This window comes from Streptococcus halotolerans (genome assembly GCF_001598035.1).
Taxonomy (GTDB): domain Bacteria; phylum Bacillota; class Bacilli; order Lactobacillales; family Streptococcaceae; genus Streptococcus; species Streptococcus halotolerans.
Window position 1 is genome coordinate 1,272,501 of record NZ_CP014835.1, and the last position, 115,343, is coordinate 1,387,843.

Here is a 115,343-nt window from a genome sequence, read left to right on the forward strand (position 1 = left end):
AAGTTCGTTTGGAATTTCTCCGCTACCCACAAGTCATCCAAGCACTTTTCAACGTGCCCTGGTTCGGTCCTCCAGTGAGTTTTACCTCACCTTCAACCTGCTCATGGGTAGGTCACATGGTTTCGGGTCTACACCATGATACTATTGCGCCCTATTAAGACTCGGTTTCCCTACGGCTCCGTCTCTTCAACTTAACCTCGCATCATAGCGTAACTCGCCGGTTCATTCTACAAAAGGCACGCTCTCACCCATTAACGGGCTCGAACTTGTTGTAGGCACACGGTTTCAGGTTCTATTTCACTCCCCTCCCGGGGTGCTTTTCACCTTTCCCTCACGGTACTGGTTCACTATCGGTCACTAGAGAGTATTTAGGGTTGGGAGATGGTCCTCCCAGATTCCGACGAGATTTCGCGTGTCTCGCCGTACTCAGGATACTGCTAGGGCTGTGCGTCATTTCAAGTACGAGGCTTTTACTCTCTTTGGCTGACCTTCCCAGGTCATTCCTCTATGACTTACAGTCCCACGTTGCAGTCCTACAACCCCGATGAGTAAACTCATCGGTTTGCCCTTCTGCCGTTTCGCTCGCCGCTACTAAGGCAATCGCGTTTGCTTTCTCTTCCTGCAGCTACTTAGATGTTTCAGTTCACTGCGTCTTCCTTCTCATAACCTTAACAGTTATGGATACTAGCCATCAGCTAGTGGGTTCCCCCATTCGGACATCTCTGGATCAGCGCTTACTTACAGCTCCCCAAAGCATTTCGTCGTTAGTCACGTCCTTCTTCGGCTTCTAGTGCCAAGGCATCCACCGTGCGCCCTTATTAACTTAACCTTATTTTTTTGATCTTCTCGATCTAAACTCATTTAATAATGACAGCGTTTCGGTTTATTTTCTTGTTACTTCTTCTACAATCTTTTCTAAAATTGTGGAATTTGATATAGATATTCAATTGTCAATGGACTATCTTGAATCTTACGATTCAATGGAGCCTAGCGGGATCGAACCGCTGACCTCCTGCGTGCAAAGCAGGCGCTCTCCCAGCTGAGCTAAGGCCCCACAAAGACCTCTCAAAACTAAATAAAGATCCCAAACGTGCTTCCATTTCCTTAGAAAGGAGGTGATCCAGCCGCACCTTCCGATACGGCTACCTTGTTACGACTTCACCCCAATCATCCATCCCACCTTAGGCGGCTGGCTCCTAATAGGTTACCTCACCGACTTCGGGTGTTACAAACTCTCGTGGTGTGACGGGCGGTGTGTACAAGGCCCGGGAACGTATTCACCGCGGCGTGCTGATCCGCGATTACTAGCGATTCCGACTTCATGTAGGCGAGTTGCAGCCTACAATCCGAACTGAGATCGGCTTTAAGAGATTAGCTGACTGTCACCAGTTCGCAACTCGTTGTACCGACCATTGTAGCACGTGTGTAGCCCAGGTCATAAGGGGCATGATGATTTGACGTCATCCCCACCTTCCTCCGGTTTATTACCGGCAGTCTCGCTAGAGTGCCCAACTTAATGATGGCAACTAACAATAGGGGTTGCGCTCGTTGCGGGACTTAACCCAACATCTCACGACACGAGCTGACGACAACCATGCACCACCTGTCTCCAGTGTTCCGAAGAAAAATCCTATCTCTAGGACGGTCACCGGGATGTCAAGACCTGGTAAGGTTCTTCGCGTTGCTTCGAATTAAACCACATGCTCCACCGCTTGTGCGGGCCCCCGTCAATTCCTTTGAGTTTCAACCTTGCGGTCGTACTCCCCAGGCGGAGTGCTTAATGCGTTAGCTGCGGCACTGAGTCCCGGAAAGGACCCAACACCTAGCACTCATCGTTTACGGCGTGGACTACCAGGGTATCTAATCCTGTTCGCTACCCACGCTTTCGAGCCTCAGTGTCAGTTACAGACCAGAGAGCCGCTTTCGCCACCGGTGTTCCTCCATATATCTACGCATTTCACCGCTACACATGGAATTCCACTCTCCCCTTCTGCACTCAAGTTTAACAGTTTCCAAAGCGTACAATGGTTGAGCCACTGCCTTTAACTTCAGACTTATTAAACCACCTGCGCTCGCTTTACGCCCAATAAATCCGGACAACGCTCGGGACCTACGTATTACCGCGGCTGCTGGCACGTAGTTAGCCGTCCCTTTCTGATAAGCTACCGTCACAGAGTAAACTTTCCACTCTTACTCCCGTTCTTCGCTTATAACAGAGCTTTACGATCCGAAAACCTTCTTCACTCACGCGGCGTTGCTCGGTCAGGGTTCCCCCCATTGCCGAAGATTCCCTACTGCTGCCTCCCGTAGGAGTCTGGGCCGTGTCTCAGTCCCAGTGTGGCCGATCACCCTCTCAGGTCGGCTATGTATCGAAGCCTTGGTAAGCCGTTACCTTACCAACTAGCTAATACAACGCAGGTCCATCTTTAAGTGGTGCACTTGCACCTTTTAAGTAGCTGACATGTGTCCGCCACTATTATGCGGTATTAGCTATCGTTTCCAATAGTTATCCCCCGCTTAAAGGTAGGTTACCTACGCGTTACTCACCCGTTCGCGACTCATTGATATCAAGTGTAGCAAGCTACGGTAGTTATCAATGCGTTCCACTTGCATGTATTAGGCACGCCGCCAGCGTTCGTCCTGAGCCAGGATCAAACTCTCATTAACTTGTTCGTTTGAACTGTACTCAGTCAGTTAACTTCTGACTTGTTCGTTTTTTATTGACAGGTTACTTACTGTAACCCGCACGTTTGGTTTCTTTATCCAGTTTTCAAAGGTCTTATCGTCTCCTAAGAGACAACTTCTTTATTTTAACAAACTCCCTAAACTTTGTCAATAACTTTTTTCAACTTTTTTGCAAAAGCTTATGACGACTATGGGGCGATTGAGAACTTTTATATATTACTATATTTCAGCGAGGCTTGTCAATAGGTTTTTTCGTATTTTTTTAAAATCTCTATAATTCCCGCGTTGTAAACATACTAAGATTAGTAGTGAGGAAATCTCCGACGGGAGAGAGTACTCACTACTTTTTCGTTATGTTAAAGTATGAAAAGGCAACACTTTTCTGTACAATTTTTATAAAGTGTTTTTGTTAAGCGATCACTCGCCTAGCCATGGGGGTTTGATAGTTGAGACTACCGTGAATGCGATGATGATTCCACCAGTGGACGTAGTCCTTGGTTTTGAGAGTTAGTTCTTCAAGCGAATGAAAGATTTCTTGATTAATAAACTCAATTTTAAAGGAACGATAAGTACTTTCAGCCACGGCATTATCATAAGGACAGCCTGCTTGACTAAGTGAACGGGTAATTCCAAATGCTCCTAACACCTCATCAATCAGCTGATTATCAAACTCCTTACCACGATCAGAATGGAAAAGATTGACCTTGGTTAGGGCATAAGGGATACTCTGAATCGCTTGCTTTACGAGCTCTGCAGTCTTCTGCCAACCGACTGACAGACCAATGATTTCACGATTATAGAGGTCTATTATCAAGCAAACATAAGCCCAGCGCTTACCAACACGGACATAAGTCAAGTCTGTTACAATCGCTTCAAGTGGTCTTTCTTGATTGAATTGTCTGGCTAAGCGATTTGGAATGGGTGCTTCATTTTTCCCTTTAGAATGCGACTTGAAGGTAGTCTGCTGGTAAACAGATACGAGATTCCATCGCTTCATGATCCGACGAATGCGACGACGAGACAAGAGGATTCCTTCTGTTTCCAGACATTTCTTGATCTTTCGAGCACCATATCTAGATTTGCTCTCAAGGAAAATCTGCTTAACTTTTTCTTCAAGCTCAGTTTCCGATACTGGCTCTATGGCTTTGTAGTAATAGCTAGAACGAGGGAGGTTCAACCAACGACACATGGCTGAAATGCTGTATTTATCCTTGTTAGCAGTGATTATTTGCCTTTTTGTGCCATAATCACTGCCGCTTGCTTTAGGATGTCTAGCTGCATTTCGAGTTCTTTATTGCGTTTTCTAAGAGCTATGAGCTCCCGTTGGTCATTTGTTAGATTATCAACCGATTTGAAGGAACCAGTTGTTTTAGCTTGTCTCACCCATTTGTCAAAGGTTGAGGGGGTTAAATCATATTCTTTGATGATTTCGCTACGTTTCATACCTGCATTGTGAAGGTCAACGATTTGTTGTTTAAAGTCATCAGTGAATTGACGACGTACTCTTCTAGACATACATTTCTCCTGTTTTTGATTACTATTAGAACACTTTATAAATTCTGTCTAGTTTAGTGTAACCGATTCAGTAGAGGTGTCTTGTTAAGTCGCGGGGTGTTTTGACGCTAGACGTCGTAATAAAAACTGGCAAGATACCTGTTTTAGGGAGAATGTTATCAAAGTATGTGGGACGCTAGACGTCGAGTATTGAAAATGACATCACTAAAACAAGGAATCAAACAAGATAAAGAGGTAGTATCATGCGTACAGTATTTGGGATTGATGTGAGTAAAACAAGTTCAGAAGTGGCCATTCTAGTCAACGGTGAGAAGGTTCACGGTTACACCATGCCTAATGATTCTATCGGCTTTAATCAGCTTCTAGGAGACTTGAAAACTGTCCCTAATCCTGAGATTGTCTTTGAAGCGACAGGCGTCTATTCTCGTCGTCTTCAGGCTTTTCTTGAGGAAAATGGCTACGCCTATACTCGACTCAATCCGCTGGAAGCTAAGAAGCAACTGGATAGCCTACGTGTCCGTAAAACCGACAAAATGGACGCTGAAAAGTTAGCACAGTCTCAGTTTGTACTGAATCGTAAACCAACCTATGTCCAAAAGGAAATCTATCAACAGCTACGTGATTTAAGCCGCTTTTATCAGAATCTGACAGAAGATATTGTCCGTGCTAAGAATCGCCTACACAAAGTGCTGCAGGTCACTTTCCCTGAGTTAGAAAACCTCTTATCAACACCAACTGGTGAACAGTACTGGCATTTGGTCATGGCTTTTCCGTGCAAAGTGTTTGTATTGAGCTTAACTCAAAGTCAGTTAATCGATAGCATTCGTCAATCTACGACCAAACGCATTTCCGAAAAGCGTGTCGAGTATCTGACTAATAAACTGACAGAACTCGCTAAACAGTCCTACTGTGCTGTCAAGAAAACCTCTCCAATGCTTGAAGAGGTCCGTTACTATGCACAAGAACTGCTAAGATTGTCTGAACGCAGACAGGCTGTTCTGGACGAAATGGTAATTCTAGCCAAACCTTTGCCTGAATATGACATCTTACTATCTATTCCTGGTATCGCTGAAACCACAGCGACAAGCATTATAGGCGAACTCGGAGACATTCGCCGTTTTCAGTCTGCCAATCAAATCAACGCCTTTATTGGGATTGATCTGAGACACTATGAATCTGGGAACTTCTTAGCCAAAGAACATATCACCAAACGCGGGAACCCTTACGCAAGAAAGATTCTATTAAAGGGCATCCATAACATCGCTGCAGCTAGTCATACTAAGCCCTGCCATATCGCAGATTTCTATGAGAATCGAAAAAGACAATCGCAGATGACTTCAACTAAGCCACATACGATTGCCTCTATACATCGCCTCATCAGGACAATATATTATCTCAAAACGCATAACAAACGTTACGATTATATTTTAACCCAAAATCGGTAAAGTAGTCTATGCCCTAGTATTGTAACACCTTATCAAAAAATTGCCAACATAAGATGTTGTTTTGGCATGTTCTTTTTTAACTAAATGATTGACGGAGATGAGTCAGTAATCTCTATACAGTCACTGTATGATCATATTTTTAAGTTAAACCCTTGATAAACTTGACAAATGGTAGAAAGAGAGGACCAAGCTGATTCTCTCTCGGTGGTAGTTATAAGTCAACCCACTACAGTTGACAAAGAGCCCTAAAAAACACCTAAATCCACATAGACAGAATCTATGTCATTTAGACGTTTTTATATTATTTTTTAGATTGTTCTTTAAAGATCTTAGCTTCTTCTTCAGTAGCGAGGACGAAGTGACCTGGTGTGATTTCATGCATAGTGCGTTCTTGACCATCTAATTCTGCTTGCGGATCATATACTTGATGAACACGCATGCGTTCTTTTTCAGGATCTGGCTCTGGAATAGCTGATAGAAGACTCTTAGTATATGGATGAATCGGATTATTATAGACATCATCCGAAGTCCCAATTTCCAGCATTTTTCCCCAATGCATAACGCCGATACGATCTGAGATGTATTTCACCATTGATAAGTCATGGGCGATAAAGAGGTAGGTCAATCCTTTATCATGTTGTAATTTTTGCATCAAGTTAACAACTTGGGCTTGAATCGAAACATCCAAAGCAGATATAGGCTCGTCAGCGATGATAAACTTTGGCTCAACGGCAAGAGCACGAGCAATGCCAATACGTTGGCGCTGTCCACCCGAAAATTCATGTGGATAACGGGTTAAGTGATCTTTATTTAACCCAACTAAATCTAAGAGACGTTGAACCTTTTCATCACGTTCCGTTTTAGAGGAAACAAGCTTATGAATATCCAATCCTTCAGCAACAATATCTCTAATTTTCATCCGACCATTAAGACTTGCTTGTGGATCCTGGAAAATCATTTGAGCTTGTTTTCGGAAATTATGTTGTGCCTTTCCTTTAAGATGAGAGATTTTTTCACCATTAAAGATGATTTCCCCATCGTTAATATCATAAAGTTTTAAAATAGCACGACCGACTGTTGTTTTACCTGAACCAGATTCACCAACTAGCCCAAAGACCTCACCTTCATAGATATCAAAGCTAACATTGTTGATCGCTTTAACTTCATTGGATTTCCCTTTGTTAAATGTGAGGGAAACATTTTTTAATTCTACTAATTTTTTTCTGGTGTTTTCCATTAGTTAGCCCCTCCGTTTTTGTCTTGCCATTTAGCCCAACGTTTTAAAATTTGTGGTGGGGGTGTTATTTCAGGAGCTCTTTCGTCCAATAGCCATGTTGCTGCATAGTGTGTTTTTGATACCTTAAACATTGGTGGTTCTTCTTCGTGGTCGATGTCTAAGGCAAATTCATTACGTGCCGCAAAAGCATCCCCTTTTGGAGGATTCAGCAAATCTGGAGGCGTTCCCGGAATTGACTGAAGTGCTCCCGCAGCTGTATCGGTAGTAGGCATTGAATTCAACAGACCCCAAGTATAAGGATGCTGTGGGTTATAGAATACCTCATCAACCGTACCATACTCGACAATCTTACCTGCATACATAACAGCAACACGGTCAGCCATACCAGCAACAACACCTAAATCATGGGTGATGAAAATAATAGAACTTGACATTTTTTGCTGAATGTCTTTCATCAAATTCAAGATTTGCGCTTGGATGGTCACATCTAGTGCTGTTGTGGGCTCATCCGCAATCAGAATTTCAGGATTACCAGCTAGTGCAACAGCGATAACTGCACGCTGACGCATGCCTCCTGACCATTGATGTGGGTAATCATTAATATGTTCTTCGGCATTTGGAATACCGACACTTTTCATCAATTCAAGTGCACGATCCAAAGCTTCTTTTTTGGATACTTTCTCGTGCAGCATAATTGGCTCAGCAATTTGCATGCCAATTTTCATTGTAGGATCAAGACTTGTCATAGGATCTTGGAAAATCATAGCAATTTCATTGCCACGGATTTTAACCCAATCTTCTTCTTTCAAATCATTAAGATTACGATTTTTAAAAAGAATATCACCAGAAATTTCAGCATTTTTTGCCGATAATCCCATGAGAGTCTTCGTTGTTACAGATTTACCTGAGCCAGACTCACCTACAATGGCAAGTGTCTCACCCTTTTTAAGTTCAAAGTTAACTTCACGAATAGCTTTGACTTCACCGGCATAAGTGTGGAAATCAACATGAAGATGTTTAACTTCTAAAATATTTTCCTGCGTCATATTCATTTCCTCCTTTAGTCGTTACTTGATTTTGGATCGAATGCATCACGTAAACCATCACCAAGCAAGATAAATGCTAAGGAAATGATAACAAGAGCAAGCGCTGGAAGTAATACTTGGTATGGGTAATATTGCAAGTTTTCTTGAGCGTCTGAGATTAAAGATCCAAGGGAAGCTGTTGGTGGTTTCACACCGAGGTTAATTGCAGATAGAACTGCTTCGTACATGATCGCACTTGGAACGGTCATCATAATTTGAACAATGATAATCCCTGAAATATTAGGGAAAATATGCTTAAATGCGATTTTACCACCATTTTCACCAAGAGAACGAGCCGCAAGGACAAATTCGCGCTCACGATAAGACAGTGTTAAGTTACGTACCTGACGAGCCATTGATGTCCAACCAACAAGACCGATAGAGATAATAATCGAGAGGATCCCGTTCCCAAGCAAGAGTCCAAGCATCGTTACAATAACTAAGTTAGGAATTGATGATACCACCTCAATAATACGTTGCATCGTCGTATCAACTTTCCCACCAACGTAACCAGAAATCAGACCATAAGTCACTCCGATAATCAGGTCAATCGCGGTAGCGGCTAAGGCTACCAAAAGCGAGATACGAATCCCTACAATAATACGCTTACCCAGGCTACGACCAAGAGTATCTGTTCCTAAAGCAAATTTTTGATTCTCTGGAACACCCTGATCTGCATACGCATCGTTAGCTTCTGTATTGCCAGAGTAAACAATCTCACCATTCCAAAATGGTAAATTGTCACTGATCTTAGGTGGTAGATTTCGATAGGTAGTGACTTCCTTTGACTTAAAAGAGTTGGCATCTTTTTGCTTTACAAATAAAGTTGATGCTAAAGAAAATACCATCAAAAAGACAAGAAACCACATTGCTACAACGGCTAATTTATTTTTTTTAAGTCGACGCCAAGCATCCTGAAAGAAGGATAGTGCTGGCTTTTCAATTTTTTCTTGAGTGCTAGATGTTCCAGCACCAACAAGTTTAAACGTTTGATATTTGTCTGCCATGTTACTCTCCTTACTGCAAGCGAACGCGAGGGTCAACGATACTAATAATGATATCTGTCGCTAAAATAGCCACCATCAACATCACAGAGTAGACAATTGTTGTCCCCATAATAACTGGATAGTCTTTTGTCGGAATCGCTGTAACGAATAACTGACCAATACCCGGAATTGAAAAGATTCTTTCCATCAAGGCAGAACCAGTTAAAACACCTGCTGCCAGAGGACCAACCAAGGTCAACACTGGAATCATGGAATTACGATAAGCATGTTTGTTCGTTACTTGACGCACCGTCAACCCTTTAGCACGAGCTAACTGAATATAATCAGAATTCAAAGTCTCAATCATTTCACTACGGAAAAACCGCGTCACTTGAGCAAAAATAGGGATTGCAAGACCTAATGTTGGTAAAACCGATTGTGCAAATGTTCCCCAACCAGAAAGCGGCAGTAGTTGCCATTTAAAGCCTAGATAATCAAGAAGTAAAAGTCCAATAATGAAAGAAGGCACTGAAATTCCCATTGTTGACACAACACTAAGAAAACCATCAATCTTATTGTTCTTATTACGAGCAGAAATTGCGCCCACAACAAGTCCACTACCAATACCGATGATTAGAGCTTGCAGCCCAAGTTGAACAGATACACCAAGCCTTTGGCTAAGCATACGTGATACGGGTTGGTTGATGGATTGGTAACTTGTCCCAAAATCTCCTTGTAAAATATCAAAAAGATATTTTACATATTGTTGCCAAACGGGTTTGTCAAGACCATACTGCTTGTTCATTAAAGCAATCATTTCATCTGTCAAGCGAGGGTTGTTGTAGGGTGTTCCTGGCATTACCTGCATAAGGAAGAAAGAAAGTGTAATTACCACCCATAAAGTTACCAAAAGTATGGCTAGGCGTTTTAGAATGTATTTTATCATAATAGTTCCTTTTTTCTTTTGCTTTTATTGCAGGAAAAAGTTTTTCCTGCAATAAAAGCAAGAATTGGGCAACCCAATTCTTGCTGCTATTTAGTCATTCTAGCTAACTGAATTATTTTTTATAAGCGTGCGTGAAGTCTGTACTCAAACCAGTTGAATTACGGACGAGTCCCTTAATAGCTGGATTTTGCAATGATTCTGTACTACGGAAGTACAATGGGTTATAGAAAGCATGATCATAAAGAGCTTTCTCAGCAGCTTTATAATTATCAGCTGACGCTTTTTTATCTAAAGCATTTTTACCGATAGCTTCTTCGTATGCTTTATCATATTCTTCACTGGTGAACTTACCGTAATTGTATGAGGCATCAGATGTGAACATACCATAGAAAGTTGATCCTTCTGGATAGTCACCACCCCAAAGTGCTATTGCAACTTCAAAGTTTTGGTTCTTCGTATCTTCCAAACGTTGTTTAAATGGTACGAATTTCTCTTCGACAGTCAATCCTGGAAGAGCATCTTCCCAAGTTGATTTTAAATAATCTAGTGTATTTTTAGCAACTGGAGAATCAGCATCAGATGTAACCGTAATGGTGAGTTTGTCTTCTCCGATTTCTTTTAGGCCAGCTTCGAATAATTTTTTAGCTTCTTTAGCGTCGTATGAGTAGCCTGGAGCAACGTGTTTTGTTAAATCTGTACCATCTTCCAAAGCTGCTAGTCCAGTAGGTGCCAAGGCAGTAGCTGGTTTTGATCCAGTGTCAACGGCAGCTTTGACAACTCCCTCACGATCTGTCGCAAGGTTAAGGGCTTTACGAATATTTTCATTAGCTAAAGCTTTAACTTCACCTGTTTGGTTATAAACCATATAAGCTGAAGTAGCTTCTGGAACAGTTACAAGTTCTTTACTATTTTTGTTGGCATTATAAATAGCAGTTGTTCCTGAGATATTGGCTGCATCCAAGTCACCTTGTTTGTACATTTGGACCGCTGTATCTGGTTTTTTAACGACTTGGATATTTACCGTTTCTGTTTTGACATTTTTAGCATTCCAGTAGTTTTTATTTTTAACAAGCTTGAATTTATTGTTAGAACCGTTCCAGCCTTCGACTTTATAAGGACCTGAATAAAGTTGTGATTTAGAATTTGTTCCATAGTCTTTTCCAGTTTTTTCAACAAATTCTTTCTTCTGAGGCATGAAGTTTGTGAAAGCAAGATACTCCATGAACTGAGGTGTCGGACTTGTTAAAGTAAAGATGACTTTATTTCCATCAGCTTTAACACCAAGTTTGTTCAAATCTTTTTCGTCACCTGAATTGATTTTATCAGCGTTTTCAAGATGTGATTCTGTTGCAAGATAAGCATACTCAGAAGCTGTTTTAGGATCTACCATACGTTGCCATGAATAAACAAAATCTTCTGCCGTTAAATCACTGCCATCTGACCATTTTAAGCCATCACGAAGAGTTGCTGTATAGGTGAGACCATCCTCAGATACTTCAACTTTTTTAGCTAAATCCGGCTCTGTGCCACCTTTACCATCAAGGCGAAGTAGGTTACTTCCTGAGTTACCAATCGCCATGTTGGAATAGGTGTCTGTATTTTTAGATAAATCCAATGTATTGATTTCAGTTGGAATTGACCAATTGATAACACTCTTATCTGAAGCAGACGAAGATGATTTTCCACCGCCACAAGCAACTAATACAGCCGTTGATGTCAGAGCAACTGCTCCTAAACCAACACGCTTCCAATTTGTTTTTGAAAACATTGACATATGATGTCCTCCTATGATGAGCATTACTTTAATGAATTGAATTATACCATACCCCTACTCGAAAAAGGAAGAGTAAAATGAAAAATTTTCTGAATTCTCCGTATTTTAAATAAAACAAGGCATGGAATGGCGGTACTAGGTTTGGTCAAGAACTAGCCATTTCCGCCTATATCAAGGCATTTTCTCCCTATACTAAACCACTTCAACTCTGCTAAATATGTCGTTTTAGGATGATATTTTCTTTTTTTCTTACTATATATAGTTTTTGGCTATAACAAAAAAAGCGATGCCTCGCTTTTTTATTATTTGTATGGATTTTCTAACTTATATTTAGAAATTTCCGTCGGGCTTCCCCAAACGTAATGACCAGGCAACACCTCAACCATGCTTGGTTCCTCTGTATCATAATCATGTTGTTCTGGATCATAAACGACCAATTCTTTCTGGCGCTCCAGAATTGGATCTGGAATTGGCACAGCAGATAATAAGGATTTGGTATATGGATGAATTGGATTTCTGAACAATTCTTCAGTCTCAGCAACTTCGACAATAACACCCTTATAGATAACAGCTATTCGATCCGAGATAAATCTTACTACTGATAAATCGTGTGCAATGAAAAGGTAAGTTAGTCCTTTTTCTTCCTGCATCCGTTTTAAAAGATTGAGCACTTGAGCTCGAACGGAAACATCTAAAGCTGATATCGGTTCGTCTGCAATAATGAATTCTGGATCCATAACCAATGCACGAGCGATACCAATCCGCTGACGTTGTCCTCCTGAAAACTCATGAGGATAGCGTGTTAAATGTTCCGAAAGCAAACCAACTTCGGTCATCATTTTAGCGACTTTATCTTGACGGTCCTTATCATCTTTAAAAAGTCCAAAATTATATAATCCTTCAGAAATGATATAATCCACTGTCGCACGTTCATTCAAACTAGCTGCAGGATCCTGAAAAATCATTTGAATCTTTTGGAGCATTTCTCTCTCATCTGATTTAGACAGTTTCTTATTAATCACTTTTCCATCGTAGACAATCTCACCACTACTGGTATCATTTAGTCCAATGATTGCCCGACCAATCGTTGTTTTCCCAGAACCTGACTCTCCTACTAAAGAGAATGTTTCTCCTTTATTGATAAAGAAATTCGCATTCTTGACGGCAACAAATTTCTTTTTGCCTTCACCGAAAGAGATTTCCAAATCTTTAATGTCAACTAATTTCTCTGGCATTATTGTTCAACCCTTTCTTTTCCTAGTTTTTGTGAAATTTTCGAATGTAAATCTTGTATCATTTCTGGTTTATCAACGTCTGGTGCATCTGGGTGTAACAGCCAGGTCTTGGCCCAGTGGTTATCATTAACATAAAATTTTGGCGCTTCTTCTTCAAAGTCAATTTGCATGGCATAACGAGAACGTGGCGCAAAGGCATCTCCTACAATTGGCTTATACAACGATGGTGGAGCTCCTGGAATAGAGAATAAGACACCTGTTTCATCTGCTAGTTGCGGCAAACTAGACAATAAGCTCCAAGTATAAGGGTGGTGAGGATCATAGAAAATATCCTCAACTGTGCCGTATTCGACGATATCACCCGCATACATAACAGCCACTTTGTCCGCAATACTTGCTACTACCCCTAAGTCGTGTGTAATAAATATAGTTGTGAAACTATATTCAGCTTGCAAATCTTTAAGCAACTTAATGATTTGAGCTTGGATGGTAACATCCAAAGCTGTTGTAGGTTCATCACAAATAAGAATATCAGGGCGACAGGCCAAAGCAATCGCAATAACAATACGCTGACGCATTCCTCCTGAATACTGGAATGGATACTCTTTAAAACGTTTCGCCGCTTCTGGAATACCAACACTTTCCATGTAGTCAATCGCCATTTTTTTAGCTTCAGACTTAGACTTTCCTTGATGCTTAATAATGACTTCTGTAATTTGACTACCAATTGACTTAATCGGATCTAATGAAGTCATTGGATCTTGGAAAATAGTGGCAATTTTAGCACCACGAATCTCTTCCCAATCCTTATGACTCTTTAGACTTGATAACTCTTTTCCACGGTAATTAATCGATCCACTAGCAATACGGCCATTACTTTCTAGCATCCCAGTGAATGTTTTTGTTAATACTGATTTTCCGGAACCAGACTCACCGACAACTGCCAGGACTTCGCCTTCAATAAGGTCAATTGAGACACCTCTAATGGCAGTCAAAACACGATCACGCACATCAAATTCAACAACAACATCTTTAGCACTTAATATAACATTATCTGTTTTTTCCATGTTATCTCCTATCTATGTGAACGCGGATCACTAGCATCTGCAAGGTTTTGCCCCACGATATATAGCGGTAAAGACACTAAAATCAAAGTCGTTAGCGGAATCCAAAAAAGGTATGAGTTATCTGTTAAGTAGGTTGAATAATTAGCAATAAGACGTCCCAGACTTGGCTCGGAAATCGGTAATCCAAGACCAAAGAAAGATAAGAATGCCTCAAAAGAAATATACATAGGTAACATCTGACTTACCAAGGTCATGATGACTGATACCAATTGCGGCAAGAGGTTACGAACCACCATCTTAGTCATCGGGGTTCCCAAGGTACGACTGGCAAGGTTATACTCTAAATCGCGATAACGTAGCACTTGAACACGGATACTGTAAGCAATCCCTAACCATCCTGTAACACAAAAGGCAAAGATAAGGTTCCAAAAACCAGCACCAATTGAATAGGAAAGAACGATAACAATCAAGAGGAAGGGGATATTAGAAATAACATTGTAAACTTCTAGCATAATGCGATCAAAGCTTTTTGAAACGCCCCAAATACCACCTATAACCACACCGATAACTGTGTTAATCAAGGTCGCAATCACTGAAATCAAGATAGAATTTCTAGCACCATACCAAACACCATCAAATAATGATTGCCCATTCTTATCTGTACCAAACCAATACTCACTATTTGGCCAAATAAAACGTTTTGAAAAATCGTTGATATTGCTAACATCTTTAAAATCGTAATTGGCAAACATTGGGTAGATGAAACTCATCAAAATAATCGTGATCAGAATAACAAGCATAATAAGGGTCGACTTCTTAGCAAAAAACTGCCTGAAAACCGACTTCCAATAAGAATAAGCTGGTGAATCGATCACTTCTGCTGCTGAGGTATCTAATTCTACAAATGTAAATTTCGTTTTATCGATTTGAGCCATTATTTACCTCCTTTTGAAGTCAATCGAATACGTGGATCAAAGATGGTCATTAAAAGATCACCTAAGAGTAAAGCAAAAACAGATACAACTGTAAAGATAAAGACCAACCCAACAACCATTGAGTTATTAGCTGCACGTACAGAGTCAATCAACATTTTACCCATACCTGGGAAGGCAAAAATAGTCTCTGTTAAGGTTGCCCCAACGATTGTTAAAGCAATCGAACTTGGAATACCGTTCGAAATCGGCACCATAGCATTTTTAAACAAATGCTTTTGAGAAATTTCTGCCTCTGTGAGACCTTTAGAGCGAGCAAATCGCACATAATCACTAGCCTGTTGGTCTACCATATAGCGACGGAACCAAACCACAATCCCTGGAACGCTTAAAATTCCTAAAACAAGGGCTGGTAGCACATAAGATAATGGACTAGAAGCACCTAAATTTGGAAAACTATCCGGTAGACCTAAGTTTGACCCAACAAAACGGATGATATAAATCGTTGCGACACTCGGTAAGGCCAACATAAAGGTCATGAGACCTGTTGAGAAGCGATCAAATAGGCCATCTTTATAGCGAGACATCAGCATACCGATTGGTAGACCTACTGCATAGGCAATGATAACCCCTACAACACCAATGATAAAAGAGTTTTTGAGCATAGATGGTTCGCTATAATTATTCTGCGTCGCTGTGTAAGCATCGTTTTCACCGAAATTATGCTTCGCGCGCGAATCAGCTTTAGATGGTGACAAATAAGTTCTTGAATACATATTAATGGCCGACTGACGTGTATTGCCATTTGGAAATGTCACTTCACTTTGAAGTGTTCTTCCTTGTCCTTGCGTGATAATACGTGTGACTGGTTGGTTGGCATAGGTTGGATACGACAGTCCTAAGTTAAGTTTAAAAATATTTTGATGAATAAATGGAAAACTGCTGTTAAAATACATCAAATATTTGTGTTTTGTTCCCGAACCGACTAAAGCTGGTCCTACTGAAGGATCATTTTCAAATCGAACATAGCGTTCTAAATCAGGATTTGAAGCATCCTTTATTTTCCAAGGATGATCAACAACGATGAGGTTTGAATAGAAATTCCAAACACGTTCAATGATTGAAATGTCACGTGTCGCATAAAATTCTTTACTCTCTTTGAATTGATGCAATTGCCATTTGCCACCTGTTGATTTCAGATATTTTTGATAATAGTTTTTATTGGTAGCCGTTGGCTTTGTTGTGACCTGCTTATACTCTTTAGAAGCTTTTGTTTGAAGCTCTTTAGTGGTTAAATAGTCGATATACCCCATCCGTTCAAAAATGGTATTTTCATAATTGGCTTTTTTATCCGGGGTTGTAATCATTTTATTGTAGTTAGGATCATTTTTAAAAATTAAACTTTTTGGCACCATGGTATAGACAATTGTATAGACCAAGGTGGTTACCAAAAAAATAGATACTAATGATCGCAAAACACGCATTAAGATATATTTTTTCATTCTGTTCTCCAAAACTTGAAAGAACTTTCTCTTGCGTTGAGAGAAAGCTCTTTTCTTGTTTACTAAGCTTTATTTTGCTACATGATCAGCCAGTTCTTTAGTGGCTTTTTCATTTGATTTTTCGCGTTTAGCTTTCCAGCTCTCCAAAGCTTTTTGATAAGCCTCAGCTGTAACTGGCTTATCTAGAAGTTTTTGGTATTTATAATTAGTGCCGCCACCTTTAGTACCAACCCATGAGAATGGTGCTGAAAATGGTTGAATACGTGAAACTGATGGCGCACCTCCTAGTGAGACTGATGGAATAACTAGGGCACTATCGCTTAACCATGCCTGAGCTTTGGCATATTCTGTATAGCGAGCATCTACATCATCATTAATGGCAGCTGCTTTGTCAAGTTGAGCCTGGTATTCGCTTAAACCAACCTTATCAATGAGCTCTTTATTCTTAGCATCAACACCTAATCGCATTGTTGAAGCTGCTCCTTCTTCTGTAGAGAAGATGTCTAAGTAGGATGACGGATCGAGATAGTCTGGGCTCCAACCAGATATGGTAATATCATAGTCCATTTGCTCAGCAGACTCAGCCTCGTATGTTGCTGCTAGGTATTCTTCTTCGGATTTTTCAAGAACATTTACCTGAACATTTTCTTTACCAAGGTTAGCTTCTACAGATTGTTTTAATGATTTAGCACGTTGCACACCAAGTTCATCTGTCTGTGATACAACGGTGTCGATTTGAATAGGATAAGTAACGTCACTTCCAAGAGCTGCTTTTGCTTTTTCAAGTTCTGCTTTTGCTTTTTCTGGATTATAAAGACCGTTTTGAGCGTCTGTTAGATCAACACCTTTCCACTCATCGCCAAGTTTTTCCAGTTCACTGGTAACTGTGTCACCGAAGTCTTTACCATCAATTTGAACAAACGTTGGTGGAACAAGGGTGTTACGCAAAGCCTTATCTTTAGCCTCTTCACCAGAAACCTGTGAATTCCATGAAGCACGGTCAAAGGCAAAGGTTACTGCTTGTCGGAAGTCCTTGTTTTGAAGTGCTGCTTTGGTATCTTCCATTTGCTCTGGTGTTTTAGAAGTCATCTTATTGGCAGTACGGTTGACATTGAAGAAATACATAAAGGTTGATGCATTTTGTTGAGTGTAATAGATGTTCTTACCAAAGTCTTTAGAGGCCTTCTTATAGCTTGGTTGGTTTGGATACAGACGAGCATAGCTATATGAACCATCTTTGAAGTTGTTAAAGAGAGCATCGGGATCAGAACCATCAGAATAAGTCAACTTGACATTCGTAATATGGACATTTTTAGCATCCCAATAATTCTCATTTTTAGTCATCTCTACAGATGACTTAGAAGTAATGGCACTTAGGGTATATGGACCGTTATACAATAAACTAGATGGATCAGTTGGGGCACCAAAGTTTTTCCCTTTAGATTTCAAGAACTCTCCATTTACAGGGAAAAGAATACCGTAGGTTGTTTTAGAATTCCAGAAACTTTCTGGCTTATTAAGGGTATATTGAACTGTATGTTCATCAATCGCTTTGACACCAACCTCTTTGAAATCCTTGATTTTTCCATCAAGATAATCTTTCAGACCTTTAACAGAATCTTCGACAACATAAAGCGCATCAGCTTTTTCGTCAGCAGCATGTTTTAATCCTGTCACAAAATCTTCAGCAGTTACTGGAGCGTACTCTTCGCCATCTGCTGTGTACCAGTATGCGTCATCGCGCAGTTTGTAGGTATAAGTCAATCCATCTTTAGAGACTGTCCAATCCTTAGCTAATGACGGAACCAGGTTACCATAGCGGTCATTTTCCAAGAGACCGTCAACAAAGTTAGACGTCAAGTCACTCGTTCCACTTGCATTAGCTGTGGTATAATCTAACGTTTTAGGTTCTTCTGGATACACATAGCTATATGACATATCGCCTGATTTCTTTGAACCAGATTGATTGCCACAAGCTGCCAGAACTGATGTCGAAACAAGTGCAACACCAGCTAACACCATTAATTTCTTTTTACTTGTCATAAAAACACTCCTCTATGTTTTGTCTTTTTCAAAACCAATGCGCATATGATGATTTAGAAGTATTTTACCATAAATACCTAAAAAAAAAAAGATTCGTTCAGAAAATTCCACACATTGTATCCGCTTACCAATCTGTCGAAATATTTCCTAAAATTAAAATATGTTATAATAAGAAAATACCAAGCATTCCTTGTGCTATCTCATTCCAGAAGGCATACTGATAGCTTTTGCCACATAGGAAATGGCAATAAACTAATCAGCCCTCTTACAGAGATTGTGCATTATGATTATAAAATATAAAACTTTTCAAAAAATGAGTTTTAGTCACTCCTTGCCTAGCAAAGACAAATCGTTAATGAAAATCCATCCGTAAGACTAATGCTCTTAGGAGACACTTCGTCATAAATTGTCTTTTCATGTAACTGCTACCGGAAGTAGTGATAGATTAGAAATAGCCTTGGAATGGAAGTTCTGTTAAACTAATAGATGGGCGATGATGGAGCGATCAGGACAGTTGGCCTGCCGTTTGGTTAAGTTCTACTTCATTGACAACGAAATAGCAGTACCCTGTCATTAGCTCATGAGGGCGAGTACTCTTGACTTTAGCACTCATGGCATCATTCATCTAATCGTTTTATTGTGTTTTGAAACTAACCAACATCATGGGTAACAAATCATTGTAAGGAGCATTATGAAAAAAATCATTGTTTTTTTGAGTCTACTTATCTCTTTTTTACCTTCATTTGTGACCGCAGATGAATTCAAGGCTAAGGCTGAGCATGCTATTGCTGTTGAAGCCCATACTGGGAAAATTTTATATGAGAAGGATGCGACGACTCCAGATGCCATTGCCTCGATTACTAAAATATTAACGGTTTATATGGTTTATCAAGAAATTGACAAGGGTAATCTGACTTGGGACACTGAGGTTGAGATTTCTGATTATCCTTATCAGTTGACTGTCAATCCAGAAGCTAGCAATGTTCCCATGGAAGCTAGGAAATACAAGGTTAAAGACTTGGTCAATGCGACAATGATAGCCAGTGCTAATAGCGCAGCGATTGCTCTTGCGGAGCACATCGCAGGCAGTGAACCAAAATTTGTTGATATGATGTCTCAACAATTGAAGGATTGGGGCATTAGGGATGCTCAGCTAGTTAATGCTTCTGGACTCAATAACCAAATCCTAGGAGATCATATTTACCCTGGTTCTAAAAAAACCGATGAAAATATGATGATCGCAAAAGATGTGGCTATTATTGCTCGGCATATTATCAAAGACTACCCCAATCTCATCAAAGTCAGCCAGCAAATAAACGCTGATTTCGACGGAAATTTGATGACAACCTATAATTATATGTTAGAAGGCATGCCCTACTATCGTGCCAGCGTCGATGGCTTAAAAACTGGTACCACAAAAAAATCTGGTGCATCTTTCGTGGCAACTTCTACTGAAAACGGCATGCGTATCATTACTGTGGTGTTAAATGCTGACAATGCTGACAAAGATGAATTCGCTCGTTTTAAAGCAACAAATGAGATCTTAGATTATATTCGGGCTAATTTTGAGAAAAAGACTATTTTGAAGAAAGGGCAAACAGTTTATAGTAGCAAGGTTTCTGTTCGTGACGGAAAGAAAAAAACGGTAGAAGCTACCGCAGCTAGAGACTTAACTGTCATTCGTCCAATTAACCAAAAATCCAAAATCGTCTTTCAAGCTAATCAAAAGGAATTGGCTGCACCAGTGAAAAGCAAGACCAAGGTAGGCCACTTCGTTTTCCAAGACAAACATCTTGTCGGAGATGGCTATTTGGGGGATCTTCCAAAAGTAACTGCCCAAACCAAAAGTCCTGTTGAACGCAGCTTCTTCTTAAGAGTTTGGTGGAGTCATTTCGTTACTTATGTCAATGAACGTTTATAACTAAAAAAGCTCGCTAGATAGCGGCTTTTTTTACTGATGATGTGAGTATCAAAGAAAATGCAATCATTTGATACTCTTCGACAATAAAGGCAGGTGTTGTTGACTTGATTTGATAAATTTCAGTTCTCTCTGCCTTGGCGTCGCCTAGTCTGCTTTTGATTTTCATTGAGTATGACATATGAAACTAGAACAGGACCTATATCCCTAAAGAAAAGCATCACACTTAGACAACACTTTCCTAATCTTTTCGACAACCATTCAGCGAACATACCCCACCAATATAATCACGTATAGCAGGGTTTTTCTTTCATTTTACGGTAAATTATCCGACAGAACCTTCCATTTCATAAGAAATCAAACGATTTAGCTCAACAGCATACTCCATTGGAAGTTCTTTGGTAAAGGGTTCAACGAAGCCCATGACAATCATCTCAGTAGCTTCTGATTCAGATAAGCCACGACTCATGAGGTAGTAGAGTTGCTCTTCTGAAATTTTTGAAACTTTCGCTTCATGCTCCAAGGCTACTTGAGAATTATGAATTTCATTGAATGGAATGGTATCTGATTTTGAAATATCATCCATCAAAATAGTATCACACTCAATGTGACTCACTGACTTTTTAGATTTTTTATTAAAGGTAACTTGACCACGGTAGTCCACCTTACCACCACCCTTAGCAATGGATTTTGACACAATGGATGATGAGGTGTGAGGGGCATTGTGGATCATTTTAGCACCTGTGTCTTGATGTTGTCCTTTATTGGCAAAGGCGATAGAGAGCATCGTTCCACGCGCACCTTCTCCATCTAGGTAAACAGATGGATATTTCATGGTTGTTTTAGCCCCGAGATTGCCATCAATCCACTCAACAGTAGCATTTTTAAGCGCCTTGGCACGCTTGGTCACCAAGTTATAGACATTATCAGACCAGTTTTGAATGGTCGTGTATCTCATATAAGCACCTTCAAGCGAGAAGATTTCAACAATAGCGGCATGAAGGCTGTTAGAGGAATAAGTTGGAGCTGTACACCCTTCCACATAGTGTATACTGGCACCCTCATCCACAATGATTAAGGTGCGTTCAAATTGACCCGTATTCTCATTGTTGATACGGAAGTAGGTCTGAAGCGGAATATCACACTTAACTCCCTTGGGAACGTAGATAAAGGTCCCCCCTGACCAAACCGCTGAGTTAAGGGCTGCTAACTTGTTATCTGTTGGCGGCACTAACTTAGCAAAGTATTTCTTAAAGAGATCTGGGTAATCTTTTAGAGCTGAGTCCGTATCTGTAAAAATAATACCCAGTTTTTCAAACTCTTCTTTCATGTTATGGTAAACAACTTCTGATTCATACTGGGCTGATGCACCGGCTAGGTAGGCGCGCTCAGCTTCTGGAATCCCGATACGTTCAAAAGTCTCTTTAATTTTTTCAGGAACATCATCCCACGAACGCGCTGGCTTATCAGAAGGTTTTTGATAATAAATAATATCATCAAAATTAATATCTGATAAATCAGGTCCCCATTCCTGCATGGGCATTTTATTAAAGGTTTCCAGTGATTTGAGGCGGAATTCTAACATCCATTCTGGCTCACCTTTAGCAGCAGATAGTTCTCTAACTACCGCTTCGCTTAGCCCCTTTCCTGTTGACATAATCGGTTCAACATCATCATGAAAACCAAACTTGTACTCACCCAAATCAATGGGTTTTGGTTCTACTTTTTCAGACATGAATTGTCCTTTCTATTCTTGATATAAACGGTTTCTAGTCGCAACTCTAAATGAGAATGCTCTCTATTCGCTTCTACAATTGTCGACAAAATAATGTCATGGCACATTTTATAGTGCGCTGCATCTCATTAGTCTCATCTTATATCTTTATCGACTACAAAACTAGCTCGTTAAAAAACACAAGTTCTTATAGAAACTTGCTAGTAGATTGACCAACTCGCCCCAAACGGTAGGTAGTCCTGATTGCTTAGACTACGAGGTCATCTCACTGCGATCGATGGCCTTTTTAAGAGCATTCCAAGCTAAGGTGGCACACTTGACTCTCTGCGGGAATTTAGACACCCCCGCCATAAAAGCGGCATCTCCGAGAGCTGCTTGTTTGGAATCCTCTTTTCCTTGAACCATTTCTGAAAAAAGATCAGCTAAAACCAGAACCTCTTCCTTGGTCTTGCCCACAACAGCATCCGTCATCATACTGGCTGAGGCGGTTGAAATGGCACAACCATGACCGGAAAAAGCTATATCATCAATTTTATCATCTTTCATAGCAAGGGTTAAGGAAATCACGTCCCCACAGGTTGGATTGTTTAGCTGAATGGCTTCCAAACCTTCTAGTTGCCCAAAATGATGTGGGTTTTTAGAATGCTCCGTAACCAAAGTCATGTAAAGATGATTTAAACTAGAGAGTGCCATTAAAAAACTCCTTGGTCTTTATGATAGCGTCAATGAAGCGATCGCAGTCTTGGTAAGTGTTATAGGCATAAAAGCTAGCCCTAAGCGCAGACAAAATCCCCAGATAATGAAGTAGGGGTTGAGCGCAATGATGCCCTGCACGAACAGCAACGCCTTCATAATCCAGGGCAGTTGCAACATCATGTGGGTGAAGGCCTTCTATATTAAATGAGATAATCCCGATATGATTATTAGGATCTTTTGAACCGTAGACAACAACTCCCTCGATCTTTTGAAGTTTAAGCAGAGTATAGGCTACTAAAGCTTGAACATGGGTATGGATAGCTGCCATCCCCAAATCATTAAGGTAATCAATAGCTGATCCCAAACCGATAGCTCCGGCTATATGAGGCGTTCCCGCTTCAAACTTCCAGGGGTGGTCTTTCCAACTTGACTCTTGTTCATACACGAAATCAATCATTTCACCACCAAATTCAATTGGCTCCATCGTTTTTAAAATCTCTTCTTTGCCATATAGTACACCAAGACCCGTTGGTCCCATCATCTTGTGGCCAGAAAAAGCATAAAAATCGCAGTTTAATTCATGAACATTGACTGGTAAATGGGGAACTGCTTGGGCTCCGTCTACCACCATGTAAGCCCCAACTTGATGCGCCATTTGTGTTAACTCTTTGATGGGATTCAAGCAGCCTAAGACGTTAGAAACATGAGTTAAACTGACAAACTTCGTTTTTGAAGAGAGTTTGCTCCGATAATCTTCTAAATCTAAACGACCATCTTTAAGGTAAACATAGACGAGTTCTGCTCCAGTTGCACGACAAGCTTCTTGCCAAGGAACCAGATTAGCATGATGTTCCATAATGGAAATAAGAACCTGATCTCCTGGCTGTAACATATTACGAGCAAAGCGAGCAACCCAATTAAGGCCAGTAGTCGTCCCTCTGGTAAACACAATCTCACGTGATGAACTAGCATGAATGAAGTCAGCCACCTTCTGACGACTGGCTTCGTATTGTTGAGTGGCTCTCTCAGCCAAAGTATGAACACCACGGTGGACGTTCGCGTTTTCTTCATGATAGTAGGCCATAAGGGTATCCAGAACCTGCTGCGGTTTTTGGCTGGTTGCGGCATTATCCAAATAAACAAGAGGTTCGTCATTGACCTTTTGATTTAATATGGGAAAATCTGATCTTATACTTTCAAACATTGTTTTTCTCAATAACTTCATTATCTTTGTAAATTAGAACATCTTATCAGGAAAGTGGTCTTCTAGGTGTTTATAGATGCCAAGTTCATCAGAAGGCATGATTCTAGCCGTCGTCACAGTCACCTCTATGAAACGCTAGGCTACCGTCGTCTGTCCAGGCTAGCCATCATGATTCCATAGCTGTCCAAACCAGAAAGGTCACTCCTTAAATGATTCCTTGTAACGAAATAACATCTATTTCTCACTCTCTGTCAATATCTTCAATCTTAACAAGGTGGCTAATCACCAGTTGTTCAATCTTCCTGAATCATGCGATAGCCTGTTTTAGAGATGACTGTCACTGTCGTCTTAGCTCAAATATCTTGACCTTCTTCTTGCACTAGTTCTCAGCGTTCCAATGGGGGAAAAATTGTGAAAAGTCACTTAGGTATCTAGGATAGATGACTCTTTATCCTTAACACGAAACCTTTTAAGACTCACAATTAAGCTACCTTATGGCTATTTTTAGCGCTTATCTAACTTACTATCAAGGACCTTTATCAATTCTTGACGAACTTCTGGACTTGGAATTTCTGTGATAACAGCGCCCAAAAAACCTCGAATGACCAAACGTTCTGCCGTTTGCTGATCAATGCCGCGGCTCATGAGGTAGTACATATCTTCTGGATCAACTTGCCCAATAGAAGCAGCATGTCCTGCTGTAACCTCGTTCTCGTCAATCAAAAGAATCGGATTGGCGTCTGACCGGGCCTTGTCTGATAACATCAAGACACGGCTTTCTTGCTGGGCATCTGCTCCTTTCGCTCCCTTAACAATATGACCAATACCATTGAAAGTTAGCGTTCCACGTTCTAAAATGACTCCATGTTGTAGAATGTGACCGACAGAATTATGACCATAGTTGGTCACACGGGTATCAATTCCTTGGATTTGGTGACCTGACGATGCCGCAACAACTTTAAGATTGGCATGACTGCCACTTCCAACGAGGTCTGAATCAAAATCACCAATAACGTGTCCTTCATTCATCACACCCATCGCCCAATCGACAGAGCTATCATGACCATGTCTCGCCCGACGACTGATATAAGCCGTGACATTCTCCCCTAGTCTATCGATAGCTGAATAAGAAACCTGACTACCACTACCTGCAATTATTTCAACAGAAATATTAGCGCTAGTTTTTTCGGTTTGATTGCCAATGCTTTCGAAACGTTCGATATAGCTGAATTTACTATTCTTACCAGCGATGATTAGCACGTGCTTATTAAACGGAATAGGGCTATCGCTGTCTTGCAGGTAAATACCTTCAAGAGGAAGCTCGATTTCCACATTGTCTGGAACATATAGCACAGAAGCACTATTAAAGTAAGCATAGTTGTAAGCCGCTAGTTTGTCTTCATCGTAAGCTAGGGCAGCCCCAAAGTTCTCCTCAACAATATCTGGGATTTCTTCCAAAGCAGATACCAAATCAGTAAAAACGACCCCTTTTTGAATGAGTTCTGGTGGTAATTGTTCTAGGAGAGTTTGCGTGCCTAGCTGAATGAGCTTAGGATTGTCACCCAAGGCTGTGAAGTCAGGAACATTAGCTGAAAAGTCATTGTCACCAATCGTGCCATCTCCCAGATTCCATCGATGAAATCGAACACGCTCAATGGTTGGCAAGGGTAAGTCTTCTAATTTAGCAAAAGCAGCTAGGCGACGCTCTTGCAACCAGATGGGTTCAGCTTTGGTTTGTGAAAAAGCCAAAATCATTTCTTTTGTCATTTATTCTTTATCCTTCTTATCTCCTAAAAAATCCGCAAGAATGATTTCATAGTAGTCTGTCTTTGACGTCTCACCTGTTGGAACAAACCCTTGCTTCGTCCAGAAATGAACAGCAACTTCATTCGTTGCCACATACCCTAGTCGAACTCTATCAAAGTTTTTCATTAATTGAAATAACGCTTCTGTCATCAAACGACTAGCAATTCCCCTACTTTGATACTCCCTATCCAGCATGAACAATCCGATAAACGCCGTGTGCAAATCTGGATAGCCTTCTACCAAATCCAAGACAGCAATCAGCTTTGCATTATCAAAATACCCAAGAAAATACTTATTTTCGGGTTTGATATTGGGAGGAAGCTTGGTCATATCCCTCCGAACTGATGCCAGCGTCGGTTCTGGTGGGCAATGTTTAAAAAAGTAAGGATTGGTATTATACAACTGCAAAACATCTTGACTATCTGATTCTGTCAAGAGACGAACCTCATAGTTTTTTGACAAACTTTGAAAATCGATCATGCTATGCTTATCCGTCAATGTCTTCATGATAATCAATCCCCAGTTCTTCTGCTACTTTAACATAACCTTCTTTTTCCAAGCGTTCTGCTAATTCAGGACCGCCTGAAAGAACCACACGACCTTCCATCATCACGTGAACCACATCTGGTGTGATGTAGTTAAGCAGGCGTTGGTAATGGGTAATAATCATCGCACCAAAGCCTTCACCGCGCATTTCATTAACTCCTTTGGACACCACTTTTAGAGCATCAATATCAAGACCTGAGTCAATTTCATCAAGAAGGGCAAACTTAGGCTCAAGCATCAAAAGTTGCAAAATTTCATTACGTTTTTTCTCACCGCCTGAGAAACCTTCGTTAAGGTAACGTTCTGCCATTTCCTCCTTCATTCCTAGGAGCTCCATCTTTTGGTCCAATTTAGTGATGAAATCTCGGACAGAAATTTTATCGGCATCTTCTTTACCAGCATTCATGGCAGCACGTATAAATTCAGCATTGGTAATACCTGGTATCTCAGAAGGGTACTGCATAGCCAAGAAAAGACCTAGTTGAGCACGCTCATCCACTTCAAGTTCCAAGATATTTTGACCATCAAAAAGAATTTCACCCTTCGTTACTTCGTAACTTGGATTTCCCATGATGGCTGCTGAGAGCGTTGATTTCCCAGTTCCATTTGGGCCCATAATGGCTGCGATTTCACCTGTTCTCAAGGTCAAGTTGAGGCCTTTTAAGATTTCTTTATCTTCGATAGAGACATGAAGATTTTTAATTTCAAGTACAGACATAATTACTCCTTTTTGGGCTTTTATACGCTTCGAAAATCAAATTCAGACGGTATTGACTTGAATTGATGACCTTTCGACTTACCTGCATCCTTGCCACCAAGTCTGGTTGTGATTTCCATTGCGTATGATGACTTCAACGATGAAGCCATTGCCAACTTTTCCAATTCATTTTATTGTAACAAAAAAAGCCAACAAAGGGCTTTTTTCGAGATTTATTTTTTCTTCTTATCTTGCCATTTTTGCAAATTGGTTTGTCGATAATCACTATTACCAATGAATTTAAGCACATTAAACAAGGGTGTTCGATGTTCTCCCCAAATTTCCAGACTTTCTATGAGAACTTCTAAGGCAAACAGTAGACCGGCTATCAGTAAAATACCACCTAATCTCGTTGAGATATTCAACAAAAGTGCGATCAAAGAGAAAATGATGGCAATACCATAGACAACAAGGACTGCACCGCGATGGGTAAAGCCCATAGCTAAAAGACGATGATGCAAGTGCATCTTGTCAGCTTCGGAAATCTTGCGCCCAGATAACTTACGGCGTACAATGGCAACTGCTGTATCAACAATGGGTACTCCCAGAATAATAACGGGCGTCACAACCGCGACTGCTGTCGAATTTTTCAACCCTTGCAAAGACAGAACACCCATCATAAAACCGATAAACAGAGCTCCAGTATCTCCTCCGTAAATAATGGCGGGGTGATAATTATAGGGGAAAAACCCTAAAATCGATGCCATGAGAAGAAAGATTGTGATGGTCAAAAACAAATCAACTTGCGGTAGAAAGAAATAGGAAACAATCCCCATCGTCCCTAATGAAATCATCGAGACACCAGCTACCAAACCATCTAAACCATCGATTAAATTGATAGCATTGGTAATCGATACAATCCATATGATAGTCAACAAACAAGTCAGAATTGGTCCAAATTCAATCATGGGCCCACCAAAAGGTATCTTGAAACTGTCAAAGCGAAAGTCAGTATAAGCCCAGACAATAACCGCCCCCAGCACAATACCAATCATTTTCTTTTTAGCTGAAATTTCAAAAATATCATCCAGATAACCCGTTGCTGTGACAATAGCTGCCCCTACAAGAACAGGCAGGATATAGTCAAAATAAGGAATATCTGATTTAACATAGGCTGTCATCTTAGGGTAAATAAACAGAGCTACCGTTAAAAATGCTAAAAAAACAGCTAAGCCCCCTGCACTAGGCATGGGTACTTTATTAATACGACGAGCATTGGGTTGATCAACAGCCCCTACTCGAAGCGACAAAAAACGAACCAACGGTGTCAAGGTAAGCGATAAGAGAAAAGTTCCAATCAAGGCCAAGACAAAGGATAGCTCAAATGGTAACATTTAGTGCACCTTTATACCCTCTAGTTCCGCTACAGCATAACCATCAATCAAACGGATACCATGTTCTTGAAGATATGCTCTCGTTTTTTGAGCGTTTTGGCTATGTTCTAACAGTCGAGCATGGACAAGATTAGCGTAATAAGCTGGCTTATTTTCTAAACCGACTAGGATAGTCATATAGTATTGTCCAGCTAATTTATACAATTCTGACGCTTCAATCTCGAAATCGATAGCTTTGGAAAAAATAACCGCTTCTTTCAGTGATGGAAAACTGAGGACATAGTGCGTGTAAGATTGATTTTCAGTATCATCCTCATCTTCAGCCTCTGCTACTGTCGCCTCGGGCTCAGAAGACATTTCTGACATCGCTGATTCTACTATGTCTTCCATTCGTTTTAATTTCTCATGAGCTTCCGTATCCCCTTTTTCCAACATTGATTTTTCTAATGTTTTAAAGAATTCATCTGGAGACATCTGAGACACATCGCCAAAATTAGCTAGGTCTTCTAAATTAAGATCTTTATCAATTTCTGATTTTGTCACAAAGACGTCCAAGCGATCCTTCTTAGGGGTCACGCGAAAGCTTAGCATACCACTATTTTTGAAGTTATCTGGTAGATCTAGTTCATCCATAACAGTATAGAAAAATTCTTCTGTTTTTTCTTGAGGAATAAGAAAATCTTTTAACTCCATTCCTCTTTCTTCTAAATCTTCCATACTAATCGTAATTTTTAGCGTCGTTTCGCTAATTTGTTTCATTTCCATTACATCGGCACCTCATACGCGTATTACTCCCTATTATACTAGAATTATAAAGCATTTTCAATTTTATACCCATGCTCTCTAGAATAAGGTTAACATCATGCCCCCAAAGATCCCTAAAAGATAACCAGCTAAAACATCTTTAGGATAATGCACACCCCCAAGTACCCGACACACTGCTAAGCCTAACGTCAAGATCAACAGGAAAAGGCCCAACCAAGCAAACTGGAAGAGAAAGCACATGCTGATGATACTAGCTGAAAAAACGTGACGACTGGGAAAGGATTCTCCTTGTCCATCACGGTTCATGATTGGTGTAATAGGCCATGTTTCATAAGGTCTAGGCTGATTAAACATCCGACGAAAGACTGAAATCAGCAGAAAAGAGACACCGGGCACAAGGATCGTCTTCCACAGGTCTTGACGGTTTTCCATATAAAGAAAAATCAAAAGCAAGGGATAGAGCAGATACATCAGTTTGGTCACAAACCCATTGTATCCTAAAATCATTGGTTTTAAAAAAGGGTATTTCGCTACTGCTTGTAATATTTTTCCATAAAAGACTTCGTAATCTTTACTGGTATTTAAGGGTAATAATCTTCTCATAAGCCTATTTTACCACAAGAATGTAACCGGTAGAAAAGTTAAAAACACCTGACACACTGCCAAGTGTAATGTTTAGAGGTATTGGTCTACGCCCATTCTCAAAAAGTAATGATAGAGATCCCCATAAAGGCCTTGATAGGGAACATCATGACCATTAAAGTTAACATTTGTCACCTTAAAAAAGTCAGGAATATCATGCCAACAAGCCTGTTGCGATTGAACAAAACTATTGTAATTATCAAAGCTCACTCGTTGCAGACGATTGACGCTATCAATATAATCAATAACAATCATTACAAACTCCTAGTTTTCATATTTATCAAAAATCTCTTGTGGTGTCTTTCCTTTAGCAATCCAGTCCACCAACTTATCCAAACGACGGATTTCTTGCATCAAGGGTTCTTCAATTGTCTCAATCCGAACGCCACAAATATTACCAGTGATATTGGTCCGATTAGGATTGTAAGAAGGCGCATTTTGGAAAAATTCGCCATAAGTCAGGTCACTGCCCAACAAGTCATCCAGTTGCTCAACTGAATAGCCAGTTAGCCAAGAGGTTACTTTAGCCACATCAACTTTGGTCTGACCTTTGCGTTCCACTTTTGCTACCAGCGCCCCATAGACACTGGTAAAAGTCATCTCATAAATACTCTTTCGCATAAAATCCTCTCATCAATCCAAATTGTCATTCAAACTTTCAGCCATCATTCATTTAATCCAGTTAGTCCTGTTTTCTGTATAAGTTCCAAAAAAGAAGCTAAGGACTGCCTTTATATCGACATCATTATTGCTTTAGAAATGGTGTTAGCGTAACTATAACACATACCTACCCTCAGTTCGAGATAAAAGCCCTGACTCTCTGGAGACAGCTGTTGCCATAGTCACTGGTTTGATCAATAACGTATTAGGCATATCCATTAAGACAACCGTAGACTGGCTCGTCAAGGATTTGTTAAAGCTTCTTCTGTGACATGGATGAGCGCTTTGGTAGAGATACAGCCGCTGTTAATGTAGGTTTCTCCGAAACTTGCTATCTTACGCAATCAAAGCGGTCTTTGTGATCGCAACTTACTGCCTTATCATTTGATCTTTTACTAGTCCACCAACGGTAAAATCATATGCCAATCCATTCTTTCTGCTTTTAGGTCACTTGATACTTTAAGCATAACACTTTGGAAAAGACTTGTCATCTGATGGCTAGTCAGGTCAAAGAAGACATCTATCTTGGGTATCCTTTTTAGGTTTATAGTGATATTTTGAAAAAATGCTCCCAAAGATCGCCAAATCAATGTTTTGACACAGCTATCTCATTGACAAGTCAGTTCCACACCGTCATTATGTTAACGCCTAGAGGAATGTCCTAAGCGCTGTACCTTTTATAATGTTGGTAGTTTACCTTACTTTAGGCTGCCAGTAGTCTTGTAAAAAGGATGGTTGGCTGACGAATAATCGAAATAATCACTTTTCTCTTATAGAATTCGCCAAATTTTGTTAAAATTTTGTTATAATGATTTCTTTAAAAAGAGAAAGGTCAGGGACACATGACAAAACAAGCTTTTGATTCAGAGAAATATTTGAATTTGCAACGCGATCATATCATCGAGCGTATTAACCAGTTTGATGGCAAGCTGTATTTAGAATTCGGTGGTAAAATGTTGGAAGATTTCCATGCTGCCCGAGTTCTACCTGGATACGAACCTGATAATAAAATCAAACTTCTTCAGGAACTCAAAGATCAGGTTGAGATTGTTATCGCCATTAACGCCAACAACATTGAACATTCAAAAGCGCGTGGTGATTTGGGCATTTCTTACGACCAGGAGGTCTTTCGTCTAATTGATAAATTCAAAGACCTTAACATCTATGTTGGTTCTGTTGTCGTAACTCAGTATACTGGTCAAGCGGCTGCAGATGCCTTTCGTAAAGAACTGGAAAAACACGATATTGCTTCCTATTTACATTACCCAATCAAGGGCTATCCAACTGACATGGACCACATCATCTCACCAGAAGGAATGGGGAAAAATGACTACATCAAAACAAGCCGCAATCTTGTTGTCGTAACAGCACCTGGTCCTGGTTCAGGTAAATTAGCAACCTGTATGTCAAACCTATACCACGATCAAGTCAACGGTATCACATCTGGTTATGCGAAGTTTGAAACCTTCCCTGTATGGAATCTCCCGCTCCATCATCCTGTCAACTTGGCTTACGAAGCAGCCACTGCCGACCTAGATGATGTTAATATGATTGACCCTTTCCACTTGGAAACTTATGGTAAAACAACGGTTAACTACAACCGCGACATCGAGATTTTCCCAGTCCTCAAGCGTATGCTAGAACGTATCTTAGGTGAATCGCCTTACGCTTCACCTACCGATATGGGGGTTAACATGGTGGGCTTCTCTATCATTGATGAAGAGGCTGCTATCGAAGCTTCTAAACAGGAAATCATCCGCCGTTATTACCAAACTGTGGTTGAGGCTAAGGCTGAGCGCGTCCCATCAACAGCTGTTCAAAAGATTGAATTGCTCATGAACGACATCAATGTCAGCCCAGCTGATCGGAAAGTCGCCGTAGTTGCTAAAGAAAAAGCGGAGCAGACTGGTGATGCTGCACTAGCTTTGGCATTGCCGACCGGTGATATCGTGACGGGTAAGACTTCTGAACTTTTTGGGCCATCAGCAGCTGTTATCATCAATGCTATCAAGACACTAGCTGGCATTGATAAAGCGACCCACCTCATCGGTGCAGACTACGTCAAACCAATCCAAGATCTCAAGATTGACCATCTTGGTAGCAAGAATCCTCGACTTCATTCTAGTGAAATCCTCATCGCCCTAGCCATCACAGCAATGGAAAATGGCGATGCTAAAAAAGCGATGGAACAATTGGGCAATCTCAAAGGTAGTGAAGTGCATTCAACAGTGATCCTACCAGAAGAAGATAAAAATGTTTTCCGCAAGCTAGGTGCCCATGTGACCTTTGATCCCGTTTATTCCAAAAAAACACTTTATCGTAAATAATAAAAATACTTCTCGCAGCTTATCTGCAAGAAGTATTTTTAATAATCTTTAGCTAATCCTTCAATAACATGAGGTTTAAAAAGCTAGGCTAACATTTTATAGTAGCATGGAATGCAACCATTATCTTTACAGTAAGCTTATCTCTTCCTCTCAACTCTCTGAGTAAAAGAAAACAAACACGCGCTCACATCAAAAACACCACAGAAAAGTATTGCCAAATAGCCATACTTTTATTGAGGCACTTTTGTCCTATTCTTGTTTCAGTTGACTATACTAACTGTAAATTCAGGGGAGATTTCAGCTACCTTAATATCACAATCCTAGTTTTGCTCTTGAGTAACATCATAAAAACCACTTAAGATAGGATGACTGCTTACTTCTGTGATAGGAGAGAAATATTAAACCTTCATTTCTCTTTCAGAACTTATCCTAAATTAGCAATAGTGCAACCAGACCCGCCAGCATTTTGTGGAGCATAGCCAAAGCTCTTGACGTGTTTATTCTGGCGAAGGTATTTGGTAACAGCTTCACGAATAACTCCTGTTCCGATACCATGAATAATATCAACCTGTGCCATGTTATTGAGCAGGGCTTGGTCAATAAAGTCATCCAATTCTTGCATAGCTTCCTCATATCGCTTACCACGAAGGTCCAGGCGAGCGCGTGGTCCACCGCCAGAGGTCTTAGCTTTTTTGACGACCGACACTTGTTTTTTCTTAGGTTTTTGCGCTTCCTCTTGAACTTTAACCAAGTTAAATTCATCCTCTTTGAGGGTCATCTTGATTAAACCAACTTGAGCTTCCCAGGTCTTATCCTTAATCTGACGTATCAAGGTTCCACGTTGACCGTAGGCTGTCACTACAATATCATCACCAACACGTGGAGCCCTGAGCTTTTTGGCTTTTTTTAAGACCTTGTTTTTAGATAAATCAACTTGAGGCGCTAATTTTTTTAAGTTAGACTTAGCTTCAATGATTTCGTGCGGTTTTAACTCAGCTTTGGCATGAAGATTTTTTAGAATCTCTTCACTTTCTTGGAGAGCTAAATCGACTAATTCACGCGCCTCTTGATGAGCTTTTTCCACTTCACGATCACGCTCGTGCGAGAAATCGTTGTAGAGTTTTTTTACCGCTCGGTTAAACTTGAGGTTTTCTTGCTCGACTTCTTTGATACGATCCAGACGTTTTCTAGCTTCAAGTGTTTGAGCTTCCAACTTGGCGATGATGCGATTGACATCGCCATCAGTATCTGTCATGTTTTCGGCATCAGAAACAATCACTTCTGACAAACCAAGCCTGCGGGCAATTTCAAAGGCGTTGGATCGCCCAGGAACCCCCTGCATGAAGCGGTAGGTTGGACTAAGCGTGACTGTATCGAACTCCATACTGGCATTTTCCACAAACTCAGTCTCAATCCCGTAGGCCTTGAGTTCTGGATAATGCGTCGTGGCCATGGTCTTGATCTGGCTGAGACGCAGATGCTCTAAAATGGCCATGGCAAGACTTGCCCCCTCTTGAGGGTCAGTCCCCGCTCCCAATTCATCAAAAAGTACTAGAGAATCCGGGTCTGCCATTTCCAAAATGTCCACGATGTGGGTCATGTGACTTGAGAAAGTTGATAGGCTTTGCTCAATAGACTGCTCGTCACCAATATCTGCGAAAATCTGACTAAAAATCGTTACTTTTGAGCCCTTATCAGCCATGATGGGCAAACCAGACTGGGCCATCAATTGCGCTAAACCAAGCGTTTTTAACATGATAGTTTTACCACCAGTATTAGGACCCGTGATAACAATGGCCGTCAACTCTCTGTTAAAACGTAAATCATTGGCAACTGGATTTTCAAGAAGAGGATGAAAGACATTGATCAAATGGATACTCTTGTCACTTGATATGTCAGGAACATTTGCTTTTTTTTCACGCATGAAAAGATACTTAGCACGAACAAAATCCAAATGACCTAAAATCCACGCATTATTCCTAATGGCGTCCGTATGTGGACGTAACATTTCTGACAATTCATGAAGAATCTTAGCCATTTCATGGCGTTCATCGGCTTGTAATTGGGTAATGGCTTCGTTAATAGCCACCACAGCACGTGGCTCAATATAGACCGTATTCCCTGAACTTGAAATATCGTGGACTACACCTGAAATGCGGTTACGATGGGTATTTTTGACAGGAAGAACGCTACGTCCATTACGACTGGCAATCAGATTCTCGGCTAAATAATCGGCTTGTTTTTTCAAGACATCTTGTAATACTTGACGTACCTGTGCTTCACTTGCGGTAATCTGACGACGAATTTTTTCCAGATTTGGACTGGCAAAATTTTCCAAAAAACCGCCATCATTTACCGACTGCAAGCTACCTTGTAATTGGGGGAATCCTACTAGGTTTTCAAAAAGACGTTTGAGAGCAAAAAGCTCTATATTTTCCAAATCCTGATAAAAACGTCTCATGTCTGCTGTGACAGCTAATACCTTTTTGATGGCAATCAGTTCTGGAATATTGAGATCAGCATCCAATTCCAGGCGACGAATGCTTTCTGAAATAGACGTCAAACCACCCAAGGCAAAGCCATGATTTTCGACAAAAATAGAAGCCATTTCTCCGATTTCAATAAATTGTTCTTTAATCTTGTCAACCTTAAAAAGTGGAACCAAGTTTTGTAATTCAGCTAGTCCCTGTTCGGTTTGAAGGTAAGGGACAAATAAATCCCTCACTTTTTCAAATTCTAACTGTTCTAAAATTCTAGTATTCATAGGCTATATTATAGCACAAATCTAGTCTCACATGACTGAGAAAACCACTAAACAAAAGCTAAAGGTGTCCCTAATAAGGCCTTTATGCTATAATATTTGAGAGGTATTTTCATGACAAAAAAGAATCGCTATAAATTTGTTTTTGGGGATCGCCCCTTAACGTTAACAACTGACAAGGATAATCTCTTTATGGAAGAAGTGGAACGTGTTGCCAAAGAAAAATATGAGGCTATTCGTGAAAAAGTTCCTGAAGCAGACAATGAAACCTTGGCAATCTTATTGGCCATTAACGTCCTATCAACTCAACTCAGCCGTGAAATCGCTATTGAAGATATGGAGCAGGAATTAGCTGAGTTGAGGGCACGTTTTCTGGATGACAAGACGGCTGAAAGTACTGACGAAGCCGAGGTTGACCTATGATTACACTCTTGCTCTTTATTATTCTGGCTTGGAGTTTCTACATTGGCTTTTCAAGGGGCCTATTTCTGCAGGTTTTTTATACTATTGGGAGCCTAGTAGCTTTGGCTATTGCTAAAGCCTACTATCAGCCACTAGCTAAAATTCTCTATATCTGGGTCCCTTACGCCAATCCGACCGAAGGAGCTCACATCCATTTCTTTAAAGAAGTTGATCTTTTCTCGCATGAGTTAGTTTTCTACGCTGGCGTAGCCTTTCTCGCTGTTTATACCCTTGCTTATGCTGCTATTCGATTGTTAGGCGTGCTCCTTCATCTAGCACCACTCGATCGTTTTGATACTAAAGTCAATAATATCATAGCTGGTCTACTATCTTGTCTTGTTGTTGGCTTTACCCTTAGCATGGGATTTACGATTTTAGCTACTATTCCTTTTGATCAAATCCAGCAAACCTTATCAAGAAATGGCTTGATTCGTTTCTTCATCGAAGACTTTCCATTATTTTCTTCTTATTTAGAAAATCTTTGGATAACTCAGATTATTCAATAGTCAGGGAAGAATACTAGTGACCATTAGAGAGTGCATTCAGTCAATACAACCTATCTCACAAAATGAGACGGAGAATTTAGTAACTGGGGTATTTTAAGGCTCTTTGACAAGTGTAATGAATGACTGACAATGATATAAGAGAGAATCTGATTGGTTCTTTCTTTTTTTGTATTGAGATTTTGGTTTTAACTGACTGGCATATTGAAAGCCAGAACTTTAGTTCCATATCGCTTTGATGCGTTTATTAATGCCTTCTAACTTGGCAGTAGGTGATGAGTATTGCCTCTTAGGAATGGAATAAAACAATAGCTTAAATTGCTATGATTTACTCTGTCTATTGTCTATTGGTAAGGAGACTGCCTTCCTGAGACTTGTCTTCATATTTAAGATAACGGTGATTCTAATCCTAGAATAAGATGACTTACTCTTCCGAAATTCCTTTAAAGCGTTTTTATGATATAATGTTTAGGAATATATGCTAACTCTCATTTGAAAAGATCTTTAGGATTCTTATTGATCCTATGGAACTTAACTTTTCAATGGCTAAAAATCAAGGAGTGACTATGACCAAACAAACAATTGCTGTCTTGGGTCCCGGTTCGTGGGGGACTGCCCTAGCACAGGTTCTAAATGATAATAATCACGACGTTCGTATTTGGGGAAATATCACTGATCAAATCGATGAAATAAACCAAAAACACACTAATACGCGCTATTTTAAAGACATCACTCTAGATGAAAAAATCGTTGGTTACCACGATCTTTCTGATGCTCTTGATGGAGTAGATGCCATTCTCTTCGTTGTACCAACTAAGGTAACCCGTCTGGTTGCTAAACAAGTTGCTGACGTTTTAGATCATCCAGTTACTATCATGCACGCGTCAAAAGGCCTTGAACCAGGCACACATGAGCGATTATCGACCATTATTGAGGAAGAAATCCCAGCTAACTTACGTTCAGAAGTCGTTGTTGTCTCTGGCCCAAGTCACGCCGAAGAAACCATTGTTCGTGATATCACTCTCATCACGGCTGCTTCAAAAGATATAGAGGCCGCTAAGTATGTGCAAGAGCTCTTTAGCAACCATTACTTCCGTCTCTACACAAATACTGATGTGATCGGAGTTGAAACAGCAGGTGCTCTTAAAAATATTATCGCCGTAGGTGCCGGTGCTCTTCATGGCCTTGGGTATGGTGATAATGCCAAAGCCGCTATTATCACTCGTGGATTAGCAGAAATTACACGACTCGGTGTTGCTATGGGAGCAAGTCCCCTTACTTATAGTGGACTGTCTGGCGTTGGAGACTTAATTGTGACAGGTACTTCTAGCCACTCTCGCAACTGGCGCGCCGGTGATGCCCTAGGTCGCGGCGAAAAACTTGAAGACATTGAAAAAAATATGGGGATGGTTATCGAAGGGATTTCAACAACAAAAGTTGCCTATGAAATCGCCCAAGAATTAGAGGTTTACATGCCTATCACTAGCGCTATCTATCGTGCTATTTATGAGGGAGCTGATATCAAAGAATCCATCCTTGATATGATGTCAAATGAATTCCGCTCAGAAAACGAATGGTCTGACTAGATACAGTAGAGGAAAATTATGCATACAAAAGTTAGAAAAGCTGTCATTCCAGCTGCAGGTCTTGGTACCCGATTTTTACCAGCTACTAAGGCTCTCGCGAAAGAAATGTTACCTATTGTTGATAAGCCAACTATTCAATTTATTGTTGAGGAAGCCCTCAAATCTGGTATTGAAGAAATTTTGGTTGTCACTGGTAAAGCCAAACGCTCCATTGAAGATCACTTCGATTCTAATTTCGAACTTGAATACAATTTAGAGCAAAAAGGAAAAAATGACCTGTTGAAGTTAGTCAATGATACTACTGCTATCAACTTGCATTTTATTCGACAAAGTCATCCTCGTGGTCTCGGTGATGCTGTTCTTCAAGCTAAAGCTTTTGTGGGTAATGAACCTTTCGTTGTTATGCTTGGGGATGACCTTATGGATATTACAAATGATAAGACAGTTCCTTTAACGAGACAATTGATTAATGTTTTTGAAGAAACACATGCTTCTACTATTGCCGTTATGCCGGTTCCTCACGAGGAAGTTTCATCTTACGGTGTTATTGCGCCACATAAAGAAGTTCGTAAAGGACTTTATAGCGTGGACACGTTTGTTGAAAAACCTGCTCCTGAAGAGGCACCGAGTGACTTAGCTATCATCGGGCGCTACCTTCTGACACCAGAGATTTTTGCCATTTTAGAAAAGCAAGCTCCTGGTGCTGGAAATGAAGTACAATTAACCGACGCTATCGATACCCTTAACAAAACGCAACGCGTGTTTGCACATGAATTCACTGGAAACCGCTACGATGTTGGGGATAAATTTGGCTTTATGAAAACATCTATCGATTACGCTCTTAAACATTCACAAGTCAAGGATGATCTAAAACAATACATCATCGACTTAGGCAAAAAATTAGACCATAAAAAAGAAAAATAAACTAAAACCCCGTTTATCTGTATTGGATAAGCGGGGTTGTCTTGTCTTTCAGATCAAAACTACTAACATATAGTTATAAGTTATCAAATACGGTTGACCGTGAGCTACAGCTTTATTCTAAATTTTCTCCATTTGATTCTATTACCTTTTTATACCAATAAAAAGAATCTTTACGCAGTCTTTTTAGACTACCATTCCCTTTATCATCCATATCAACATATATGAAACCATAGCGCTTCTTCATCTCACCAGTCCCTGATGAAACAACATCGATGCAACCCCAAGGTGTATAGCCAATTAAATCCACACCGTCTTCTGTAATAGCATTTCGCATTTCTTCAATATGTGCTTTGAAGTAGCTAATACGATAATCATCATGGATTTCTCCATCTTCAACTTTATCAACAGCGCCGAACCCATTTTCAACAACAAACAGTGGCAAATGATAACGATCATATAGTTGACTTAATGAAATTCGAAGCCCCAGCGGATCAATCGCCCAGCCCCATTCACTCGTATTCAAGTAGGGATTTTTATAGGCCAAGACTTGATTTCCTTCAGAACGTTCTGCGTTTGGATCAGAACTTGCAACAGTAGACATATAATATGAGAACCCTATATAATCAACTGTTCCAGCTGCAATGATTGCATCATCATCGCCTTCCTTAACAATTTCAAATCCTTGTCGCTCAAATTCTTTTAGTTGATAATTTGGATAATAGCCGCGACATTGGACATCCATTACAAACTCTTGTTGTCTATTGCGTTTTACAGCTTCATAAACATCTTCTGGACGACAGGACATAGGATAGGCAGGAATATAGGCTACCATCATACCTATTTTAAATTTTGGATTGATGGAATGCCCAAGTTGTACAGCCTTGGCACTAGCTACGAAAATATGGTGCAGTGCCTGAAATTTACTTTGTGGTTCTGAACTTCTGATGCCAATCTGTGCCCAAGAGCGTAAAAAGTTAATCTCATTGAAGGTCATCCAGTATTTGACCTTATTTTTAAATCGTTTAAAAATTACCTCACAAAGAAATACATAGTAGTCAATAACTTTACGACTAGACCAACCATCATATTGATCAGCTAAGTACATTGGAATATCGAAGTGGTTAATCGTAATAATCGGCTCAATAGAATACTTTAACAATTCATCAATCACTGATTCATAAAATTGAAGCCCCTCTTCATTAATTTCATCTGTTCCTTTTGGAGAAATACGTGACCATGCGAATGAAAGTCGGAAACATTTAAACCCCATTTCTGCAAATAAAGCGATATCTTCCTTGTAATGATGATAAAAATCAGTCGCCGCATGTGATGGATAGTATCTATTTTCATCTATATAACCTACTGCTCCATCTGGTAAAGATTCTTCTCGCGTCACTTCTCCAATACTGCCATCTTGTCTTTTAAAAGTCACTTTTCTAGGAACCTTGTAGGCACCGCCTGTAATGGCATCTAAAGTTGATAATCCTTTACCACCAGATAGGTAGCCACCTTCATATTGATTCGCTGCAGTTGCACCTCCCCATAAAAAATTCTTTGGAAATCCTTTTGTAGTTGTCATTCGTATAACTCCTTTCTAGCTTGAAAAGCGAACTTTTGTTCGCTCTTCTTTATTTTTCAAGCATCATTAAGACATCATTGTTAGAAACGGTCATATTTTCATACGTTTGAATACGATTAAATGCAGAAGCATTTGCCACAACGACCGGAGTTTCCATATTATATTTCTGTGAAAGATAGGGCAAATCAAATTCTAGCAAGAGATCACCTGCATTAACAACATCACCTTCATTCACTAAAGATTTAAAACCTTTACCATTCTCTTCGACAGTATTCATCCCAATATGAATCAACACTTCTACTCCAAGTTGATCACTAATAAGCCCAATTGCATGTTGTGTTTTAAAGACCAATGATACTTTCCCATCAAAAGGTGCATATAATTTTCCTTCACTAGGTAAAATAGCCAAACCAGTTCCCATTGCTCCACTTGCAAACACTTCATCTTTTACTTGGTTGAGAGGTAAACTTTCTCCACTAAGAGGTGATAAGATATCTTCATAAACCACTTCTGTTACTGTTTCTTCTGCCTCATTTACATAATCAACTGTATTATTTACCCCAAAAAAGTAGGATAGAATCGCTGCCATCAAGAATGAGATAGCAACACCGATGATCACAAAAATAAAACTATCTGCTTTATAAGTAATTAGTGTAAACAATCCCGGAGGAGCATAAACCATAGCTCCCGCATGAAAGAGTGATAAGAAGGCTGCTGCCACTGCTGATGAACCAAGAGCAATTGCAAATGGACGTTTATATTTCAAATTTACCCCATACATCGCAGGTTCTGTAATTCCTAAAAATGCTGTAAAGGCTGTTGAAAATGCAACTGATTTCTCAGATTTATCTTTAAGCGCAAAACCAGTACCAAAGGCTGCACCAGATTGGGCAAAGTTTGCCGTCAAAGCACTTACGAGAAGAGTAGAAACACCTGTTTCGGCAATCTGTTGAATTTGCAGTGGCGCTAAAGCATAGTGCATACCTAACATTGTCAGTAGAGAACGAGTACCACCGAGTAGAGCTGCTGAGAAGATACCACCTACATTGTAGAACCAATCAATCGCTTGGGCGATATAAGTCCCTGCGTAAGAACCAATTGGACCTAAGACTACTAGCTGAAGTGGAATCATGACTAATAGCACCAACATAGAAGAAAAAAGAATTTTTAAAAAGTCTGGAACCAACTTATCAATTTTGTTATGAATCAGACTCAATACCCAGACAGACAAAATAATCGGGATAACAGTTGATTTGTAATTCACAAATAAGAATGGGAGCCCCAATACTGTCAAAGCGGTTGGTCCACCTTCAGCAATCTTTACTGCACCTTCCATAATAGTTGGATACATATAAGCTGCTGCAAGGGCCAGCGCCATATACTCACTTACCTTAAACTTCCTAGCTGCACTGACTGCTAAGAAGAATGGGAAGAAATAAAATATGAGATCTCCCATCATAGAAAGCAAGACAGTCAGATTGTCAGTTGCTTCCAAAATGTGTAAATTAGTAAGTAAAGAAACAATTGCTTTAAACATACCGCAACCTACCAAAACTGGTAGGGTTGGTGAAAATACTCCTGCAATCGTTTCGATAATGGCTGAGATGCTGAATGACGCTTTCTTTTTACTTTCAGTAGTTTCTGTTACGCTGACTAAATTCGTTACCTCGTTATAAATCGCTTGTACTTTAGCTCCAATCACTACTTGTAGTTGTCCATTTGAAAACTGAGCAGTCAGTACACCAGATAATTTTTTTAGAGCTTCCACATCTGCTTTACTATCATCTTTCAAGTTGAAACGAAGACGTGTTGCACAGTGGGTAACTGTCTCAATATTTTTGTCACCATCGACCAGATTAATGATATTCTTAGCCAAGTCCTTATTTTCCATGACTTTCTCCTTGGTTATATTTTATAAACCTATTATAGGTAAACGACTTTTCATTATCAATGTCAGAAAGAATGTTTATTACTATCAAAAAGTAAGATATAATAAATCTATGAATTCAAATGATAATATTGAAAAATTAAATAAACTATTGTTTAAGCATACTGAAAACGAAATTCACTATTTGACCCATGCTGGAAGTTATTCTAAGCGGTACGAAGAAGGTTATGCAAAAAGAAAATTTATTGACGGAAAAGAAGTTCTTATCATTGATGTCAGCGACCTTCAGACCGGTCCACTTCATATTCGAAAAGACTCTCGCTATACCTTTATGCCCTTTCACATGTATAGCAATATTAATCTAAATTATATTTACTCAGGTCAGTGCACCTACTTTATAGACGGAAAAGAAATCGTTTTGAACGCAGGCGACATCTGTTTTTTCGATACGCAGGTCGTACGTGCTAAAATGAAACCAACGGCTAACGATATTATCATAAATATCGTAATGGAAAATAATTACTTCAAGTCCTTATTAACTGTTGATGCGACCAATTTGCTATCAACTTTTATGAACAAAACTCTCTATATAAATCAAGAGCATAATAATTATATTATTTTTAGAACAAATGATGATGAACGGATACGGTCGCTATTCCAAAATCTGCTGCTTGAAAATTTTGGAGATAAAACTTATAAAATTCAGACCATTCAACATTACTTCTCACTCATTTTTCTTGAATTACTTTATTTAAGTGAAGATCACTCCTCAACTGTCATTCATTTTTCGGATACCTCTTCTAATACTATCTTTAATATCGTCAACTACATCGAGAAAAATTATAAAACGGTAAATCTAAAAGAATTATCAAAAGTGTTCGGTTACCATGAAAAATACCTCTCTTCATTGTTAAAAAAATCCTATGGAAAAACTTTTAAAGAAATACAAATTTCTAATAGAATACGAGAAGTCGAACATTATTTAACAACTTCTTCCCTTACTATTAGTGAAATTGCAGAATTAACAGGGTTTACAAATCTAAATCAACTATATCGTGAATTTCGTAATAAACATGGAATGCTTCCAAAAGTATTTCGTGAAAACCTAAAAAGAAATATTTGATCATTCCAACTATTATTAATTTCACAGATTTCTACCTGACCATAATTTCAAAATTGCTTCGATTCCTAATTTATGAAAAGTTATCAGAAATTTCACGTTGAATGCTATAAACTCTATCTGATGCTTATATTGAAGCAATAGGATCATGTAAACCTTTTTGAACTATCAAAACGCTTCCCCAATCTCCTGTAACCGCTATTTATTAACTGTTAGTGACTAATAAGAAAAAAATATTTACTCCTAAAACTCCTTGAAATAAAACAATTCTATACGAAAAAGCCTTGAAACCAAGGCTTTTCGCTGTTGCGATTTATCAAATAGTTCTAGGCTTTCACGAGCCGACTAACACACTTCACATATGCTGAGTGGTGCATTCTACACTAATAAACAAGAAGGGGGTAAAAATTCTTTTGGAATTATACTCTAGAATTACAATCCTCAAACTTATCGTCAACCACAGTTCCTCTCTTAATTCAGCTAGCTTCTCAAACTGACCCCTCTGACTTTTGACAATGGCTTCTTTCAGTTCTTCAAACGTCTCTTCATCTACATACTGAGTCTCTGTTTCACGTTCAGTAAAATCCTTAGTAAGTTTACTACTACTTTCCAGTAGCTATTCTCTATTATCCTACTTTCGTGTTCCTTTTTGATCGTTTGAGCAGCATAATTCTGTTCTGTCTCCGTCTCATCTACTGATATATCAATTAAACATCTTTTAACGTATTCAAAAAACTAGTTCTTACATCCTTCTATATCTGTTTGATGAGCATATTTTAACGCAATATTTGTGATAATTTCTGTTGAACCATACATGGTAGTGTACCCCTAGCTGTGATTTTACTTACCACTATTATATTTAAATGGTGGTACTTGGTAAAACAAATTTTCAAATAAACTAATACTCAACTAAAATCAAAAAATAACTTATAATACGACTATGAAACTATCAACCAAGAAAGCGAGAAAGCGCTTTAAAGATAGTCGTCGTTACAACAAAGTAAGACTAATGTATCAAGACGAAGCCGGTTTCGGTCGTATCAGTGGCTCCGAAAGGGGCTCGCCCACATGTCCACAGCCACTATATTCGAGAATATCGCTATTGTTATGGTGCTGTCGATGCTCATACAGGAGACTCTTTCTTCATCATTGCTGGAGGCTGTAACACAAACTGGATGAACGAATTCCTTAAGCAGTTATCGGCAGCTTATTCTCATGATTACATTTTGCTCGTCATGGATAACGCCGTGTGGCATAAATCAAGGACGTTAGAGAAACCTGCCAACATTGGCTTTGAGTTTATTCCCCCTTATACCCCTGAGATGAATCCAATTGAACAAGTCTGGGCTGAAATTCGCAAGAGAGGCTTTAAGAATAAAATATTTAAAACACTTGATGACGTGGTGAACAGGCTGCAAGAAGTGATTCAAGGATTAGAACGGTCATTAAAAAAAATATCGTCAACAGACAATGGTTACAGAAAGTTAGTTTTTGATTTTGGTTGAGTATTAATTATCATTAGGATTACTGATTACCGTTGGCGAGTGAAGTAGCCGTAAAGTCGCATACCCATCAAGCTAGCAGTGACAAAAACGCCTTTTCACATAGTGAGATACTAATCTATCTCACTACTTGGCATATTGGGAACTCCACTGCTGACCATCCTGGCCTGGAATATATGGTATACTATTAAAAACAATTCTGAAAGTCCATAATGACCTGATTTTGAAAATAACATCTAACTTGACCACTTGACTTAATGCCAGACAACTTACTTTAAATGATCTCTATTTTGCCCCTTTTATCTATAAAGCAAAAAGAAAAATCCTCTGAAACCTTGATTTCAAAGGGTTTTTAAATGACATCAAAAAAGAGCACACACCTGACATCGCTTAGGGCTGCTGGATTCCTCCCCTGACCCACTTCACGCACAAGTGTTGCTCCGATAATTAGTATATCATATTTTGGATTTATTGCAAATCGTTTTTTTCTTTAGCTTCCTCAGCTAGTCGCTTAGCTGCTTTCTTTTTTTCTCTGCCTTGACGAAAGAAAGTCTGCATGATGGCGGCACACTCATTATGTAAGATACCGGTTTCCACCTGCACTCGATGGTTTAATCTCTCATCTGTCAAGATATCATAAAGACTTCCTGCGGCTCCAAATTTTTGATTAGGAGCTCCATAGATGACTTGCGGAATTCTGGCAAGTCCAATAGCACCACTGCACATGACACAGGGTTCAATCGTTACAAATAAGGTTGTCTCAAGCAATCGCCAATTCCCAACTGTCTGATTTGCTTCTTGAATAGCCATGATTTCGGCATGCATGATGGCTTGATTGAGCTCTTCTCGTGCATTATGGCCACGCCCAATAACGTGATCATCCTTGACAATGACACAGCCAATCGGAATTTCTTCCTTTGCTAAGGATTTTTCCGCTTCCTTTAAAGCCTCTTTCATAAAGTAGGCTTTTTCTTCTTCTGTAAATGTTTGCATTAGAGCTGTCCCAAGTCCCACCATTTGTGCGGTTCAGCCAGTTCCACTGGAATATCACCGGCATAGTGCTGTGCTTCTTGACGAAGAATTTCCAAATGATGATCTGAATCAATACCTTCTGGAGCTACTGGTGGCATATGAGTTAAAACAAGTTTTTTGACACCAGCTTGTACTGCAATGTCACCTGCTTCTTTGGTGGTTAAATGGGCAGGATGATTTTCATTGCCTTCATAAAGATAAACATCGGCTAAAAAGAGGTCTGCTCCCTCAACGAATCCTGGTAATGCTTCAAAAAAACCTGTATCAGCCGTAAATAGCAAGATTTGACCAGTCTCACGCTCGACAACACGAAAGGCATAGCAGACAACTGGATGAACTGTTTTGATAAAGGTAATATCAAAAGGCCCAATACTTTGGCTACCATTCACATCATAGGCAATACCTTCTGAAACGCCCGACAGAGTTAACTTGCTAAATTCAGACTCATCTTCATTGTGTGCATAGATAGGAAGCACTCTAGGTTCCCATAAATGCTTTGGATACAGCTGACGGTAATGACGTAATACTCCCAAATCTGCGACATGATCTGGGTGATAGTGACTAATTAAGACCGCGTCCAAGTCCAAAGGGCTGATTTCCTTTTCCAATTCATTTAATGAACGCGACCCAGCATCCATCAAAAGTTGAAAGCCATCATGTCCCGTTAATAAATAGGACGTTGTCCCCTCATTTTTATAAGGGTAGCCTCCCCAGCATCCAAGTGTTGTAAGTTTCATCTGCAAAACCACCTTTCTCAACTCTTATTATATCAAAAAATCATCTCATGATTGGTTTATACAAATCGTTTAACGCATCGTTAGGTCACTTAAAATAGGTATAAAGCCAAACCAAAAACATGATAACAGAACCATAACGAACCAACTTGAGATATCTTGGCCGCTGATACACTGCTACTGTATCAGGGACTTTAGGAAAGATAGCAAAGCTGGCAAACCAGATGAGCTGTCCCACTATTACCCCATTATCATTTTTTAGGACAACAATACTGAAAATAGATAATATGGCAACCACTAAGGCTAAACGATTGAATTGTTGCCAGAAAGTCCAATTTTTAAGATCAAACACACTTTCTCCCTCCTTATCTAATCATTAAACACTCGAATTTGCGGCCATCTTTGCTGCCAATTTTTCTTAGTCACCCGTTCTTGATAAACCGTCATGCGTTTGCTTGAAGCCTTATAATGCGGAGTTGGATGAATCTCAAATCGACAGATAGCTTCTAAACCATATGGCGCAAAGAGTTCTAAGCGATTATCGACCTTTCGAAGCGCTACTGCCGTTGCTGTTTCCGGATATTTCCTAATCGCATCTCTAGTTGACCGATAAGGACTCGTCTCAGGATTATGCCTATGCATATAAACCTGATTTTTGACCTCCCAAAGATAGCTGGGATAGCTTTGCTTTAAGGTCTCTTGAATAGTCAATGTTTGATCATAGGAAATATCTGGATCATAGAAAACCACATCTAGATCAGTCTCAGAATCAAAGCCTGGCAGACCGGAATATAGGTTCCAGATATAATTTCTGATTGCCCCAGCTGCTAACCAAGAATCCTTTAATGGTAAATCTTCAATAATCTTTAAAATGTGCATCATCTTCTGGTCAGCTTTAACCACCTCTAAAAAGTCACTGTCTATCATGGCTTCATTATAACACAAAAGCCTTAGCAGGATTGCCAAGGCTTCTGATCTTAGTTTTCTTTTGTTAAAATTTCCAAGGTTTCAATCAAGTTATCTTGGTGAACTTCGATACTGTCACCAGTTGCTTTGATTTTAACTTCAACGATGCCGTCAGCAGCTTTCTTACCAACAGTCACACGGATTGGAAGACCAATTAAGTCACTGTCAGAGAATTTTGAACCAACACGTTCGTTACGGTCGTCCGTTAGCACATCATATCCTTTAGCCATCAAAATGCTTTCGATATTTTGTGTCAATTCATTAGCCAATTCATCTTTGGTATTCACCGTAATCAAGTGAACATCAAACGGCGCTAATTCTTTAGGGAAATTGATGCCCCAAGCAAAGCGGTAATCACCTTTTGGTGTTTTATTCACAAAGAGGCGGGCATGCTGCTCGATAACAGCTGACAAGATACGACTAACACCGATACCGTAACAGCCCATAACGATCGGTACTGCGCGACCATTCTCATCAAGAATATTGGCACCCATGCTGTCGGAATAGCGAGTTCCAAGTTTAAAAATATGTCCGATTTCAATACCACGCGCAAATTGTAGAGTGCCTTTACCGTCTGGAGAAACTTCACCTTCTTTGACTTCACGAATATCAACATACTCTGCTTTGAAGTCACGCTCAGCATTAACACCAGTCAAGTGGAAGCCATCTTGGTTAGCTCCAACAACAACGTTAGCGGTATTTTGAACCTTCAAATCAGCAATAATGCGGATATGTTCTGGAAGATTGACCGGTCCGAGCGAGCCAAATCCAGCTCCAAATATTGAACGAACCTCATCTTCAGAAGCAGCCTCAAGGAAATCAGCTCCCAGATAGTTTTTCAATTTAACATCATTGACTTGATCGTTACCAACAAGAAGAGCAACGACAAGTTCACCATCAGCATTAAATACAAGTGTTTTAAGTGTTTCTTCTTCATTGACGTCAAGGAATGCTGCCACATCATTAATTGTTTTACAATTTGGCGTTTCAACTTGAACAAGAGCATCCTGTGACAGTACTTTAGAACTTGGTCCAAACTCACTAGTTGCCATCTCAAGATTAGCGGCATAATCTGACTCTGTTGAGTAAGCAATGGTATCTTCACCAGAAACCAACCACGATGCCAACTCTTCTTTGATTTTTTCTAAAACATCTTCTGGAATATCTTGAATAGAGGGAATGGATTTATCCAAAATCACCCAACGGTCTAAATCTGTACGGTCAGGGGTTACAGCCATAAATTCTTGAGAGTCTTTTCCTCCCATCGCACCGCCATCTCCGATAATCCCTTTAAAATCAAGACCTGAACGTTTAAAGATAGCTTCATAAGCTTGACGGTAAGCTTCATAAGCGATATCCAGATCTTCGTAGTCCTTGTGAAAACTATAACCATCTTTCATGATAAATTCACGCGTACGAAGAAGGCCATTACGCGGACGTTTTTCATCACGGTATTTCGATTGAATTTGGTAAAGGTTTAGCGGTAATTGTTTATAAGATTTAACCGAATCGCGAACTAGATACGTAAGGGTTTCTTCATGGGTTGGGCCCAAGATAAAATCTGACTGATCGCGGTTTTTGAGTTTGTAGAGGTCCTCACCATAAGTGTCGTAACGACCAGACTCGCGCCAAAGATCAGCTGTCAAAAGAGCTGGGGCTAACATTTCAACGGCACCAATTTTTTCAAATTCTTGACGCATGATGGTCTTGAATTTTTCAATAACACGGTTAGCCAATGGTAAATAAGCGTAAATACCAGCAGAGACTTGGCGAACATAACCAGCACGTACCATAAGGGCATGACTGATAACTTGAGCATCACTAGGCATCTCGCGAAGTGTAGGAATAAGCATATTAGATTGTTTCATATTTAAAATATAATGCCCATAAATGTGCGATAAAGTAGGAATGTTGAGCTTTTGGACAACACTGTACAACTTATTTTTTTAGCACAAGCATTAGGGCGTGTTCTGTTTTGTCATAAAACCGAACACATTTCCTTTCTATTTTACATTAATCGTTTTGTCACCTTAGAAAAAGGCTCTTATGATATCGTTCCAGGTAACAGCAATCATCAAGACTACCATAATACCGACACCAGCTAACGTGACATAAGTTTCCACTTCTTGACTAAGTGGTTTGCGGCGGATTGCTTCAATGATATTGATGAAAATTTTCCCACCATCAAGGGCTGGAATGGGAACGAGATTAAATATACCCAAGTTGATTGATAACATAGCCATGAGATATAAAAGGTCAACCAGACCACTCTTAGCCGCTTGATTGGACATTTGATACATAGCAACAGGACCACCCAGCTTATTTAAGCTAAAGTCAGTTATCAAGTTTTTGAGGGCACGAACAATAAGGGTTGCGCCGTTCCAAGATTCTCGAAGTCCACCAACGATTTTATCCATAAATCCTGTTTTTAGGCCGGGCATGACACCAATCAAGTAGGTACCATTTGACTTTTTCGGACGGATTTGAAGTTGACGTTCTTGACCACCAGCTGTGGCTACCAAAACATCAATACTACCGCCTTTTTTCAAGTCGCGTGTATTCTTGTCGACTGCCTTTGTCAAATCTTCCCAATTAGAGACTTGCATTGATCCAATTCGCAAAATCCGGTCTCCATTTTGCACACCAGCCACCTGCATAGCGCCGCCATCAGAAACTCTGACTTGGTTACTATCAGGATTTGGAGTACCGCCTTGAACAAACATCATGATAATAAATACCAAGGCTCCTAAAATGAAATTATTCATTGGACCAGCGAAGTTGGTCATCATGCGTCCCCAAACAGTCGCATTTTGGTACTGGACATCAAGCGGGGCAATGCGAACCTCTGTCCCGTCTTCTTCGATGATTGTCGCATCGTGATCAACATCATAGGTTCTCGTTTCATCCAAGACAAGACCTGTGATAGTCAGTTTGTCTTCCAAATCGTAATCAGTAACATTCATAGGAAGACTTGTCTGCTCTAGATGCTTCTGGGATAGATTTATCCGTTTCACCAGACCGTCTTTAGTTAAGGTTAATGTAACAGGGGTACCTGTTTTAATCTCAGTTGTATCATCTCCCCATCCGGCCATTCTGACATATCCTCCAAGAGGAAGGGCACGAATAGTATAGGCCGTACCATCTTTACCAGTATGTGCAAAAATTTTTGGTCCCATACCGACTGCGAATTCACGAACTAAAATACCAGACTTTTTGGCAAAATAGAAGTGACCAAACTCATGGACGACCACTAAAATACCAAAAATAATAATAAAAGCTAATAATCCTTGCATAAGACTTGCTCCTTTTCAGTCTAGAATAGTCCAAATAAATGCATGATAGGAAAAACAAAAATCATGCTATCAAAGCGATCAAGAATGCCGCCGTGTCCAGGAATAAGTTTGCCAGAATCTTTAACTGCAAAGCGACGTTTGATGGCACTTTCCACCAAATCACCAAATTGTGCAAAAATACTAAAAATAGCCACTAAAATCAGCATGACCAAAAAATGATGTGGGGCATAAACATCTTTATCAAAAAGCATAAAGATCAAGGAAACCACCACTGCAGATAAAATACCGCCTAAACTGCCTTCAATGGTCTTATTGGGAGATACTTTGGGAAGTAATTTCCGTTGTCCGAATTGACGTCCAATTAAGTAAGCACCTGTATCAGTAGCCCAAACAATAAACAAGGCTAGGAACACTTTGTCCAAACCAGCCATTCGAGCATTAACAAGGTTTTGGAAACCAATCCCAACATACAAACTAGACAGCATAGGAAAGGCTGCATCGTCAAAAGCATAGGTATCACTTGAAATAACTGTTCCTGCTAAGACAAAGAACATAATCAAACCAAAAACAGTAAAGCTACCATCGACAGGTAAAAAGGTTAAGTAATTTTGCAAAGGGACGACTAACGAAAAGGCAGCTAGCATGGCCAGTACCCCCTCAAATGAAAAAACTTCTAGTCGTCTCATACGGAGAAGTTCCGAGACAGCAATCATGGCTAAAACACCAATAAATAGCTGAAAGGGTAAATCTCCGATCAACAAGAAGGGAACAAAGATTGCCAAGGCAATAGCTCCCCAAATCACACGTTGTTTCATTAAAAATTCCTTTCTGGATTACAGGCCACCAAATCGACGGTGTCTGCGGTTATAATCTGAAATAGCTTCTTTAAGGGCAGATTCATCAAAATCTGGCCACAGCTTATCTGTGAAGTAGAGCTCACTGTAAGCAATCTGCCAGGGAAGAAAATTACTAGTACGCAACTCTCCACTGGTACGGATTACCAAATCCGGATCACGATATAGATAAGGGAGTTGACTAGTCATCAAATGACCAGAAATAAGGTCTTCTGTAATATCTCCTGGATTCAAACGAGCATCTAAAACATCCTGAGCTAGCTCACGAACAGTTTCCACAATTTCTGCCCTACCACCATAATTCAGTGCAAAATTAAGCACTAGACCAGAGTTATGCCGCGTTTTTTCCAATGCCTTTTCAAGAGCTATCAGCGTTTCTTGAGGAAGTCGGCGACGCTCCCCAATCATTTGAATACGAACATTATTTTTGTGCAATTCCGGAACATATTTATCAAAGAATTCGACAGGAAGGTTCATGATAAAGGTCACTTCATCTTCTGGGCGTGACCAATTTTCTGTTGAGAAAGCATAAACGGTCAAAACTTTGACACCTAATTCAGAGGCAGCAATCGTCACTTTTTGCAGAGCATTCATCCCTGCCCTATGACCCATAACTCTTGGTTGGAGACGTTTTTTAGCCCAACGACCATTACCATCCATAATAATCCCAATATGTTTTGGAATGTTATCAAGAATCAATTCTGTATTTTTTCGTTTTAATCCAAACATCTGTCTTCCTTCATCAAAGCGTAATCATCTTATTTTACCATATTTTAAGCCTATTTAGCCATGTTTTGTATCATTCAGTCCCGATAACTCTTTAAGCTATCTAGTCATGTTAGGTTTATCTTCATCAAACTAAAAAAGTGACAAAAGATTAGTTTCTTAAAAACTACTTTTGTCACCATCTTTAGTCTATTAGTAAAATGATCAGCTGCTTTACGCTAACATTAGACTGGCTAATCATCAGCTCATAAGAATTAGCTTGGTTCGATGACTGAATCTTTTGTGATATCAGTCTTGACAGCTGGTTCATCAACGAGGCCAATTTCACCTGGAATATCTCCGCCTTTTGTCACCACGCGCTTAATAGCTGATAGTTCAAAAGTTAAATACACGCCATCAACATCAAGAACAATTTTTTGTTCCGCTTGATTAACTTCGTCAACGACACCATAAAGGCCACCAATGGTAACCACTTCGTCACCTTTAGCGAGGGCATTCATTTGATCCTGACGCTCTTTAGCTGCTTTTTTCTGTTGACGGGTGGTCAAATACATCATTCCCGCCATAACAACGACCATAATTAGTAATGTTGGTGACATTCTTATTCTCCTTCAAAGATAGATTCTCTACTATTATAGTAAAAAAAGAGCCAACAAACAAGGTCAGCTCTGCTATTTCTTTTAAAATCAGCCTAAAGTCTTAGCCGATAAAGTCAAGGATGTCTTCTTCAGAAAGTGAGGAATCGCAAACCACACGTACTTGACCTTTTTCAGCTACAAGGAGACCTGGGACAGTTTTAATACCATACTTATCGCGGAGGGCTTGGATGGATTCCATTTGTGAACTGTCTTCTGAATGAAGATAATGAACATTAAGGTTATTAGCCTTGACGACATTGGTCAATTTAGGTTCAAAACGCTGACAGTATGGGCAGGTTGGGCGACCAACAAAGAGAATGACTTTTTCTTGATTCTTGATAGCCTCTTCAGCTGCTACTGCTGAAATAGGGTTGAAAGCTGATGCAAATTCTGACATATTATATCCTCACTTTACGTTGTTTTCTTATATTTTACACCTAAAAAAGAAGAGATTCAATTATCTGAAACGTAGCTAGATATTATTCTGAGGCCCTCGTCGCCCACTTGCTCGACTGATTTTCCATTTGTATCTACTAGAACCGTATTAGCCTTTAATAAAAACCAATCTCTTTTTATTGGCAAGAGATTTTCAAGTTGAAAATCAAAAAATGAACGGCTTCTCGTTTTATCCAATGCCTTTCGACGTCGCAATTCTTCCGAACTAGCATCAAGAAATATCACCAGATCAGGCAGACAAGGTTCTAAGTCATTTAGTTTGTTTATCAGTTGCTGACTGAGTTGCCAATCTTTCCCACTTGCTTTAGGATAGGCTCGCGTATAAAAATCGATTTCTTCGGCACCGAAATCCATCAATACCAGTTTCTCATCTGCAATTTTCTCGTAACGTGCGATTTCATGATCAATCCACAAACCTTGTATGATTTGATAATCATCATCATTATCTTTATCCAAATGATGCTGTTTTATTTTGGTAATGACTTCTGTAACATCTTCATAGCTGATCGTCACACCTGGAAGTCTCTTTGTGATAGCCTTTAAAACACTGGTTTTTCCAACAGCCATTGATCCTTGTAAGGAAATAATCATCTCAAGCCTTTCTAACAAAATAGAGTAGACTAAGCTACTCCATTTTGACATCTGATGTTAGTCATCATAACCATGTGGGTGGTTTGAATGCCATGCCCACGCTGTTTCGATGATTTTCTCAATGTTATCAAATTGTGGTTGCCAACCAAGCACCTCACGCGCTTTGCTGGATTCTGCGATGAGACTATCAGGATCCCCTGGACGACGGTCTGCCATCTCAAGTGGGATTTCCTTGCCTGTCACACGACGAGCTGCTTCCACAATCTCTAGATTTGAAAATCCTGTTGATGACCCGAGGTTAAAAGCAGTAGATTCATTGCCTTCGCGGAGATACTTCACCGCTAAAAGGTGAGCATCAGCCAAGTCAAAGGGGTGAACATAGTCACGGACATTGGTACCGTCTTTGGTATCATAGTCTGATCCAAAAATAGAAATCTTCTCACGTTGCCCAAGAGCCACTTGAAGAACAATTGGCAAGAGATGGGTCTCTGGACGGTGATCCTCTCCGATAGAACCGTCTGGCTTGTCACCGGCTACATTGAAGTAGCGAAGTGGTACAAACTTGATGCCATAAGCTTGGTCTGCCCATTTCATGATGGTTTCCATCATGAGTTTGCTTTCACCGTATGGGTTAATAGGCCTTTGCGGTGTGGTTTCTTTGATTGGTAATTCTTCTGGAATACCGTAGGTAGCAGCTGTTGAAGAAAAGACGATGTATTTCACGCCACAGTCATTCATCACTTCTAAGAGTTTGACCATGCCAACCGTGTTGTTATCAAAGTATTTCAAAGGATCCGTCATCGATTCTGCCACTAGTGAAAAAGCGGCAAAGTGGATAACAGCATCAATTTCAGGATTTTCCTTAAAAACCTGACGCATAAAGTCTTGGTCTGCCAAATTACCTTCATAAAACGTAGCTTCTGGATGAACAGCTGCACGATGCCCTGTCACCAAATTATCGACCACAACAACTTTTTCATCTGTTGTTTCGACCAATCGATCGACCATGTGAGAGCCGATGTAGCCAGCTCCACCTAACACTAATACTCCCATAGTTTCCCTATCTTTCTAAACATTGACAATGCCAATACTTTCTACAAAACGCATAAAGTCTGCTGGATTTTTATAGACACCTGCATCTTCTAAAACGCGTGCAAAGGTTTGTCCCACTGCTTGATGGACAATTTCCGACACGTTTTCTAGACTGACGTCTGGGTGAGTCTCTTTCAATTGATCCGCCCATTCTTTATGATAGTCTGCTATTTCATTGTACTGGTTGAGAAGGTATTTTTCAACTTCTAAAAGTTCGTCTTTGAGTCGTGGTGGCAAAATAGCCAAGCCCATCACTTCGATCAATCCAATGTTTTCTTTTTTGATATGCTGGACGTCAGCATGAGGATGATAAACACCATCTGGATGCTCTGGTGACGTATGATTGTCACGCAAGACTAAATCCAACTGGAAACGGCCATGTTGACGACGAGCAATAGGAGTAATCGTGTGATGGGGGGTATCGCCTGTGTAGGCAACAATATCTGCCTGACTATCGCTATAATCACGCCAAGCTAACCGGATTTGCTCTGCCAAGGCCACTAAGTCTGCTTTGCTATCTGCGGTTAAACGTAACACAGACATGGGCCAATTCACAATACCAGCTTCAACCCTTTCAAACCCTTCAAAGGTGAAAGATTCGATGATTTCTGCCACTTCCATCGGAAAAACGTGACGCCCTGCCTGATAGTGATTATGTGTCAAGATAGAACCGCCGACAATAGGTAGATCTGCATTTGATCCAACAAAATACCCTGGTAGCCAATCGACAATATCCAACAATTGTTCAAAGGTTTTTTGACTAATGACCATAGGAACATGCTGCGTATTTAAAACGATGCTGTGCTCATTAAAGTAGGCATAAGGAGAGTACTGGAAGCCCCATTCTTCATCGCCTAAGGGTAAACGGATAATACGGTGATTGGCGCGTGCAGGATGGTCTAAACGTCCTTGATAACCTTCATTTTCCATGCAGAGTTGACATTGGGGATAGCTAGAATTCTTCATGAGCTTTGCCGCAGCGATAGCTTTGGGATCTTTCTCTGGCTTTGACAAATTGATGGTGATTTCTAAGTCACCGTATTTAGATGGCGTTTTAAAGGCAATATTTTTAGCAATAGCTGCTAACTTGATATAGTCATTTTTTTGAGAAAGGTCGTAAAAGTCAGCGATCGCTTTTTCGGGTGATTGCTCATAAGTCTTCCAGAAATATTCGTTGACCTTACTTGGAATAGGCGTGATAAAGTTCATCAATTCAGCACCCAAACAGTCTCTTTCTTCGATCAGGGCACCTACTTTACCGTTTGCCACAGCCAAGTCAAGCAAGTCTTCCTTCAAATCAATCAAGGTCTTTGACTGGCTGTCAGGATTTCCACTAGCCTCACCCACGAGGGCTAAAACGCGGTTAAAAAGATAAGAGGCGTCTTGTTCAGTATAGTCACTAAGTTCAATGACCTTAGTGACAAATGCATCAATAACTGTCATGATTTACTTTCTTTCTAGAACATGGGAGCCACCAGCAATCTCAGCGATGTAAAATTCAGGGGCGTAACCAACGATTTCGGTATAGGTTTTACCGACATTTTCTTTAAAGTCATCTACTTTGTCTTTGGCAACAATGGCAATGCCACAACCACCAAAACCTGCTCCTGTCATGCGTGCTCCTAAGACACCTTCTTGCTCCCAAGCTGTGTGTGCCAAAGTGTCTAATTCTAGGCCTGTCACCTGGTAGTCGTGTTCGAGTGAAACGTGTGAAGCGTTGATGAGTCGACCAAAACTTTCCAAATCACCTGATACTAAGGCTTTTTTGGCGCTAAGCGTGCGTTGGTTTTCAAGAACAGCGTGGCGGGCACGTTTAAGACGGTTTTCATCTTTGATGAGATAAGCATACTGGTCAAAGGTACCAGCATCCAATTCGCCTAGTGTTTTAATAGCTAACTTGTGATTTAACTCTTCAACTGCTCGCTCACATTCAGCACGGCGTTCGTTGTACTTAGAATCCGCTAATTCACGGCGTTTGTTGGTATTCATGATGACAATGACATTGTCTCCCAAATCAAGAGGTACCAAATCATATTCAAGCGTATTGGTATCAAGATAAATCGCTTGCTTATCTGCTCCCATGCCAATGGCAAACTGATCCATGATACCAGAATTAACACCGATAAAGTCGTTTTCTGTTTGTTTACCAATTTTTACCAAATCAAGACGATCTAAGTTCAAGCCAAAGAGTTCTTCCACGACAATCCCTGTCAACAGCTCCAAGGAGGCCGAAGAGGAAAGACCAGAACCATTCGGAATATTGCCCTTAACGTACAATTCAAAACCAGTATCAATAGTGTGACCAGCTTCTTGCAAGAATTTGATGACACCTTTAGGATAGTTAGTCCAATTATCCGCCTTATCAAAAACCAAGTGATCTAAATCGATGTCGATGATTCCTAACTCATCAAAATTAGCTGAATAAAAGCGTAAAGTCTTGTCGTCACGCTTACGAGCAGCTCCGTAGGTTCCTAAGGTGATAGCCGCTGGAAACACATGGCCTCCATTGTAGTCTGTGTGCTCGCCTATCAAGTTGATACGACCAGGTGAAAAGAAGGTCGCATCTGCTGTCGTCCCAAAAATGTCAGTAAAAGCTTGTTTTAATGCCTGTGATGTCATGAGAATGTCTCCTTTTATCATTTCTTGATTTTATTGTAAGCTGAGTTAGCTAGCTTGACAATATTTTTACTAAATTTTTACTAATATCATCCCTGATTTTGATAAAATAAAGATACAATAACTAACTTGGAGAATAAACATGGCAACTTTGAAGGATATTGCAGGCTTAGCTAAGGTGTCTCAAGCAACAGTGTCTCGTGTTTTAAATCAAGACCCCACGCTTTCTGTTGGGGAAAAAACGAGACACCGCATCTTAACGATAGCAGACGACTTGGGCTATCAAAAGCATTTAAAAACACTAAATGTACCAAAAGTGCGGCATAAGATTGCTATTATACAATGGTATACGGAGCAAGAAGAACTTAATGACCTCTATTATCACGCTATACGTCTAGGCATTGAGAAACGCTCGCAAGACTTACAGTATGATATTATTCGTTTTTTCAATCAAGAACCTGAAAAATTACCGGAAGAAACCATTGGAATAATTGCGATTGGTAAATTTAGTAGCTCACAAATCAAACGATTTGAAGCCTGCCATGATAATTTGGTCTTTGTCGATAGTGACACGCTCACAAAGGGCTATCATTGCGTCACTACTGATTTTGAAAATGCCGTAATTGCCGTGGTTGATCATTTTATGAGCAAGGGAGTGACTAAGATTGGCATGATTGCCGGCGAAGAAAAAACCAACGATGGACTAGAGAGTTTGATAGATCCACGCTTTCGCACTTTCCGTAATTACACTATTGAGCAAGGGATCTACGACGCCACTAGTATCTTTGTGGGGCAATTCTCGGCTGAATCCGGCTATCAACTAATGACACAGGCCATCCAAACACTTGATGAAGACTTGCCTACAGCCTTTTTCATCGCCAATGATACTCTAGCCATCGGAGCTTTACGAGCGCTACAAGAAAATAACTTTAAAGTTCCCAAAGATGTTCAATTGATTTCCTTTAATGACACAGCCATTACCAAACAGGTTTACCCAACCTTATCCAGCATTACGGTCTTTACGAACGAGATGGGGCAAACTGCTGTTGACGTTCTTAATCGCCAAGCCATCAACCCTCGCCCTATTGCTACGGTGACCAAATTAGGAACACATTTGACATTGAGAGAAAGTAGCCTTTGAGGCAGTATTTTCCAAAAATCAGATATAACAAAAAAGAACAAGCCAGCACTCTTTTACTCAGAACGCTGACTTATTCTTTTTTTATAGTATCGCTTTCGACCCCTCAATCGTTAGTGAAGGCAGCAAAAATCTCTTTTTGCTATCCTGTCATGATCTATTTCACCCTTACACAAAAGGCATCCCAAGCTTCTAGGGTCTGAGTATTAACCACCCGCTGTATATCAGTATTTGAGATAATAGTCTCTTGAACAGGACAGGTCAATTTGATAGCTTGTTCTTGACCTGATAGGTTCACTACTACCAGATAGGTTTCATCTTTCGTATAGCGTTTATAAGCAAACACTTGATCTTCTGTATCAAGCAATTCGAAATCAGCATCCACTAGCCACGCTGCTTCCTTGCGTAAGGCGACCAACGCTTGATAAGTATAAAAGATTGAGTCAGGATCTTCCAAAGCAGCTGCTACATTAATCGTTTGATAGTTTGGATTGACAGGTAACCAAGTCTTTTCGGTTTCTGAAAAACCAGCTTGTGCTGTCTTGTCCCACTGCATCGGCGTTCGAGCATTATCACGACCAATCACACGGATACTGTCCATGATTTGTGATAAGTCCCCACCATCTTCCAAGGCTTCTTTAGCATAGTTTAAAGACTCAATATCTTCCAATTGTTCTAGATTTTCAAAAGGATAGTTGGTCATGCCAATTTCTTCACCCTGATAGATATAAGGCGTTCCACGCATTAAATGTAGTAAAATCGCCAAAGCCTTAGCTGACTTCTCACGGTAAATTCCAGTATCACCCCAGATAGACAAAACGCGAGGCAAATCATGATTATTCCAAAAGAGAGAATTCCAACCTTGTCCTAATTCTAATTGGGTTTGCCACTTATTAAAGATACGCTTGAGCGCGGGTACATCTAGACCCTTGGCATAATCCCATTTTGGTCTATCAGGCTTATGTTGCAAACCAATGTGCTCAAACTGAAAGACCATGGACAATTCCTGATTATCTGGGTTGGAATACTGTTTGGCAATTTCAGGTGTAGCTCCCCATGTCTCTCCGACCGTCAATAAATCATGTTCCCCAAAGCTGGCTTGATTCATTTCCTTTAAGTAATCATGCAATTTCGGACCGTTTTCACGAATTTTCTGATCTGGAATTTTTCCAAGAAGATCAATAACATCCATCCTAAAACCGCCAATGCCCTTATCAATCCAGAAATTCATCATGTCATAGATTTTATGACGGAGTTCTTCATTTTCCCAGTTGAGATCAGGTTGCTTTTTACTAAAAAGGTGTAAATAATACTGACCTGACTCATCATCATATTCCCAGGCAGAACCTGAAAAAGCAGAGACTAAGTCATTAGGCTGATCACGCCAGATATAATAGTCTCTCTTGGGACTGGCTGCGTTGTCACGCGCTTCAATAAACCAAGCATGCTCGTCAGACGTATGATTGACCACCAAATCCATCACAATCTTAATCCCGCGCTGGTTAGCTTGATTAAGAAGCTCTTCCATATCACTCATGTCACCGAAGATATCTGCAATAGCTTCATAATCAGAAATATCATATCCATTATCATCCATAGGACTTTGATAAACCGGTGACAGCCAAATAGCCGTGATGCCAAGCTTTTCAAGGTAATCAAGTTTTGAAATAATTCCTTGAAGGTCACCAATCCCATCTCCATTAGAATCCATGAAAGATTTAGGGTAAATTTGATAAATTGTAGCTGAATGCCACCAATGTTTTTGCATAAAAAAGCCTTTCTTATTCTCAAAGACAAGCAAAATGAGACTAGGCTACGATCTACTGACAGTGCTGACGTACAGCAAGGCAAGATCCACGAGCTACCATTTTGATTGTCAAAGAGTATTATTTAAAAAATCAGATTATTAGATCACTAAGATAGCAAAATCCTCAGTGATCAGCACTGAAGATTCTGTTTTCTTAAGAGTTGCTCTATTCATTAACCAAATTAACGAATGGCTTTCTCTGTTTCGATATCAAAGAAATGCCCTTTGGCAACGTTAAAGGTTAGGCTAACTTGTTCGCCTGGATTGTGGAAATCACGCGCATCAACTCGAGAAGCAAATTCGGTTTGACCTAGCTTCACATAAAGCATCGTTTCGGAACCTAGTAACTCTGACACCAAGACTTCAGCATTGACTTGAGCATTTGGATAGGTATCTTTGACTAGAAGGTCTCCTGAAATGTCTTCTGGACGAATACCGAAAATGACTTTTTTACCTTTATAGCCTTTAGCTTCTAACAGTTTTTCTTGTCCCTCTGGAATAGCAATGTTGAGTCCGTCATCACTGACAATAAAGCCATCTTTAACCGATACTTCAAAGAAGTTCATAGCTGGGCTACCGATAAAGCCTGCGACAAATTTGTTAGCAGGTGTATTGTAAAGTTCTTGAGGGGTACCAACTTGTTCAATTCTACCGATAGTACCGTTACCTTGAGGATTTTTGGTAGCACTCATAATAACGATACGGTCAGCAAGCGTCATCGCTTCCGTTTGGTCATGGGTAACATAGATCGTTGTTGATCCAATACGTTGGTGGATTTTAGCAATTTCAGCACGCATTGACACGCGAAGTTTGGCATCCAAGTTTGACAACGGTTCATCCATGAGGAAAACTTTAGCATCACGAACGATAGCACGTCCCATTGCCACACGTTGACGCTGACCACCAGACAAATCAGCAGGCTTGCGATCTAGGAATTCTGTCAAACCAAGAATTTGAGCTGCTTCTTTAACACGTGCATCGATGTCGGCTTTTTTGTATTTACGTAATTTAAGCCCAAAAGCCATATTATCATAAACACTCATGTGTGGGTAAAGGGCATAGTTTTGGAAAACCATCGCAATATCACGATCTTTAGGAGACTTGTCATTGACAACCTCACCGTCAATCTTGAATTCTCCTTCAGAAATATCTTCAAGCCCAGCAATCATACGAAGTGTCGTTGATTTTCCACATCCTGATGGACCAACAAAAACGATAAATTCTTTGTCCTTAATGTCCAAATTGAAGTCTTCAACCGCATAGTGTTCTGTATTTGGGTATTTTTTATGAATATGATTTAAATTTAATTCAACCATGTTTTCTCCTTTGACATCCTTCTAAACTTATAGTTAGACTATTTATTGGTGAGTTAAGTATAGCAAAGTTAGCGCTTTCACGGTATGGTCATACTCCCCAAAACGATTTGTGCAAGATGACCAAAAAGAAAAGAACTAGATAACATCTAATCCTTAATCAATAAAACAATTGACACGCTGCATTGATCCGAGCTAACAATAAAAAATCACAGCAAACAAGGCGATACCAATAGTGGTAGCATTGACATTCAGCGAATCAAGTCACCAAGTGCTGAATGTGATTTTTAAAGAAGATTAATAACCTTTCTGCGAGTTTTTCCTCAACTTGAAACTAGACCCAGCCTAGTTTTTTAGAATCAATAAATAAGCCAAGGCTAAATCATCTAGATCTTTAAGGTTCAGGCCGGTCACTTGGTGAAATTTGTCCAAGCGATATTGGAGAGAATTTCGATGAATAAAGAGTCGTTGGGCTGTTTGCACTAAATTACCGTGTTCTTGCCACATAGCAATAACCAAATCACGTCCATCTTTTAAACCATCCATAAGTGCTAGTAGCTTCTGGCTAAGCAAGGCAATATCTTTTTTCTTAGCCAAAGACCAGAGAAGAGCTTGCGCAAATGTTGTGGTCAACTGCGGAGCATTCTCATCATGATAGTCTTGAAAGATGGCATACTCCATACTCAGGATAACCTGTAAATCTTGCTCTGTAAATCCAGTCCAGGCATTTCCAATAAATGCCTTTAAAGAGAGCCCAAAATCACCTTCAATCGTTGGAAGGAGATCCTTGATGATATCTGAAGAATCATGTAAATCACTAGCATCCAGAACCAAAAGGGATTGATGAGCTGATAATTCCGTCACAAGTAGGCTATTTGAAAAAATATCTGTTAAGAGCCTTTTCAGTTCGGTAGACAGAGCTGAAGGATGATGCCAATAAATCAATTGCAAGTCTCTTTCAGCAATCGGCAAGGGAGATTCACCTTGCAAAAAAGACAGCCAACTGCTATCAGAGTTGGTCTTTTCTTCGCCTAAGGACAAGATCTGAATGAGAGCCTTTTCTCTCTCAGTCAAGTCAGCCTTAGGCAAATGAAGAAAGCCCTGATCTAGTGGTAAGACAAGAACATCCTGATGAGCAGCAGCCACATCAGACAACATCGCTCCAGGAAATAAATCACTAAGTTTCATAAAGCTCCCTTCATAATGACAAATGATATTAGTAAGATTATAGCATAGAAAACAAATTATAAGTATTGATGGCAAGAGGATTTTTCCGCCCTCTAATGTTAAGCGTTTTCAAAAGTGCATAAATTGTTTATACTAGTGGTATAAAGTTCACAGAAAGGAACCACAAATGCTACAAACACAAGAAATCGAAACTACTAAGGGCACTATCACCAACATCATTTTATCGAATAATCAAGAAACTTCTGTTGTTGTTTCCAATCTAGGAGCAACACTTCTCAATTTCAAAACGCAAGATAAAAACGGCAAACTGCAAGACATTGTTTTGGGGTTTGATACTATCGAAGAATACTTTAGTAATACCGACACCTACTTTGGAGCCAGTGTTGGCCGTATTGCCAATCGTACGGAAACAGCCAGTTTTTCACTCAATGGGGAAACTTTCCAAATTGATAAAAACGAAGGCGACAACAACCTTCACAGCGGACCTAATGGCTATCAAACACGTGTTTGGGAAGTCGAATCCTTAGATAAATCAATCAACCAAGTCACTTTCAAACTAGATAGTCCTGATGGTGATCAAGGTTATCCAGGACATTTAACCTTAAAAATCACCTACCAACTTACTGATGATAACCAGCTAAAAATAACTTATCAAGCAATATCTGATAAAGATACTCCATTAAGCCCGACTAACCACTCTTACTTCAACTTAAATGGCCATGCTTCTGGTAGTATCGAGAATCATCTTCTTCAATTAAATGCTAGTGCTTATACTCCAATTAAAGATTCGACCTCTATCCCTACGGGGCAGATTGTTAATGTCGAAGGCACACCTTTTGATTTTAGACATCCTAAAACTATCGGACAGGATATCAATCAAACCTTTGACCAATTACAATTTGCCAGCGGATATGACCATAATCTTCTTCTAGATGATCCAAATTTACAAACGGCTTTTGCAACCGCTGTTGGGGATAAAACTGGCATCAAACTGGAAGCCTTTACGAATTTACCAGGTGTCCAATTTTACTCAGGTAATTTTCTCAACAACCACCCTGGAAAAAATCAAGCAAGCTATGACAAACGTCACGGTTTCTGCCTTGAAACACAATTTTTCCCAAATGCTATTAATACCCCTAATTTCCCTTCCCCAGTTTTGAAAGCTAACGAGACTAACAGCTATCAAACAATCTATAAAGTCAGTATTGAGTAAAAAAGGTCCACTTGTAAAAATACAAGTGGACTTTTCTTAAAACGGATTATAAAATCTCCCTCCATTCGCATAGAACAAGGAGATAGCTATCACAACTATAATAACACTGATAATAATTAAGAGCGTATCTTTCTTGGTCCACGCTTTAGCTTGATACCAGGTCCTTTTACGATAGCGGCCAAAGCGACGCAATTCCATAGCAGTAGAGATGGTTTCAATGCGTTCTAGAGATGAAAAAATCAGTGGCGTTATCATTTGGATATTGCCTTTAATCCTAGACAACAACGAGGCTTTATTAGACAACTCCAACCCTCTTGCCTCTTGAGCTTTTCGAATAGTTCCAAAATCTTCTTGTAAATCCGGAATGTAACGCATCGTCAAGCTGACGGCATAAGCAAAACGATAAGGAAGTCCTAATTGGTTGAGACTGGAAGCAAACTGGCTAGGGTGTGTGGTGAGCAAAAAAATAACAGCTAAAGGAAGTGTTGATACATATTTGACAGCTACATTAAAGAGATAAAAAAGCTCTTCTAAAGTCACATCATAAGGTCCAGGACCATCTATTAGAAGTGTTTTAGAACGATACAAGTTGACTCCATACTGTGGCGCAAAAAGATAAATCATAATGACGTTTAAGAGAGCAAAGAAACCAACAAAAGCAAAAACGAAGGAAACCTCTTTCCACTGTATACCGGCTTTTTTAAACAAGGCAAGCGATGCGACACCTATAATGACTAGAAATCGAGTATCATAGCTAGTCATCACAGCCACTGAAACCAAGATAAAAAAAAGTAATTTACTGGTTCCAGACAACTGGTATAAAAAGCCTTGTCCTGGTTGATAACCTAGTAAGCGATTAGCCATGTCAGGCACCTCCTTTTAAGGATTGGTAGTAAGCAGTAACTGTCTCAGGATCCTGCCCGATTTTTTGAGCTAAGTCATAAAGAGAAGTCCTCTTGAGGTGGGCTTTTTCGATTAGGTCTTGATTAGATAAAATCACCTGCGGTTTGTCATCAGCAATAATAGTACGATCGCTCACAACCAAGCAGCGATCAGCATAGTCTAGCATCAACTGCATATCATGCGTAATCATGACAATGGTGTGACCAACTGCACTTAACTCTTTAAGAAATGACATAATTTCTTGATAAGTGCGTTGATCTTGACCTGCCGTGGGCTCATCTAAAATTAACATTTGAGGGTTTAAAACCAAAATAGCTGCAATAGTCACGCGTTTCTTCTGACCAAATGACAGGGCCGAAATCGGCCAATTGCGGTAAGGATAAAGTCCACAAACTGTCAAGACTTCCTCGACACGCTTGGTTATCTCAGCTTCTTTGAGTCCACGTAATCGAAGCCCCAATGCTACTTCATCCCAAATCATGGTTTGACTAATCATTTGATTAGGATTTTGTAAAACATAACCAATCCGCTCAGCTCTTTCTTTAATAGAATCACTAGTGATAGAATTCCCTTCATAAATCAAGTCACCTTTAATAGGCAGATAGGCACATAGCGCCTTGGCTAGCGTTGACTTTCCAGTACCATTCTTGCCAACCACAGCCAAAAGTTCCCCTTTTGAAACTGAAAAAGATAAGTCCTCTAAAATAGGATTTTCAGGGACATACCCAGTGCTTAACTGTTTCACTTCAAGTAATGCTGCTCCTTTTTGAGAGGATATTTCAGTTTGGACTACCGGCAGTTTCAATGGCGGTAAAGGCATTTGTTGTAAATCTGCTAAATTGTCATAAGCACTCACATCAAGCCCTAATGTTTTTAAAACCGTTAGATAGAGCGGTTCTCTAATGCCATTTTCGGCTAATAACCTACTAGCCAACAAGTCGGTAGGATTCCCATTATAAAGAATTTCCCCATTAGCCATCAACACAATACGGTCAATATCAATGGCCAAAACATCTTCCAACCGATGTTCAATGATAAGGGTTGTTGCACCAACTTCCTGATGCATACGATCAATTAACTGCATGGTTTCTTGACCTGCCTTGGGATCTAAGTTTGCCAATGGCTCATCAAACAGTAAAATAGGACTCTCATCTATCAGGACACCAGCTAAGCTAACCCTTTGCTTCTGACCGCCCGACAAATCCTGAGGGCGATGATGAATCAGATTTTTTAAGTCGAGACGCTCTGCCCAATCTGCGACTCGCTCGATCATCTCATTTTGAGAGACACCGTCATTTTCCAAAGCGAAAGCGACATCTTCTGCTACACTCAGTCCAATAAATTGGCCATCTGGATCCTGCAAAACAGTAGACACCAAAAAAGACCGGTCATAGATAGACAGTTTTTCAGCCTCTTGACCAGCAATTTTTAATGTTCCAGATATGCTTCCAGAATAGGTTCCAGGAATAATACCGTTTAAACATTGACCTAAGGTAGATTTTCCACTACCTGACGGTCCTAAAATTAGAACCTTTTCACCTTGCTCAATCGTCAAATCAATCCCTTTTAGGGTTGGCTCAGACTGAACATCATAGGTGAACGAAACATTTTTAAAACAAATAGCGTTTGTCATTTTTTGTTCTCTCATTAAAGCAAGTAAGGGAGTAGCCCAATAAGCATCTAGCCATTACTACATTACGTCTCTGCTGCGCTTTAATCTTTAGTCAAACTTCCCTTTTTAGTGCGTGTTTTGGCGTAGAGGGCCAATAACAGGCTGCCTCCGATACCAACTGTTAACAGATTAACGATTGCCGATAAAAGACCTTGCGCATAAACCTTACTTGATGGCTCGCTATATATCATCACATCAGCATAAGGTGCCAGAAGGCTCCAACCAAGGACATTAATCAGTACTTGTGTAACATTAAAAAGAAAGTAGTCTTTGGCCGTTACATAGCCCTTATTGATATCAATTTTGCGACTAATCAAACCAATGACCAAACCAACAAGCCCTGAAATCAACACCCAAGTCCACCATGGCGACCCATATTGAAGAGCATCCTTGAGAGCGTGCCCAAGAAAGCCTGAGAAAAAACCAACTGTCGGTCCATAAATCACAGCAAATAAAGCCAAAACAGCGTACTGCAACTGAATACTGGTATTAGGGATAGCGGTCGGAATATTAACCAAAATCCCAATAATGACAAAAAGTGCTGCGCCAATTCCTGTGGCAACGACAGTCTTAATAGAATTGTTTTTCATAATCTTAAAAAATCCTTTTATTTAATCTTTTTGATACTAATGCGCCAGCTTGAGCCAACACCAACATTGTAGGCTTTAGCAAAAGACCCTTGATTGATAGCTAGGCCAAGACGATAGAGTGAGTTAATATATAAAATAGGCTGTCCTAGACCCACATCAGCGAAAGACTTGCCGTAAGTAACTTGATTTTGATAAATCAAGAGGTCATGATGAGAAATGGTCACCTCGAAACGGTCACCGAAAACTGGTGACAAATACTGAAATTCCTCACGACTAATCGAAGTCCACAAGGAACCAAAGCGAACATCTAAGATATTAATGGCTCCTGAAATGTGCTCTTCTGACAGCTGCGTTTCTACTTCTGCCACTTCCAGAATCTTATCAACAGAGAGTTCTGGTCCAACTTCCTCAAAGGAAATATGCCCCGAAGCTAGCTTTGCGCCGGTATAGGCGTAGACATCCCGACCATGGAAGGTATAAGAATGCTCCGTATTTTGTCGACGATTAGCCACTTCAGAAATTTCCCGAACTGCCTTGATACCGATATGGCGCTTAATATGCGATAAGGTGCCATTATCAGGCGTAACAATGTATTGATTTTGTTCTGTCAAAGCAACGACACTCTTACGCGATGACCCAACACCTGGATCGACAACAGAGACAAACGTTGTCCCTTCAGGCCAGTATTCAATGGTCTGAAAGAGACGATAGCTAGCCTCAAAAATATTGTACGGTGTGATATCATGCGTTAAATGGTGAACACCAAGGCCAGGGTCTTCTTGCAAAATAACCCCAATCATAGCCGAAACAGCTCCATCGACCAAACCAAAATCTGACTGCAAAACCAAGAGTTTATTAGGCATCATTTCCCCCTCAAACATAGGACTTATCTTTTATCAAGATATTCATCTATTTTAACATGGCAAACCTTATTTAGCTATTTGGCAATTACTAGACGAGTATATAGTTTCAAACTATAATAACATCAAACGCATATCAGACAACTAAAGACTAAAAAGGCCAATGCTCTAAAAAAATAAATCAAGCTTGCTAAGAAGATCTCTAACATTTCTCCGCAGTGGACCCGCCCCGTTATAGCGTCTTTGAGTATCGAAAAAAATCTCATACTAACTTAAGGCACCTCTGATTTCATAGGATTAAAAAAGTAATGTTAAGGAGTCATTTACATTACAGCAGATTAGCCACGCCGAAACCAAAACTAGACTAGATAAATGTGAACCTCAAAATAGAAACAGAAAACAAGGTTATCTCCTTAAAGAGATAACCTTGTCGTCAAATCGTATGGGCACTAAATTGTTTTTCTAAGGGTCTACTGTAAAGAGGATTAGTCTTCTTTACGACGACGTGATGCTGCAAAACCTAGTGAAGCAAGTGCAATAGCTGAACCTGCTACAACTGCTGTTGATGATGATTTTTCACCAGTACTTGGCAATTGATCGTCATTCGCAGCTTTTGATGCTTCTGCTTTTTCAGAAGAAGCTGTTGCTTTAGCAGCTGATGCTTTTACTTCTGATTTATCAGCAGCTTTTTTAGCTCCTTTATCTGAAGCATTAGAACCATCTTTACCTTGTTCTTCTTTTTGAGTATCATCTGCTTTTGGTGCTTCTGGTTTTTCCTCTTTTGGTTGATCTTCACCTGGTTTGTCAGCTTTTTGGACTTTATCAACTGCAATAAAGTCTTCATGATGATCTGTATTAGCTAGATCAAACGCTGCTGTACGGTAGCTGTTTAATTCATAACCTTCTGGAACAGAAACTAGAGATGCTGTGAAGCCTTTACCTGGTTTAACATCTGTAAAGTTAGCGTTACCGAATTCATCTGTTGTTACTTGGCGAGTTGAACCATCTGCTGCTTTCAACTCAACAACTGCACCAACCACAGGGTTGAAGCCATTATCAACTACTTTGATTGTTGCTGAAGCATTACCAACTTCTTTGTCTTCTTTTGGTGCTTCTTTTTGAGTCTTATCAACAGTGATGAAGTCTTCGTGGTGATCTGTGTTAGCTAGGTCAAATGCTGCTGTACGGTAGCTGTTGTAATCATAGCCTTCTGGTACCATTGCCAAAGCAGCTGTGTAGCCTTTGCCTGGTTTAACATCTGTAAAGTTAGCGTTACCGAATTCATCTGTCTTCACTTGACGAGCTGAACCATCTGCTGCCAACAATTCAACAGTTGCGCCAACGACTGGTTTGAAGCCATTGTCAACTACTTTAACAGTTACTGAAGCATTACCAACTTCTTTATCTTCTTTTGGCGCTTCTTTTTGAGTCTTATCTGCTGTGATAAAGTCTTCGTGATGATCTGTATTTGCTAGATCAAACGCTGCTGTACGGTAGCTGTTGTATTCATAGCCTTCTGGTACCATTGCCAAAGCAGCTGTGTAACCTTTACCTGGTTTAACATCTGTAAAGTTAGCGTTACCAAATTCATCTGTCTTCACTTGACGAGCTGAACCATCTGCTGCCAACAATTCAACAGTTGCGCCAACGACTGGTTTGAAGCCATTGTCAACTACTTTAACAGTTACTGAAGCGTTACCAACTTCTTTGTCTTCTTTTGGTGCTTCTTTTTGAGCCTTATCTGCTGTGATGAAGTCTTCGTGATGATCTGTATTTGCTAGATCAAATGCTGCTGTACGGTAGCTGTTGTATTCATAGCCTTCTGGTACCATTGCCAAAGCAGCTGTGTAGCCTTTGCCTGGTTTAACGTCTGTAAAGTTAGCGTTACCGAATTCATCTGTCTTCACTTGACGAGCTGAACCATCTGCTGCTAACAATTCAACAGTTGCACCAACGACTGGTTTGAAGCCGTTATCTTTAACAGAAATTGTAACTGAAGCATTACCAACTTCTTTATCTGCTTTTGGTGCTTCTTTTTGAGTCTTATCTGCTGTGATAAAGTCTTCATGATGATCAGCGTTATTTAAGTCAAACGCTGCTGTACGGTAGCTGTTGTATTCATAGCCTTCTGGTACCATTGCCAAAGCAGCTGTGTAGCCTTTGCCTGGTTTAACGTCTGTAAAGTTAGCGTTACCGAATTCATCTGTCTTCACTTGACGAGCTGTACCATCTGCTGCCAACAATTCAACAGTTGCACCAGCTACTGGGTTTGAAGCATTGTCTTTAACAGCAATAGTTGCTGAAGCATTACCAACTTCTTTGTCTTCTTTTGGTGCTTCTTCTACTGGTTCACTAACTTTCTCAACTTTATTAACATTGATGAAATCTTCGTAGTGGTCAGTGTTTTTCAATGTAAAGTTTGGACGGAAGGCTGTTGCTTCATAACCTTCTGGTACAGCTGCAACGACTGCTGAATAGTTTCCTGGTTTTACATCTGTAAAGTTAGCATTACCAAACTCGTCAGTTGCAACTTGACGAGCTGTACCTTCTGCTGACAACAATTCAACAGTTGCGCCAGCTACTGGGTTTGAAGCATTATCTTTAACAGCAATAGTTGCTGAAGCACTACCGACAACGTCTTGAACAACTGGAGCTGTTTCTCCCGTTGGAGTTTGATCCGCAGATACTGCTTGAGTATTCATACCTAAAAAGGCAATACCTACTAAAACAGATGCTGTACCGACGCTAAGTTTCTTGATTGAATAGCGTTGTTGTGTTTGAGAACTATCATGTTTACCCTTATAAAACATATTTAATCCCATTCCTTTCTTTTGTAAAGCGAAATAATAGGTAACAGTTACCATCATAGCAACTATTACTAACAGCCATTATATATTATTTAAAAACTTTAATATTTACATTTTTTTGCATTTTGTCACCTTTGAAGACTTTTTTTCTTATATAATATTTCGAAAATCTAAAAATGTTCACAAACAAAGTAAATTTAGCTTTTTTCCAACCTTTGTGTGTGACATCGGGGTGAAATAAAAGTGACAAAAAGTAGTTATCAGCACCATAATCAGATAACCGAGCGACGAATTATTGAAGGATTTTCTAATCTTTTAAAGGAAACTAAAACCGTTGAAACAATCAGAGTGTCCGAAATCGCACTTGCCTCTGACATCAGTCGACAAACCTTTTATAAATATTATGAGTCGAAAGAGGATTTTATTGAACAATCTATCGCTATTATCCTCGATGATATCACCAAAATATTGACCAACGATCTTGAGTTCGGATATGATGTCATTGTTGAAATGTTGACCTATCTAAGGAACAATCGTGATATCATACTCCCTTTTATTCATTATTATCCTAATATCGACAACATCTTAACAAACTATATCAGAATAACCGTTATCAACTCAACGATTGATAATATTGAAGATAAACTAGAACAAGCTTATCAGCTTCCTGGTATTTATTCACTTGAAATCTATATTACTACGATTAAAATGATCATTACAACTTGGTTGATCAACGATGAGCAGACATCTCCAGAGAAAATTGCAACTTATATCCTCAAGTCTGTTAAGATTTAACGATGATATTCCTTGCCTGTAATGCATTAAACATAAAAAGAAACAAGCCCTGAAGGTATTTCTCACTTATTAGAGCTTGTTCCTTTTTGTAATTAGCTTATATTACTAGTCTGTCCGGCCTAAGCCATTTAATCTACGGTGACATCTCATCAAAATAACTAGCCTAGTCACTTCATGAAGTAAGAAGCAATTATCAGAACCAACTAATGACAATCACAGCAGCTGCAAGTAATGACAGACTCTATTGCTTTCTTATCTTTAAAGGAATCGCAGCACTACATTCTCATTCAATGACTAGCCTACCAGGGAAGATTAGTTTGTTTGGCTAGAATGCTTAAAATTGTTCCTATACATTTGGAGCACTCTAGTTACAAAGGTTGCTGCGCCTTGTACTCGAAACAATCGTTTTAGCTCTAAAACAATTATTACTTCACGATGTGATAAAGACCTAATGGTAAAAATCAAAAGGTTTCCAAACCTCTACAGCACATTGTCATGACCCAGAACTATCATTTAAACTACCTACAAAACACGCCTCACTCTTAAAAGAATGAGGCGTGTTTTGTATGACGACTGCATCAAGATGCAACTTCTGTTCTGCTATATTGACTTCACACGAAGCGTAAGTCCTCTGGAAATCAAATCAATAAGAAAACGTGATGTTTCTGATCCAAAATGGTCAGATGAGTGGGTTATTTGATAACGATATTGACTAATTTATTCGGTACTGCTATCACTTTAAGGATGTCTTTATCTTGAAGTTCAGATTTGATTTTCTCATCTGCCATAGCTAGCGCTTCAAGTTCTTCACGGCTGGCATCTTTTGGAACGACTAGTTTAGCACGCACTTTGCCCTTGATTTGAACAACGATTTCAATTTCATTTTCAACCAGCTTGCTTTCATCCCATGTTGGCCAAGCGACATGAGAGATAGACTCACCAGATGCGGTTAAAACTTGCCACAATTCTTCACCTAAGTGTGGTGCAAATGGCGCAATCAACTGAACAAAACCTTTGGCATAATCTACGAAGAGTTTGTCTTCTTTATTTGCTGCATTAACAAAAATCATGAGTTGGGCGATAGCTGTGTTAAATTTAAGTTCCTCAATTTGCTCTGTCACTGATTTAACGGTTTCATGATAGACCTTGTCCAAAGCTCCGCTATTTTCCACAGACATTTCTTTAGTTGTCACAAGGCGATAAACACGGTCAAGGAATTTACGAGCCCCTTCCAAGCCTTCTTCAGACCAAGCGATAGAGGCGTCAAGTGGTCCCATAAACATTTCGTAAACACGAAGTGTGTCTGCTCCGTACTGCTCGACTACATCATCAGGATTAACAACATTTTTAAGTGACTTAGACATCTTAGCAGGTGCCTGTTCTAGTTCTTCTCCTGTTTCAATGTTAAAGAATGACCCATCGCGTTTTTCTACCTTATCTGTCGCAACAAGCGCTCCGCGACTATCTCGATAGCTGGTTCCCAAAATCATCCCTTGATTAAAGAGTTTTTGGAATGGCTCTTTAGTTGGAACAACTCCCAAGTCATAGAGGACCTTGTGCCAGAAGCGAGCATAGAGCAAGTGAAGAACAGCATGCTCAGCCCCACCAACATAAATATCAACTGGTAACCATTGTTTCAAAAGGTCTTCATCAGCCAATTTGTCATCATTGTGCGGATCAATATAACGGAGATAATACCAGCTTGAACCAGCCCATTGTGGCATGGTATTAGTTTCACGGCGACCTTTAACCCCATCTTCACGAGTTACTTCAAGCCAGTCAGTAATGTTAGCCAGTGGTGATTCGCCAGTTCCTGACGGACGGATGTCTTTAGTGACCGGAAGAACAAGCGGCAATTCACTTTCTGGAACTGCTGTTGAAGTACCGTCTTCCCAATGGATGATTGGGATAGGCTCACCCCAGTAACGCTGACGGCTAAAGAGCCAGTCACGCAAGCGGTAGTTCACTTGCTTCTTACCAAAATGATTTTCCTCAAGGAAGTCAACCATCTTATCAATAGCTTCTTCCTTGTTAAGGCCATCAAGAAATCCTGAATTGATGTGAAGGCCATCTTCGGTATAGGCTGCTTCTTCGACATTTCCACCTTCTAAAACGGGAATGATGTCAAGGTCGAATTGTTTCGCAAACGCCCAGTCACGCTCGTCATGGGCAGGCACAGCCATGATAGCACCAGTTCCGTAACTTGACAGAACATAGTCAGAAATCCAGATTGGGATTTCCTTACCATTGGCCGGATTGATAGCGTAAGCTCCGGTGAAGACACCCGTTTTTTCTTTGGCCAAATCCGTACGCGCTAAGTCTGATTTTAGACTAGCAGCACGTTTGTATTCAGCGATATCCTCAGCTTGCACCATTGAGGTAATGTCATCTACCAACTCATGTTCTGGTGCCATAACAGCGTAAGTGGCTCCAAAAAGAGTATCTGGACGTGTTGTAAAAACAGTAAATGTTTTATCGCTACCCTTGATCTTGAAAGTGACGTGAGCACCAGTTGACTTACCAATCCAATTGCGTTGCATGTCCTTGATGGATTCTGGCCAGTCAACCTCTTCCAAATCTTCTAAAAGACGTTCGGCGTAAGCTGTGATTTTGAGCATCCATTGGCGCATTGGTTTTCTAACCACCGGATAACCCCCACGCTCAGAAGTACCATCCGGTAAAACTTCTTCGTTGGCAATGGCTGTTCCAAGTTCTTCAACCCAGTTGACAGGAACTTCAGCTTCATAGGCTAGACCTTTTTCATAGAGTTTGGTAAAAATCCACTGGGTCCACTTGTAATAGTTTGGATCAGTCGTGTTAACTTCACGATCCCAATCGTAGGAAAATCCTAGCGCATTGATTTGGCGTTTAAAATTGGCAATGTTTTCTGCAGTAAATTCTGCGGGATCATTACCAGTATCCATCGCGTACTGCTCAGCAGGTAAACCAAAGGCATCCCAGCCCATAGGGTGAAGGACATTGTAACCTTGCGCACGCTTATAGCGACTCAAAATATCAGTCGCTGTATACCCCTCTGGATGTCCCACATGGAGCCCTGCTCCTGATGGGTAAGGAAACATATCAAGGGCGTAAAACTTGGGTTTTGACGCGTCAGTCCCTGTTTTAAAGGTATGATTTTTAGCCCAAAACTCTTGCCATTTGGGCTCGATTATTCCATGATTATAGGTACTCATAGCTATTTCACTCCAATTTTGTATGATGTTTCCATTATATCATGTTAAGAGCATTTTGGCGGTCTATCTCAGTTATAAAATTTAGAAAATCTTGATGATTATTATCGAAAGCGCTATACTAAAGAAAAAAAGCTGGAGTACTACTATGAAAAAGAATTTTGTTTACTACTGGCAGTCCTTTTGTATCGTCAATGCCATCCTCTGTCTGGCTACAGCCATTGTCAGTCTATTATATCCTGACCCTCTAACAATCTGGAAGGCTAGTACCATAGGCTACAGCTTTTGTCTGCCGCTTATCATTAGTCGCAAAATAGAACTCAAAAATCATTATCGGGCGATCATCGGTCTCTTTTTCATACTGGTTGTCGACCCTATTCTGGAAAAAGTGGTACCGATCAGGATGTATCCAAGCACGCCGCTGATTTTTCTTCTTAGCCTAATCTTTGGCTTACTCGCGATAGGCAATTACCTGTATCGTCAAAGAAAGGATGTGTCACAATGAAACAAGAATTTTGCTACTATTGGGAGGCTTTCTGCCTGATCAATGCTATCTTATGTGGAGCCCTTGCGCTGACATTGCTACTCTTTCCTGATATTGTTCCAACACTAGGCTTTTCTCAGGTCGCAAACTTCTTCACCTTTCCTCTTGTGGTCAACCATAAAATGAAGACTAAGCTACGCTATCGTTTTTTGATCGCTATGGCGTCAATCTTTATTTTGTCACCCATTTGGGACTACCTCGGAATAACACCGATTCCATTATCAGTGTTTCCTTTATGTGTAGCTAGTCTGCTCCTTGCCATACTGGCTCTTCTCAATCGTTTTCGTGGTAACTTCTGATTGTTGAACGCATTTACAGAGTTCATACAGCAACTGCGTACACATACTTTTTTATAGACTGCCTCCAGCACATACAGCCATAGAGTGTAATCATGGCTGTCCTTAGTGACCAGATAAAGACAACTCCCTTTTAAATCTATCCTAAACTGTTCTTCTAACCCCTAGCCTGTCAGCATTGTTTTCTATTAACTAAACAATAGCTAACGTTACGAAGCCATTGTTATCTACTCGTAAAATAACAAAATCACCTAAAACCATGGTTAATGAACCTTTGATTTTAGGTGATTTTTCTTACTCTGATAATAACAACTTATAATGATTAGTCCCTAACAGAGCTGACAAGACCAGCGCTTCAGCAACTGGCAAACCAATCAATGCACGTGATAAGCATCTTAGAAGATTGGTGACTACGACAGATAGCATCAATCCATCTGACCATGTTGTTGTAAGAACCAATAGACAGCTCCAATTCTTCCTGCTTCATTCCCTAATTTAGCAGCACTCACCTGATCAGGATAAAATTGTTCTGATTGCAAGCGTGACTTCAACTGGGCTTCAATATAGGGTAAAAGAATCTCGGAACGTTGGAAAATACCGCCACCTAGAATAATCCGTTCGGGATTTAGGGTATAAATCATAGGCAGTAGTCCCTGCGCCAAATAAGCACAGAAGGATTGAACGACCTGATAAGCCATCTCATCTCCTTCGTCGTAAGCTTTAAAAATAGTTTTACCAGAAGCATTTTTCAATTGCTTTAATTGACAATAGCTTTGCACAAGCGACGTTGTTGAGGCATAGTCTTGGAGCGTTTTGTCAGCTAAAGGTAAGTAGCCCACTTCTCCTGCTGTCTGGGAAAAACCACGCCAAACCTGACCATTTAAGAGAACAGCTCCTCCAACGCCTGTACCTATGGTTAAACATAAGCTACTGCTAGAATCACGCGCAGCACCTAACCACTGCTCTGCTAAGGCAGCACAGTTCACATCATTTTCCACCGAGCAAGGAAGGTCGAAGTTTGATTCCACCAAAGCTTTTAAAGCCGTTCCTGTATATTGTGGAATCGTTGGACCTGCATAAATCACTTCTCCCAAAGTAGCATCAATAACACCAGCGCTAGAAATTGCTACACCATCGAGATCAACTCCCATCGCTAAATAATCATTAATGAGCGTCACTAAAGCCTTACTGATGTCGTTAGTTTTTAGTGTTAGATTAACAGGCGTATCAATTTCTTTAAAGAGATTTTGAGCCTGGCCAGAATGATTATAAACATCACTTTTGATACTGGTACCTCCAATATCAATTCCCAATATCATGTTGACCTTACCTCCTTAGACGATTTCATTATCAGTTCACCAATCATAGGGCAAACACCATCAAGATATTTTTAATTTAAAGACAATCTTTCGGATAGTTTCTGACTCTCTTACTATTAAACCAGTTTTGTGGGCATCATTGGCATCTAAAATGAGCACATTCCCAGGTGATAAAACAAGTTCACTAGCTTGCTTACCGGTCATTTGCTGCCAATCGCCAGCTTCATCATAATCCCCTAACGTCATTTGTGTTAAAAAGTTATGGTAAATCCGTTCCTCTCCTGAAATAATGTAGTGAACATCATACTCGCGACGATGACTTTCCCAGACACGCTGATCTTCAGTTGTTGACTCATACTGAATCACATTAAAATAGAACTCATCATTGACAGTGTGCATCCCCGTCTCAAGGTCTGAGACATCTAAGTTAGACAAGACAGGTCGAATGATATCTAACAACTCATGCTTGTCGATTTTCTCGATTGTTTCGTAAAATTCCATCTGATAACTCCTATCTTATAGTTTAAAATCAATAGTCGTCTCCATCAACCAGTTAGCTACCATATCATTTAAGTGGACATTGACCGCATCATGACCGTATTCAGGAAGCAGAAAGTGTTCCTTTTCGGATTGGATACGGTTGTATATGGCATACTGCGTGGATGGGAAACAAACGTTATCATCTAAACAGGTCACAAATTTAACCGGGCACTCAATCAAGTGACTGAAATTTTTCACATCAATGTAGGACAAAGTCTTCAGTATCTTATCCTCAGTAGTATGGAAAGGATCATGAAACTTAAAATAGCGGAATAATTCGTCATACGCTTCACTGTGATTGCCTAACTCTAAAACACGTTTAAAATCACCTAAGAAAGGATAGATCGTCACACATTTTTTGATTTTATGATTCAAGGCTGCTGCAACAAGTGCCAAAGCACCTCCTTGAGAGCCACCAAAGCTGGATAAGTTTTGGGAATCAACGTCTTCAAAGTCAGCAACTATCTCAATCAAGCGATAAGTATCAAGATAAACGTCCTTATAAAAGAGACTATTTGGACCATCAATCATTCCACGAATAATCTGCCCCTTGACCGTATTGCCATTAAACACTGCGTTATCCAAGGAACGACCAGACTGACCACGGACATCCATCGCCACGATACCATATCCCATCGCAGCATAAGCAAAAAGGACTGACCAATCAGGGTTTTGTCCCATGTACCCATGGAAATGGAAAATCACAGGTATATTCTTCTTATTTTTAGGAAATACACAGCGTGCATAAATTTTTCCATGATTGCTTCCATCAAAGTACAAGTCAAAGCATCGAAGATTAGGGGTGTTAAATTCTTGTTCTTCAATAGTATAATCAGATAAGGTTGGCAAGGACTGGATAGCTTCTTGCCAAAACTGATCAAAGTCTTCAGGCACTTCTTGTCTGCCTCTATAAGTCTGCATATCAGACAACGACATCGTGTCTTTCATGTTACTATCCTTTCTTAATCTTCTTTTGAATCGCTTGTTAACGTGTGGATGGTTAAATTATTAAGATCATTCGTTTGTTTGAACAAAAGACTAAAGAGATAACCAAATACTACCGTTGCCAGTAAGGCAAGTACAGCTACTAAAAGTGCTGACATGTTAGCATTGTTTGCTAGGAAACTAAGAATCACACTTGTGACAAATCCTAATAAAGCACCTCTTGCATTGGCTTTTGTCGTAAAGATACCTAGCACAAATAAACCAACAACCGGAACCCCAAACATTCCTGACACGGCTAAGAAAATATCCCATGTTGAAGAAGAATTACCAGCAATGAAATAAAGTGTAATGAGAGTACTTAAACTTCCTGAGATGATGATAACCCAACGAGCCAACCAAACATCCGAAATAGCTTTGAAGGATTTGTTAAAGAAACGTTGCTTAAAGTCAACCACAAAACAAGAGGAAATAGCATTGAGACTAGATGAAATCGTTGATTGAGCTGCTGCAAAAATAGCCGCAATAACCAAACCAGCTAGACCTGCAGGAAGCTGTGTGATGATAAAGTAAGGGACGATAGCACTAGTGTTAAAGCCCTCTGGAAGTGACCCTGTATGAGTATAAAAGCTAAATAAAACAGTACCCATTCCAAAGAAAAGAGGAATGGCAGAAAGCGATAGCCAACCTGACATCCATAAAGACTTAACAGCCTCTTTAATAGATTTTGTTGTCAAAAATCTTTGAACAACATCTTGACTTCCAGCATATTGATACAAGGTATTTGCAAACTGACCGATAAAAATAAGCGGAATAAAGTTTGCTAGGTCTGATGCGTTGAAGTTTTTACCAACTGAAATGAACTTATGATGTTCTACGGTGTCACTCAACAGTGTGCCAAAACCACCATCAACCTTGCTAATACCTATAACAACAACCAAGAAAGCGCCTGCTAGTAAGATAATTGCTTGAATCGCATCACTCCAAATAACCCCTTCGATACCTCCTAAGAAGGTGTAAATAATACATAATAATCCGACAATGGCTGCAATTAAAAAGGGATTAATATCTGTTACAGAAGTAACAGCAAGAACAGGTAAATAGATAACAACCGCCATGCGACCAAGGTGATAGATAATGAAGAGAAAACTACTCATCGCACGCAAGGTGACACTAAACCGTGATTCCAGATATTCATAGGCTGTTGTGACATTTAGTCGTCTGAAAAATGGGATAAAATATTTGGCCATTAACGGAATAATCAAAAAGATGGTTAAGGTTCCAACAGCATATGACCAGTCTGTTAAAAAGGAGCGTTCTGGGACAGCCATGAAGGTAATAGAGCTCAAGGTCGTCGCATAAACACTTAGTCCTGCCGCCCAAGAAGGTACTTTTCCATTGGCTTTAAAGAAAGCGTCTGTACTCTCACTTGATTTTTTAGTGAAGTAAGCACCCACTAAAAGCATTACTCCTAGATAGACGATAACCATGAACCAGTTCAAGGCTCCAAACGATGCTTTATCCATATTCTTTCTACCTCATCTATTCTTTAAATGCTGACCGTGCATCGTTAATCATCTGCGCGGCTTCTTTTGCAATTTCGATATCCTTTTCTGAAAGCTCTTCGAGCGGTCTACGAACAGAACCTAAATCAAGATTTTCATTGAGACGTAGCACTTCCTTGATAACGGCGTAAAGGTTGGCACGACCTGAGACCATCTTGTAAATAATGCTATTGATGCTGTATTGTAACTCTTTTGCTTTTTCAAGCTCTTTCTCAGCAATTAAATCATTGAGTTTCAAGAAAAGATCTGGCATAACGCCATAAGTACCACCGATACCTGCTTCTGCCCCCATGAGACGGCCGCCTAAAAACTGCTCATCTGGTCCATTGAAAACAATGTAATCTGAACCACCATCAGCAACAAACAGTTGAATATCTTGGACAGGCATTGACGAATTTTTAACCCCTATCACGCGCGGATTCTGACGCATTTCAGCATACAAACTGCTAGTCAAGGCCACACCGGCTAGTTGTGGAATGTTGTAAATGATAAAATCAGTATTTGGAGCAGCCTTGCTGATGTCATTCCAGTAAGCAGCTATCGAATATTCAGGTAACTTAAAGTAAATCGGTGGAATCGCTGCAATAGCATCAACACCTAAGGCTTCTGAATGCTCAGCCAACTCAATACTATCGCGAGTATTATTGCAAGCAACGTGGTTAATGACAGTCAACTTCCCTTTCGCAACTTCCATAACAGCTTCAATCACTTGTTTTCGATCTGAGACGCTTTGATAGATACATTCTCCAGAAGAACCATTAACATAAATCCCCTTAACACCTTTATCAATATGATATTGGACTAATGCTTTCACACGTTCTGGACTAATGTCGCCGTTATCATCATAGCAAGCGTAAAATGCGGGAATAATACCTTTATATTTGTCTAAATGTGTCATTATAAACTCCTTTTTTCTAAAAATCCTTTGCTGCTTCAATAAATGGTTTCGCAATAATCAGTGGTCTGGTGATAGCCGAGCCAACAACAACGCTATCAACACCTAATTGCAAAACACGTTTCACTTTATCTGGAGTGTTGATATTTCCCTCAGCAATAATAGGGGCATCCACCATAGCTCTAGCTTGGCGAATCAAATCAAAATCATCACTCTCAATAACCAATTGTTGACTCTGTTTCGTATAACCAACTAAAGTGGTTCCTACAAAGTCAAAACCTAGCTGATCTGCTGTAAGCATTTCAGTTAGGGTAGAGCAGTCTGCCATTAGCAACTGATCGGGGTAGGCTTGTTTGATCTCTTTGACAAATGCTTCTAGTGACTGTCCACCAGGACGAGTTGAGCTCGTTGCATCAACAGCAATAATATCAACACCAACTGCAACCAAAGAAGCTACCTCATCCAATGTAGGCGTGATAAAGGCTTCTGCATCGCCATAATCTTTCTTAATAATCCCAATAATCGGCAGATCTACGGCTTGCTTAATCTCCGTAATATCTCTCACGCTGTTAGCACGGATACCGACAGCGCCAGCTTCTTGCGCTGCCTTTGCAAAAAGTGGCATAACCCCTCCTTTTTCTGAGTACATTGGCTCTCCAGGCAAGGCTTGGCAAGAAACAATCACACCTCCTCTAATTTTCTCCAAGATGTCTTGTGCGCTCTGCATTACATTTCCTCCTTATCAATAATCGTTTGTTGATAGCGCTCTTGTTTTTGCTGAACATCAATATCAAGGTAATAGGCAAATAAGCAATCAATCACTAGCAACAATGGAAACTGTGGTGAAATCCGGTTACCATAAGCGAGATTGTCTGTTGACGCTAAGAGAATCAACTCATCCCACGGAGAATCTTGACCAGCTTCTTTTTGTGTTGTTAATAAAATGGTCTTAGCACCCCTATCCTTAACACGAAGTAAAGCGTCAATAACCGCTTTCGTTTTCCCAGAAATTGATGCACCAATCACCAAACAAGTCTCATCTGCTAGCATACTCGCCCAAAGCAACTCATCATTGTCTGTCACAATATCGCAAATCAAGCCCAGTCGCATAAACCGCATCTTCATTTCTCTAAGAGCCTGACCTGAGCTCCCTTTCCCATAAAGATAAATACGCTTGGCATTTTCAATAAGACCCGTCACCCTAGCTAATTGGCTTTCATCCAAAATCGAATAGGTTTTTTGCAAGAGCTGATCGTAATCGGCTAAAACTCTTTTGGTCACATCCCTTTTTAAAATCAAAGAAGCGCTGTCAACAGCTTCTTGTGATTCCTGATAGGAAAACACAAATTCCCGATAACCAGCAAAACCACACTTTTGAGCAAAGCGTGTCAAACTCGCCTTTGACACATGTAGTTGCTGGCAGATATTGATGGCCGACAAGTCCTCGAGATTCTGCCCAGCGATAAAGTATTGGGCAATGGTTTGTTCGGTTGACGTCATTGAGTCTAGATAAGATTCAATCAAAGGAATCACATTTTTGGTTAGATTTGCCATTTACTTACCTCACGTCATAAAGTATAGCGCTTACAGAATATTATTTCAACAAAATAAAAGAAATAGAAACTAGTTTCTATTTCTTTTTATCATAGCCTTCACGTAACCAGAAAATTAAAACTAATTTCACTAGCTAGTCCTTACGGTATCATCTTCTAGTTTTAGCTAAGGGATAAACTATCTCTAAGCTTCTTAATATCACCTGGCCTGGTCCGGCAACACCCTCCAACTAGAGTTAGCTGCTCAAACATTTCTTGCCATTTTTTATGGTAAGAAGCTACCTCATGCGTTACTGAGTCACTCGCATGCCAAGTTTGCGTATCCCCATGGTAAACTTCGCCCGAGTTTGGATAGGCCACAAGAGGCAAGGAAGTTAAACCAACTAACTGACTTAGGACTTTTTCGCAGATCTCAGGAGAGCTGCAATTCACTCCTAGCGCTACGATTTGCGGGCAACCTTGAACAAGTGCGACTAACTCTTCTAGACCCGTCCCGTCTGATAAGCTAGCACCATCTTGTGAGGTGATACTGATATAAGCTTCCGCTTCTGGAAATTCTTCTGATAGCAGTTCTGTCAGTGCTTTGATTTCCAAAATATTAGGCATGGTTTCTAAAGCTAGTAAATCCACTCCTTCTGTTAAAAACAAAGCAATCCGAGAACGATGAAAATCCTTCAATATTTCCTTGCTGACCTGTCCATACTCTCCTGTGTATTCGGACCCATCCGCTAAATAGGCGGCATAAGGACCAACATCACCAGAGATTAATGGATAAACACGTGTGCGTTTTAGCTTTTCATCGATCTTGTCCCAAGCTTGTTTTCGAGCTGTTTTTGCCAATTCAACGCTCTTAATAATCAAGGCTTCTGCCTCTTGTTTGGAAATACCAACTCCCTGCAAGCTGGATAGACTAGCCTGATAAGTAGAGGTTGTTATAATATCAGCACCAGCCAAAACATAGGCTTCATGAATGGTTGTAATAGCATCTGAATCGTTAATCAAATACTTTGCCGACCACAACTCTCCACTAATATCATAGCCTCTAGCCTCTAACTCCGTTCCTAAAGCTCCATGCAAGATAACAACACTTTTTTGAGCTAATAATTCTTTAAACTGTCCCATTAAATAATCCTCCTACCAAGTTTTAAATTTCCATCTGTGGTAGCCATAACAAGCCAACATAAACGGAATCCCAAAATATAAGCCCGGTCTTTGCGCCTCATCCCAAGCAATACCAATGACTGAAACCACCAACAAGCCAATCGTTAGCCACGGCAAACCAGGGGACAAAGGAGTGCGATAAGATAACTCTGACAAAGAGTGCTCCTTCAAGAACGCTTTTCTAAAGCGTATCTGCGCTAGGGGAATAGACAGCCAAGTCACAACCACTGCAAAACCTGCAATGGATACTAGAGCTAAAAAGACTGTATCGGCAGCATAGACACTGGCAACTAAGGCAATCACTACACCTACCATAGAAAGCCACATCGCTCGCATCGGAACCCCATGTTTATTGATACGAACGACATTTTTGGAAATCATCCCCTCATTAGCTAGAGACCAAAGCATACGACTGGAAGCATAAAGACCAGAAGTTGATGCTGATAAAATGGCTGATAGGATAATCACATTCATGATATCGGCTGCGTAAGGGATGCCAATCTTATCTAAAACAAGAACAAAAGGTGCTTCTGTCACACCAGCTTCAGACATGGGTAATAGCGAAGCTAAGACCAACATTGTGAGAACAAAGAAAATAACTAATAAACCAATAGTAGACTTGATAGCCTTGGGTACCGCTTCTTTGGGATTATCCGTTTCACCAGCAGCAATACCAATCATTTCAACCCCAGAGAACGCATAATTAACCGATAACATAACAGAAACCAAACCAACTAAACCATTTGGTAAGAGGCCGTCTGTAACGACGTTTTCAAAAAGCGGCGCTGATGAATGCCCCTCAAATGGTAAAATGCCAAAAATCGCCAGTAAGCCTAAAATAATGAAAATCAAGATAGCATAAGCTTTAATACTGGAAAAATAGGTCTCCGCTTTGGCAAACCACCCCACACTTAGCATGTTTAAGCCAAAAACAAGGATAGCAAACAGGGTCGCAAATACCCAGATAGGAACTTCTGGGAACCAGCGTTGTGCCAACAGAGCTGCTCCAACAAATTGCGATGCTAGAGCCACAACCCAGCAAAGCCAATACATCCAAGCTACCATAAACCCTGTTCCAGGACTGATAAACTTAGTGGCATAGGTGTGAAAGGACCCTGTGACTGGCATGGCTACGGCTAATTCTCCCAGTGAAAACATCACCAAATACACCATAACACCGCCAAACAAATAAGAGAAGATTGCTCCGAATGGACCCGCCTGAGCAATCGTATAACCAGAACTTAAAAACAAACCTGTTCCAATCACCCCTCCTATCGAAAGCATCTGAAGGTGACGACTGGTCATCTCTCGCTTGTACTGCCCCTCATTTTCAAATTGATGATTATCCATCCTCATCCGTTCTCCTTTAACTCTTTTTAACGATTAAAGCCCTTGACTAAAATTGACAGACATTTTTATCGTACTTAAGATACTAACATGAATCTCTTTTTCTGAAACATAGTTATTTTTTAAAAAAGGTTATAGCATGAACCTATAACACCTACTTTTTTATTAGCATTAAGCCTTTATCTAAAATAACACCTCCATAAATGACCTTGACTCCTTGTCGACACTTAGGCATTTTTGATAGCTAATAACATAAAAAATGTCAATATCCGTTGACATATTGAATCGTGTTACTCCTATTTTTTACGATGTAAAAGGTTCTAAGTAGTTATCTCTAAACGAATTTTCTCACCATTTTCATTGGCAATATCAAGATCATTTTTGGTGTTCCTGTAACAATTAGTAACCCCTCAGTTTTTGATTCTGTCAGCTTAGCCATTCTTGTGAAGGCGAAAACTGACTTGGTCTACACCTCCTTTATCTAAATTTAGTCTTTCTGATACATAACTTTTAACATCAGAACTTAATATTTTTAATTATTTTAATTTATATATAATTATGAATAATTCGAGTAAATATAGATAATATTATTCAAAAAAGCACACACTTATCTTCTTCAACAGACTCTCAAAAAAACACCAAATACATTGATTATGACAACTATACCCGCACAAAGGCATAACTAATAATCATTCATTTATTTTTGTTAGATTGAACAATTCAATTATTTATTATACAATGTTACGTAGGATATACCGGCTTATTTCCGTAACTATATAAAAAATATTAGATATAATTTGGAGGATAATGTGAAAAAAACAACCGCAAAAAAACAGTTAGCTGCTGTAGCCTTAATAACGGCAAGTACACTGATGATGTACGCTCAACAAGTAGAAGCTCAAGAGGAAACGTCTCTTAACACGTCAACGGAAACGCCCGTAAACACTGAAATAGAGAAAGACCAGACTCCATTAGCGACCAACCAGCTTGAAACGTTGCCAGAAAGTGCTTCTTCAGAATCAGAAACATCTTCTCAAAACCCAGAAACAACTCTTGATTCCGAGTTAGACAGCACTAATGTCACAAAAATTTGGGAAGAGAGTCAGCAAGGAGCAGGTACCGTAACAGCAGTCCTTGATAGTGAACTAAACAGTAAGCACGAGGTTTTCTCAAACACAGCTCTTAAAACACCCAAAATAGCAAAAGAAGAAGATTTAAACCAATTGAAAAATGAGGCAAACATTGATTATGGTAAGTGGATTTCACCTAAAATTATTTTTGCCCATAATTATCTTAAAAAAAATGATGATCTCGCAGGGACAGACACGCATGGAAGCCATGTATCTGGTATTGCCGTAGGAGAAAGCGCACAACCTATGGACAATGGATTGAAAATGACCGGTGTCGCTCCTCAATCTCAACTCATTTTTATGAAGGTCATTGGAGGCGCTGATGAATTAAGAGCCAAGGCTATTATCGATGCCATCCATTTAGGTGCTGATAGCGTCAACATGAGTTATGGGAAAGGCGCAGATTCTAAAAATCATCTGCACCCTGATATGGTTAAAGCAATCCAATTAGCAAAAGATAAGGGCGTTTTCTTAATTGCAAGTGCGGGCAATGATCGTGCTTTTGGGGATATTTCAAAAAAACCTCTAGCAACAAATCCTGACTTTGGAGTTGTCGCAGCTCCAGGATTATCAGAAGATGTCATCAGTGTAGCGGCTTATCAGAACCCTTATATATACAGCGAATACTTAACAACATCAACACATCAAAAAATAGCCCTTTCAACCAGTCAAGGTTTACTTACTGAATTTGATAAAACAAGACAATACCAGTTCGTTGATGCTAAATTTGGAAGAGAAGAAGATTTTAAAGCCATTGATGTCAAAGATAAGATTGTTTTAATTCAGCGTGGAGAGATTGATTTTGCTGATAAAATTACTAATGCTATCACAAATGGAGCCGCAGGGATTCTCATTTATAATGATAAGGCAGGAGAGAATCTAACATTACCATTGCCTAAAAATCTTGCTAAAATACCTTCTGGCTTTATTAGTCAAGAAGATGGGCAAGCTCTATTAAAGAATACAAATCAGACATTATCATTCCCTAAGCAATATCAGGTTTTCAAAAATCCTGGTGGTAATCAAATCAGCGGCTTCTCTAGTTGGGGACTTACTGCGGATGGTCATTTAAAGCCAGATGTTGCAGCACCAGGAGGATTCACCCACTCAGCTTCTTTCAAAGGAACTAAGGGTTATGAGTTGATTAACGGAACTAGTGCCGCAGCTCCCCATGTTGCTGGCTTAGTCAATCTTTTAAAACCTATCTACCAAAAACGTTTTCCAAATAAAACACCTAAAGAATTAGCAATTCTCATAAAGCAGATTATGATGAGTTCAGCAACTGCTATTTTTAATGAACAAGAAAATGCCTATGTTTCACCGCGACAACAAGGGGCAGGGCTCGTAGATGCCAAAAAAGCTGCTTCTGCTACTGCTTATGTAACAGATCAGAACAATAACAGTAAAATCCATCTTGGCGATGTAACAGATACATTTCATTTAGTGGCAAAAATTCACAATTTCAGTTCCTCTCCTACTAAATTTTATTATACGGCACATGTAGGAACAGATAAGGTTGAGAACCAACACTTTGCACTAGCGCCGAGACATTTGTTATCAACTGAACTTAAAACAGTTGTTGTTCCAGCTAATACAACACTAGACATTAGTATACCAATTAATGTGGCTCAATTTCATGAACAACTAAGTAAACTGATGCCTAACGGCTACTTTTTGGAAGGTTTTGTGCGCTTTATGACGTCTCCAAATCATTCTGAAGTGATGAGCATTCCTTTCATTGGTTTTCGCGGATCAGGTAAGTTTGCTGATTTAAACGCCATAGAAAAATCTATCTATGAAACCCCAAGTAAAACATTTTATTATGAACGCCCTAAACATTTGCAAGATGGGGAATTTGAGGTAAATGACTTCAAAGAATTTAACTCACAAAATTTCACAGCTCTCCTTAGCCAATATGGATCATGGGGATATCTACAAGAATCTAAACGTCCAGGTTTCGTTGAAGAAGAAGCCTCAGAATTTCGCTCAACTACTGTTTTAGGTACTTATGATAAAACTGGTACTGAAAATATCAAAACATTAGTCTTCAAAGATGGAAAACCTTACTTAGCGCTTTCACCAAATGGAGATGGTATTATGGATACCGTTGAGTTTAGAGGAACACTGTTACGAAATGTAAAAGATTTAAAAGCCAAGGTCTATCGACAATCTGACCTTACAAATGCGATTTGGGAAAGCCCAGAATCCTCAACAGCTGATAAACATTACAGTGAATCACTAGAAAAGTCGGGGCCTGCCACTACCTTTGAAAAGACTAGATGGGACGGAAAAGATCAACATGGTCGCTATGTTGGTGATGGTCACTATATCTACCGTATCGTATTTACTCCTATCTCCGAGGGAGCAAAAGAACAACATATGGATTTTGATTTGACACTCAAGACTACTCCGCCTGCACTACCCTCATCAGCAAGCTATGATCACACTTCTCGGCTTGTCAGAGTAGCATCTACTCAACCCTCAAAAACTAACGCTTCTATTTTTCGAACACGTTTAGCTTATACTGATATGGAAGAGGGCTTCCCAATTACTCGCTATATAGAACCTCATCAGGACGGGACTTTTAGCGTTCCAAAGACTTTCCTTAACGAATCTGAAGAAGTCACCGAACTGACACCAGAGCAACTAACTTATGTCGCTGAAGATTTCGCAGGTAATTATTCTCATGTCAAACTTACCGAAATTTTAAATAACGAAAATCATCTACCTGATGTCCCTGAAAAAGACGAACCTAAAAGCGAGGAGTCTGAAACAAAAAAACCTGAAAGAGACGAGCCTAAAACAGAGGAGTCTGAAACAGAAAAACCTGAAATGGACGAACCTAAAAGCGATGAGCCTGAAACAGAAAAACCTGAAAGAGACGAGCCTAAAATAGAGGAGTCTGAAACAGAAAAACCTGAAAGAGACGAGCCTAAAATAGAGGAGTCTGAAAAAGAAAAACCTGAAAAAGACAAACCTAAAATTGATAAGTCTGAAACAGAGAAGCCTGAAAAAGAAGAGCCTGAAAAAGAAGAGCCTGAAAAAGAAGAGCCTGAAAAAGAAGAGCCTGAAAAAGAAGAGCCTGAAACAGGGAAGCCTGAAAAAGAGAAACCTAAAAGAGACGAGCCTAAAACAGAAGAGTCTGAAAAAGAGAAGCCTGAAAACGACGAGCCTAAAACAGAAGAGTCTGAAAAAGAGAAACCTGAAAGAGACGAGCCTAAAACAGAGGAGTCTGAAACAGAAAAACCTGAAATGGACAAGCCTGGAATACAGGAGCCTGAAACTGGGAAACCTGAAATCGATGGGACTGAAATGGAGAATCCTGAAAAAGAAGAACCTAAAAACGATGAGCCTAAAACAGAGAAGCCTGAAAACGACGAGCCTAAAATAGAGGAGTCTGAAAAAGAGAAGCCTAAAAAAGAGAAACCTGAAAACGACGAGCCTAAAATAGAGGAGTCTGAAATGGAGACACCTGAAAAAGAGAGCTTCGAAAAAGATTCTCCAGAAAATCCGCTCAAGTCTGACAAAGCCCAACAAGACAAAGGTGCGGAAAGCAAAACGCACCATCGAAGCCCTAATAAGCTTCCTCAAACAGGCGATTCGACTAAGCATACAACACTATTAGGCCTATTAAGCTTATCTTTCTGCTTTATACTAAACTTAGTATCTTATCGCAAAAAAAGGGAACAATAACGCTGTACTGCTCCCAAAGGTTAGATAAGAAATAATTGAAAGGATTTAGTTCTGTAATGTGCAGAGCTAGGTCCTTTTCTATTATTCATCAAGTATATGCATTGCCCACTAATCTAGACAACATTTCTAAAGCGAAGCCCTTTTGGCACTAGACCCTAGATGATACTAATGTGAAGTGAATCGTTTAATAGCTGTCTTTCTAATTTGACGATAAAAAATGGGCGCTAATCTATTAGACTAACGATGGTTCGTCCTAAATGGCTGCCTGTTTTGAGCGTTTCCAAGTGCTTAGGAAGTTCCTCTAAGCCAATCGTATTCGTCTCTAACTTCTCAAGGATTTGATGGTATTGAGCTAATGCTGACCAGGCTTCAAGGCGTTTCTGATGACTGATATTAACAGAGTCTATGCCTAATACATTAACCCCTCGTAAGATAAAGGGTAAGACAGTCGTTTTTAATCCAATCCCCCCTGCATTGCCACACAAGGACATGGCTCCTCCATAAGCTAACTGAGGAAGCAAATGACTGGCCACATCACCACCAACCGTATCAAGGACAAACTCATACTGTTCTTTCAACAACAAAGGCTTTTCTTTAATAAAAATCGCTTCTGGTCGAATGACTTGGTCAGCCCCTAAACGACTGACAAGCGGCTCTTGATAATCTTTGCGTACTAGGGCTGTCACATTACTATAACCACGCGCTTTTAAAAGCGCTAGCGCAACTGATCCGACCCCACCACTGGCTCCTGTCACTAAAACACGCGCCTCTTTGCTATCTGACAGTCCAGCATTTTCCAAAGCCAAAATCGACAAAATCGCTGTTAAACCAGCTGTTCCGTAAACCATAGCATCTTTCAAACTAAGCCCTTTGGGCAGGGGAATCACCCAGTCTTTAGGCACACGCGCATACTCTGAAAAGCCGCCCGTGTGTGACATGCCCATCTCATAGCCTGTGACAAGGACTTCTTGGCCTTCTTGAAAATCAGCACTGTCTGATGACACTACTATCCCAGCCAAGTCAATTCCTGGTATCATTGGGTAGTTTCGAATTACTCCGCCCTTGGGCTGAACTGCTAACTTATCCTTGTAATTGAGCGAGCTGTAATCTACTTTGATCACTACCTCACCTGGACTAAGATCATCTAATGTGATTTCCTTAGAACCCAGCGCTAACTGCCCTTGATTATCTTCTAAATACATGGCTTTAAAAGTATCCATCTGGTAACTTCCTTTCTAGTAAACAAAAAGACCCTACATTTCTGCAGAGTCCTCTCTAAATTTCAAAACGATAGGGTTATGCCAACTCCGCAATTTGGTATAATTCAAGATCTGCCTGAGTCTCAGTGCCAAACATGTTAATCATCAATTTGACCTTGTTACCATCAATCTCAACAACACGTCCCTCTTGTCCCATAAAGGCACCATCAACGATTTGCACCACATCACCAGCTTTGATGTTGGTATCAAAGACATCAACAGTTTGACCCATAGAGATAAGAATCGAACGAATTTCTTCTTCCAAAAGCGGTGTTGGTTTCGAACGGTTACCGTGTGATCCCACAAAACCGGTAACGTTTGGGGTATTACGCACCACAAACCATGCTTCATCCGTCATCACCATTTCAACCAAGACATAACCTGGAAAACGATTTTCTTCGACTTCTTTAGTTTTTCCATTTTTCTCAACGTTAACCGTTTGTGTGGGGATTTCAACACGCAAAATGTTATCTAACATGTTATAAGTCTGCGCGCGTTGCAATAGGTTTTCTTTAACTTTATTTTCGTAACCTGAATAAGTTTGAAGGACAAACCAGCCCTTATCAAATGAATCTAACATGATTATTCTCCTTTTTGATTGTTCGCTAATCTTACTATTAACGTCTAGTTAACTGACCATGTTTTTAGTAGTAACCTATGACGAGAGGTTGAGAGCCAAAATAAGCCTTTTGATAAAAATCATATCTATTTCATAAGATTTCCTTCTTATCGCAAGAGCTAATCGCTTTTTAGCCACTTTCCCCCTACTCTTGTCACGCTCTATCATAAGCAGCACTTGTTAGGCGGCACATCATAAATACTGATATGAGTCATAGAGGCGGGAGAGGTCTACACTGAAATGACTAACAAATAGCTATAAAGCAGTTAAAAAGATCCTAAAGCCTATAAACGGCTGGTCCCGACCTTCTATCATAGCAAAATGGCATAATAAAAAGCCTCAATGGCTATATCTGCGACTTCATTATACCATACTAGAGACCTCTCTGACCACTGAAAATCAAAAAAACAAGCCAGTTTTCGTACGCGACCTCAAACGCTAGACCTTATCTCTAACGCTTAAAACTCCCTACGTTTACTGACTTATTTTAGATTAAAACATGTTTAAGATAGAAAGAACACCTGTTGAAATCAACTTATCGAACAAGAAGATGATAACCGTGAAAAACGCAGTATACTCTAATACAGCAAGAAAGTCTTTCCATCGTTGCTTGTGGTCTGGCCATGTTGTATCTTTTAAAACTTTAAAAATACCTGGAATAAATCTCACCGTTTTTCTCCTATCTTGTTTCTTTGTGTAGTGTATATTTTTGACAATGTTTACAAAATTTATTGACTTCTAGTCGTGTTGGTTTTGGGTTGCTAGATACTCCGATAGAGTAATTTCGACTTCCACACTCTGCACACGCTAGGCTTGCTTTTTTCTGTGCCATAACGCCTCCGTAACTTTTACTTTACCATAATTCAAAGATTGTGGCAAGCTAGTTCAACCAACTCTCGATAGCATTCCATACTCGTCTAGCCTTATCCTCCAGATTCGCATCTTGAACCGCTCGATCAAAGTTATTTTTGGCAGATTCCGCTCCCTTTTTAAGATCATCAAAAATATTAGAAACTTTAGGTGCTACACTCTCTTCTGCTTCAGCTGGATTGGCCGTGTAAGTTGGAGCAACACCGTCTGAAATATAAGCATTTTCCGCGTCAAAGCTCGAACCAGCAGTATGAGGCAAGACATTACTGGCAACGGCACTAAAAATGGTAGACGCTGTTCCAGAACTTGCGCCAGTCAGATAGTGGTTTTCATCAGTCTTTTCAAAACCAATCCACTGACTCAAGACAATATCTGGAGTATAGCCAACAACCCACTGATCACTGGTTAAATCAGGATTAAACTTCGTTTCGGTTGTTCCAGTTTTACCAGCCATAGTATAGCCATAAGCATTGGCATTAACCGCTGAACCATTGGAGAAGGTTCCCAGCATCATGCTAGTCATTTTTTTGCTAACACTTTGACTAATCACACGTTGATTTGATTCTTTAAACTGCTTGATGATTTTGCCACTGGCGGTCTCAATTCGGGTAATCAAGTGCGCTTTAGGCATGACACCATTATTAGCGAATGTTGCATAGGCTTGAGCTATTTCAAGTGGGCTAGTCGTGACACTTCCCCCAAGGGCAACACCGAGTTCTCTGTTGGCAGCAGACATATTAAGACCGAATTTTTTACCATAACTAAAGGCTTTTGATAGCCCCAGTTTATCTACAAGATAAACTGCTGGAACGTTGTATGAATTAGCTAAAGCTTGGTACATAGGAACATCCTCAGATTCATAACCACCAAAGTTTTCCGGTCTATAGCCCTTATAATCAATTGGCGTGTTTGGCAATAACTTATGGATAGAGTACCCATTAGCAACCGCTGGGGCGTAAGCCACGAGAGGTTTAATTGCAGATCCTGGACTCCGCTTGGCTTGAGTTGCATAGTTGAAACTCCTAAAGGATTGACTAGTACTAGAAACCCTACCTACCAAACCTCTGACCGCACCTGTCTTAGGATCCATCGCTACACTGGCGCCCTGCGAGGATTCACCATCTTCCGCCACTGGGAAATAAGAAGTGTCATCATAGACATACTGCATCCCTACTTGATAGTTCTGGTCTAATTCCGTGTAAATCTTGTAGCCCTTATTAACAATATCGTCTTCGGTTAAGCCATACTTTTGAGTAGCTTCCTGAATAACCGCATCAAAATACGATGGGTATTGATAGGTATCCGAAGTGCCGCCATAATTATCTGCTAGCTCTCTTGAAATATCAACGCTAGCCGCTTGTTCGGCTTCTCTTTGACTAATAACTTTGGCATCGACCATAACACCAAGAACTGTATCACGTCGATTGGTTGCATTTTTGATAGAATAAAGCGGGTTGTAAACCTCTGGTCCTTTGAGCATACCAGCTAAAATAGCTGATTGTTCCAAGGTTAACTCTGCTGCACTGACACCAAAATACTTGTGACTAGCATCCTCAATCCCCCAAACACTGTTTCCAAAATAAGCATTATTGAGATACATAGTGAGAATCTCATCCTTACTGTACTGTTTGGTTAATTCTAAAGCTAGGAAGAATTCTTTTGCTTTACGAGTAATCGTCTGCTCTTGAGATAAATAAGCATTTTTAGCAAGTTGCTGGGTGATGGTCGATCCGCCCCCAAATTTCCCCATGGTAACAATCGCTAAGGCAAACCGAGAGAAATTAATCCCATTGTTTTTATAAAAGCTCCTATCCTCTGTTGAAATGACTGCCTTTTTAAGGTTATCACTGATGGCATCCAGTTCCACATAGGTTCCCTTCTGACCAGACAGACTACCAACCTGCTCTTCATTCTTGTCATAGATAAGCGTGGTCGCTTTCAAGGCTGACTGTAAATCTTCCACATCGGCTGTCTTGGCCAAATAAAACAAATAAGATCCGACAACCAAACTAAAAATCGCTCCTATCAGGAGGATAATTTTTCCAATGTGGTAACGACGCCAAAAGCGTCGAATCCAAGAATCACGTGCCGGAATAAGCCTACGTACAATCGCCAATTTAGGATATTTTTTGATCAACCGTTCTGAGAGACTTAATCTGTCTCTTTGACCATGGTAAGCTCGTTCTTTATGACGACTTGAGCGATCAAATCGCCTTGATTTCTCTTTATTATCTTTAGAGCTATCCTCCGTAAAACCTTGATAAACTTGAGTTTCATCGGCGTTTGTGTCATCAGAATAATCCTCAAGATCATCTAGATCATAAACACCAAAATCGCGGTCATCCTCCTCTTTATCAGTAGAAAGAAGGTTTTTTAAGCTCTTTTTCCATTTATCAAATATTGTCATAAGCCTATTATATCAATTTTCTAGTGAGATTCTCCTAAAAAAACTGTTACCAAGCTTACAAGTAAGTTTCAGTTAAGCATCCCCTTTCTAAGATGTTATAATAGCTTTATGACATTTACGGTAAGCATTCAAAACCCTTATCCCGAAACCACGGTTAAGGAACTCTTAGAAGAACATTTGTTAATCCCGCGTAAGGTAAGGCATTTCTTACGGACCAAAAAGAACGTCCGTGTTAATCATGAATTGATCAATTGGCAAAGTCCAGTTGCTTTAGGAGACACTGTTGAACTCACCTTCGATGAGGACGATTATCCTACTAAAGACATACCTTTGGGACATGCCGATCTGGTGGACTGTCTTTACCAAGATGAGCATCTCATCGTTGTTAATAAACCTGAAGGCATGAAGACGCACGGCAATGAGCCGACTGAACTTGCTCTATTAAATCATGTCTCCGCCTTTGTAGGAAAGACCTGCTATGTTGTTCATCGACTAGATATGGAAACCAGTGGCACCGTGCTTTTCGCTAAAAATCCTTTTATTCTACCAATCCTAAATCGACTGTTAGAAAATAAACAGATCAAGCGTCAATACCGGGCATTGGTTCAAGGACACTTTTCAGACAGGAGTATAACTTATCGTCAAGCCATTGGTCGTCATCGCCACGACCGTCGCAAGCGAGTGGTGGATGCGCGAAACGGTCAAAAGGCGATCACCCACGTCCAAGTTCTCAAAGCTTTCGACAAGAATAGTCTCATCAACTGCCAGTTAGAGACAGGACGCACGCATCAAATCAGAGTCCACCTTAGTCATAACAACCACCCCATCTTAGGTGATCCCCTCTATCACCCAAAACCAAAAGGACGACTGATGCTGCATGCGCACGCGCTGTCTTTTACACATCCACTAACCCTTGAAACCATTCACGTCACTGCCAAATCACAAACCTTTGAAAATAGTCTGGTGATGGTGCTGTGAAGACACTAAAACCACCTAACATCCCTACTTGCAAGCAGGGACGTTAGGTGGTTTTTTGAAATACCCTACAACAGATCTCTATCAGTAGGTAAAAACTCTGCTTTTTGAAAATCTTGTCGTGTCGATTGGCATAGCTGAATGATAAACTAAATACAATAGCTGAAGCCTGAAAGGAAAAAGGTTTAAATCTTGTGTAGGAGTAAATTAGTTCTTGCCGAGCAATGTAGGTAGCCCTTCATCACAGTAATTAGCATACCTTTAACTGACTCTGACCTAGCAAATCAGACAGCAAATGTCTCACCGTTTACTCTCTAAGCGACTGAATTTCCTAGCCTAACAGCTGATCCTACTGATTAGTCATCGTCGTCATCTGACATCACTAAGAGATCATTGACTCGATGAATATTTTCAGCACCAAAGCTTTTTAAATCAATGCTTTCGCCAATAAGGCAGCTGTTGATGAAACCAACAACCATCGGCATATTCATCCCTGCGTACAAGTCATAATGATAGCCCTTCATCAGAAGTTGTCCTGCTACATTACAAGGGGTTCCTCCCATCAGATCTGCTAGCATAACGAACTCTTCAAGCCCATCAATCGTTTGCAAGAGTTTTTCTTCAAACTCTTTAGGGCCCTCTTCCGGAAGTAGGCCAACCGTATGGATATTTTCTTGTGGTCCCATAATCATCTCGGTACTTTTTTTAAGTTCCTCGCTAAAATGACCATGACTGATTAAAATTAACGCTTTTGTCAAATTGTCCTCCTAGTTAAACACCCAAAATCTTAAAGTATGACATCAACAAGGCAAAAATGATAATAATCAAAATAGCTTTTGTAGAACTCATGCCTTTACGACCTAGTAGCCAGAAGACTAAGCCTGTGAACAATGCTGGCACCAAACGTGGGAAAATTTGATCGAATAAATCTTGGATATTGATGACCTTATCGCCAATCTTAGGCTCAGCAATGAATTTGAAATTAATCATCGTTGCGATTAAAGCACCGACCATGAACACCCCCATAACAGAGGCCGCATCAACCAAGGCACTCAACTTGTCACGCATAGTCGTTACCAGCTTGGTACCTTCTTTATAAGCGAATTCCAGTTGTTTCCAACGAAAGACCATAATCGCAATGTTGACAGCTACCCAGAGGAATACCCCAATTGGGTTACCATTTGTTGCTAGCGATGCTGCAACAGACCCCATAATGGACGGTACTAGTGAAGCAAAAAGTGAGTCACCAATCGGAGCAAAAGGTCCCATCAAACCTGTTTTAACCCCATTAACCGCATCTTTAGACGACACCCCTTCATTTTCTTCCAAAGCTAGGTCGATACCAGTAATGATGGTATGGAAGAAATTTGACGTGTTAAAGAATTGAACATGTGTTTTCATCATTTCTTTCAATTCTGGTGTGCCATCTCCATAAATTTTGCGCAGTTGAGGCAAAATAAGATAAAGATAACCTGACCCCTGCATACGCTCATAGTTCCATCCCCATTGGAAAGTAAAGAGACTACGTTTATTAATTTGATTAAAATCTGCTTTTGTTAATTTGTAATTAGATTTCGTCATCTTCGATTTCCCCACTTTCAGAAACTTGTGTTGTATGTTCAACAACTGTCACATTTTGTCCATTTTTATAGTGTATTGTCGCAAGAGCGGCACCGATAATAGCAATACCAATCATTGGAAGACCTTTGAATGGTGATGCATCGAAAACAGTTTCTTTAAGTCCTGATTCACCAATGATACCACCTAAAGTTGTAGAAACAGTTTGTAAGTTACCATAAATCGTTGTCAACATAGCAGTCAAGCCGAAACCAAGTACCAAATAATGCAAGTTTTTCTTAACCGGCAAGTAATGAAGCAAAATAGCAAACCCAAGACCTGGAAGCATTTTACCAGCCAGTGTCAAACCGTCGGCAATCCATTGGTAATCAGCAATTGTATTTACCATAGTTTCAACAGCACGACCACCAAGAGCGAGAGCGAGGAAAACAGGAAGCGCACGGGAAAGAGCCCATGGCACTGCACCTAAAAGATAGTTGCGTTCAATAGCCTTGTAGTTGAAATTATCAACGTGTTTATCGATACGATGTGCGAAATAAGTGGTTGAAAAACGTCCTAGAATATCAGTGTAAACCAAGAGAGCTGCCACTGGAACGGCAATCGTTGAGACGGCTAGTTCTGGTTTAATACCTTGTCCAACAGAGAAAGCCGTTGCCAAAACCGCACCTGATGTGGCATCAATACGTGAGGCTCCACCAAAAGTACCAACACCTAAGACTAATAATTGAAGACTACCGCCAATAAGCAAACCAGTTGTCATATCACCCATAATCAATCCAGAAATAAATCCGGCAAAAACAGGTGATCCAGCAGAGGAGTTAATCGTCAGCTCGTCTAAGATTTGATAAGCCGAATATAGAGTAAGTAATAAAATTTGCCACCATTCAATCATGATGAATCCTCCTAAATAAGATGCTAAAGGCACAAATACTCACTGAAAACAAAAGGATAACTCTAAATGACCAATCAAGATGCGATAACTCATTGCTAGCTCATCAACCAATGATTGCTAAAGTTCCTTCAGAGCGCCTAGATGACGCCTAAAAGCGGAATCCGGGCAACAGGGCGTTCGCTTTAGTTTCAGTCCGTATTTATAGCCTGTGTTTAATGTCAAAGAGAAGTCTTCTTCAAAAAAGAAAGACAAGAGCAAAATCACTAAAAGTCTCTGGAGAGTGAAACTTTCAAAATCTTGCCAGATAGAGCGATGAGGCATCGTCATTGCTTCTCAAAACGAGTTAAATCACACCACCTCAAAAAGCCATTGATGCTTTTCCATAATCTTTTTTGACTAAATGCCGTATAGAAATAACAGCACTGTCTTTGCTTATTATCTGACTTTGTCTAGCAGGGTCATGAAATCCTGAGCACTGTCATTGGGAACCATTTGATGAATGATTTTTGTTCCTTTAACATGAATGGCATCAAAGACTTGGATATCCTCATCTACAACATTAACGGAACGAGAAACTGCGCGTGTCTCTGGTGTCTGTGACATATTTCCAACATTGAGCTCTGGGATTGACACACCTTTTTCTATTAGTGATAGAAAACGATCTGGTCGACGGGCAACAATCAGGAGACGTTGTGAATCATATCGGCCTGCTAAAATATTAGCAGCTGCTTTTTCCTCTGTTAAAATCGATAGTTTAACCCCAGCTGGTGTAGCCAGTTTCAAACCTGTTTTTTCCAAGTCATTATTAACAATATCATTATCCACCACCATAATTCGGCTGATATTTAATTTTGTTGTCCATAGATTGGCCACCTGACCGTGAATTAAACGGCCATCAATACGAGTTGCAACAATTGTCATAAATTTTCTCCTTCTATTTCTTTGTAAATAGGATGATCTTTTAAGGATAAGCGATTGTGATAAATGCCTTCTGTTTCAAAGACGGTGATTATATTTTGACCTTTTTTAATGAGAACACCTGGCAGATAAAGCGATAAGATTGGACCAACTTGCCAAAATCTTCCTAAATGATAACCGTTAATAAAGACGACACCCTTACCAAATAACGACATGTCAATATAAGTATCTTTAGGATTTTGACAATTAAATTCAAATTCATAGAAGCTCGGTAAACCTTCTTGCCATTTTCCATCATAGGAGATCTTTTCAATGTTATCCAGAGGTAATGGGTACTGCTCCCACCCTCCTACAAAGTGTAAATCTGCCATCAGACCACGGCCAAGCCCTTTACTTTGTGTTGAAGCTTCTAACTTATGCCCGTAAGTCACACGCCCCATATTTTCTACTAAAATATCAAGCTGACTGTCATCTGCTTGTTGTTCTATCATGATGTCAGCTCCAATTTCGTCTTGATATTGGGTCGCCACTTTCTGATCACCTAAAAAAACTTGGATTCGATCTCTGGCATCGATAACACGAAGCCTTTCCTCTTCATGATCACGAGGTAAACGCGTTCGATAAAAAATATATCCTGTTGCTTGACCTAAGGCTTCCATGTTTTGAGGATAGAAACTGTCTCTCGAGCTCGATAAATGGGCTAAAGTATCCTTCAGCGTCACCTTTCGTTTCAAAGGAATATCAGCTAGTGCCATGCTTTCTTTCACTAAAGGCTCTTTATAATCTAAGTCAGGATAAACAGCTTTCAGCCGCTTTTGAAGCGCATAAAACTTAGGACTAGGATTACCAGCTTCGTCTAAGATAGCGTCATAATCGTAAGACGTTACTTGAGGTAAGTCTCTATCTCGTCGCGCGGATGCACCATTCATAAACCCAAAGTTCGTCCCGCCATGGAACATATAGAGGTTAATACTTCCCTCTTCCAGTACCTCCATCACCGAATCCGCCAATTCTTCTGGATCACGCCGTATGATTGGCTCATTCCAACGGTTGAACCAACCATCCCAAAATTCCATACTCATTAACGGCCATTTTTTACCGTGTTCTTGGAAAAACAAACGCATACGAGCAAAGTTAAGCTTTGCTTTTGACCCAAAATTTCCAGTGACAAGAACATCATCATCAATCAAGCTACCAGCTCTCATCGTCGCTTGCCAGGCTCCATCAGATGTAAAGAATGGAGCTGATAAACCATTCTCCTCCATTAGCTTCTTTAAAGCTCGAAGATAGGCCTTATTTTCCCCATAAGAGCCATACTCATTTTCAACTTGAAACATCAGGATATTGCCCCCTTGATCAAGTTGATGCTTTGCCAACTTCGGTAACACCACTTTATAGTAGCTTTCAACATAAGCTAAAAATTCAGGGTCGTCTGAGCGCACTTTTACTTGTTTTTCAAGCAACCAAGCAGGCAGCCCTCCAAATTCCCATTCGGCGCAAATATAGGGACTTGGTCGGACGATAGCATACAATCCCAGGTCTTGAGCCATGGTTAAAAAACCTTCTAGATCGAGGTGGTCTGAAAAATCATAATCACCTTCTTTGGATTCATGCCTATTCCAAGGAACGTAGGTTTCAACAGTGTTAAATCCTAGAGCTTTCAGATTATATAACGAATGATACCAATCGGCTTTAGGAATTCTAAAATAGTGGATAGCTCCAGATAATATCTTAAAAGGACGACCATCTAAATAAAAATCTTCACCAATCGTAAACTTGCTCACAAGCACCTCCTAACTCTTGTAATCGCTTTCTTTTTCGTTAACATAATAACATTTATAACTTGTTATATCAAGTGTGTCGTACTATTTTTTAACATTTTTTGCTATAATTGAACAGATTATTTGAAAATACAGGATGAAAAGGACATGAAACTAAGCAGGGAACCTAAATATCTACGCCTCAAAAAAACCTTACAAAGCCAAATCCTATCTGGAAACTTTCAAGAAGGTGATAAATTTCATACTGAATCTGAATTAGTCACCGCTTTCAATGTCAGCTCAATCACCGCTATCAGAGCCTTGAATGAACTGGAGAAAGAAGGTCTGGTCGAGCGTAAGCAAGGCGTAGGAACCTTTGTTTCACGATCTCGTTTAGAAACACTAGTCAAGTTTTCCGACATCGAGTTATTCCAGCCCTCACAAGACATGGTTACTGTTTTAAGTGTGACCAAAGGAAATCACCCAACGTATTTAAATCGTCTAGGACTCCATAAAACGGAACACTACTATCAAGTCATACGCTTACGAACTGCTCAAGAGAAGCCCTATATTTATCACCACACCTACTTACCTCATGATTTTGTTAAAGATACTCATGCGGATAAGGAGCAGTTTAAATCGATCTACCAATTGTTCAAAAAAGATTTCAATATCCTCATGAGTGACGAAGCTTTCGAAGAAACGAACGAAATCTGTTTATCCTATCCAGAGACAGTAGCCAAACAATTAAAACTCAATAAGAATGAACCTGCTGTCTTACAAATTCGTACGACACGTCAAAAGAAAACGAATCGTATCTTAGAATATGTTGAAACGTATAAACGTTGGGATTATTATAAATTCAAAATTTCCTCTCGCTAGCCTGGCTCATAAGACGACCTGTCATATCGGCTGTTTGTGCCTTCGACTATCAGAGTAAAGCTATTTTACCTTGTCTTCCCAGCTTGTAGCGGTTTTTTGAAGTACTGCATTGAGGTCATTGATGTTCTTTAAGCCTTCTGTACGAAGCCATTCGCGAGCGGCATCTGGACCATCTGTGATATAAACCGGTACCGCACCTGCCCATGTGGCACGACCACATAGCACACCGTTAAATTTAGCTCCTGATTCCGCTGCAAACTTGAGGGTTTCTTGAAAGAGTTTAGCTGATACACCTGCACTTAAATAGATATATGGTAAATGGCTCGCCTCTTCTTGGTCACGGAAAGCTTGAGCCGCCTCCTCTTTAGTGTAAAGAACCTCTCCTTTAGCAAATCCTTCCACAAAATTCATATTAACAGGCACTTCCACTTTCAACACATCTACGCCAAAGCGGTCTTCTGAAAAAACAGCCATCGCACCATTAACTTTATGAGGTTTGACTTGAGCAAACGCCATACTGCTATTATCAGAAATAGTCTCGTCATATGTTAAGATTTCAAGGTAGAAAGGAATATCTTCTGCTTGACACTCTGAACCAATACGTTCAATATAGGCTTTCTTCTGCTCATTAACAGCTTCGTCACCATCGACATCATAGTAAAGCAAAAACTTCACGGCGTCAGCGCCAGCTTCCTTGATGCGTTTGGCTGACCAGACATCAAGACAGTCTGGTAAACGACTAGTCGTTGTCGCATCGTAGCCTGTTTTTTCATAGGCAAGGAGTAAACCGGCCTCTTTATGACGGACTTTTGTCGCCGGAAGCCCGTATTCAGGATCAAGTAGGATGGAAGAAGCATATGGTGTCAATTCTTCTGAAACCAGACTTTTCAGTTCTTCTATTTGTTCAACCGTTGGCTCCTCGGCTTGATGTTTGGCCATCATGCGTTTTAAAGCACCACGTTGATCAAAAGCAAGGGCTGAGATGATGCCATGATCACTCAACTGCTTCATTGATTGGTATTTCGTTTGCGTCAGCGATACAGTCATAAGACCTCCTACTGTTTATAATCATGAATCGTCACACCCTTAACGACACGGTTAACTGTTCCTGTGGCAGACGGGGTATCAGGAAGATTGTTTACTTTAATCGACGATAACAAGGCAATCGTTTGAGCCACAACAATATATGGCAAGGCTAGATAAGCATCTGGCAATAGCTCATGGACAGCAAATGTAAAAGCATCCCCTGAAAAGGCTGACCCATCTCCTTGGATAAGTGCCAAGGTCTTAGCGGCAATATGATCTTCATAGACTTCTTCTAAAATATCCAAATCGTACTGCCGAACATAGGGATGATTATTAACAAATCCAATCACAATGGTCTTCTCATTAACAAAAGATTTAGGACCATGTCGGAAACCCATCGAAGAATCAAAAACGGTTACAATTTTCCCCGCTGTTAATTCTAGAAGCTTCAATTGTGCTTCCCTAGTTAGACCTGATAAGCTACCTGAACCGATATAAACAACGCGATTAAAGTCCACATCAACCAAGGCCTGTAATTCTGCCTCACGTTCAATAACCGTTTCGGCTAACTTGGCTGCTGTTTTAACATAGCCTTTTTTGACATCATCAGACAAAGACTGATCAAACACTAATAAAGCTGACAACATCATGCAAGAAAAACTTCCTGTCATAGCAAAACCAGCATCATTGGAACGACTTGGTTGTAATAACAAGTAATGATTGTCCTGTTTTTTGGCTACTTTTGCTAGCTGGCCATCTTCAGCGCATGTAATGCTGAGATGGAAAATATTATCAATGAATTGAGTGGCTAAATCTACCGCAGCCAAGCTTTCGGGACTATTACCACTTCGAGCAAAGGATACTAATAAAACGGTATCTTCAGGGTAAAAATAATAGTGCGGTGCCGCGACAATATCGGTCGTAGCAACACTTGAGAACAGAAAGTGTTCACGATCTCCCTTAGTTTGCAAGTAGCTAGCAATGCTATTACCAACGTATTCCGATGTACCGGCTCCTGTGAAAATGACTTTTACTGGCTGGCCATTGCTTGCAGCTAGAACATCCTCCAAAAAGGTGTCAATGGCGTCTTTTTGTTGCTCATAATGTTCAAAAGCTTCTAGCCATAGTTCTGGCTGCTGCTTAATTTCACGTGTCGTGATAGCAGCACCTAATTTGTCTAATTCTTCTATAGATAATTGAAACATAAAATCCTCCTAAGATGGTTGATGAGTAATGTGATAACGAAATTGATCGGCACGTGCAGTACTTAAGGTAAACTCAATCAGCATATTCTTATCATTGTAAGTTCGCCGTGCTATCTGCAAAACAGCTGAACCTTTTTTAATGTCTAACAGATCAGCCTCATAATCTAAGGCAATACTAGCTGAAAATTCCTCCTCAGCAACTCGAATCGTTTGATTAAAATCTTGTGCAAAAATATCATAAAGAGGTTTTCGGGGTAATTCTTCCTTAGACAAATCCTTAAAGAGTTCGGCAGGCATGTAAGTTCTTTCAAACATGAGAGGTAAGCCATCTGCCAACCTCAAACGTTCTAACTCAAACACCTCAGTGCCTAGTTCCATATTGAGATAGGTGGCTAGATAGGGGGTTACCTGCACTTTTTCAAAGGACAAAATTCTTGTTTCAGGTTTCTTCCCTAACTTTTTCATCTGTTCTGTAAAACTATAAGCAGACGATAAGTCTGTCTTAACGTTCTCAATGCTAGAAACAAAAGTCCCCTTACCTTGCTTCTTATAGATAAACCCTCTCGCTTCCAGTTCCTTCAACGCTTGACGAACCGTAATCCGGCTAACATCAAAGGTCTCACTAAGTTCACGCTCAGATGGTAGTTTATCATGTGGCGACATTGAATCTCTGATCGCTAATTCAAGAGTATCTACCATTTTTAGATACAAAGGTTTATTAGTTGTCATCAACAATTTCCTCTCTAACTTGTTATAACCAGTTTAAGTATATAATATATGTTAATGCCTTGTCAAGCTTAAAAATGTCTTCATTAAATCTAGATTTGTGGATAAACTCTCCTTGCGAGCCTATCCAGTTCACCAATGACGAACGCAGATTGGTTAATATATTAACGAAGATAGAGTAGTATTCTACTTAGCATCAAGCCATGAACTTTTCAAGTCAAAGGCCGTCTATCATAGCGAAACATCACTGCCTGTAAGAGAGTTAATGATACTCAATGACAATCAAAAGTAGACTAGGCGACGCTGATAGATAGGACTGACGCTCATCAGATCAAGTCAATAACATCTGTTTTGGAATCTCGAAGAGTATTAGTTTTTATCTACTAGTAGGAGGTGGCCAGGAACTCATTACTTTTGAACAGCAAAAAGAGGCTTGAAACACTAGTTTCAGCCTCTACTATATCCTTATGTTTACCCCTAGAAACAACTATCTTTTAGGGAATTGATTATCATCATTTTACTATCTGCTAATAACCGTTAATCAGATTACGCCTTTTAGCTATTAGCCCAAACAGATTCCATGATATTAGTTTGCTCACGTCCTGGTCCTACTGAGAAAGTCGAGATACGGACACCAACTAATTCGCCAATTCGGCGAACATAATGGCGAGCATTTTCAGGAAGATCTTCTAGACTGCGAACGCCAGTGATATCTTCAGACCAACCTGGAAGTTCTTCGTAGATTGGTTTACAACGTTTGAGCTGCTCAAGACTTGCTGGGTAATGGTCAATACGTTCACCATCAAGGTCGTAAGCCACACAGATTTTAACCGTGTCAAGTCCTGAAAGGACATCGATTGAGTTAAGTGAAAGATTGGTAATCCCTGATACACGACGGCTATGGCGCATAACAACAGAGTCAAACCATCCCACACGGCGTGGGCGACCAGTAGTTGTACCATACTCTTTACCAACTTCACGGATACGGTCACCAACTGTGTCAAAAAGTTCTGTTGGGAAAGGACCATCACCAACGCGACTGGTGTAGGCTTTACATACCCCAACGACTTTGTTGATTTTAGATGGGCCGACACCTGAACCAATAGTCACACCACCAGCAACTGGGTTTGATGAGGTTACAAATGGGTATGTTCCTTGGTCAATATCCAACATAACACCTTGCGCTCCTTCAAAAAGAACACGCTTGCCGCCATCTAAAGCATCATTAAGAATGACTGATGTGTCTGTAACATACTGCTTGATCTCCTGACCATAAGCATAGTATTCTTCAAAAATCTCCTCAAAGGTAATCGGATCTGATTCATACATTTTTTCAAAGAGACGATTTTTCTCAGCCAAGTTTGTTTTAAGACGCTCCGCAAAGATATCTTTGTCTAAAAGATCTGCAATACGAATCCCAACACGCGCAGCTTTATCCATGTAAGCTGGGCCAATCCCTTTGATGGTTGTACCGATTTTGTTATCACCTTTAGCATCTTCTTGAAGTTGATCAAGCTTGATATGGTAAGGAAGAATAACATGAGCGCGATCTGAAATACGAAGGTTATCCGTCGTCACACCTTCTTCGTGGAGGTAGTTCAATTCTTTAACCAAAGATTTTGGATTAACAACCACACCATTACCAATAACTGAGATTTTTTCCTTGAAAAAAATTCCTGACGGAATCAGGTGCAACTTGAATTTTTTTCCATCAATCACGATTGTGTGGCCTGCATTATCACCACCCTGATAGCGAGCGATTACTTCCGCATCCGCTGACAAGAAATCCGTGATTTTACCTTTACCTTCGTCACCCCATTGGGTACCAACAACAACTACAGATGTCATATATTTGATCCGGGCCCTGCCCAATAGCTGAGCGAAACCCTGCTCCTTTTCTGAAAAACATTTGGCAGGAATTTCACCTGCGAGTTTATCTTACACCCTATTATAGCAAAAACCGAAAACTTTTGCCATAAAACATTTAAAATCAAGTTTTTTCTACTACAGAACACATCATCTGCATTAAAAATAAAACAATTTCCGAATAATACTTGGCAGAAAACCTCTTTTAAGATAAAATGAGAAGAATACCTTTTAGAAAGAAACATAGAGATGTCATTCCTCAAACGAAAAGGGGTTAGTCTATCCCCAAAAGCCTACCTGATAGATGCCCTTTCTGCCATGGCTCAAGGACTATTTGCTTCGCTGTTAGTTGGCACAATCCTCTCTACCCTCGGTCAGTTGACGGGCCTTTCCATACTTACTGATGTTGGCCATTTTGCTTCCAGCGTCAAAGGCCCTGCAATGGCCCTGGCAATAGGCTACGCTCTTCAAGCACCGCCCCTAGTGCTTTATTCTCTACTTGCCGTTGGACAAGCTAGTGACCAATTAGGAGGTGCTGGCGGTCCCTTAGCCGTCTATCTGATTTCTCTTGTAGCTTGCGAAGCCGGTAAACTAATCAGCAAAGAAACCAAACTCGACATTATTGTTACCCCTTTGGTGACGATTGTATCAGGTAGTTTTCTAGCTCTTTTGATGGCACCAAGCATCGGAAAACTTGCTATTTCTTTAGGAAGTCTCATCATGTGGGCAACCGATTTACAGCCCTTTATCATGGGAATGCTGGTCTCTATCATTGTTGGCATGGCTTTGACACTTCCAATTAGCTCTGCCGCAATCTGTGCAGCACTTGGCCTCACAGGGTTAGCTGGTGGGGCTGCTTTGGCTGGCTGTTGTGCACAAATGGTCGGTTTTGCCATAATGTCTTTTAAAGCTAATGGTTTTGCAGGGTTAATTGCGCAAGGCTTAGGAACCTCAATGTTGCAAGTACCTAATATCCTTAAAAAACCTATCATTTGGTTACCCACAATTGTAACCTCTGCCATCACAGGTCCCTTAGCAACCATATTTTTCAAGCTAGAAATGAATGGACCCGCTATCGCTTCTGGCATGGGAACAAGCGGACTGGTCGGTCAAATTGGCGTCTATACAGGCTGGTTATCAGATATAGCCACTGGACAAAAAGCGGCCATCACCAGTTTTGACTGGATTGGTTTAGGACTCATCTCTTTTGTTCTACCAGCGGTAATCACTTGGATAATTTCCACTCTCTGCCAAAAGGCAAAACTATATACTGACAAGGATTTAAATCTCAACTTATAACAGTCTCAGATTGAAGAAAACGTTCATTTCGAACAATTTTCTTCAATCTTTTTTCTTTATGTTTAAAAACAATAAACCTCTTGGAAACACTCTCGTATCAACACTTTTAAGAGGGGCATTATTAAAGGTATAAAGGTCACCTCCTCGATAGTGTCATGTTCAAGAGGAGTTGTCTACTTTCTGGTCTGGGTTGATTTTTTACCTACCTCAGATTGACGAGTTTTCCTAGCCACTTATTTTTGAATTCATGGGTAAACAATTGTTTTCAAATGGTCTTTAGAGTACAATATTATTACCTTCAAAAAATTAGAAAGTGATTGGTATGGCATGGAATTCTTTCTCGTCCTTATCGTCTTCATTACCCTTTCTGGACTCCTCGGTACTTACTATGTAGCCAATCGTCCAACGGCTCTCCAAAGGCGAAATACAACCTTACGTTTGCAAGATTTAAAAGATACCATTCAGCAAGCTGATCGCCAAGTGAAACTTTTGGATAATTACTTAGCCGATCAAGACTACACACAGTATAGCATTGTTGCTCGCCAGTTATTACCCAAACTAGATCAAATCACAGCTGAATCGGAAGTTTTAAAAAATGACATGGACCTTAAAATCTATCGCCGCGTCACTAAAAAGGCCAATGATGTCAAGGCAGATGTTAATCTACAATTAGAACGCCTTCACATTGCTACTGACTTAGAACCAGCTAGCGAAGAAGAAACAATGCTTCTAAAACGGGCGCCAGAACTAACCACCATCTACCATAACATCCAACGTGATCACCGTACAATTATGGAAAAAATTAAGGAAGCTGATAATCAAGCTGAACTGACTGCCCTACACGAAAACAATATGCGACGTTTCGACGATATTCTGACGGGTTACTTAAAAATCAAAGAGGCGCCTAAAAATTATTACAATGCACAAGAGCGGCTAGCTGAAGCCAAAGAGGCACTGCATCAGTTCGACTTAGAATTAGATGAAACCTTGCGCCAACTCAACGAATCTGGTCTCAAAGACTTTGACGTCAGTCTACGTATGATGCGCGACAAACTATAATAATAGAAAGAAAAGGAAATTGACATGGCTGAATTTAATTTTGACATTGATAAAATTGCTAATAGTACTGTCGCTAAAACAGATAAGACCACCGAAATTATCGCTGCTGATTCAGAAACAAGCACAGGACAAATAGCCTTCTTAGAGAAATTGACACCTGAGCAGCGATCGGCTATCCAAGCCAAAGCTCCTGCTCTTGTCGATGCTTTTATAGATGACCAAAATTACCTGCTAGACTTTGGTACTTCTGCTGTCGAAGAGGTCAACAAGACTGTTAATCACATCCTCTCTGAACAGAAAAAACTCGAAATTCCACAAGTAGATGATTTACTTGCTGCGACTAATCGTGAACTCAACGGCTTTATCGCTAAATACAAAGACGTCAAACCTGCTGAATTAGAGAAAAAGCCAAACTTTATCGAAAAGATTTTCAATAAAAGCAAATCCAGCTTACAGGAATTCTACTTCGACTCAAAAAATATTGAACAAAAAATGGATAGCATGGCTGCCACTGTCGTCAAGCAAGAAGAAACCTTGGCGCGTAATATCGTGTCTGCTGAAATGCTAATTGAAGACAATACCGAATCGATCGAAAATTTAGTCGGTGTCATTGCCTTCTTAGAAGCTACTCAGAACGAGGGAGCCAAACGTGCTGCCAAACTACAAAAGCAAGTGGCTCTATTAGACAATGCTGATCCAGAATTCCATGCTAAGACAGAAGAATTGGCCCGCATGACTGAAGTTATCAATACTTTAGAACAACAACACACTGAGTATATCAGCCGTCTCTACGTGGCTTGGACGACAACACCTCAGATGCGTAACCTGGTCAAAGTGTCATCAGACATGCGTCAAAAACTCGGCATGCTCCGGCGCAACACCATTCCAACCATGAAGCTCTCAATCGCCCAATTGGGGATGTTGCAACAATCCGTTAAATCCGGCGCAACTGCAGATGCCATTGTTAATGCTAATAATGCCGCTCTTGAAATGTTGGCACAAACCAGCAAAGAAGCCATCCCTGCCCTTGAACGCTCCGCCCAAAGCCCAACCATGTCTATCGAATCAGTCACCGCATTAGCTGAAAGTCTAGTTGAACAAAATAATGGCATTATTGCTGCCATCGACAACGGTCGCAAGCAAAGGGCTCAACTCGAAACAGCTATCGTCAAATCAGCTGAAACGATCAATGATTCTGTCAAACTTCGCGACCAAAAGATTGTCCAAGCCCTCCTTAACGAAGGGAAAGAAGTGCAAAAAGACGTCGAAGCAGAAGAGATCACACCAGATAACCAGTAAAAAGCGTTCATTTCAAGATTGAACTCCTCCATTGAGGAGTTTTCTCTTACCCCAAACTGCTGGTAAATATGGTAAAATAGAGCTTATGGATAAATTAATCAAATCGATTTCAGAATCAGGTGCCTTTAGGGCTTATGTCCTTGATAGCACCGAAACTGTTAAACAAGCACAAATAAACCACCAAACCCTAGCATCATCAACAGTTGCTCTTGGACGTACCCTCATTGCCAACCAAATCCTAGCTGCTAATCAAAAGGGGGATAGTAAAATCACCGTCAAAGTCATTGGCAACAGCTCTTTCGGCCATATCATCTCCGTAGCAGATACCAAAGGAAATGTTAAAGGCTATATCCAAAACACCGGCGTTGATATCAAGAAAACAGCCACTGGTGAAGTTCTTGTTGGTCCTTTCATGGGCTCTGGTCAATTCGTTGTCATCGTTGATTATGGTACTGGAAATCCCTACACATCAACAACACCTATCGTCTCAGGTGAAATCGGCGAAGACCTCGCTTTCTACCTAACAGAAAGTGAGCAAACTCCTTCTGCTGTGGGTCTCAATGTCCTCTTAGATGAGAACGACCAAGTCAAAGTAGCAGGGGGCTTCATGCTCCAGGTCCTTCCCGGTGCGACTGAGGAGGAAATCAGCCGCTACGAGCAGCGTATCCAAAACATGCCAGCCATTTCAACGCTCCTTGAATCCGAGGACCACATTGACGCCCTGCTATCAGCTATCTATGGTGATGAGCCGTATAGACGTCTGTCAGAAGAAACCATCGGTTTCAACTGCGATTGCTCGCGCCATCGTTTTGAGTCAGCTCTTGCTTCCCTACCAATCGCTGATTTAACAGACATGAAAGACAAAGACCACGGGGCTGAAATTGTTTGTCAGTTCTGTGGCACAAAATACCGATTTAACCAAGATGATTTGGAGGCAATTATCCGTGACAAAGCTTAATTCATCCTTTATGATTGGAAACGTCGAAATCCCGCATCGTACGGTCTTAGCACCTATGGCAGGGGTCACTAACTCAGCCTTTCGTACCATCGCTAAGGAGTTCGGAGCAGGACTTGTTGTCATGGAGATGATTTCTGAAAAAGGATTACTCTACAACAATGAAAAGACCCTCCACATGCTCCACATTGACGAAAATGAACACCCAATGTCAATCCAGCTCTTCGGTGGTGATGCCGAAGGCCTAAAACGTGCCGCGGACTTCATCCAAGCCAACACCAAAGCTGATATTGTTGACATCAATATGGGGTGCCCAGTTAACAAGGTCGTCAAAAACGAAGCCGGTGCTAAATGGCTCAAAGATCCAGACAAGATTTACCACATCGTTAGCGAAGTGACATCTGTCCTTGATATTCCCCTAACTGTTAAAATGCGTACTGGCTGGTCCGATAGTTCACTCGCCGTGGAAAATGCCCTTGCTGCCGAGTCTGCTGGTGTCTCTGCTCTTGCTATGCATGGTCGTACGCGCGAACAAATGTACCGCGGACATTGTGACCACGAAACACTGGCTCGCGTCTCCAAAGCCATCACAAAAATTCCATTTATCGGCAATGGTGACGTCAAAACGGTTCATGATGCAACTTTTATGATTGAAGAAATCGGCGTTGATGCCGTTATGGTTGGTCGTGCCGCCATGAACAACCCGTACATCTTTACACAAATCAATCACTTCTTCGAAACCGGTGAAGAATTACCAGACTTACCCTTTGCTAAAAAATTAGACATCGCTGAAGACCACCTCAAGCGCCTAGTTGAGCTCAAAGGTGAGATGATTGCTGTCCGTGAATTCCGCGGACTTGCACCTCATTACTTGCGTGGTACAGCAGGCGCAGCTAAAGTCCGTGGCGCCGTCTCACGTGCAGAGAGCTTCCAAGAAGTTCAGGACTTATTTAATACCATTCGATAAAAATCATGACCACCCGTCTAACAGATGGTTTGAACAGGGGCTATAAGAGCCCACATCGCCAGCCAACGCTTAAAGACGCTGGCTTTTACCTTGTGTTCAAGCCTAATTGCTGTTGACTCGTCACTTGCCTCTTATGACATTAGGGTTGAACACTTTTATTGTATCGCGTTTGGAGTTTTTTCGTATAACAGTCGAGGCGTACCCGCATAGCGGGAGATTTATTTGTTTCGCAGCTATTGGAGCGAGACTGGGCTTAAAGCCACATAAAAATAACACTCACCTCAAAGACTGTTGAGGTGAGTTTTTCGTAACCATCTAACAAGGAGACATCTATCATAATTTGCTAGCCCCCAAGTATACTAAGTTAGTAGAAAATAGAAACTGGAAGATAGATACCGTCCTACTATATGTTTACTATTTAGATTGGTAAGTAGATACAAGGTCATCACTAGTTTGTAACCATTTTTCTAAGTATTTTCTTAAGTTTCTTCTTCTGTTCAGTTGTCATCTTATTTTTCGTTGCATCATGGTTATTGAGAGTTCCTACATGGGTTGAAATAATGCCATATTTATCAATAATAATCAAAAATGGCACAGACAAATTCCCAGTTTCATATTTCTTATATATAGCTTCTAACTCTGTTCGGTGTTTTTTAGTGAAACTTTTATCTTTGGTATCAACAGCAGAAGCACTTAATTTTTCCTCTTGTAAAACTTCATCAAGGACAGGTAAGAGCTCTTGGCACCAAGGACACCGTTTAAATCCAAAATAGTAAATACCAGGCTTATTTTTAGCCAGGTATGCCATCGTAGTATTGATTGGAGGTGAAATAAACTGTCGAGACTGTTCGATAGAAAAGACCTCGTTTTTAGAGGAATTACTAAATACAAAATAATAAATTAAAGATAACCCTAGCAAAAAAGCTGATAGTATAGTAATAAATTGTTTCATTTTTTTCTCACGATATTCAATATTGACATCAAAATTACTTCTCCATCTGTTGTAAAAGGTAATAGATTGAGAATATTTGACAAGCATAATATCTTCGTATAAAAGCTAATAATATCTCTACCATTAATAAACATACCTAATATAATTAATATTGTCGGAGCTATTCCGGATACCAAAATGTTATTAATGTTATTTCCCGTACTTTTATAGACAATAGATGGACTTCGTAAACTGGCTTTTACTTTTGGAGACAATCCAAGACAGTAAGCAGTCAGGTAATGTATTCCTTCGTGAACTATAACTAACCCTAATGTAATAATTAATATAAAAAACAGTATAAGAAGATTTATCTTTTATTCCTCCTTCTCATTATCATGTAATATATACCACACCAGATGGATATGACTCCTAAGTAAATCCAGATAATTTTAGAGGTAAATCCAAAAATAGTGTAAAGGCCACTTGAATCCTCAGTGCTTTTTATATATAGTCCCATGAGTGTTACTCTTTCTGAGTTTATTACCTGAAAGAGTTCAACACCGTAGTCTATCAAAAAGACTATAACCCATAGTAAAGTAGCATAAGAGAACTGTTTAATTAGTTTTTGCATATTTTATGCCTCTTTCCTTTATTAAAATATAAAACAATAATAATGACAGAATAACTAATGATGTGATTATTAAAAATATTGAGGATTTTATAGTAATTAAGATGATTATGTTTAGAAATAACAGAATTACTGAAACGACTTCATTTAAACTACTTTCTGATTTTGGGAATAAAAATCCTACAATGACAGAGACAATTGATAAAGAACTCCCCCAAAGTAAACTCTCAAAATCTTTCGAAAAAAGAACTTCTACTACGAGTAAAGGTATTTGAACAATAAATATACTCATTACAATCTCCAACCACTCTCTCTTTACAGATATACCCATAAGGTTATATAATTTTCGGATTTGTAAAGTGCTGTCGGCATAGTGAAGAAAAATTATATTTAAGAAAGGATATAGTGGAGACATAACTTTAATCATCGTATTAAAGTCAGTTGTGATGCAAGAATAAATTACCAATGTGGAAAAAATAAATAGTGACGATGCACACAATTTTGTACGAAGCACACTTTTTAATACATTTGTTAAATATCTTGGTAGAGGGATATGCAGATACTTTCCTCCTAAGAAAGACTCTTCCATATCATC

At 40.1% G+C, this 115,343-nt stretch carries 97 protein-coding genes, 1 tRNA gene, 2 rRNA genes, 1 other RNA gene and 2 pseudogenes (2 of these 103 cut by a window edge); 22 read left to right on the forward strand and 81 right to left on the reverse strand.

The window, feature by feature from the left end; translation table 11 throughout:
* The 4 genes from A2G56_RS05730 to A2G56_RS05745 form a co-directional block, all read right to left on the reverse strand.
* Positions 1-829, reverse strand: a 23S ribosomal RNA gene (locus A2G56_RS05730); it reaches 2,074 nt to the left of the window's first position.
* Positions 830-981: 152 nt separating this feature from the next.
* A tRNA-Ala gene (locus A2G56_RS05735) sits at positions 982-1,054 on the reverse strand.
* Positions 1,055-1,108: 54 nt separating this feature from the next.
* A 16S ribosomal RNA gene (locus A2G56_RS05740) occupies positions 1,109-2,667 on the reverse strand.
* The 16S and 23S rRNA genes sit together here with 1 tRNA gene alongside, the layout of an rRNA operon.
* A gap of 427 nt (positions 2,668-3,094) precedes the next feature.
* A protein-coding gene (locus A2G56_RS05745) for an IS3 family transposase (protein ID WP_099091464.1) occupies positions 3,095-4,200 on the reverse strand; the annotation gives its coding sequence in 2 pieces (ribosomal slippage) (positions 3,095-3,924 and positions 3,924-4,200; 1,107 coding nt in all).
* 242 nt (positions 4,201-4,442) lie between these two features.
* Between A2G56_RS05745 and A2G56_RS05755 the strand changes: the two genes are divergently transcribed.
* Complete coding sequence (locus tag A2G56_RS05755; RefSeq protein ID WP_062710227.1) at positions 4,443-5,645, forward strand: IS110 family RNA-guided transposase; 1,203 nt, start codon at positions 4,443-4,445, stop codon at positions 5,643-5,645.
* Between the two features lie 301 nt (positions 5,646-5,946).
* Here A2G56_RS05755 and A2G56_RS05760 read toward each other — a convergent pair whose 3' ends face one another.
* From A2G56_RS05760 to A2G56_RS05805, 10 genes are all read right to left on the reverse strand, one after another.
* The gene (locus A2G56_RS05760) at positions 5,947-6,882 is read right to left on the reverse strand and encodes an ABC transporter ATP-binding protein (protein WP_062710229.1); all 936 of its coding nucleotides are present in this window, start codon (positions 6,880-6,882) and stop codon (positions 5,947-5,949) included.
* Positions 6,882-7,928, reverse strand: a complete 1,047-nt coding sequence (locus A2G56_RS05765) for an ABC transporter ATP-binding protein (protein WP_062710232.1) — start codon at positions 7,926-7,928, stop codon at positions 6,882-6,884. The genes A2G56_RS05760 and A2G56_RS05765 overlap by 1 nt, the downstream gene beginning before the upstream one ends.
* A 14-nt stretch (positions 7,929-7,942) precedes the next feature.
* A complete protein-coding gene (locus tag A2G56_RS05770; protein ID WP_062710235.1) occupies positions 7,943-8,974 on the reverse strand; it encodes an ABC transporter permease in 1,032 nt (343 codons plus the stop codon).
* A 10-nt stretch (positions 8,975-8,984) separates the two neighbouring features.
* A complete protein-coding gene (locus tag A2G56_RS05775) occupies positions 8,985-9,899 on the reverse strand; it encodes an ABC transporter permease (protein WP_062710238.1) in 915 nt (304 codons plus the stop codon).
* Positions 9,900-10,011: 112 nt separating this feature from the next.
* On the reverse strand, positions 10,012-11,673 hold the full coding sequence (locus A2G56_RS05780) for a peptide ABC transporter substrate-binding protein (RefSeq protein WP_062710240.1): 1,662 nt from the start codon (positions 11,671-11,673) through the stop codon (positions 10,012-10,014).
* Positions 11,674-11,975: 302 nt separating this feature from the next.
* A complete protein-coding gene (locus A2G56_RS05785) occupies positions 11,976-12,908 on the reverse strand; it encodes an ATP-binding cassette domain-containing protein (protein ID WP_062710243.1) in 933 nt (310 codons plus the stop codon).
* The gene (locus tag A2G56_RS05790) at positions 12,908-13,975 is read right to left on the reverse strand and encodes an ABC transporter ATP-binding protein (RefSeq protein WP_062710246.1); all 1,068 of its coding nucleotides are present in this window, start codon (positions 13,973-13,975) and stop codon (positions 12,908-12,910) included. The genes A2G56_RS05785 and A2G56_RS05790 overlap by 1 nt, the downstream gene beginning before the upstream one ends.
* A gap of 8 nt (positions 13,976-13,983) precedes the next feature.
* Positions 13,984-14,910: an oligopeptide ABC transporter permease OppC gene (oppC, locus tag A2G56_RS05795; protein ID WP_062710251.1), complete on the reverse strand. Its 927-nt coding sequence runs from the start codon at positions 14,908-14,910 to the stop codon at positions 13,984-13,986.
* A complete protein-coding gene (locus A2G56_RS05800) occupies positions 14,910-16,409 on the reverse strand; it encodes an ABC transporter permease (RefSeq protein ID WP_062710254.1) in 1,500 nt (499 codons plus the stop codon). Before A2G56_RS05800 ends, oppC begins: the two co-directional genes overlap by 1 nt.
* Positions 16,410-16,478: 69 nt before the next feature.
* Positions 16,479-18,452: a peptide ABC transporter substrate-binding protein gene (locus A2G56_RS05805; protein ID WP_062710258.1), complete on the reverse strand. Its 1,974-nt coding sequence runs from the start codon at positions 18,450-18,452 to the stop codon at positions 16,479-16,481.
* Between the two features lie 691 nt (positions 18,453-19,143).
* Here A2G56_RS05805 and pbp3 point away from each other — a divergent pair.
* Entirely contained in the window at positions 19,144-20,373 is a 1,230-nt protein-coding gene (gene pbp3, locus A2G56_RS05810; RefSeq protein ID WP_062710260.1) for a D-alanyl-D-alanine carboxypeptidase PBP3, read from the forward strand.
* A gap of 13 nt (positions 20,374-20,386) precedes the next feature.
* Here the strand turns inward: pbp3 and A2G56_RS10660 are convergent, their stop codons facing one another.
* The 12 genes from A2G56_RS10660 to A2G56_RS05865 all read right to left on the reverse strand — a co-directional run bounded on the left by A2G56_RS10660 (position 20,387) and on the right by A2G56_RS05865 (position 30,476).
* Positions 20,387-20,539, reverse strand: coding sequence for a hypothetical protein (locus tag A2G56_RS10660; RefSeq protein ID WP_157761199.1), 153 nt, complete (start codon positions 20,537-20,539; stop codon positions 20,387-20,389).
* A gap of 156 nt (positions 20,540-20,695) precedes the next feature.
* The gene (sufB, locus tag A2G56_RS05815; RefSeq protein ID WP_062710263.1) at positions 20,696-22,105 is read right to left on the reverse strand and encodes a Fe-S cluster assembly protein SufB; all 1,410 of its coding nucleotides are present in this window, start codon (positions 22,103-22,105) and stop codon (positions 20,696-20,698) included.
* Positions 22,106-22,357: 252 nt separating this feature from the next.
* Positions 22,358-22,798 (reverse strand): Fe-S cluster assembly sulfur transfer protein SufU, encoded by a 441-nt coding sequence (gene sufU / locus A2G56_RS05820; RefSeq protein ID WP_062710266.1) that lies wholly within the window; start codon positions 22,796-22,798, stop codon positions 22,358-22,360.
* Positions 22,785-24,005 (reverse strand): cysteine desulfurase, encoded by a 1,221-nt coding sequence (locus A2G56_RS05825; RefSeq protein ID WP_062710269.1) that lies wholly within the window; start codon positions 24,003-24,005, stop codon positions 22,785-22,787. Before A2G56_RS05825 ends, sufU begins: the two co-directional genes overlap by 14 nt.
* 504 nt (positions 24,006-24,509) lie before the next feature.
* A complete protein-coding gene (gene sufD, locus A2G56_RS05830) occupies positions 24,510-25,772 on the reverse strand; it encodes a Fe-S cluster assembly protein SufD (RefSeq protein WP_062710272.1) in 1,263 nt (420 codons plus the stop codon).
* Positions 25,773-26,318, reverse strand: a complete 546-nt coding sequence (locus A2G56_RS05835) for a GNAT family N-acetyltransferase (protein ID WP_157761200.1) — start codon at positions 26,316-26,318, stop codon at positions 25,773-25,775.
* On the reverse strand, positions 26,299-27,075 hold the full coding sequence (gene sufC, locus A2G56_RS05840) for a Fe-S cluster assembly ATPase SufC (protein ID WP_062710278.1): 777 nt from the start codon (positions 27,073-27,075) through the stop codon (positions 26,299-26,301). Before sufC ends, A2G56_RS05835 begins: the two co-directional genes overlap by 20 nt.
* 212 nt (positions 27,076-27,287) lie before the next feature.
* Complete coding sequence (locus A2G56_RS05845; RefSeq protein ID WP_062710281.1) at positions 27,288-28,448, reverse strand: glycosyltransferase family 4 protein; 1,161 nt, start codon at positions 28,446-28,448, stop codon at positions 27,288-27,290.
* On the reverse strand, positions 28,449-29,213 hold the full coding sequence (mecA, locus tag A2G56_RS05850) for an adaptor protein MecA (protein ID WP_062710284.1): 765 nt from the start codon (positions 29,211-29,213) through the stop codon (positions 28,449-28,451).
* A 78-nt stretch (positions 29,214-29,291) separates the two neighbouring features.
* Complete coding sequence (locus A2G56_RS05855; RefSeq protein ID WP_062710287.1) at positions 29,292-29,816, reverse strand: phosphatase PAP2 family protein; 525 nt, start codon at positions 29,814-29,816, stop codon at positions 29,292-29,294.
* 72 nt (positions 29,817-29,888) lie between these two features.
* On the reverse strand, positions 29,889-30,110 hold the full coding sequence (locus tag A2G56_RS05860; protein ID WP_062710289.1) for a DUF4649 family protein: 222 nt from the start codon (positions 30,108-30,110) through the stop codon (positions 29,889-29,891).
* Positions 30,111-30,119: 9 nt separating this feature from the next.
* Complete coding sequence (locus tag A2G56_RS05865; RefSeq protein ID WP_062710292.1) at positions 30,120-30,476, reverse strand: DUF2200 domain-containing protein; 357 nt, start codon at positions 30,474-30,476, stop codon at positions 30,120-30,122.
* An 881-nt stretch (positions 30,477-31,357) separates the two neighbouring features.
* Between A2G56_RS05865 and A2G56_RS05870 the strand changes: the two genes are divergently transcribed.
* Complete coding sequence (locus tag A2G56_RS05870) at positions 31,358-32,842, forward strand: DUF1846 domain-containing protein (RefSeq protein ID WP_062710294.1); 1,485 nt, start codon at positions 31,358-31,360, stop codon at positions 32,840-32,842.
* Between the two features lie 424 nt (positions 32,843-33,266).
* On the opposite strand, the gene A2G56_RS05875 is transcribed toward A2G56_RS05870, so the two are convergent.
* On the reverse strand, positions 33,267-35,606 hold the full coding sequence (locus A2G56_RS05875) for an endonuclease MutS2 (protein WP_062710296.1): 2,340 nt from the start codon (positions 35,604-35,606) through the stop codon (positions 33,267-33,269).
* A 111-nt stretch (positions 35,607-35,717) separates the two neighbouring features.
* Here A2G56_RS05875 and zapA point away from each other — a divergent pair, with 111 nt between their 5' ends.
* The 4 genes from zapA to galU all read left to right on the forward strand — a co-directional run bounded on the left by zapA (position 35,718) and on the right by galU (position 39,078).
* Positions 35,718-36,026 carry a cell division protein ZapA gene (zapA, locus tag A2G56_RS05880; RefSeq protein WP_062710299.1) on the forward strand — a complete coding sequence of 103 codons (309 nt, stop codon included), beginning with the start codon at positions 35,718-35,720 and terminating at the stop codon, positions 36,024-36,026.
* Entirely contained in the window at positions 36,023-36,571 is a 549-nt protein-coding gene (locus A2G56_RS05885) for a CvpA family protein (RefSeq protein WP_062710303.1), read from the forward strand. The genes zapA and A2G56_RS05885 overlap by 4 nt, the downstream gene beginning before the upstream one ends.
* 563 nt (positions 36,572-37,134) lie before the next feature.
* Positions 37,135-38,154: an NAD(P)H-dependent glycerol-3-phosphate dehydrogenase gene (locus A2G56_RS05890; protein WP_062710305.1), complete on the forward strand. Its 1,020-nt coding sequence runs from the start codon at positions 37,135-37,137 to the stop codon at positions 38,152-38,154.
* Positions 38,155-38,172: 18 nt separating this feature from the next.
* Complete coding sequence (galU, locus tag A2G56_RS05895; protein WP_062710308.1) at positions 38,173-39,078, forward strand: UTP--glucose-1-phosphate uridylyltransferase GalU; 906 nt, start codon at positions 38,173-38,175, stop codon at positions 39,076-39,078.
* Positions 39,079-39,190: 112 nt separating this feature from the next.
* Here galU and A2G56_RS05900 read toward each other — a convergent pair whose 3' ends face one another.
* Positions 39,191-40,657 (reverse strand): family 1 glycosylhydrolase, encoded by a 1,467-nt coding sequence (locus A2G56_RS05900; RefSeq protein WP_062710311.1) that lies wholly within the window; start codon positions 40,655-40,657, stop codon positions 39,191-39,193.
* Positions 40,658-40,706: 49 nt separating this feature from the next.
* Positions 40,707-42,548: a beta-glucoside-specific PTS transporter subunit IIABC gene (locus tag A2G56_RS05905; protein WP_062710314.1), complete on the reverse strand. Its 1,842-nt coding sequence runs from the start codon at positions 42,546-42,548 to the stop codon at positions 40,707-40,709.
* Positions 42,549-42,657: 109 nt separating this feature from the next.
* Here A2G56_RS05905 and A2G56_RS05910 point away from each other — a divergent pair, with 109 nt between their 5' ends.
* Both A2G56_RS05910 and A2G56_RS05915 read left to right on the forward strand, forming a co-directional pair.
* Positions 42,658-43,668 (forward strand): AraC family transcriptional regulator, encoded by a 1,011-nt coding sequence (locus A2G56_RS05910; RefSeq protein WP_062710316.1) that lies wholly within the window; start codon positions 42,658-42,660, stop codon positions 43,666-43,668.
* Between the two features lie 952 nt (positions 43,669-44,620).
* A pseudogene (locus A2G56_RS05915) lies at positions 44,621-45,160 on the forward strand (IS630 family transposase); the annotation flags it as partial.
* 361 nt (positions 45,161-45,521) lie between these two features.
* On the opposite strand, the gene ffs reads toward A2G56_RS05915, so the two are convergent.
* The 15 genes from ffs to A2G56_RS05990 form a co-directional block, all read right to left on the reverse strand.
* Positions 45,522-45,619: signal recognition particle sRNA small type (gene ffs / locus A2G56_RS05920), an RNA gene on the reverse strand.
* Positions 45,620-45,635: 16 nt separating this feature from the next.
* Positions 45,636-46,160: a tRNA adenosine(34) deaminase TadA gene (gene tadA / locus A2G56_RS05925; protein ID WP_062710319.1), complete on the reverse strand. Its 525-nt coding sequence runs from the start codon at positions 46,158-46,160 to the stop codon at positions 45,636-45,638.
* Positions 46,160-46,936, reverse strand: a complete 777-nt coding sequence (locus A2G56_RS05930) for an MBL fold metallo-hydrolase (RefSeq protein ID WP_062710320.1) — start codon at positions 46,934-46,936, stop codon at positions 46,160-46,162. Before A2G56_RS05930 ends, tadA begins: the two co-directional genes overlap by 1 nt.
* An 85-nt stretch (positions 46,937-47,021) precedes the next feature.
* A complete protein-coding gene (locus A2G56_RS05935; RefSeq protein ID WP_062710323.1) occupies positions 47,022-47,285 on the reverse strand; it encodes a hypothetical protein in 264 nt (87 codons plus the stop codon).
* Positions 47,286-47,302: 17 nt separating this feature from the next.
* Positions 47,303-47,860, reverse strand: a complete 558-nt coding sequence (locus A2G56_RS05940; protein ID WP_062710326.1) for a nucleotidyltransferase family protein — start codon at positions 47,858-47,860, stop codon at positions 47,303-47,305.
* Between the two features lie 50 nt (positions 47,861-47,910).
* A complete protein-coding gene (locus tag A2G56_RS05945; protein WP_062712494.1) occupies positions 47,911-49,767 on the reverse strand; it encodes a proline--tRNA ligase in 1,857 nt (618 codons plus the stop codon).
* A 162-nt stretch (positions 49,768-49,929) separates the two neighbouring features.
* Complete coding sequence (gene rseP / locus A2G56_RS05950) at positions 49,930-51,192, reverse strand: RIP metalloprotease RseP (protein WP_062710328.1); 1,263 nt, start codon at positions 51,190-51,192, stop codon at positions 49,930-49,932.
* Between the two features lie 20 nt (positions 51,193-51,212).
* Positions 51,213-52,007, reverse strand: a complete 795-nt coding sequence (locus A2G56_RS05955; protein WP_062710331.1) for a phosphatidate cytidylyltransferase — start codon at positions 52,005-52,007, stop codon at positions 51,213-51,215.
* Positions 52,008-52,025: 18 nt separating this feature from the next.
* Complete coding sequence (locus A2G56_RS05960; RefSeq protein ID WP_062710333.1) at positions 52,026-52,775, reverse strand: isoprenyl transferase; 750 nt, start codon at positions 52,773-52,775, stop codon at positions 52,026-52,028.
* A gap of 251 nt (positions 52,776-53,026) precedes the next feature.
* Complete coding sequence (gene yajC / locus A2G56_RS05965) at positions 53,027-53,371, reverse strand: preprotein translocase subunit YajC (RefSeq protein ID WP_062710337.1); 345 nt, start codon at positions 53,369-53,371, stop codon at positions 53,027-53,029.
* A 100-nt stretch (positions 53,372-53,471) separates the two neighbouring features.
* Complete coding sequence (locus A2G56_RS05970) at positions 53,472-53,807, reverse strand: DUF6568 family protein (protein ID WP_062710340.1); 336 nt, start codon at positions 53,805-53,807, stop codon at positions 53,472-53,474.
* A 56-nt stretch (positions 53,808-53,863) separates the two neighbouring features.
* Complete coding sequence (locus A2G56_RS05975) at positions 53,864-54,457, reverse strand: nucleoside/nucleotide kinase family protein (protein WP_062712497.1); 594 nt, start codon at positions 54,455-54,457, stop codon at positions 53,864-53,866.
* Between the two features lie 57 nt (positions 54,458-54,514).
* The gene (gene galE / locus A2G56_RS05980; protein WP_062710343.1) at positions 54,515-55,510 is read right to left on the reverse strand and encodes a UDP-glucose 4-epimerase GalE; all 996 of its coding nucleotides are present in this window, start codon (positions 55,508-55,510) and stop codon (positions 54,515-54,517) included.
* A 15-nt stretch (positions 55,511-55,525) separates the two neighbouring features.
* Complete coding sequence (gene galT, locus A2G56_RS05985) at positions 55,526-56,992, reverse strand: UDP-glucose--hexose-1-phosphate uridylyltransferase (protein WP_062710346.1); 1,467 nt, start codon at positions 56,990-56,992, stop codon at positions 55,526-55,528.
* 3 nt (positions 56,993-56,995) lie between these two features.
* On the reverse strand, positions 56,996-58,168 hold the full coding sequence (locus A2G56_RS05990) for a galactokinase (RefSeq protein ID WP_062710349.1): 1,173 nt from the start codon (positions 58,166-58,168) through the stop codon (positions 56,996-56,998).
* 139 nt (positions 58,169-58,307) lie between these two features.
* Between A2G56_RS05990 and A2G56_RS05995 the strand changes: the two genes are divergently transcribed.
* On the forward strand, positions 58,308-59,306 hold the full coding sequence (locus A2G56_RS05995) for a LacI family DNA-binding transcriptional regulator (RefSeq protein WP_062710352.1): 999 nt from the start codon (positions 58,308-58,310) through the stop codon (positions 59,304-59,306).
* Between the two features lie 154 nt (positions 59,307-59,460).
* Here A2G56_RS05995 and dexB read toward each other — a convergent pair whose 3' ends face one another.
* From dexB to A2G56_RS06010, 3 genes are all read right to left on the reverse strand, one after another.
* Positions 59,461-61,071 (reverse strand): glucan 1,6-alpha-glucosidase DexB, encoded by a 1,611-nt coding sequence (gene dexB / locus A2G56_RS06000; RefSeq protein ID WP_062710354.1) that lies wholly within the window; start codon positions 61,069-61,071, stop codon positions 59,461-59,463.
* 221 nt (positions 61,072-61,292) lie between these two features.
* Positions 61,293-62,426, reverse strand: coding sequence for an ABC transporter ATP-binding protein (locus A2G56_RS06005; RefSeq protein ID WP_062710358.1), 1,134 nt, complete (start codon positions 62,424-62,426; stop codon positions 61,293-61,295).
* Positions 62,427-62,768: 342 nt separating this feature from the next.
* Positions 62,769-63,611 (reverse strand): helix-turn-helix domain-containing protein, encoded by an 843-nt coding sequence (locus tag A2G56_RS06010; RefSeq protein WP_062710361.1) that lies wholly within the window; start codon positions 63,609-63,611, stop codon positions 62,769-62,771.
* Between the two features lie 166 nt (positions 63,612-63,777).
* On the opposite strand from A2G56_RS06010, the gene A2G56_RS06015 reads away from it, so the two are divergent.
* The gene (locus A2G56_RS06015; RefSeq protein WP_062710363.1) at positions 63,778-64,824 is read left to right on the forward strand and encodes an aldose epimerase family protein; all 1,047 of its coding nucleotides are present in this window, start codon (positions 63,778-63,780) and stop codon (positions 64,822-64,824) included.
* Positions 64,825-64,860: 36 nt separating this feature from the next.
* Here the strand turns inward: A2G56_RS06015 and A2G56_RS06020 are convergent, their stop codons facing one another.
* The 5 genes from A2G56_RS06020 to A2G56_RS06040 form a co-directional block, all read right to left on the reverse strand.
* Positions 64,861-65,688, reverse strand: coding sequence for an energy-coupling factor transporter transmembrane component T family protein (locus A2G56_RS06020; protein ID WP_062710366.1), 828 nt, complete (start codon positions 65,686-65,688; stop codon positions 64,861-64,863).
* 1 nt (position 65,689) lies between these two features.
* Positions 65,690-67,360, reverse strand: coding sequence for an ABC transporter ATP-binding protein (locus tag A2G56_RS06025; RefSeq protein ID WP_062710369.1), 1,671 nt, complete (start codon positions 67,358-67,360; stop codon positions 65,690-65,692).
* Positions 67,361-67,440: 80 nt separating this feature from the next.
* Positions 67,441-67,989 (reverse strand): ECF-type riboflavin transporter substrate-binding protein, encoded by a 549-nt coding sequence (locus A2G56_RS06030; protein ID WP_062710371.1) that lies wholly within the window; start codon positions 67,987-67,989, stop codon positions 67,441-67,443.
* A 17-nt stretch (positions 67,990-68,006) separates the two neighbouring features.
* Positions 68,007-68,852 carry an SAM hydrolase/SAM-dependent halogenase family protein gene (locus tag A2G56_RS06035; protein ID WP_062712500.1) on the reverse strand — a complete coding sequence of 282 codons (846 nt, stop codon included), beginning with the start codon at positions 68,850-68,852 and terminating at the stop codon, positions 68,007-68,009.
* Between the two features lie 482 nt (positions 68,853-69,334).
* Positions 69,335-71,671 carry a SpaA isopeptide-forming pilin-related protein gene (locus A2G56_RS06040; RefSeq protein ID WP_172793787.1) on the reverse strand — a complete coding sequence of 779 codons (2,337 nt, stop codon included), beginning with the start codon at positions 71,669-71,671 and terminating at the stop codon, positions 69,335-69,337.
* A 228-nt stretch (positions 71,672-71,899) separates the two neighbouring features.
* Between A2G56_RS06040 and A2G56_RS06045 the strand changes: the two genes are divergently transcribed.
* Positions 71,900-72,451 (forward strand): TetR/AcrR family transcriptional regulator, encoded by a 552-nt coding sequence (locus tag A2G56_RS06045; RefSeq protein ID WP_157761201.1) that lies wholly within the window; start codon positions 71,900-71,902, stop codon positions 72,449-72,451.
* A 692-nt stretch (positions 72,452-73,143) separates the two neighbouring features.
* Here the strand turns inward: A2G56_RS06045 and leuS are convergent.
* Complete coding sequence (gene leuS, locus A2G56_RS06050) at positions 73,144-75,645, reverse strand: leucine--tRNA ligase (protein ID WP_062710380.1); 2,502 nt, start codon at positions 75,643-75,645, stop codon at positions 73,144-73,146.
* Positions 75,646-75,790: 145 nt separating this feature from the next.
* Here leuS and A2G56_RS06055 point away from each other — a divergent pair, with 145 nt between their 5' ends.
* Positions 75,791-76,147 (forward strand): hypothetical protein, encoded by a 357-nt coding sequence (locus A2G56_RS06055; RefSeq protein WP_157761202.1) that lies wholly within the window; start codon positions 75,791-75,793, stop codon positions 76,145-76,147.
* Entirely contained in the window at positions 76,144-76,485 is a 342-nt protein-coding gene (locus A2G56_RS06060; protein ID WP_062710386.1) for a hypothetical protein, read from the forward strand. Before A2G56_RS06055 ends, A2G56_RS06060 begins: the two co-directional genes overlap by 4 nt.
* A gap of 291 nt (positions 76,486-76,776) precedes the next feature.
* Here the strand turns inward: A2G56_RS06060 and A2G56_RS11070 are convergent, their stop codons facing one another.
* From A2G56_RS11070 to A2G56_RS06105, 10 genes are all read right to left on the reverse strand, one after another.
* Positions 76,777-76,908: a hypothetical protein gene (locus A2G56_RS11070; protein WP_257721915.1), complete on the reverse strand. Its 132-nt coding sequence runs from the start codon at positions 76,906-76,908 to the stop codon at positions 76,777-76,779.
* Positions 76,908-77,801, reverse strand: a complete 894-nt coding sequence (locus tag A2G56_RS06065; RefSeq protein ID WP_062710389.1) for an ROK family protein — start codon at positions 77,799-77,801, stop codon at positions 76,908-76,910. Before A2G56_RS06065 ends, A2G56_RS11070 begins: the two co-directional genes overlap by 1 nt.
* Positions 77,802-77,861: 60 nt before the next feature.
* Entirely contained in the window at positions 77,862-78,302 is a 441-nt protein-coding gene (locus tag A2G56_RS06070) for a NanQ anomerase/TabA/YiaL family protein (RefSeq protein ID WP_062710392.1), read from the reverse strand.
* A gap of 15 nt (positions 78,303-78,317) precedes the next feature.
* A complete protein-coding gene (locus A2G56_RS06075; protein WP_062710395.1) occupies positions 78,318-79,289 on the reverse strand; it encodes an acetylxylan esterase in 972 nt (323 codons plus the stop codon).
* A gap of 14 nt (positions 79,290-79,303) precedes the next feature.
* Positions 79,304-80,809 (reverse strand): sodium:solute symporter family protein, encoded by a 1,506-nt coding sequence (locus A2G56_RS06080; protein ID WP_062710398.1) that lies wholly within the window; start codon positions 80,807-80,809, stop codon positions 79,304-79,306.
* Between the two features lie 16 nt (positions 80,810-80,825).
* Complete coding sequence (locus A2G56_RS06085) at positions 80,826-81,746, reverse strand: dihydrodipicolinate synthase family protein (RefSeq protein WP_062710400.1); 921 nt, start codon at positions 81,744-81,746, stop codon at positions 80,826-80,828.
* Between the two features lie 16 nt (positions 81,747-81,762).
* Positions 81,763-82,470, reverse strand: coding sequence for an N-acetylmannosamine-6-phosphate 2-epimerase (locus tag A2G56_RS06090; RefSeq protein ID WP_062710404.1), 708 nt, complete (start codon positions 82,468-82,470; stop codon positions 81,763-81,765).
* Entirely contained in the window at positions 82,470-83,297 is an 828-nt protein-coding gene (locus A2G56_RS06095) for a MurR/RpiR family transcriptional regulator (RefSeq protein ID WP_062710406.1), read from the reverse strand. Before A2G56_RS06095 ends, A2G56_RS06090 begins: the two co-directional genes overlap by 1 nt.
* Positions 83,298-83,458: 161 nt before the next feature.
* Entirely contained in the window at positions 83,459-84,418 is a 960-nt protein-coding gene (gene mmuM, locus A2G56_RS06100; protein ID WP_062710409.1) for a homocysteine S-methyltransferase, read from the reverse strand.
* 12 nt (positions 84,419-84,430) lie between these two features.
* Positions 84,431-85,807 (reverse strand): amino acid permease, encoded by a 1,377-nt coding sequence (locus A2G56_RS06105; RefSeq protein WP_062710412.1) that lies wholly within the window; start codon positions 85,805-85,807, stop codon positions 84,431-84,433.
* 872 nt (positions 85,808-86,679) lie between these two features.
* Between A2G56_RS06105 and A2G56_RS06110 the strand changes: the two are divergent.
* Positions 86,680-89,559 (forward strand): annotated as a pseudogene (locus A2G56_RS06110) (S8 family serine peptidase); the annotation flags it as partial.
* Between the two features lie 95 nt (positions 89,560-89,654).
* On the opposite strand, the gene A2G56_RS11165 reads toward A2G56_RS06110, so the two are convergent.
* The 6 genes from A2G56_RS11165 to pbp2a form a co-directional block, all read right to left on the reverse strand.
* Complete coding sequence (locus tag A2G56_RS11165) at positions 89,655-90,491, reverse strand: pentapeptide repeat-containing protein (RefSeq protein ID WP_418080413.1); 837 nt, start codon at positions 90,489-90,491, stop codon at positions 89,655-89,657.
* A gap of 360 nt (positions 90,492-90,851) precedes the next feature.
* A complete protein-coding gene (locus tag A2G56_RS06115; RefSeq protein ID WP_062710418.1) occupies positions 90,852-91,847 on the reverse strand; it encodes a YhdH/YhfP family quinone oxidoreductase in 996 nt (331 codons plus the stop codon).
* A gap of 76 nt (positions 91,848-91,923) precedes the next feature.
* Complete coding sequence (gene nusG, locus A2G56_RS06120) at positions 91,924-92,466, reverse strand: transcription termination/antitermination protein NusG (protein WP_062710421.1); 543 nt, start codon at positions 92,464-92,466, stop codon at positions 91,924-91,926.
* A gap of 531 nt (positions 92,467-92,997) precedes the next feature.
* Complete coding sequence (gene secE / locus A2G56_RS06125) at positions 92,998-93,174, reverse strand: preprotein translocase subunit SecE (RefSeq protein WP_062710423.1); 177 nt, start codon at positions 93,172-93,174, stop codon at positions 92,998-93,000.
* 10 nt (positions 93,175-93,184) lie between these two features.
* Complete coding sequence (gene rpmG / locus A2G56_RS10240; protein ID WP_082785116.1) at positions 93,185-93,337, reverse strand: 50S ribosomal protein L33; 153 nt, start codon at positions 93,335-93,337, stop codon at positions 93,185-93,187.
* Positions 93,338-93,385: 48 nt separating this feature from the next.
* Positions 93,386-95,782 (reverse strand): penicillin-binding protein PBP2A, encoded by a 2,397-nt coding sequence (gene pbp2a, locus A2G56_RS06130; RefSeq protein WP_062710426.1) that lies wholly within the window; start codon positions 95,780-95,782, stop codon positions 93,386-93,388.
* Between the two features lie 108 nt (positions 95,783-95,890).
* Here pbp2a and A2G56_RS06135 point away from each other — a divergent pair, with 108 nt between their 5' ends.
* Positions 95,891-96,760, forward strand: a complete 870-nt coding sequence (locus A2G56_RS06135) for an RluA family pseudouridine synthase (protein ID WP_062710429.1) — start codon at positions 95,891-95,893, stop codon at positions 96,758-96,760.
* Positions 96,761-97,113: 353 nt separating this feature from the next.
* On the opposite strand, the gene A2G56_RS06140 is transcribed toward A2G56_RS06135, so the two are convergent.
* The 5 genes from A2G56_RS06140 to A2G56_RS06160 all read right to left on the reverse strand — a co-directional run bounded on the left by A2G56_RS06140 (position 97,114) and on the right by A2G56_RS06160 (position 101,929).
* Positions 97,114-97,515: a PTS sugar transporter subunit IIA gene (locus A2G56_RS06140; protein ID WP_062710431.1), complete on the reverse strand. Its 402-nt coding sequence runs from the start codon at positions 97,513-97,515 to the stop codon at positions 97,114-97,116.
* Positions 97,516-97,528: 13 nt separating this feature from the next.
* Complete coding sequence (locus tag A2G56_RS06145) at positions 97,529-98,338, reverse strand: PTS system mannose/fructose/sorbose family transporter subunit IID (RefSeq protein WP_062710434.1); 810 nt, start codon at positions 98,336-98,338, stop codon at positions 97,529-97,531.
* Positions 98,325-99,227 carry a PTS mannose/fructose/sorbose/N-acetylgalactosamine transporter subunit IIC gene (locus A2G56_RS06150; protein ID WP_062710437.1) on the reverse strand — a complete coding sequence of 301 codons (903 nt, stop codon included), beginning with the start codon at positions 99,225-99,227 and terminating at the stop codon, positions 98,325-98,327. The genes A2G56_RS06145 and A2G56_RS06150 overlap by 14 nt, the downstream gene beginning before the upstream one ends.
* A 435-nt stretch (positions 99,228-99,662) precedes the next feature.
* Complete coding sequence (locus tag A2G56_RS06155) at positions 99,663-100,148, reverse strand: PTS sugar transporter subunit IIB (protein ID WP_062710441.1); 486 nt, start codon at positions 100,146-100,148, stop codon at positions 99,663-99,665.
* Complete coding sequence (locus tag A2G56_RS06160; RefSeq protein WP_062710444.1) at positions 100,145-101,929, reverse strand: glycoside hydrolase family 35 protein; 1,785 nt, start codon at positions 101,927-101,929, stop codon at positions 100,145-100,147. The genes A2G56_RS06155 and A2G56_RS06160 overlap by 4 nt, the downstream gene beginning before the upstream one ends.
* Positions 101,930-102,073: 144 nt before the next feature.
* Here A2G56_RS06160 and A2G56_RS06165 point away from each other — a divergent pair, with 144 nt between their 5' ends.
* Positions 102,074-102,787, forward strand: coding sequence for a GntR family transcriptional regulator (locus tag A2G56_RS06165; RefSeq protein WP_062710446.1), 714 nt, complete (start codon positions 102,074-102,076; stop codon positions 102,785-102,787).
* Between the two features lie 60 nt (positions 102,788-102,847).
* Here A2G56_RS06165 and lacD read toward each other — a convergent pair whose 3' ends face one another.
* The 4 genes from lacD to A2G56_RS06185 form a co-directional block, all read right to left on the reverse strand.
* Positions 102,848-103,834: a tagatose-bisphosphate aldolase gene (gene lacD / locus A2G56_RS06170; RefSeq protein WP_062710449.1), complete on the reverse strand. Its 987-nt coding sequence runs from the start codon at positions 103,832-103,834 to the stop codon at positions 102,848-102,850.
* An 8-nt stretch (positions 103,835-103,842) separates the two neighbouring features.
* Positions 103,843-105,018 (reverse strand): SIS domain-containing protein, encoded by a 1,176-nt coding sequence (locus A2G56_RS06175; RefSeq protein WP_062710452.1) that lies wholly within the window; start codon positions 105,016-105,018, stop codon positions 103,843-103,845.
* Positions 105,019-105,027: 9 nt separating this feature from the next.
* Positions 105,028-105,747, reverse strand: a complete 720-nt coding sequence (locus A2G56_RS06180) for a GntR family transcriptional regulator (RefSeq protein ID WP_062710454.1) — start codon at positions 105,745-105,747, stop codon at positions 105,028-105,030.
* Positions 105,748-106,299: 552 nt separating this feature from the next.
* Positions 106,300-107,592 carry an adenylosuccinate synthase gene (locus A2G56_RS06185; RefSeq protein ID WP_062710456.1) on the reverse strand — a complete coding sequence of 431 codons (1,293 nt, stop codon included), beginning with the start codon at positions 107,590-107,592 and terminating at the stop codon, positions 106,300-106,302.
* A gap of 267 nt (positions 107,593-107,859) precedes the next feature.
* Between A2G56_RS06185 and A2G56_RS06195 the strand changes: the two genes are divergently transcribed.
* The 5 genes from A2G56_RS06195 to dusB all read left to right on the forward strand — a co-directional run bounded on the left by A2G56_RS06195 (position 107,860) and on the right by dusB (position 113,189).
* Positions 107,860-108,909 (forward strand): PTS sugar transporter subunit IIC, encoded by a 1,050-nt coding sequence (locus A2G56_RS06195; RefSeq protein WP_062710462.1) that lies wholly within the window; start codon positions 107,860-107,862, stop codon positions 108,907-108,909.
* Positions 108,910-109,236: 327 nt separating this feature from the next.
* Positions 109,237-109,968 (forward strand): hypothetical protein, encoded by a 732-nt coding sequence (locus A2G56_RS06200; RefSeq protein WP_062710465.1) that lies wholly within the window; start codon positions 109,237-109,239, stop codon positions 109,966-109,968.
* A 24-nt stretch (positions 109,969-109,992) separates the two neighbouring features.
* Complete coding sequence (locus tag A2G56_RS06205) at positions 109,993-111,267, forward strand: toxic anion resistance protein (RefSeq protein WP_062710467.1); 1,275 nt, start codon at positions 109,993-109,995, stop codon at positions 111,265-111,267.
* Between the two features lie 85 nt (positions 111,268-111,352).
* Entirely contained in the window at positions 111,353-112,225 is an 873-nt protein-coding gene (hslO, locus tag A2G56_RS06210) for an Hsp33 family molecular chaperone HslO (protein WP_062710470.1), read from the forward strand.
* Complete coding sequence (gene dusB / locus A2G56_RS06215) at positions 112,212-113,189, forward strand: tRNA dihydrouridine synthase DusB (RefSeq protein WP_062710473.1); 978 nt, start codon at positions 112,212-112,214, stop codon at positions 113,187-113,189. Before hslO ends, dusB begins: the two co-directional genes overlap by 14 nt.
* Before the next feature lie 448 nt (positions 113,190-113,637).
* Here dusB and A2G56_RS06220 read toward each other — a convergent pair whose 3' ends face one another.
* From A2G56_RS06220 to A2G56_RS06230, 3 genes are all read right to left on the reverse strand, one after another.
* The gene (locus A2G56_RS06220; protein ID WP_157761204.1) at positions 113,638-114,141 is read right to left on the reverse strand and encodes a TlpA family protein disulfide reductase; all 504 of its coding nucleotides are present in this window, start codon (positions 114,139-114,141) and stop codon (positions 113,638-113,640) included.
* Positions 114,138-114,395 (reverse strand): hypothetical protein, encoded by a 258-nt coding sequence (locus A2G56_RS11170; protein WP_418080403.1) that lies wholly within the window; start codon positions 114,393-114,395, stop codon positions 114,138-114,140. The genes A2G56_RS06220 and A2G56_RS11170 overlap by 4 nt, the downstream gene beginning before the upstream one ends.
* Before the next feature lie 339 nt (positions 114,396-114,734).
* Positions 114,735-115,343, reverse strand: partial view of a hypothetical protein gene (locus tag A2G56_RS06230; RefSeq protein WP_062710482.1) — the final stretch only. The gene runs 759 nt beyond the window's last position; only the last 609 of its 1,368 coding nucleotides appear in the window; its start codon lies beyond the right edge, outside the window — the gene reads right to left on this strand; its stop codon occupies positions 114,735-114,737.

What these genes read in the sequence shown, in the direction of transcription:
- A2G56_RS05860 (WP_062710289.1), bottom strand. Translation starts at nt 30,110, where the DNA reads ATGATTGTTATTGATTATATTGATAGCGTCAATCGTCTGCAACGAGTG.
- A2G56_RS06105 (WP_062710412.1), bottom strand. Translation starts at nt 85,807, where the DNA reads ATGGATAATCATCAATTTGAAAATGAGGGGCAGTACAAGCGAGAGATG.
- A2G56_RS06145 (WP_062710434.1), bottom strand. Translation starts at nt 98,338, where the DNA reads ATGACGAAATCTAATTACAAATTAACAAAAGCAGATTTTAATCAAATT.
- A2G56_RS05845 (WP_062710281.1), bottom strand. Translation starts at nt 28,448, where the DNA reads ATGTTACCATTTGAGCTATCCTTTGTCTTGGCCTTGATTGGAACTTTT.
- A2G56_RS05805 (WP_062710258.1), bottom strand. Translation starts at nt 18,452, where the DNA reads ATGACAAGTAAAAAGAAATTAATGGTGTTAGCTGGTGTTGCACTTGTT.
- A2G56_RS06055 (WP_157761202.1), top strand. Translation starts at nt 75,791, where the DNA reads ATGAAAAAGAATTTTGTTTACTACTGGCAGTCCTTTTGTATCGTCAAT.
- A2G56_RS06220 (WP_157761204.1), bottom strand. Translation starts at nt 114,141, where the DNA reads ATGAAACAATTTATTACTATACTATCAGCTTTTTTGCTAGGGTTATCT.
- A2G56_RS05765 (WP_062710232.1), bottom strand. Translation starts at nt 7,928, where the DNA reads ATGACGCAGGAAAATATTTTAGAAGTTAAACATCTTCATGTTGATTTC.
- A2G56_RS06175 (WP_062710452.1), bottom strand. Translation starts at nt 105,018, where the DNA reads ATGTTTCAATTATCTATAGAAGAATTAGACAAATTAGGTGCTGCTATC.
- pbp2a (WP_062710426.1), bottom strand. Translation starts at nt 95,782, where the DNA reads ATGACAATATTTGATAAATGGAAAAAGAGCTTAAAAAACCTTCTTTCT.
- A2G56_RS05855 (WP_062710287.1), bottom strand. Translation starts at nt 29,816, where the DNA reads ATGAGAAGATTATTACCCTTAAATACCAGTAAAGATTACGAAGTCTTT.
- A2G56_RS05875 (WP_062710296.1), bottom strand. Translation starts at nt 35,606, where the DNA reads ATGAATACTAGAATTTTAGAACAGTTAGAATTTGAAAAAGTGAGGGAT.
- A2G56_RS06030 (WP_062710371.1), bottom strand. Translation starts at nt 67,989, where the DNA reads ATGAAAAACAATTCTATTAAGACTGTCGTTGCCACAGGAATTGGCGCA.
- A2G56_RS06200 (WP_062710465.1), top strand. Translation starts at nt 109,237, where the DNA reads ATGGAATTCTTTCTCGTCCTTATCGTCTTCATTACCCTTTCTGGACTC.
- galT (WP_062710346.1), bottom strand. Translation starts at nt 56,992, where the DNA reads ATGACAGTTATTGATGCATTTGTCACTAAGGTCATTGAACTTAGTGAC.
- A2G56_RS06155 (WP_062710441.1), bottom strand. Translation starts at nt 100,148, where the DNA reads ATGACAATTGTTGCAACTCGTATTGATGGCCGTTTAATTCACGGTCAG.
- A2G56_RS06185 (WP_062710456.1), bottom strand. Translation starts at nt 107,592, where the DNA reads ATGACATCTGTAGTTGTTGTTGGTACCCAATGGGGTGACGAAGGTAAA.
- A2G56_RS05825 (WP_062710269.1), bottom strand. Translation starts at nt 24,005, where the DNA reads ATGTTTGAAAGTATAAGATCAGATTTTCCCATATTAAATCAAAAGGTC.
- A2G56_RS05865 (WP_062710292.1), bottom strand. Translation starts at nt 30,476, where the DNA reads ATGCGAAAGAGTATTTATGAGATGACTTTTACCAGTGTCTATGGGGCG.
- A2G56_RS05910 (WP_062710316.1), top strand. Translation starts at nt 42,658, where the DNA reads ATGAATTCAAATGATAATATTGAAAAATTAAATAAACTATTGTTTAAG.
- A2G56_RS06005 (WP_062710358.1), bottom strand. Translation starts at nt 62,426, where the DNA reads ATGGTTGAATTAAATTTAAATCATATTCATAAAAAATACCCAAATACA.
- A2G56_RS05955 (WP_062710331.1), bottom strand. Translation starts at nt 52,007, where the DNA reads ATGAAACAACGTGTGATTTGGGGAGCTATTGCCTTGGCAATCTTTGTT.
- A2G56_RS05770 (WP_062710235.1), bottom strand. Translation starts at nt 8,974, where the DNA reads ATGGCAGACAAATATCAAACGTTTAAACTTGTTGGTGCTGGAACATCT.
- A2G56_RS10660 (WP_157761199.1), bottom strand. Translation starts at nt 20,539, where the DNA reads ATGAAAATCAAAAGCAGACTAGGCGACGCCAAGGCAGAGAGAACTGAA.
- A2G56_RS05975 (WP_062712497.1), bottom strand. Translation starts at nt 54,457, where the DNA reads ATGATTATTTCCTTACAAGGATCAATGGCTGTTGGAAAAACCAGTGTT.
- sufD (WP_062710272.1), bottom strand. Translation starts at nt 25,772, where the DNA reads ATGACAAAAGAAATGATTTTGGCTTTTTCACAAACCAAAGCTGAACCC.
- A2G56_RS05775 (WP_062710238.1), bottom strand. Translation starts at nt 9,899, where the DNA reads ATGATAAAATACATTCTAAAACGCCTAGCCATACTTTTGGTAACTTTA.
- A2G56_RS05905 (WP_062710314.1), bottom strand. Translation starts at nt 42,548, where the DNA reads ATGGAAAATAAGGACTTGGCTAAGAATATCATTAATCTGGTCGATGGT.
- A2G56_RS05870 (WP_062710294.1), top strand. Translation starts at nt 31,358, where the DNA reads ATGACAAAACAAGCTTTTGATTCAGAGAAATATTTGAATTTGCAACGC.
- A2G56_RS06115 (WP_062710418.1), bottom strand. Translation starts at nt 91,847, where the DNA reads ATGGATACTTTTAAAGCCATGTATTTAGAAGATAATCAAGGGCAGTTA.
- hslO (WP_062710470.1), top strand. Translation starts at nt 111,353, where the DNA reads ATGGATAAATTAATCAAATCGATTTCAGAATCAGGTGCCTTTAGGGCT.
- A2G56_RS05995 (WP_062710352.1), top strand. Translation starts at nt 58,308, where the DNA reads ATGGCAACTTTGAAGGATATTGCAGGCTTAGCTAAGGTGTCTCAAGCA.
- A2G56_RS06085 (WP_062710400.1), bottom strand. Translation starts at nt 81,746, where the DNA reads ATGACACATTTAGACAAATATAAAGGTATTATTCCCGCATTTTACGCT.
- sufC (WP_062710278.1), bottom strand. Translation starts at nt 27,075, where the DNA reads ATGTCTGTACTTGAAATTAAAAATCTTCATGTCTCTATCGAAGATAAA.
- nusG (WP_062710421.1), bottom strand. Translation starts at nt 92,466, where the DNA reads ATGTTAGATTCATTTGATAAGGGCTGGTTTGTCCTTCAAACTTATTCA.
- A2G56_RS05990 (WP_062710349.1), bottom strand. Translation starts at nt 58,168, where the DNA reads ATGACATCACAGGCATTAAAACAAGCTTTTACTGACATTTTTGGGACG.
- A2G56_RS06035 (WP_062712500.1), bottom strand. Translation starts at nt 68,852, where the DNA reads ATGCCTAATAAACTCTTGGTTTTGCAGTCAGATTTTGGTTTGGTCGAT.
- A2G56_RS05785 (WP_062710243.1), bottom strand. Translation starts at nt 12,908, where the DNA reads ATGCCAGAGAAATTAGTTGACATTAAAGATTTGGAAATCTCTTTCGGT.
- rseP (WP_062710328.1), bottom strand. Translation starts at nt 51,192, where the DNA reads ATGCAAGGATTATTAGCTTTTATTATTATTTTTGGTATTTTAGTGGTC.
- A2G56_RS05900 (WP_062710311.1), bottom strand. Translation starts at nt 40,657, where the DNA reads ATGACAACTACAAAAGGATTTCCAAAGAATTTTTTATGGGGAGGTGCA.
- A2G56_RS06020 (WP_062710366.1), bottom strand. Translation starts at nt 65,688, where the DNA reads ATGGCTAATCGCTTACTAGGTTATCAACCAGGACAAGGCTTTTTATAC.
- A2G56_RS06025 (WP_062710369.1), bottom strand. Translation starts at nt 67,360, where the DNA reads ATGACAAACGCTATTTGTTTTAAAAATGTTTCGTTCACCTATGATGTT.
- lacD (WP_062710449.1), bottom strand. Translation starts at nt 103,834, where the DNA reads ATGACTGTATCGCTGACGCAAACGAAATACCAATCAATGAAGCAGTTG.
- pbp3 (WP_062710260.1), top strand. Translation starts at nt 19,144, where the DNA reads ATGAAAAAAATCATTGTTTTTTTGAGTCTACTTATCTCTTTTTTACCT.
- A2G56_RS05760 (WP_062710229.1), bottom strand. Translation starts at nt 6,882, where the DNA reads ATGGAAAACACCAGAAAAAAATTAGTAGAATTAAAAAATGTTTCCCTC.
- A2G56_RS06080 (WP_062710398.1), bottom strand. Translation starts at nt 80,809, where the DNA reads ATGGATAAAGCATCGTTTGGAGCCTTGAACTGGTTCATGGTTATCGTC.
- zapA (WP_062710299.1), top strand. Translation starts at nt 35,718, where the DNA reads ATGACAAAAAAGAATCGCTATAAATTTGTTTTTGGGGATCGCCCCTTA.
- A2G56_RS06095 (WP_062710406.1), bottom strand. Translation starts at nt 83,297, where the DNA reads ATGGCAAATCTAACCAAAAATGTGATTCCTTTGATTGAATCTTATCTA.
- A2G56_RS06060 (WP_062710386.1), top strand. Translation starts at nt 76,144, where the DNA reads ATGAAACAAGAATTTTGCTACTATTGGGAGGCTTTCTGCCTGATCAAT.
- dexB (WP_062710354.1), bottom strand. Translation starts at nt 61,071, where the DNA reads ATGCAAAAACATTGGTGGCATTCAGCTACAATTTATCAAATTTACCCT.
- A2G56_RS06090 (WP_062710404.1), bottom strand. Translation starts at nt 82,470, where the DNA reads ATGCAGAGCGCACAAGACATCTTGGAGAAAATTAGAGGAGGTGTGATT.
- yajC (WP_062710337.1), bottom strand. Translation starts at nt 53,371, where the DNA reads ATGTCACCAACATTACTAATTATGGTCGTTGTTATGGCGGGAATGATG.
- A2G56_RS06065 (WP_062710389.1), bottom strand. Translation starts at nt 77,801, where the DNA reads ATGATATTGGGAATTGATATTGGAGGTACCAGTATCAAAAGTGATGTT.
- rpmG (WP_082785116.1), bottom strand. Translation starts at nt 93,337, where the DNA reads ATGGCACAGAAAAAAGCAAGCCTAGCGTGTGCAGAGTGTGGAAGTCGA.
- A2G56_RS05945 (WP_062712494.1), bottom strand. Translation starts at nt 49,767, where the DNA reads ATGAAACAATCTAATATGCTTATTCCTACACTTCGCGAGATGCCTAGT.
- A2G56_RS05885 (WP_062710303.1), top strand. Translation starts at nt 36,023, where the DNA reads ATGATTACACTCTTGCTCTTTATTATTCTGGCTTGGAGTTTCTACATT.
- A2G56_RS06180 (WP_062710454.1), bottom strand. Translation starts at nt 105,747, where the DNA reads ATGACAACTAATAAACCTTTGTATCTAAAAATGGTAGATACTCTTGAA.
- galE (WP_062710343.1), bottom strand. Translation starts at nt 55,510, where the DNA reads ATGGGAGTATTAGTGTTAGGTGGAGCTGGCTACATCGGCTCTCACATG.
- mecA (WP_062710284.1), bottom strand. Translation starts at nt 29,213, where the DNA reads ATGGAAATGAAACAAATTAGCGAAACGACGCTAAAAATTACGATTAGT.
- A2G56_RS05970 (WP_062710340.1), bottom strand. Translation starts at nt 53,807, where the DNA reads ATGTCAGAATTTGCATCAGCTTTCAACCCTATTTCAGCAGTAGCAGCT.
- A2G56_RS06070 (WP_062710392.1), bottom strand. Translation starts at nt 78,302, where the DNA reads ATGGAATTTTACGAAACAATCGAGAAAATCGACAAGCATGAGTTGTTA.
- oppC (WP_062710251.1), bottom strand. Translation starts at nt 14,910, where the DNA reads ATGGCTCAAATCGATAAAACGAAATTTACATTTGTAGAATTAGATACC.
- leuS (WP_062710380.1), bottom strand. Translation starts at nt 75,645, where the DNA reads ATGAGTACCTATAATCATGGAATAATCGAGCCCAAATGGCAAGAGTTT.
- A2G56_RS06205 (WP_062710467.1), top strand. Translation starts at nt 109,993, where the DNA reads ATGGCTGAATTTAATTTTGACATTGATAAAATTGCTAATAGTACTGTC.
- A2G56_RS06040 (WP_172793787.1), bottom strand. Translation starts at nt 71,671, where the DNA reads ATGGGATTAAATATGTTTTATAAGGGTAAACATGATAGTTCTCAAACA.
- tadA (WP_062710319.1), bottom strand. Translation starts at nt 46,160, where the DNA reads ATGCAAACATTTACAGAAGAAGAAAAAGCCTACTTTATGAAAGAGGCT.
- A2G56_RS05780 (WP_062710240.1), bottom strand. Translation starts at nt 11,673, where the DNA reads ATGTCAATGTTTTCAAAAACAAATTGGAAGCGTGTTGGTTTAGGAGCA.
- A2G56_RS05790 (WP_062710246.1), bottom strand. Translation starts at nt 13,975, where the DNA reads ATGGAAAAAACAGATAATGTTATATTAAGTGCTAAAGATGTTGTTGTT.
- A2G56_RS06165 (WP_062710446.1), top strand. Translation starts at nt 102,074, where the DNA reads ATGAAACTAAGCAGGGAACCTAAATATCTACGCCTCAAAAAAACCTTA.
- A2G56_RS06135 (WP_062710429.1), top strand. Translation starts at nt 95,891, where the DNA reads ATGACATTTACGGTAAGCATTCAAAACCCTTATCCCGAAACCACGGTT.
- sufU (WP_062710266.1), bottom strand. Translation starts at nt 22,798, where the DNA reads ATGGCACTCTCTAGTTTAAATCATCTTTACATGACTTTGGTTACGGAG.
- A2G56_RS06195 (WP_062710462.1), top strand. Translation starts at nt 107,860, where the DNA reads ATGTCATTCCTCAAACGAAAAGGGGTTAGTCTATCCCCAAAAGCCTAC.
- A2G56_RS06015 (WP_062710363.1), top strand. Translation starts at nt 63,778, where the DNA reads ATGCTACAAACACAAGAAATCGAAACTACTAAGGGCACTATCACCAAC.
- A2G56_RS05960 (WP_062710333.1), bottom strand. Translation starts at nt 52,775, where the DNA reads ATGTTTGGATTAAAACGAAAAAATACAGAATTGATTCTTGATAACATT.
- A2G56_RS06075 (WP_062710395.1), bottom strand. Translation starts at nt 79,289, where the DNA reads ATGAAAGACACGATGTCGTTGTCTGATATGCAGACTTATAGAGGCAGA.
- A2G56_RS05800 (WP_062710254.1), bottom strand. Translation starts at nt 16,409, where the DNA reads ATGAAAAAATATATCTTAATGCGTGTTTTGCGATCATTAGTATCTATT.
- A2G56_RS05930 (WP_062710320.1), bottom strand. Translation starts at nt 46,936, where the DNA reads ATGAAACTTACAACACTTGGATGCTGGGGAGGCTACCCTTATAAAAAT.
- A2G56_RS05940 (WP_062710326.1), bottom strand. Translation starts at nt 47,860, where the DNA reads ATGATAGACAGTGACTTTTTAGAGGTGGTTAAAGCTGACCAGAAGATG.
- A2G56_RS06010 (WP_062710361.1), bottom strand. Translation starts at nt 63,611, where the DNA reads ATGAAACTTAGTGATTTATTTCCTGGAGCGATGTTGTCTGATGTGGCT.
- mmuM (WP_062710409.1), bottom strand. Translation starts at nt 84,418, where the DNA reads ATGGGACAGTTTAAAGAATTATTAGCTCAAAAAAGTGTTGTTATCTTG.
- A2G56_RS05890 (WP_062710305.1), top strand. Translation starts at nt 37,135, where the DNA reads ATGACCAAACAAACAATTGCTGTCTTGGGTCCCGGTTCGTGGGGGACT.
- A2G56_RS05835 (WP_157761200.1), bottom strand. Translation starts at nt 26,318, where the DNA reads ATGAAGACATTGACGGATAAGCATAGCATGATCGATTTTCAAAGTTTG.
- A2G56_RS06150 (WP_062710437.1), bottom strand. Translation starts at nt 99,227, where the DNA reads ATGATTGAATGGTGGCAAATTTTATTACTTACTCTATATTCGGCTTAT.
- sufB (WP_062710263.1), bottom strand. Translation starts at nt 22,105, where the DNA reads ATGTCTGAAAAAGTAGAACCAAAACCCATTGATTTGGGTGAGTACAAG.
- galU (WP_062710308.1), top strand. Translation starts at nt 38,173, where the DNA reads ATGCATACAAAAGTTAGAAAAGCTGTCATTCCAGCTGCAGGTCTTGGT.
- A2G56_RS05755 (WP_062710227.1), top strand. Translation starts at nt 4,443, where the DNA reads ATGCGTACAGTATTTGGGATTGATGTGAGTAAAACAAGTTCAGAAGTG.
- A2G56_RS11070 (WP_257721915.1), bottom strand. Translation starts at nt 76,908, where the DNA reads ATGCTATCTGTCGTAGTCACCAATCTTCTAAGATGCTTATCACGTGCA.